An 83,884-nucleotide genomic window follows, 5' to 3' on the forward strand; every position below is an offset into this window, starting at 1 on the left:
CGCATTTTGATAGCAATCGTAGCCATCCGTCATCGAGCAAGCAACGCCATGTCTGCGGTGGATGCGCTGGTACGCCTCGGAGCAGTATTGAAGACCGCGGTCTGAGTGGTGGACCAAGGCGCGATCAGTCGTCCGCTGCTGCAACGCCATGTGTAGCGCCTTTAACACCCCGTCCGTATGCAGGCTGGCGTGCAAATGGTGCTCCATGATGCGGCGAGAATAGGCTGTCGCAAGTTCACTATAGCCTTCCATGACGGCTATATAGTGCCAGTTGGCCCAAAACGAATTAATAGTCTAGTTGGGATAGCCGATTCTTAATCTCTTCAACGTCGAGCAGCAGTTCCGAGTCCACTTCGCCAGCATCAATCCTCAGCTGCTTCGCATGTAGAACTTCCTTCAACGCGTCTAATGCGGGAGGATAGCTAAACTTCCCGAGAGCTATCCAGCTCGTTAAAACATATCCTCTGCGCATCTTCCTGTACTCGAGGCTGTCATCGTTCTCATGATCGTGCAACCACTTGAAATCCTGCACTGCTGCGCCATAGCGTCCCTCAACGCAAGCCTTCATGGCTTGGGCGTAAACGTCCATGATTTTTAACATACACATACCTTTCTAAGCGACCAGTGCAGGACTTCGATAAGTAACTCCGAATTAGCGGCCGCAATCCGCTAAGCAGCCGCTGTACGCCGCCATATTTAGCGCGTGGCAGCCAGCTCGATCTTGAGCTTTCGGCAACGAATTACAGTACGGCACGTTGTTATTGTAGGCCTGATCACAGACCTGCCGCTTGCAGGTCTCAATTTCTGCTGGCGAAGGCGAGCCCCCAAAACCTCCGCCTACAAACAAGGAATTATAAGAAGTATCAATAACGAACGAGTAATCGCCTTCTGTCCCGCAACCTAGGCTCAAAGTGCCATCTGAAGTTGCTGATGTCTTTGCTATAGTTGTTGACGCGGGCTCGGAAGGTGATGGCGCCGCTGCTGGATTCAGCCAGTCATCGCAGTTCGCTGGAGTGATATCCCAACCATCAGTTGCGGCAAGTAGACCAGCAACGCCACGGGGAGTCAACCGCCCAGTTGGGACCCTCGTCAATGCCTTCAAGATAAATTCTTCCGTCTGCTGCTGAGCGCGTGCACCTCTGCGCACGTGCTGTTACTCGCTAAAGGCAGAATTTCTGGAAGCGCTCAGGAAATGTCGATTTATTTCTGAAGTCGCACTCGGCAGGCCCGCCGAGCTAGGCAAAAGACTGAGCTAATCGTTGATGTCCCCACCTTCGCTCGCCAGCCGTGCCAGGCGTGACTGGCTTGCTTTGACGCGGCCGGGATCATCGCCCCGTTCAAGGATGCTCCTTGCCTCGTCCCGTTGTTGTCGAGCTTGCGCAAGCGAAACATAAGGGTAAGTTCCAAAGTGGAGCTTGTTTTCCTTGCCGTTACTCTGGCGATACTTCATACACCAGAGCTTGCTCCCGTTCGGTTGAATGGCCAGGTACAGTCCACCGCGATCGAAGAGCTTGTAGGGTTTGTCCTTCGGTCTGGCGCTGCGAAGGCGCGCATCTGTCAGTGGTACAACCTGCTTTGGCATTTTGGGGGCCTCACAAGTAGTTGGGGCCGATGGAAGCCCCCACAAAGGCCCCCAAAACGAGCGGATAGGCGGGGTGGACAGTATAGGACGAAAAAAAACCGCCGTCCCTATGGGAACAGCGGCTTTTCGGAGTTTCCTGGATGACCAAGAACAATGTTCTGGCGGAGGCGGTGGGATTCGAACCCACGATACAGGTTTAAGCCCGTATGCTTCCTTAGCAGGGAAGTGCCTTCGGCCACTCGGCCACGCCTCCAGTCTCGACTCCGGTACTCCAGAACCGAGAGCACGCATATTAATGGGGACGATTCATTTGGTCAAGGAACGCGCCCCACTTTTTTTCAACTTTTTTAAGCCTTGTCCAGTTCGAAGGCACGGTGCAGCGCGCGCACTGCCAGCTCCATGTACTTCTCGTCGATCAGCACCGAGATCTTGATCTCCGAGGTCGAGATCATCATGATGTTGATGCCTTCGGCCGCCAGGGTCTGGAACATGTGCGTTGCCACGCCCACGTGGCTGCGCATGCCCACGCCCACCGCCGACACCTTGGACACCTTGGCGTCGCCCAGGATTCGGGTCGCGCCCAGCTGCTCCTTCACGCTCTCCAGCACAGCCATCGCCTTGGCGTAGTCGCCGCGCGAGACGGTGAACGTGAAATCCGTCTTGCCTTCCACCGACTGGTTCTGGATGATCATGTCCACTTCGATGTTCGCGTCCGAGATCGGGCCCAGGATGCCGAACGCGACGCCCGGACGGTCCGGCACGCCCAGGACGGTGATTTTGGCTTCATCGCGGTGGAAAGCGATACCGGAGATGACGGCTTGTTCCATGTTGGTTTCTTCCTCAAACGAAATCAGGGTGCCGGAATTCGCTTCTTCTTCCAGCGGCATCAGGGGATCGGTCAGCGACGAGAGCACGCGCGTGGGCACGTGGTAGTTGCCGGCAAATTCGACCGAGCGGGTCTGGAGAACTTTCGAGCCCAGCGAGGCCAGCTCGAGCATTTCCTCGAAGGTAATCTTGTTCAGGCGGCGCGCCTCTTCCACCACACGCGGGTCGGTCGTGTACACGCCATCCACGTCGGTGTAGATCAGGCACTCGTCAGCCTTGAGGGCAGCGGCGATCGCCACGGCCGACGTGTCCGAGCCGCCACGGCCCAGCGTCGAGATGTTGCCCTCTTCGTCCACACCCTGGAAGCCGGTGATGATGACGATCTTGCCGGCATCGAGATCAGCCTTGACGCGGCTGTCGTCGATCGACTGGATGCGCGCTTTGGTGAAGGCCGAGTCGGTCTTGATGCCAACCTGCCAGCCGGTGTACGAGACTGCGTCCTTGCCGCGCGCCAGCAGCGCCATCGCCAGCAGGCCGACCGAGACTTGCTCGCCGGTCGAGGCGATCATGTCCAGTTCACGCGGGTCCGGCTGCGGCATGATTTCCTTGGCCAGTCCGATGAGGCGATTGGTCTCGCCCGCCATTGCGGACGGCACCACCACAATCTTGTGCCCTGCGTCATGCCATTTGGCGACACGGGCTGCAACGTTCTTGATCCGTTCCGTCGAGCCCATCGACGTCCCGCCGTACTTGTGAACAATTAAAGCCATAGCGATTCGGTTATTCCGCTTGAGTAAAATCAAAGGTAACGACTACTCTAGCATGCTGCATCGCAAAATCACAAGTCGGGAAAACCGAAATTTCTCAGAACCTTTGAGAATATGTTAATTCCTTAAAGGAATGGCTTGCTTTCCCAGCGTAAAGCGACGGCTGGCGTTGCTTCGGTGACAAGATGACGGCAGTCCATGCCGATACCGGCGGCGAACAGCAGGTCGTACCCGGCGAATACCAGTGGCAGGCGTTCGCGCTCCCAGGCCGGCACGCCGAGCGCCTGGTAGTGCGCCTTCAGGCTGCGCGTGGGACGGTTGGCGGCCGGCTTCAGGCGCTCGCCGCCTTTGCGAAAGTCGATTTGCAGCAGTTGGGCGCGCAGCCAGGCCGGGTCGAAACCCTGGGGCGCGGAGTCGAAGTGCAGCACGCCACCGTAGTCCGGGAACGCAAGCGCGGCTTCGCCATTCCACCGGAACGCCTGCCCTTCCCTGTCGATGACGCCGATGTCGTCCGGGTCGCGCATGGCGGCAAGGGTGGCCAGCCGCGGCGTGATGTACAGGTGGTCACGGTGGCGCCGGATCTCGCACTCGGGATGCGTGACGCGCAGTTGTGCATCCTCGCGCGCATCCAGCGCCTGGGCCGCCATCTGCTCCAGCCACGAGGTGGATGGCATCCTGATGCCGCGCTGGGCCAGCCAGTAGCGCAGCAGGTTGTGAACGCGGTCTTCGTTCAGCTTGCGCAGGCACGGCAGCGACAGCGCGTCGCCGGCCAGACAGGCGGCCAGGTCCTGGGCGGCCAGTGCGTTGAGCAGCCGCTGGGCGGACTGGGCGTGCCCGGCGCTCCTGGCCACCCGCTGCTGGAAACCGGGGAATGCCTGTGCCAGTGCGGGCATGACCTGGTGGCGCAGCGCGTTGCGGGCATAGCGCGGATCGCTGTTCGACTCGTCCTCCACCCAGCCGAGGGCGTGCTCGCGCGCCCAGTTCTCCAGTTCAGAGCGGGTGAGGCCAAGCAGCGGGCGTGCCATCACCACGTCGGCCGTGCCGAGCAATGACGGCGCCCGGTTGGCCACGTCCATGCCGGACAGGCCGGCCGGTCCCGAGCCGCGCAGCAGTTGCAGCAGCACGGTTTCGGCCTGGTCGTCCAGATGGTGGGCGGTCAGCAGCAGACCCACGCAGTGCTCGGTGCACATCTGGCCCAGCGCCGCGTAGCGTGCCTTGCGCGCCGCCTGCTCGACGCCGGAGCGTCCCTTGTCCACCGCCACCCGGCGATGGTCAAAGCGTGCGCCGAGCTGTACGCATTCGCGCTCGCAATGGGCCAGCCACTGGTCCGCGTTCGGGCTCAGGCCGTGGTGGACGTGGAAGGCGAACAGGTGAATGCCAGACTCGCGCGCCCACGCGTGTGCCAGGTGCAGCAGCACCATGGAATCGAGCCCGCCGCTTAAGGCGACGGCGATGGCGGGAGAAGAAAATTCGGCCCGCAGCGCGTCGAGCGCGCGTGCGAGCCTGGCGGGAATCGACCGGGCCTGGTCCGGCCCGGCGTGCGGACGGCTCACTCTTCGGCCGGCAGCGTCTCTTTGAATTTACCGTAGCTCATCAGCTTCTGGTGACGGGCTTCCAGCAGATCCTTGGTTTTCATGCCTTGGAACTGGCGCAGCGTGTCGGCCAGCGCGCGCTTCAGGAGCTGCGCCATCTGCTTCGGATCGCGGTGCGCGCCGCCCAGCGGTTCGTTGACGATCTTGTCGATCAGGCCCATCGCCTTGAGGCGGTGCGCGGTCAGGCCCAGCGCGTCGGCCGCGTCGGAAGCACGCTCCGAGGTCTTCCACAGGATCGAGGCGCAGCCTTCCGGCGAGATCACCGAGTAGGTCGCGTATTGCAGCATCAGCACCGCGTCGCCCACGGCGATCGCCAGCGCGCCGCCCGAGCCGCCTTCGCCGATGATGGTGGCGATCAGCGGCACCTTCAGTTCGGCCATCACATACAGATTGTGGCCGATCGCTTCGGACTGGCCGCGCTCTTCGGCGTCGATGCCGGGGAATGCGCCCGGGGTATCCACAAAGGTGAAGATCGGCAGGTTGAACTTCTCGGCCACTTTCATCAGGCGCATGGCCTTGCGATAGCCTTCGGGCTTGGGCATGCCGAAGTTGCGCATCGCGCGCTCTTTCGTGTCGCGGCCCTTTTGGTGGCCGATGACCATGCAGGCCTGGCCATTGAAGCGCGCCAGGCCGCCGATGATCGACTGGTCGTCGGCAAAGGTGCGGTCGCCGTGCAGTTCGTGGAAATCGGTGAAGATCGCGTTCACGTAGTCCATGGTGTAGGGACGCTGCGGGTGGCGCGCGATCTGCGACACTTGCCACGGGGTGAGCTTGGCGTAGATGTCCTTGGTCAGCTGCTGGCTTTTCTTGGCCAGGCGGTCGATCTCTTCGGAGATGTCGACGGCGGAATCGTCCTGCACGAAACGCAGCTCTTCAATTTTCGAGTCGAGTTCTGCGATCGGTTGCTCGAAACTGAGGAAAGTTGTTTTGGTCATTGTACCTCCGGGTGTTTTCTTACCCCGCCCGCCTCACAACGTCGTTCCCGCGCAGGCGGGAACCCATGCTGAGCGCGCTTGTCACGCTGCCTGAGGGTTCCCGCCTGCACAGGGGCGACGGAACTGAGGGCACGGGGCCATCATTCTTTGGCCGCGGAGCAATAAACGTTTCCCCTCGCGGCGGTGTCAGGCGCTATTCTACCGGAACCGGGTCCAGGCTACGCCACAAATACCATGTGGCAACAGTACGCCACGGCTCCCAGTTGGCCGACACTTCGCGCGCATCGCTGCGCGAGACCGGCTCGCCCGAGAAGTAGTTCTGGCTGATGCCCTGGATCAGGCCGGGGTCGTCAAGCGGCAACACATTCGGCCGGAGCAGATTAAATATCAAAAACATCTCGGCTGTCCAGCGGGTAATACCGCGGATCTGCACGAGTTCGGCGATCACGGCCTCGTCGTCCATCTCGGACCAGAGGTCGCTGTGCACGCGTTTGGCCTTGAAACTGTCGGCCAGGTCGAGGATGTATTCGGTCTTGCGCTTGGATAGGCCGCAGCCGGCGATCTGCACGGCGCCCAGCTTGATCACCTGGGCCGGTGTGAACTTGGGACAAGTGGCTTGCAGCTTGGTCCACGCCGCGTCCGCCGCCTTGGTCGTCACCTGCTGGCCGACCACCGAACGCGCCAACGTGGTGAACGGATCGGGCTGGCCGCGCAGGTACATGTCGCCAAACTGCGGGATCAGCTTGTTCATGATGCGGTCGCGCTTCATGAGCTCGGCCTTGGCCTGGACCCAGTAGGCGGGAACGTCCAGCTGCGGGGCGGCGCCCGCATTGTCCTTGTTCAGTGCCATTATGCGCGACGCCAGTTCGTCGTGCCGTCGGGTTTGTCTTCGAGCACGATACCGGCAGCGGTCAGTTCGGCGCGGATGCGGTCGGCCTCGGCGAAGTTGCGCGCCTTCTTGGCTGCCTTGCGGGCCTCGATGGCTTCGGCGATCCTGGCCTCGTCCAGAGCGCCCGCGTCGCCCACCGGCGCGCGCAAGAATTGCTGCGGTTCGCGCTCGAGCAGGCCGAGCACATTGCCCAGCGCCTTGAGCTGGCGCGCATCAACCGCCGACTTTGTCTTGTTGACCTTTGTGGCCAGCTCGAACAGCTCGGCAATCGCCAGCGGCGTGTTGAAGTCGTCGTCCATCGCCTCGCGGAAGCGCACCGCGTGTTCTTCGCTCCAGTCCACCTGCGGCGCATCCGGGCCAAGGTCGATATCGGCCAGCGCCGTGTACAGGCGGGTCAGCGCGTTCTTGGCGTCTTCCAGGTTGCTGTCGGCATAGTTGATCGGGCTGCGGTAGTGTGCGCGCACGACGAAGAAGCGGATCACCTCGCCGTCATACTCCTTGAGCACGTCGCGGATCGTGAAGAAGTTGTTCAGCGACTTGGACATCTTCTCGTTGTCCACCCGCACGAACCCGTTGTGGATCCAGTAGTTCACCATCTGGTGCCCGAACGCGCCTTCGGACTGCGCGATCTCGTTCTCGTGGTGCGGGAACTGCAGGTCCATGCCGCCGCCGTGGATGTCGAACTGTTCGCCGAGCAGCGCGCAGGACATCGCCGAGCACTCGATATGCCAGCCCGGGCGGCCCATGCCCCATTTCGAGTCCCATTTTGCTTCAGCCGGCTCGGACTCCTTGGCCGATTTCCATAGCACGAAGTCGAGCGGGTCGCGCTTGCCGGTGTTCACGTCCACACGCTCGCCGGCACGCAGGTCGTCGAGCGACTTGCCCGACAGCTTGCCGTAACCGGGGAAGCCGCGCACCGCGTAGTTGACGTCGCCGTCCTCGCCCTTGTAGGCCAGCCCGTTTTCTTCCAGCTTGCCGATGATCGAGAGCATCTGCGGCACGTATTCGGTCGCACGCGGCGCCACCGTGGGCGGCAGCACGCCCAGCGCGCCCAGGTCCTGGTCCATCTGCTTGATCATGCGGGTGGTCAGCGACGACAGCGTTTCGCCATTTTCCACAGCGCGCTTGATGATCTTGTCGTCGATGTCGGTGATATTGCGCACGAACTTGACTTCGTAGCCCGAGGCACGGAGCCAGCGATACACATAATCGAACACCACCATCATGCGCGCGTGACCGATGTGGCACAGATCGTACACGGTGATGCCGCATACATACATCCCGACCTTGCCGGGAACCATCGGGACAAAGACCTGCTTGTCACGCGCGAGCGTGTTGTAGATTTTTAGTTGGCTCATGAAGTCTTGAGGTTGTTAACGAACGCGACGCAATGGACGGAACGGCACCCGGGCACGTCCGCCGCGAAGGCGCGCACCGGCTACGATTGAGCTTGCGTCGAGATCGTCAGGTCCCTCTGCCTTGTTCTTGTTTTGATAGAATGGGACGTTGTTCGCAGAGTATAGCATTCTTAAAAACCTGACTGGCCGCAGTTGGCTCAGGTTTATTTTTCGGGAAAAGACTTGACAGCACTTTGCGCCACATCCACGACACGAGAGCCAATATGCCAGAACTGAAACGCCACGCCCCTTCCCTGTTCGCCCGCGCCGCCTTGGCGCTGGCCGCCATGGCCGTTGCCGGCGCCGCGCTGGCCGAGCCGGAAGTTTCCCTCAAGACCACGATGGGCGAGATCGCAATCGACCTGAACCACGAAGCGGCGCCCAAGACGGTGGACAACTTCCTTCGCTACGTCAAATCGGGATTTTACAAGGGCACCGTGTTCCACCGCGTGATCGACGGCTTCATGATCCAGGGCGGCGGCCTGACCGACAAGCTGGTGCAAAAGCCGACCAACAAGCCGATTCCCAACGAATCGAAGAACGGGCTGTCCAACCAGCCGTACACGATCTCGATGGCGCGCGAGGACCATCCGGATTCGGCCACCTCGCAGTTCTTCATCAACGTGGGCGACAACAGCGGGCTCGACTATCCGGGGCCGAAGGGTAACGGCGGCTACACGGTGTTCGGCAAGGTGGTCAAGGGCCAGGACGTGGTGGACAAAATCGCCAAGGTGGTGGTGGACGACATCCACGGGCTGCAGAATGTGCCGGTGACGCCGGTGGTCATCAAGTCGGCGAGCGTCATCAAGTCGTCCGAGGCGGTAAAATAACGAATTCGCAATTGCAATTAACTAAAAAGGACGATCCATGGCCACCGTACGCATGACCACCAACAAGGGCAACATCACCGTCGAACTGGACGAAGCCAAGGCGCCGAAAACGGTCGCCAACTTCCTCCACTACGTGAACAGCGGCCACTTCACCAACACCATCTTCCACCGCGTGATCAAGGACTTCATGATCCAGGGTGGCGGCTTCGAGCCGACCATGCGCCAGAAGCCGGCCGACCAGACCGTCGAGAACGAAGCCAAGAACGGCCTGAAGAACGACAAGTACACGATCGCCATGGCCCGTACCTCGGCTCCGCATTCGGCATCGGCCCAGTTCTTCATCAATACCAAGAACAACAGCTTCCTCGACTACCCGGGCCAGGACGGCTGGGGCTACGCCGTGTTCGGCAAAGTGACCGAGGGCCAGGACGTGGTGGACCAAATCAACACCGTCAAGACCGGCCGCAGCGGCATGCACTCGGACGTGCCGGTGGACGCCGTGATCATCGAGAAGGTCGAAGTCCTCTGATGATGGAGCGCGCGCCGTTGCGAGCATTGCCTGTATGAGCGCACGCCAGGCGCTCGCGCTTTTCATCTCCGACCTGCACCTGCAGGAATCGCACCCGCGCACGGCCGAAGCGTTCTTCCGCTTTTTGGCCGAGCGCGCCGTGCATGCCCGGCAGCTCTACCTGCTGGGCGACATCTTCGAATACTGGGCGGGGGACGACGACCTCGACACGCCCTTCCACCAGCGCGTGGTGCACGCCTTGCGCTCCCTTTCCGACCGTGGCGTCGAAATCTTCTGGATTGCGGGCAACCGCGATTTCCTCGTCGGCGCGCAGTTCGCGCAGGCCGCCGGCGTGACCATCCTGGCCGAGCCGCACGTCATCACCGTTGGCGGCACGCGCATCGCGCTCGTGCACGGCGACGCCCAGTGCACCGCCGACACCAAGTACATGGCGTTTCGCGCGCAGGTGCGCGAGAGCGCTTGGCAGCAGCAGTTCCTGGCCCTGCCGCTGGCGCAGCGCAAGCAGATCATCGCCGGCCTGCGCGAAGGCAGCCGCGAGGCGCACGCGACCAAGTCGTACGAGATCATGGACGTGACGCCGGAAGCGGTCGATGCCCTGTTCGAGCAGACTGCGGCCGACGTGATCATTCACGGCCACACGCATCGCCCGAACCTGCATCTGGTGGGCGACAAACGTCGCTACGTGCTGCCGGATTGGGAGCTCGATACCGAATCGCCGCGTGGCGGGTGGATCGAGCTCTCGGTGGACGGCGAAATTGCCCGTCATGGTATCGAGGACCTGACGGGCTGAAGTCGGCGCCTCAGGGCGTGAAGATTTGCAGGGCAGCGTATCTGGTCATTCCGTACAGCTTCCCATTGCGCCACACGAGACCATGGATGTTAGGGTTGCCCCATGCCAGGTCGAGGGTCGACGCGACACCAGAAGGGCTGATCTTGCGAAGTTTGCCTTGCCCACTAAGGTAAAGGTTGCCCTTGTCATCAATCGTCATTTGGTCAACACCGTAATAACCGAAGGTGGCTTTGCCCACCGGCCCGTCCTCGTCGCCCTCGACTGTTGGCGTGCCGGCGAAGATGCTAGCTTCTCCCGCCTTGCTGAGCTTGTAGATTGCCGCCGTGCCCGTGTCGGAGATATACAGGTTGCCGGCTGCGTCGTACGCGATCCCCTGCGGAGTGAACATCCGCGCTTCATCTGGCCCCAGCAATTTCGCGAGCATACTATAGTCAGCCAGCAGGGAGACTTCTCCACTCGGGGTAATGCCCCATACCGCCTCACCCGACACTGCCACGTTGCCGTCCCTGTCTATCGCAAGGTCGAACATGTATGCATAGCCTATTTGGGGGACCACCGTCGAAACGACGCCATTGACAATGCGTCTTAGCCTCCGGCTGCTGAAGCCGTCGAGCAGATACAGGACGTCGCCCGGACCGGCAGCAATCGCGGAAGGGCGATCGAAGGTCGCACTCGCCAAGGGGCCATCCAAGGCGCCCCTGACACCCGGCATGCCGGCAAACAGGCTTACCGTTCCATCCGGGGTCATTTTTCGGACCACATTCTGGACGGGATCGGTCAAGTAAACGTTGCCTGCGCTGTCCACCGCTGGCTGCGCCGACGAGTTCAAACGTGCCCGGTCCCCCACCCCGTCGACGTAGCCTCGCGAGAGAGTCGCCTCGATGGTCGACACGCTGCCGTCAGCGCTCATTTTGCGCAGCGTAGTAGATCCCCATTCGGTAAACATGAAGGTGCCGTTCCCGTCTGTCGAGATCCCTTTGACGCTGCCGAGTTGCGCGCTCTTCCCGACGCCGTCCACGCTGCCCATATGAAGGTACGAGCCTGCGACCGTCGACACGTACCCTGCAGGGGTTACCTTGCGCACGCTCCCGCTATCGCCCACGTAGATGTTATCCGCTGCATCCACCGTCATTGCGTCGATCGCATTGAAATCGGCGTCGCTTCCCTGGCCGTCCGCGAGATCGACGCCGGGCAACGAGTTGTGCCACTTTCCTGCGATGTAGGTCGGCTTCCCTCCAGGGACGAATTTCCATACCCTGCGCTTGTCGTCCCCAAACCAGATGGCACCCTTGCTGTCGACGACCAGACTGGTGAGGTATTGGGTGTCGGTCTGCGAATCGGTGATTGGCCAGCGCACCGAGACCACCCGTCCGTTCGGCATGACATGTCGAACGCCCACGATCCAGTCAAAGTCGGCAACGTAAAATCCACCTGCGCGGTCGCTTGCCAGCGCAAAGATTTGTCCGAAGCGCGCCGTCTTTGCGTCACCGTCCGCGACTTGCGGCATCTCGCCAATTTTTTGGTAGTTTTTACACAGGTTGGTGGGCACCCCGGACAGCGTTGTCACAACCCCATCCGGCGTCATTTTGCGAATCACCGCATTGCAGCTGTCAGCGATGCCCAGGTTTCCCGAACTATCCAGCGCAAGCATCGATCTCCCGCTGAAGTGGAAGCGCGCTTCCCCTCCTTTTCCATCACGGTAGCCGGCCAAACCAGGGGAACCGGCGAGCACCGTCGCCTTCCCGCTTGCGTCGAGCTTCAACACAACGTGATTTTCGATATCGAGCACGTAGGCGTTACCAGCCCCATCGACCGCTCCCCCGCCTGCTTGCTGGATCATGGCTGGCTTGCCGGCCAGGACGAAGGGGAAGCAGTCAACGCCAACCTTGGTCACATCCGCGCCGTCGATGGTGCCCGCATTGTTCGCGACCCTGCAGGAATACCCGGGCGGTGTCTGTACTCTGACGTCGTAGGACGCGCCGTTGTTGAGAACGGTCGGGAACGTAAAGCGGCCGTTCGCGGGGACGCTGATCGTGTCAGCGCCGTTTTGGAGCACCACGGCGTCGCCCGTCCGCATGCCGCTGACCGTGCCGCCCACCGAGAACGTCGTCCGTGGCGGCGGCGGCGCCGTACCACCAGACCCGCCACCACATCCCGCAAACGCCGCTGCCACGAGCGCTACCAAGGACAACCCGTACCTTGCGCGAAGCATTTCGCCTCCATCCGTGTTGAGCAAAAACGAGGGGGCAATCGTAGCGTGCTCAACACCGTGCCATGTTGAGCGACATCTGTTCATTTATATGTTGACATCGGTGTGCGCACTGTTATACTTCACTACAACACCACTTCAATACTTCACCAGAAGTGGTCCATCGCGAAGTTTCACCAACCAAGGAGGCCGCCCATGTCAGTCGGCTGGAACGACAACACACCCATTTACCGCCAGCTCAAGGATCGCGTGATCGGCATGATGCTCGACGGCGTACTCAAGGCGGGCGATGCCCTGCCCTCGGTGCGCCAGGTCGCGGCCGAGTACCAGCTCAACCCAATCACCGTATCCAAGGCTTACCAAGAACTCGTCGACGAACAACTCGTGGAAAAAAGAAGGGGAATCGGCATGTACGTTACCGAAGGTGCAAGCGAAAAACTGCTGGCCAGCGAGCGCGAGCGCTTCATGCGCGAGGAATGGCCGGCCATGCTCGAACGCATCCGCCGCCTGGGCATTGACCCGGCCGCACTGCTGGCGCAAACCCAGGCCGGAGGTGCGGCATGAGCGCCCTCTCCGCCAAAGGCCTGACCAAGCGCTACGGCAAGCGCGTTGCCGTCGACGGCATCAGCTTCGATATTCCCGCCGGGCGCATCGTGGGCCTGATCGGTCCCAACGGCTCGGGCAAGACGACCACGCTCAAGGCCGCGCTGGGCCTGATCCCGTTCGAGGGCGAGCTGTCGGTGCTCGGCCTGGACCCGCGCACCCAGCGCGACCAGCTGATGCAGGACGTGTGCTTTATCGCCGACGTGGCGATTTTGCCGCGCTGGCTGCGCGTCTCCGAGGCGATCGATTTCGTCGCTGGCGTGCACCCGCGCTTTGACCGCGCCAAGGCCGAGCGCTATGTCGCCAACACCAAGCTCACCCCCTCGATGAAGGTCAAGCAGATGTCCAAGGGGATGATCGTGCAGCTGCACCTGGCGCTGGTGATGGCGATCGACGCCAAGCTGCTGGTGCTGGACGAGCCCACGCTGGGCCTGGACATCATCTACCGCAAGCAGTTCTACCAGAACCTGCTCGAGGATTACTTCGACGAGAACAAGACCATCGTCATCACCACCCACCAGGTCGAGGAGATCGAGCACATCCTTACCGACCTGATGTTCATCCGCGAAGGCAAGATCGTGCTGTCGGCCTCGATGGACGAGATTGGCGAGCGTTACACCGAGGTGATGGTCGCGGCCGACAAGGTCACCGCGGCAAACGCCCTCGCCCCGATCGACACGCGCACCGTGTTCGGCAAGCCGGTCATGTTGTTCGATGGGGTCTCGCGCACCCAGCTCGCCACGCTTGGCGAAACGCGCAACCCGAGCCTGGCCGACCTGTTCGTGGCAACGATGAAAGGAACCTACGCATGAATACGCTGAAATGGCTGCTCCGCCGCGAATTCTGGGAGCACAAGGGATCGATGTTCTGGGCGCCGCTGGTGGTGGCGGGCATTTTGCTCGCCACGATGGGCAGCAGCATGATCTTCGGGCTCGCCAAGCATGGCGTGCACATGACGATCAACGGCCACCCGGTCCACCAGGCCACGGTGTTCCGCGCGCTGCCGGTTGACCTGCGCAGCGACGTCATCAACGTCATCACCAGCGGCTACCTGGCCGTCTCGGCCCCGCTGTTCATGATGCTGGCCATCGTCGTATTCTTCTATTGCCTGGGCGCGCTGTACGACGAGCGCCGCGACCGCAGCATCCTGTTCTGGAAGTCGCTGCCGACCTCCGACGAGATGACCGTGCTGTCCAAGGTGCTGACCGCGGCCATCGTCACGCCGGTCATCACGATGGCGTTTGCGGTCGCCGTGTCCTTGCTCATGGTGGTGCTGACCTGCGCGGCGCTGGCCGTGAACGGCGTGAACCTGTTCGGCGACGTGCTGGCCAGCCCGCAGCTCTACCTTGCCCCGCTGGCACTGGTCAGCCTGCTTCCGGTGTATGTGCTGTGGGCGGCTCCCACCATCGGCTGGCTGATGCTGGTGTCGGGCTGGGCGCGCTCCAAGGTATTCCTGTGGGCGGTCGGCACGCCGCTGGTCGCGCTGGTGATCGCCAAGTGGGTGAGCCTGACGCTGAGCCAGACCACCGGCAGCGATATGTCCGGGCTGATGGCGTTCATGCAGGATGTGGTGGCGCGCGCGCTGACCGGAATCGTTCCGGGCATCTGGTTCAGCTACAAGGGCATCGACCCGTCGCTGATGTTGAACGCCACCCACAAGGGTCTTGACCTGGGCGCGGTAGTCGCGCAGTCGTGGGGAACGCTGGCCGGTGCCGACGCATGGATCGGTGTCGCGGCAGGCGCGGCGATGATCTTCGGCGCGATCCGCCTGCGCCGCTGGCGCGACGAGGGCTGATATGCGGCTCTTCGCTGCTGCCCTGCTTGGCTTGTCCTTGTGCGCCGGCGTCGCGGCCAAGGACAAGCGCGACAAGGATGAGGACATGGCCACCGTCGAGGTGGATGGCCTGCGCAATCCGCAGATGAAGTCCTACCGCGCCGTCTGGGCGGGACTGGACGCTTTCGACAGCGAACACGCCCTGGCCCCGGCGGTGCAGCAACTGCGGTTTCGCATCGGGACCAAGGACGACAAGTACGTCACCGAGCGGGACATCACGCTGCGCATCGCAAGCGACGACCTGAACATCCCGGTGCCGGTCACCACCGAAGGGAGCTTTGTGGTGCCGCGCAGCCGGGCCGCGTTCGATGCAAGCGCGGACCTGATCTTCAACCGGCGGGCCGGCCAGTACCAGGTGGCGCCGGAGGTGCGTACACCGGGGCTGCCGGAGAACATGCGGCGCCTCGGCGACCTGCGGCTCGAATGCAAGGTTGCGGTGGCCATCGTCAAGGAAGAGATTCCCGGCTGGATCGCCCTGCTGGCCAATGTGTTCCTGGGAACCACTGACTGGTGCATGACCACCAAGGGCGATGTCGAGTTTTCGTATCCGACCGAGCGGCCGGTGACCGGTGCCGTGCTGGCCTACGGGGACCGCCGCGCCAGGCTCAGGCTGAACGGCGCCGACTACAAGGTTCCGCTGGCGGACCGCAGCTGGCCGGACGAGGCGATGGTGCTGCTGGAGTTTGCGCAGTAAATCTGTGCCCTACTCGAACTGCTTGCGAAAGCTTTCGAACTGGGCCTTCAGCGCCTCGACCTCGGCGCGCAGCGTCGCCACTTCCTGTTCGAGCTGGGCGACGCGGCCGCCGCCTGCGGGCGCGGTGGAGCCGGTGCGCGCATCCTCATGCGCCAGTTCGATCTCGCCGGCCAGCAGCTGGCCGTAGCGGTGCTCCTTGGTGCCGGGCGCACGTTCGAGCTTTGCCACCAGCGGCGGATATTTATCGATCAGGAACTGCAGCGCGCCCTCGACCTCGGCCACGGATTTAAACTCGTGCAAGCGGCCGGTGCGGGTGCGCACCTCGCCCGCCGTTTGCGGACCGCGCAGCATCAGCACGGTGAGCACGGCCAGCTTGTCCTGTTCCAGCGACCACTTGATGCGCATGCGGTGCTCGTACTTGGCCACGCGCGCGCCGGCTTGCGTGATGCAGTTGACCAGCTTGCGCTCCATCAGGCGCTGCAGGGTGTCCTGCACTTCGTCGTCGGTCAGCTGCATTACCGGGTCGCGGCTGGACAGCTGGTTGCAACCGTTGACGACCGCGTTGAGCGACATCGGGTAATTGTCAGGGGTGAGCGCTTCTTTTTCGGCCAGCACTGCAAGCACGCGGAGCTCGACAGGGTCGAGATGGGCGGCGGGATCGAAGGCTCCCGCGTTTTCTGAGGTCATGCGTTTCCTTATTCAACCAGGCGATTCAGTTGTGCCTGGTCGAGTTTATCACTCTCGCCGAGGTGGGGACAGGCGATGCCCGCGGCCTTGATGGTGGCGCACAGGCGCTCCATCTGCTCGTCCTGGCGTGCGACGTGGTCGATCAGGCCGCGCAGCGCCTTGGACATGGGGTCGTCGCCATTGGTCACGCCATACGCGGCGAACATTTTTGCGCTGCGCGACTGCTCTTCCTTGCGCACGATGTGGGCCGGGTTGCCGACCGCGGTGGCGCCCGGCGGCACCGGCTTGATCACGACCGCGTTGGAGCCGACCTTGGCGTACTCGCCAACCGTGAACGCGCCCAGCACCTGGGCACCGGCGCCGACGATGACGCCGCGTTCGAGCGTAGGGTGACGCTTGGCGCCGGCCGTGAGCGTGGTGCCGCCCAGGGTGACGCCCTGGTAGATGGTGCAGTCGTCGCCGACCACGGCGGTTTCGCCGATGACCACGCCAAAGCCGTGGTCGATGAAGACGCGGCGGCCGATGACCGCGCCCGGGTGGATCTCGATGCCGGTGATGATGCGGGCCAGGTAAGAGATGAAGCGCCCGAGCCATTTGAAGCCGTGCGTCCAACAGGCGTGCGCCCATCCGTGCATGACGATGGCGTGCAGGCCCGGGTAGCAGGTAAGCACCTCCCAACCGTTGCGGGCAGCCGGGTCGCGCTCGATGATGCTGTTGATGTCTTCGCGCAGCTTGGAGAACATAAAGGTGTAGTTACGAATGCAAGACAAGGCCATGGTAGCCGATTCGGACCACGCTTGCTTACGGGGGGTCAATTCTGGCTGAGTGGGCGAATGGCCTCTCAGTGATATTCCGGTAGGAAGCTTTTTGGGCCAACTGTCGTCCCGGCGAAAGCCGGGCCCCATAGACGTTCAGCGATGCCGCGCAGCTACCAGAGCCGCGGGCGGAGCATGCTCAGCATGGGTCCCGGCGTTCGCCGGGACGACGGGTGGATGCGACGGCCGGGTCAGCCTTTCACGATCCGCTGGCGCCGGGCCTCGTACAGACACACGCCGGATGCGACCGACACGTTCAGGCTCTCCACCGAACCGAGCATCGGAATGCTGACCAGCAGATCGCAGGTCTCGCGCGTCAGGCGACGCATGCCCTCGCCTTCCGAACCCATCACCAGCGCCGTCGGGCCGGTGAAGTCCGCCTCATACAAGCCCTTGTCGGAGTCGTCGGACGTGCCGATCAGCCACACGCCGCGCTCCTTCAGTTCGCGCATGGTGCGCGCCAGGTTGGTCACGGTGATGTACGGGACGCTTTCCGCCGCGCCGCTGGCGACCTTGGCGGCGGTGGCGTTCAGGCCGACCGCGCGGTCCTTCGGCACGATCACCGCATGCGCGCCGGCGCCGTCGGCCACGCGCAGGCAGGCGCCCAGGTTGTGCGGGTCGGTGATGCCATCCAGGATCAGCAACAGCGGCGGGCCTTCCACCGCATCGAGCAGTTCGTCCAGGTTACGCGCCAGCGACAGCTGCGCCGCGAACGCGATCACGCCCTGGTGGCGGTGGGTTCCCACGATCTTGTCCAGGCGCGCGGCCTCGACCGGCATGACGCGCACGCCGGCCGACTTGGCATGCGCCACCAGGTCCTGCATGCGACGGTCGTTGCGTGCGGCGTCAACGAAGATCTCTTCCACCGACGACGCCTCGTGCCTCAGGCGCGAAGTCACCGCGTGGAACCCGAAAATCATTTTGTTTTTCATGTATTACTTCTTCTTCCTGCTCGTTTTGGATGCTGGCTTTTTGGCGGTCGCCATTTTGGGGGCCGCCTTTTTTGGTGCTGTTTTCCGGGCGCCGTTCCGGGCCGCAGCGCTGCTTGCCTTGCCCGCGCGTGGCGGTTTGAAGAACGCCGGCGCTTCTTCGTCGTCGGCCTGGACCGCAATGCGCTGCGGCTGCTCGCTCGATGCCGGCTTGCGCCCGCGCTTGCGCTCGGGCGACGCGGCCTGCTCATACGTGCCGATTTGCCCCGACTCCCCGAGCACCAGGTCGATCTTGCGCGACTCCAGGTCCACGCGCGCGATCTGCACGGTCACGCGGTCGGTCAGGCCAAAGCGCTTGCCGGTGCGCTCGCCACGCAGCTCGTGGCGCACTTCGTCGTACTGGAAGTAGTCGCTGCCCAGCTCCGTCACGTGCACCAGGCCCTCGACGTACAGCTCGTCGAGCTGCACGAAGATGCCGAACGGCGTCACGCCCGAAACCACGCCGGTGAACTGCTCGCCCAGCTTGTCCTTCATGTAGTAGCACTTGAGCCAGGCCTCGACATCGCGCGAGGCTTCGTCGGCGCGGCGCTCGTTGGCCGAGCAATGTACGCCGAGCGCGTCCCAGACCGTCAGGTCCTTTTCTTCCTTCTGCTTGCCCTGGGCCCGGTCCTTGGCGATCTGCTTGCGCGCCGAGTTGCTGATCGTGGTATTCAGCCTGGACAGGTCAATGTCGGTCGGCTCGTAGCGCTTGCCCTGCAGGATGGCCTTGATGGCGCGGTGGGTCAGCAGGTCGGGATAGCGACGGATCGGGCTGGTGAAATGCGCATACGCCTCGTACGCCAGGCCGAAGTGGCCGATGTTGTCCGGGCTGTACACGGCCTGCTGCATTGAACGCAGCAGCATGGTCTGCAGCAGCTGCGCATCCGGCCGGTCTTTGATCTGCTGCATCAGCGCGGCGTAATCGGCGGCGGACGGGCTGCTGCCGCCATTCAGGTTCAGGCCGGCCTGCTTGAGGAAGGTACGCAGCTGATTCAGCTTTTCCTCGGTCGGCGTGGCGTGGATGCGGAAGGTGCCGGGGTGCTTGTGGCGGATCAGCAGGTCCGCCGCGCACACGTTCGCGGCCAGCATGCACTCCTCGATCAGCCGGTGCGCGTCGTTGCGGGTGCGCGGAATGATCTTCTCGATCTTGCCCAGCGCATTGCAGACGATGTAGGTCTCGGTGGTCTCGAAGTCGATCGCGCCGCGCTCCTGGCGTGCCTTGAGCAGCGCGTGGAACACGTCGTTCAGGTTGAGCAGGTGCGGCACGATCGATTCGCGGCGCCGTGCCTGCTGCCCTTTCGGCTCGGCCAGGATCTCGGCCACCTCGTTGTAGGTCAGGCGCGCGGCCGAGTGCATCACCGCCGGATAGAACTGGTAGGCCTCGACCTCGCCCTTGGCGGTGACCACCATGTCGCACACCAGCGTAAGCCGGTCCACGTTCGGGTTGAGCGAACACAGGCCGTTGGACAGCTTCTCGGGCAGCATCGGGATCACGCGGCGCGGGAAGTACACCGAAGTGCTGCGTTCGAGCGCGTCCTTGTCCAGCGCGTCGTTGGGCTTGACGTAGTGGCTCACGTCGGCAATCGCGACCAGCAGGCGGTAGCCTTTCGCACGGCCGATCTTGACCGGCTCGCAGTACACGGCGTCGTCAAAGTCGCGCGCGTCTTCGCCGTCGATGGTCACGAGCGGCACGTCGCGCAGGTCGACGCGGTCGCCCATGTCGGCCTCGCGCACTTCCGACGGCAGCCTGGCGGCCTGCCTGGTGGCGCCACTGGAGAAGATGTGCGGCACGCCGAACTTGCGCACCGCGATCTCGATTTCCATGCCGGGGTCGTCCAGCTCGCCCAGCACCTCGGCGATCTTGCCGGTCGGTTGCTGGAAGCGCGAAGGCTGCTCGATCAGCTCCACACTGACCACCTGGCCTTCCTTGGCCTTGCCGGGCGAACCGACGATCAGCACGTCGCGGCTGATGCGCTTGTCCTCGGGCGAGACGACCCACACGCCGCCTTCGTTCAGCAGACGGCCGATGATGTGGGTGTTGCCGCGCTCGACCACCTCGACGATGGTGCCCTCGGGGCGGCCACGGCGGTCGGTGCCGGTGACGCGTGCCAGCACGCGGTCGCCGTTGAGCACCTTCTGCATTTCCTTATCGTTGAGGAACAGATCTTCGCTGCCGTCGTCCGGGATCACGAAACCGTAGCCGTCGCGGTGCGCGCTGATGCGCCCGGCCACAAAGCCGGAGTGGTCGGCCAGCGCGTAATGGCCGCTGACATCCGTGCGCAGCTGGCCATCGCGCTCCATCGCATTCAGGCGGCGCGTGAGCACTTCCTGCGCAGCTGGTTTGACCTTGAGGAGCCGCGCCAGGGCATTGAAGTCCAGGGCCTCGCCGGTTTCGCGGAAGACGGCGAGGATCTCCTCGCGGCTGGGAATGGTATGAGTAGGTTGCTTCAAATCGTTTTGTTTTTTCCGTAAAGTTGCGCCAGTCCGGCTGGCGCGTCAGATCACATTGACACGTAGACACGCATAGTGTAACGGAGTACCACTGGATTCGCCTAACGAACAGTGCTCGGGAATTTCTCGCGGGGGTCTTTGACTTTTGCAATGGTTCCGCTATAATCTCGGCCTCGGCAGCGATGCCGCGTAGTTGAAGCAGTGCCCACGTGGCGGAATTGGTAGACGCGCATGGTTCAGGTCCATGTGCCGCGAGGTGTGGGGGTTCGAGTCCCTCCGTGGGCACCAAACTCTACCGGAATTGATTGTCGTATGTAGCATTGCAGTGCCCACGTGGCGGAATTGGTAGACGCGCATGGTTCAGGTCCATGTGCCGCGAGGTGTGGGGGTTCGAGTCCCTCCGTGGGCACCACAAGCAGCAGTTGTAGGCTGGGCAGATTCTGCCCACGCGGAAGTAAGAGCAGCGTTAGCAGTACAAGCAGTGCCCACGTGGCGGAATTGGTAGACGCGCATGGTTCAGGTCCATGTGCCGCGAGGTGTGGGGGTTCGAGTCCCTCCGTGGGCACCAAATCTACTGGCAGCAGCCGGCGCAAAACGCCGCAATCTTTGCAAAAGGATTGCGGCGTTTTGCGTTTGGCGGTCCGCCTACCCCGCCAGGTCATCCAGGATCGGGCATTCAGAGCGGCCGTCGCCGTGGCAGGACGAGGCCAGCCGTTCCAGCGTGCGGCGCATCGACTCCAGCTCGGCGATCTTCTGGTTCAGTTCCTCGATATGCCGGTGCGCCAGTGCGCGCACGTCGGCGCTGGCGCGATGCTTGTCCTGCCACAGCGCGAGCAGGTCGCCGATCTGCTCCAGCGAAAAGCCGAGCGCGCGGGCACGGTGGATAAACTGCAGCACCTGCACATCCTGCTGGTTGTAGAGGCGGTAGCCGGCGTCGGTCCGGCGCGCCTCGCCGATCAGGCCAATGGACTCGTAGTGCCGGATCATCTTGGCCGTCACGCCCGATGCCTTGGCCGCTTCGCCAATGTTCAGGTTCCTGGTTTCACTCGCGGTGCACGACATCGCCGCCCTCCGTTCTCATCTCGATAATTCAGGATACACCTTCCCATGATGGTAAGGTCAAGCCCTTGACTTGCCGTACCATCGGTTTATGCTGAGCCTGCATATGAAGACCATCGCCGCCCTCCTCCTCGCCTTGCATGTTGCCGCCGCCGTGGCCGGCCCGGCGCCCTGGTTCCAATGGCGCAGCAAGGTGGATGGCCAGCTCGCCTGCTCGCAGACGCCGCTGGGGCCGGGCTGGGAAAAGGCGTTTGGCCCCTATCAGGACAGCCATTGCACGAAAAGAATTAGCCAGAAATAATCGAGCTGCACCGCATTTCTACCGAGGGAGAAACCATGTTTACGAATCCGGAACAATTTGCATCCGCCACCAAGACCCTGTTCGAACTGCAGACCCAGACCTTCAACGCGCTCGCCAACAAGGCGGTACAAGGGGTGCAGCAGGTGGTGGCACTGAACCTGCAGGCGGCCAAGGATTCGGCGCAGGGCGCGCTGGCGGTCGGCAAGGAACTCAGCCAGGCGAAAGATCCGCAGCAGGCGCTGGCAGCGGTTTCCTCCGGCGTGCAGCCGGGGATGGCGGGCGCGGCGACTTACGGCGCGGAGCTCAAACAGGTGGTCGATGACATCCTGCGCGAATTCCGCGATGCCGCCGATACGCACGTGCACGAAGCGAAGAACACGCTCACGGCGCTGATCCACGATGTGACGCAAAACGTGAAGCCGGGGTCCGAGAACGCGGTGGAGATCATCAAGGCCGCCATCGACAATGCATTCGCTGGCTACGAAAAGGTAACGCAGTCCACGCGCGACGCGGTGCGTGCGGTCGAAGAACAGGTGGCCAAGGCCACCGAGCTGGTGTCGCCGGGGATGGGCAAGGCTGCTGCCACCGCGAAGGACGACTAAGCTGCCGTCGTCCCGCGAATCCTCGGCGGCCCCGCCATGCTCTGCCGCCCGTCAGATGGGGGCCGACGGCTAACTCAAGCTCAGCATGGATCCCGGCCTACGCCGGGATGACGGAGCATAGTTTGGCGGGCGGATGGGGAAGCTATTGCATCGCTTACCGCTCGACTCCCAGCAGTTCATCCAGCCGTGCCAGCGCCGCGTCGTCCTTGATGACGGCGCGCAGCCACAGGTGCAGCGGCTGCTCACCCCAGTTGGCGGCCTTCTCGGCCAGGTAGGCCACCGGGCTGTGCGGTTCGGTGCGGCGGAAGTACTCGGCCACGATGCGCAGCTGCGCCAGCGCCTGCGCGCGGTTCTGGATCGGCCCCGACGAAATCGCCCGCGGCGCCGGCCCGTCTGCCGCTTCCACCGGCGCATCGGGCGCGGCTTCCGGCAACGCCCCGGCCTCGCGCGCGGCCGGCGTCACGAAATGGATCAGGCTTTGCAGGGCCGCCTTGGCTGACGACAGGCTTGGCCCCTCCTGTCCGACACGGTCATCGACCACGCGTTCCAGGTCCGCCAGCGCGGCCGCGCAGTGGTCGCAGTCGAGCATGAGCTGCTGGTAGAAGGCGCGCGAACTGCGCCGCCGCGCCGCCTCCAGCTCCTCGCCCTGCTCGCCGGCGTGCGACCGGGCGAGCTCGAAGTCCTTCATCGAATGACCTGCCGGACCTTCGGTGATGGGGATCTCGAGGATCATTTGCGGCGCGCGGGTGGCGATCCAGTGGAGGTTGCCGATGCGCTGGTCGAACCCGCCCTCGTCCGGCAAGGGATACACGTCATCCCAGTAGCGTTCGCACAGCGCGCCGATCAGCAACAGGCTGTCGGCCAGGCCGCGCAGGCCGCTCGTCTTCGCGCTGGCCTCGGCCAGCCACACGGCCAGCTGCAGGTCCTTGCTGCGCTTTTCGATCAGTTCCGCGCAGCGCTTTGCGACGAACTTCCAGTCCGCTTCCTTGAGCGTGGTGACCCACGCGCCCTGCTCCAGGGTTGGATCGTCCGCGCGGCGCGCATTGGCAATCGCGTCCAGCTCCGGCGAGAACGCCAGGTTCTCGCCGCAGGGCTGCGCCTCGCTGATGGGCGCGAGCAGCTGTTCGATGTTGAGCATGATGCCTCCTTACGCCGCTTCGATGGCGTACTTGAATTTTCCCGTCTTGGTCGCGCTGACCTTGATGCGAGCGATCGTGCCGCCTTCGGCCATCGTTGCGAGCACCGTGTCCGCGATCTCGGGCAGCAGCGTGCCGTTGAGGATGGTGTCCACGTTGCGCGCGCCGGAATCGACCTCGGTGCAGCGCGACAGGACGGCGTCCACCAGCGCGTCGTCATACCTGAACTCGGCCTGGTGGTTGTCGGCCACGCGCTGCTGGATGCGATCGAGCTTGAGACGAATGATGTTGGCCAGGACGTCGTCGTTGATCGGGTAGAACGGCACCACCGCAAGCCGGCCGAGGAAGGCCGGCTTGAACTGCTTGACCAGGTAAGGGCGCACCAGCTCGGCCAGTTGCTCGGGCGTCGGCTGTTCCGCCACCGGCTTGTTCAGGCAGGCCTGCATGATCTGGCTCGACGCAACGTTCGAGGTGAGGATGATGATCGTATTGCGAAAGTCGATCTGGCGTCCTTCGGCATCGTCCATCACGCCTTTGTCGAAGACCTGGAAGAACAGTTCGAGCACGTCGGCGTGGGCCTTCTCCACTTCGTCCAGCAGCACCACGCTGTACGGGTTGCGGCGCACCGCCTCGGTCAGCACGCCGCCTTCGCCATAGCCCACATAGCCCGGGGGCGAACCCTTCAGGCCCGAGACGCTGTGCGCTTCCTGGTACTCGCTCATATTGATGGTGATGAGCTTGCGCTTGCCGCCGTACAGCAGGTCGGCCAGCGCGAGCGCCGTTTCGGTCTTGCCCACGCCCGAGGTGCCAACGAACAGGAACACGCCCTTCGGCTTGTTCGGGTCGTCCATGTTCGCGCGCGATGTGCGCACGCGCTGGGCGACGACGCCGGTCGCCTGCTTCTGGCCGAGGATGCGTTCGTCCAGCAGCGCCTGCAGGTTCATCACCGTCTTGATCTCGTCCTTGACCATCCGGCCGAGCGGGATGCCGGTCCAGCTGGCGACGATCCCGGCAACCGTGTGGCCATCCACCTGCACCGGCACCATCGGCATTTCGCCCTGCAGTGCGCGCAGTTCCTCCAGCATCGCGGCCAGCGCCTGGCGGTCGCCCTCTCCCGTTTCGAGGCCGGCGCGCAGCGCGTGGATGCGCGCGACGATGGCCTGCTCGCTTTCCCAGCGCTGCTGGTGCTGCTGTCGCTCGCCGTCCAGCCGGGCGCGCTCCGAGCGCAGCGCGGCGAGCTTCACGGCGTGATCCGCCCCGGCGCTTTCCTCCCGCGCCAGCGCGGTGATCTGCGCATCGAGCTGTTCGAGCTTGCGGGTGCTGTTCTCCAGCAGCGCCGGGGTTGCGTTCTGGCCCAGCGCGACCTTGGCGCAGGCGGTATCGAGCACGCTGATCGCCTTGTCCGGCAGCTGGCGACCGCTGATGTACCGGTGCGACAGGCGAACCGCTTCCTGGATCGCCTCGTCGTAGATGCGCACGTTGAAGTGCTTTTCCATGAGCGGCGCCATCCCGCGCAGCATGGCGCAGGCGGTTTCCTCGTCGGGTTCCTCGACCTTCACCACCTGGAAACGGCGCGCGAGCGCGGCGTCCTTCTCGAAGTACTTCTTGTACTCGCCCCAGGTGGTGGCCGCGATCGTGCGCAGCTCGCCACGCGCGAGCGCCGGCTTGAGCAGGTTGGCGGCGTCGTTCTGGCCGGCCGAGCCGCCCGCGCCGATCATGGTGTGCGCCTCGTCGATGAACAGGATGATGGGATGCAGGCTCTTCTTCACCTCATCGATCACGTTCTTCAGGCGGTTCTCGAACTCGCCCTTGACGCTGGCGCCGGCCTGCAGCAGGCCCATGTCCAGCGTGTGGATCTCCACGCCACGCAGCACCTCGGGCACGTCGTCGCTGGCAATGCGCAGCGCCAGTCCCTCGACCACGGCGGTCTTGCCCACGCCAGCCTCGCCGGTCAGGATGGGGTTGTTCTGGCGGCGGCGCATCAGGATGTCGATCGCTTGCCGGATCTCGGGGTCGCGGCCGATCACCGGGTCCACCTTGCCCTCGCGCGCGCGCTGGGTCAGGCAGGTGGTGAACTGGTCCAGCGCAGGCGTCTTGTTCGGGGCCTGGGCTTCCAGCTCGGTGACGGGGTCGGCGCAAGTTGCGGCCGGCGCCTGTTGCACCGCTGCCGCTTCGTCGGAGCCGCGCGTGAGCCGGTCGAAATCGTGCTTGAGACGATCGAGCGGGAACCTGGCAAAGTTCTTCGACGAGCGCTGGGCGAGCTGCGCCAGGTCCGGCTCGGTGAGCAGCGCTAGCAGCAGGTGGCCGCTGCGAATCTGGTTCGGCACGCCGTTGCCGAGCGAGGCGATCAGCCAGGCGTGCTCGAACAGCGTGGGCAGGTGCTTCGAAAACACCGGGGTTCGTGCGCTGCCGGTGGCAAAGCGCGATATCTCGTTGCGCAGGTCGGTCTCCAGCCCCGTGGTGCTGATGTCGCAGTGGCGGGCAATCACGGCAAAGTCGCTGGCCGGCTGCTCCAGCAGCGCCAGGAACAGGTGCTCGACGTCGACTTCGTACTGGCCCAGTCCCACGCAGATGTTGGCGGCGCGCGTGGCGGCCACGCGGGTGGTGTCGTTGAGTTTGCCGATCAGTGTTTTAAGATTGATGTCCATGACCGTCCTTTGCCTTGTTATCTGAGGCCGGGTTCGCAGCGCGGCAGCCCGCGGAAGTATCAGCTTCGGTTCCTCTCTCAGCGCAGAGAGTGGCCTGGTAGGGGATTTCAAGCACGACGGGTTCGGCTACGCCGCGGTAGTGGCACACCAAATGGAGATGTTCTTTCGCAGCCTTTGCGTTGGCCTGCTCCAGTTCGAGTTGCCACTCCGACGTCGCAAGGTCGGGCATCAGGATGCCCCGCCGCTCAATCGGTCCGTCAAACACCTCGGCCCGCTCCAGGCTTTGATTCTGCTTTTGAGGACAGGAGACGAGATCCTGCGCACAAGCTGAGCCACCGCCGAACAGGCACGCAAACAAAAGCAGATATCTACTCCACGACATAGTAATTTCTCCCATCGTTGACGGCCCTTGTCTTTGCCAGAAAGCTGATCGTTCGTTCACTCACCGGGTGAGCCGTGCGCGCTACCACCCCACCCGGGGCGCGCCGGGTTTCCATCCACTGGTCGAGCACGATGATGCCGGCAGCCGTTTGGCCAAGATAGATCGCCGCATGCGACTTTCCACTCGTGTCGTTGGCGTAGTGCCCTTCCTCATCGAAGGTCGCAATGACTGTTCCGACTGCGAGATTCGCGCCCCTCACCAGCGCCCCGCGCTTCCAAAATCGTGTCGGCCCGACCTGGGTCGCGGCCTGCACGAATGCGACGCACTGGCCGCTACCGACCGATGTGTTTTCGAACTTTCTGGGATTGATGGCTACGTACGGCATGACATCTCCATGTTCAGTTCTCGGACTGGCCGCGCTGGCGCGGGCTCTTGATGATCGAGTAGTGCAACGACGATGGCTGCAGCACCGCGTTGAAGTTGACCGGCTCCGCCTCGGGATGGAGAACGAGCCGGGCGGAGATGACGAAGTTGAGACGATTCACACCATCCGCTGATGGTTCCAGCGACGCCGACACATCGGTCAGCCGAGGTTCGTGGATCTCGATGGCGGACTTCAGGCTGGCGCAGATGGCTTCGCGATCCTCGGTACTGGTCAGGCACATGCCGGCGAAATCGGACAGCCCGTAATTGAGAATCGACGCTCGGGCGAGCGGATAGTCGTCGAATTTGCGCGATGGGATCGCGATGCGCGTATTGAGCAGGGCTTCGAGGTCGCGCGCGATGCTGTCCTTGAGCTGCTCGATCGTCAGCTGTCCCCTAGTGCCGCCCTGCCCCGCCTCGCCCATCAGGCGGTCGAGCAGTCCAGGTGCGAAACCCTTCATCGCGCCTCCGAAAAAATACCGCGGCCAGAAAGCCGCGGTTCGTGCATACACAAGCTGGCGTCAGGCGTAGATCTTGTTGTTGGACAGGTCCCAGCCGCCGGAGGTGTTGCCGCCGGCGCCGCCGCCCACCTTCTGCTGGGTGTACATGTACTTCACCGCCGAAAACTTCAGGCCGACGTTTTCGTGCATGAATTCGCCGTCGCCCACCTGCGGGTTGACGTCGCCAATGAGCACATTGGTGAGCTGCATCTCGAAATACTTGATGCGCTCGCCATTGCCGTCCGCACGCATGAAGTGCAGCGTCGCCTTCGGGATCGTCTTGCCCGAGGCGCAGTTCTGCAACAGCAGCGGCGTGGACAGGTCGGTCAGCTTGCTGATGGTGATCTCGCTCATTTCCACGCGCTCCGCCGTGTGGCCGCCGCTGGTCGATGACGTCGCCGATTTCGGCTGGGTCACCTTCCAGGACACCGATTTGCACTCGATCCAGTCCTTGTGCTTGTCGTCCATCGACTCGCCCTTGATGCCCTCGATCTGCAGGTACACGTCAATTGCCATTTCTTACTCCATGGTTCAGGTTAGTAGGTTTAGTTTTTGGTCGACTGCGGCAACTCCGCGACCAATCGGAGCGAAACGGACAGCTCGTCCAGCTGGAAGTGCGGACGGAGGAACGACACCGCGCGGTAGACGCCCGGCCGCCCCGGCACTTCGGACACCTGCACGCTGGCCTCGCGCAGCGGGAACTGGGCCTTCTGGTCCTGGCTGGCGTTGTCGTCCAACAGGACGTATTGCGTCAGCCAGCGGTTCAGGTAGTCCTGCACGTTGGAGGCGGCGGCGAAGCTGCCGATCTTGTCGCGCATCATGGCCTTCATGTAGTGGGCAATGCGCGAGACGGCAAAGATGTACTGCAGCTGCGAGGACAGCACCGCGTTGGCGTTGGCCGCCTCGTTGGCGTACTTCTTGGCCTTCTGGGCCGACTGCGCGCCAAAGAACGCGGCATAGGATGTGTTCTTGCAGTGGACCAGCGAGATGAAGCCCAGGTCCGACAGCTCCTTTTCGCGCCGGTCGGTGATGGCCAGCTCGGTCGGGCACTTGAGCGCGACCTCGCCCTCGTCGGTCTTGAAGGTGTGGGCCGGCAGGTTCTCGACCAGGCCGCCGCCCTCCACGCCGCGGATCGCCGCGCACCAGCCGTAGTCCTCGAAGGCTTTGGTGAGCTTGGTGGCAAAAGCATAGGCGGCGTTACACCACAGGTACTTCTGGTGGTCGGTGCCGTCCACGTCCTCGACGTAGTTGAAGCCTTCGGTGGTCATGCCATCGGCCGGGTTGTACGGCAGCCGGCCCAAAAAGCGCGGCAGGGTCAGGCCGACGTAGCGCGAGTCCTCCGACTCGCGAAAGCCCTTCCACTTGGCGTATTCGACCGTGTCGAACACCTTGGCCAGGTCGCGCGGCTTGCCCAGTTCGGCGAAGCTGTCGATGCCGAACAGCTCGGGCGCCGCGGAGCTGATGAACGGCGCATGCGCGGCTGCGGCCACGTGCGACATCTGCTCGAGAAAATAGATGTCCTCGGCCTGGCGCGTGATCTCGTAGTCGCCGATCAGCGCGCCGTACGGGGCGCCGCCGAAGGTGCCGAACTCCTCTTCGTACACCTTCTTGAAGATCGTGCTCTGGTCGAATTCGAGCGCCGACTGGAAGTCCTTGACCAGCTCGCGCTTGGTCACGTTCATCATGCGGATCTGCAGTTGCGCGCTGGTGGTGCTGTTTTTGACCAGGTAGTGCAGACCGGTCCAGCTGCGTTCGAGCTTCTGGAACTCCGGCGCGTGCATCACGGACGAGAGCTGGGCCGAGATGATGCGATCCAGCTCCGCGATGCGGGCGTCGATGGTGGCCGACAGGTTGGCCGACATGACCACCGTGCCCTCCAGCACCTGGGTCACCAGTTCGCCGATGATGTCGCGCGCGCGCTCCTTTTCGCTGCTCGACTTGGCGACCCGGCTTTGCTCGACGATCTGGTCCAGCAGCGACGTGTCCAGTTCGACCGCCGGCTTGGCGGATTCTTGAAGAACGGCGGCCATCTCATTGCTCCTTGTTCGGTTTGCGCAGCGTGTCGAGCTTTTCGGTGTTCGAAAGGACTTCGGACAGGATGTCTTCCAGCTTGTCGTTCCCGGCGAGCTTGTTGCGCAGGTCGGCCAGCTTGGTGCGCGCGTCCAGCAAGCCCTTGAGCGGCGCCACCTGCTGCACCACCGATTCGGGCCGGAAGTCGTCCATTTCCTTGAACTGCAGCTCGACCGCGAATTCGCCGCCTTCGGACGACATGTGGTTTTGCACGCGGAAGTTGGCCACCGGCGCCACGCCGGCCAGCACCTCGTCGAAGTTGCTGGCATCGACGTTGACGAAGTTGCGGTCCTTCAGGCGCTTCTTCTCGACGCTCGGGTCGCCGCCGAAGTCGCCCACCACGCCCACCACGAAGGGCAGCTCCTTGTTCTCGATCGCGTCGCCGATTTCAACGTCGTACGTCATCTGCACACGCGGCGCGCGCACTTTCTGCAGGCGCTTCTGCACGCTTTCACTTTTGGCCATGTCGACTCCAGGGTTGCGGGAATGGGCGGCCGGCGCGCGCCGGCCGGCGGGTCACTTGAGCGCGCCGAACGGATCGCTGCTGGCGGCGGTGGTGGTGGCCGGCTTGGGCTGCGCCGCGACACTGGCACGGCGCGCGGCCTCCTTGGCACGCGCCATCGCGCGGGTGTTCGCGGACGGCACGAGCTCCTTCTCGCCGAGCGCCTCGCGCAGCAGCTTGGCCAGGTCCTGCGCTTCGCTGCGCACGGTGCCGGACAGGTTGTTCTTCTGGGTCAGGTCGGCCAGCGCCTTGCTCGACACGCGCAGGCCGGCCACGGCGGCAATGCTGTTGGCGAGCGTGTCGTCCGGGTCGCGCTCGAGCGCTTCGAGGGCGTTGACGATCGCCTCGCCGTAGTTGCCGCTGTCAAAGCGCATCTGCGCCATGCGCTGCCACGGGGTCTTCTCGGTCGGGAAGGCGCTGCTGGCGGTCTTGAGGATGGCATAGGCCTTGTCGTTCTGGCCGGCCATCACCGCCGCGTCGGCCTCGGACATTGCGGCCGCGATGGTCGGGGCCTTGGGCGCGTTGCCGGAGCCCTGGCCACCACTGGCGCAGGCGGACAGCACGGCAACACAGACGAGGGTGGGAATGACACGCTGGAAGGTCATACTTTTTCTCCGGTACGTTTTGACCAGAGGCCATTATTCGGCAAGCGTTCCCAAGGGAATTGCGGGTCATCAATTGACTGTGATTTCGTCGGTTTTGTGCTCTTTCATATCAACCATTGCGCCTTCTCACGCGCCGTTTTGCAGAGTCGGCTAAGGTCAGCGTTGAACTTTACCGAATGCAAGGCGATGCCCATGAAACTGCGACTGCATGTCCTGTATTCCCTGTGCCTGCTGCTGGCCGGCTGCGCCGGCGGCGGCCTCGGTTCGATTGCCGGCGCCGCGCTGGAAGCGACCGGCCTGCGCAAGCCGCCGGAATTGCCCGAAGCGCAAAAACCGCCTCGCGCAATCGCATTGCGCCTGCATGCGGCGACCAGGCTGAATGTGGACGAATCGGGGCAGCCGCTGGCCCTGGTCGCACGCATTTACAAGCTGCGCCAGAACGCGGCGTTCGAGCAGGCGCCGCTGGCGGCCTTCCTCGACCCGGCGGCGGAAAAGCAGGCACTGGGGCCGGACCTGATCGAGGTGAAGGAGGTCACGCTGGTGCCTGGCCAACACTACGAGGTCTCGGAGAAGGTGTCGCGCGAGGCCGGTTACGTGGGCGTGGTGGCACTGTTCCACGCGCCGGCCGCCCAGCGCTGGCGGCTGGCGTTTCCGACCGCCGAGGCCGAGCGCCAGGGCGTGACCGTGGGCCTGCATGCGTGCGCGCTGTCGGTGGGCGCGGGCGCGCGGGCCACCGTTCCCGAGCTCAGGATGCTGTCGTCTGTGCACTGTCAATGAGGAGGCTGCAATTTCCTTCAAGCTAGAGATTTCAAGCCAACCGGGCGAGCGAGGCTGACGTGAACCATCCATCGAAAGTGCTATGGAGCGAGGGACTGTTCCTGCGTCCCCAGCATTTCCAGCAGCAGGACCGCTACCACGAAGCGAGGCTGAACCAGACGGCGAGCGCGCTGCACCCGTATTCGTGGGGAGTGCGGCGGCTGGCGGTTGACCACGATGCGCTGCGCTCGGACGTGTTGCGGGTCAGCGAGCTGTCGGTGATTTTCGCCGACGGCGAGGTGTACCGCGCGCCGGAAAGCGACGACCTGCCGCTGCAGGTGCGCCTGTCCGAGCTGGCGCCAACGGTGCAGACCGTCACCTACCACGCCGCCCTGCCCGCGCTCAAGCCGCACGGTGAGAACTGCGCCGACGGTATCCACGCCAGCCCGGACGCGCGCTATGTGCAGCAGGAACGCGACACGCAGGACCTGTTCACGGGCGCGGCCGAGGCGCCGGTGAGCTACCTGAAGAAGACCGTGCGGCTGGTCTCCGAGCTCGACCCGCTCGAAGCGTACGAGAGCTTTCCGCTGGTGCGACTGCGGCGCGTGGCCACCGGCGGATTCGAAGCCGATCCGTCGTTCACGCCGCCAGCGGTCACGATCGGGGGCGCACCCGGGCTGCACACGCAGCTGGCGCGACTGATGGAAAAACTGCTGGCCAAGGTGAACGCGCTGTACGGCCACCACCGCGAGCCGAGCAAGAACGTGATCGAGATCCGCGGCGGCGACATGTCGGCGTTCTGGCTGCTGCACACGGCCAGCACAGGCTACGCGGCGCTGTCGCACTACCTGGCGCACCCGGACCTGCATCCGGAGCGCCTGTTCTCGGAACTGCTTACGCTGGCGGGAGGGCTGATGACCTATTCGCGCAGCTACAAGCTCGAGGACCTGCCAGCCTACGTGCACGCCGATCCCGGGCCCGCCTTCGCGCGCATCGACGACATCGTGCGCAACCTGCTCGATACCGTGATCTCGTCGAAGTACTTCTCGATCGCGCTGCGCAACGAGCGCCCCTCGTACCACCTGGGCGCGCTCGACTCGGGCAAGATCAATGCGCAGACAGCGCTGTACCTGGCGGTATCGGCCGACATGCCGGCGCTGCAACTGGTCGAGGTGGTGCCGCTGCGTTTCAAGATCGGCGCGCCGGAAGACGTGGAGAAGTTCGTGCTGTCGGCCATGCCCGGCGTGAAGCTGGTGCACTCGCCGCAGGTGCCGGCCGCGATCCCGATACGACCGGACACCTACTACTTCATCCTTGAAAACAAGGGTGCCCTCTACGAAAGCATGTTGAAGGCACAGGCGATCTCGATCTACGTACCGACCGGGATGCGCGACCTGAAACTCGAACTGATAGCGATCGCAGCATGAGCACAACCAATCACATCGAACGCCGTGCCGCCCATGACAAAACCCGCGCGGCGGCGGGCACCGGAACGCAGAACCTGGTCGACCTGATGTACGACGGATTCTACGCCCTCTTCCTGCTCAAGAACGGCGGCAGCCCGCACGACAAGGCGGCCTTTGCCGACCACATGACGCAGTTCCTGGGCGACGTGGACCGCCAGGCCAAGCAGCTTGGCATTGCGGCCGAAGACGTCGCGGCGGCCAAGTACGCCTTTTGCGCGGGGGTGGACGAGATCATTCTCTCGTCGCAGCACGACATTCGTGAGTCGTGGGAGACCCGGCCGCTGCAGCTGCGCGTGTTCGGCGACCAGCTGGCCGGCGAGCACTTCTTCAACCGGCTGGAGGACCTGCGCGCCAAGGGCGCGGTGCACCTGCAGGCGCTGGAGGTATTCCACATGTGCCTGCTGCTCGGATTCCAGGGACGCTTTGCGCTGGATGCGCCGGACAAGCTGAACTACCTGACGGCGCGCCTGGGCGACGAGATCGCGCGCATGCGCGGCAAGGCGCGCGGCTTTGCCCCGCACGCCGAGCGGCCCGACCAGGTGGTCAACAAGCTGCGCAGCGATTTGTCGCTGTGGGTGCTGGGAACGGTATTCGCGCTGTCCGGGCTGCTGGCGTACATCGGGTTCCGGGCCTCGCTGGCGCACAGCACGCAGGTGACAATGGCGCAGTACAACGACGTGGTCAAGCTGCCTGCGCGCGCAGCGAACGTGACCATCACCCTGCCATGAACCGTCGTCTCCGGGCTCGGCGTCCCCCTTGGCGGGGACGACGTGCCTGGGTAGCCGGCTGACGGCGGCCAGGCGGCTTACTGGATGACCTTGAACTCGATCCGGCGGTTGCGCGCACGGCCCTCGGCGGTGCGGTTGTCGGCAACCGGGCGGTCCGGCCCTTCGCCCGAGACCGAGATGAGGTCGGGGTTGATGCCGCGCCCCGCCACGTAGCTCTTGACCGCCTCCGCCCGCGCCTGGGACAGCGACAGGTTGCCGGCCCGCGATCCCGCGTTGTCGGTATGGCCGATCACCTCGACCCGCACCCCTTTGATCTTCTGCAGCGCCACCGCCATCTGGTCCAGGATCGTCTTGCCGGAGTCGGTCAGCGCCGCCTTGCCGGACTCGAACTCGATGATGCGGTTGGCCAGCGCCGCGTCGAGCACGCCCTGCTCCGAGGCCGCCACGCGCAGGCCGTTGTTGACCACGTAGGTCGGGTTCAGGCTTTCGGCGATGCTTGCCGCGATCTGCTGCCGCTGCATTTCGTTGGCCACGTCGCCGCGCAGGCTGACGTTGTTGCCGTCGATTTTCAGCTGCCCGCGCGTGATGAGCTTCAGATCGGGGCTGATCAGCTTCTGGACGTGCTCGTTCCAGTTGGCCGGCGTGGCGACGCTGCCCACCGACAGCTGGTCGACCACCCGCCCCGCGCCGTACACCTCGCGCAGGCGCGCCAGCAGCGAAGCCTTGCTGGCCTCGTCGCCCACAGTGCCGGTCACGACGATGGGCGACGCGTTCTGGGCGCAGGCGGCGCCGGCGGCAAGCAGGGTTGCCGCGAACAGGAGGATGGGCTTCACGATGCGGCTCCGATGAAGGTTTGCAGGAACAGCTCGCGCGCGAGCCTGAGCGGCAGCTGCGGCTGGTCGAGGTAGCTGGCCAGGGCGCGCACGTCCACGTCCAGGCCAAGCTGCTCATCGACCCAGCTGGTGTCGGCAAAACCAACCTGCTGTTCGGCCGCCTCCAGCGGGTCGATGATCGCGCGCAGCGCTTCGGCGACGGCGCTGCAAAAGCCGACCACCAGCACGGGCTTGCCGTCCAGGCGCGTCATGAACAGGGCCAGGTCAAAGCCGCCGCGGCGCAGGAACGGGGCGGCCAGCTCGAGCCAGAAGGCGGCCACCGCGCAGCGTGCCGTGGCGTCTTCGGGCAGCGGCAGGACAAGGCTCTTGTGCACCGCCGCCGGCTGGCTGTGCATGACCGGCTGCAGCACCAGGCCCAGTGCCAGCACCAGGCGCTCGACCTGGCACCCGAGCTGGGCCGACAGTGACGAGACGGTGCCGCCTGCCAGAAAGCTCGCCAGCCCGGGCCGCGCGTCGCCCAGTACGACGTTGGCGTCGGCGATCCCTTGCAACAGCGGCCCGGGGTCGCTGGACGCGACGATCCGCGGCGCCATCGCTTCGTAATAGCTCCACAGCGGCGCCAGCGCCAGCGGCGAGCGCGAGACGAAGCCCACCGGGTCGGGCACGTCCACGGTGCGCATCATCAGAAACGGAAAGCGCCTGCCCGACTGGTCGTGACTCGACACCAGGTGACCGGCCACCGCATAGTGGCGCGCCGGGCCGACAAAAACAAAACTCACCGGCGGCATGGCGTCGTAGTCGAGCTTCCAGCGCGGGTTGGCCGGCAGCCGGCTCATGACCTGCGCCAGCCATTCGTCGAGCATGCCCATCACGGGCGCGTCGTAGGCCATCTTGATGAAATCGCTGCGGGCCGGGATCTTGCCGAAGTAGCCGATACGTTCGGTCGCCGTGCGCATCACCGGCCTCCCGCGCCCAGGCTGGCCACGGCCGGCGCGGGCGCGCCATGGCCGACGATCGTTTCGGGCAGGCGCAAGCCCTTGAAGCCGCGCGCCTGCGTCTCGCCGTTGCCGTTCACGTCCGGGCTGCTCACCTTCTTCAGGTTGATCGCCACGGCGACGTTGTTGCCGGACCAGCGCAGCTCGAACACGTTGTCTCCCTTGTTTTTCCTGGCCGCCGCCTCGATCATGCGTTGCAGGCCGAACTCGCCCGGCTGGTTCAGCAGCTCGACGGTGCGCCCGTCAAAGGTCACGGCGCTGATGCGCGCCCCGTTCACGCCTTGCGGGCCGGGGTGCACCATCGTGGTCCAGGCGGGCGGCGTGTTCCGGTAGCGCAGCTGCTGGCCGTCGATCTCGATCGTGTACTCGGTGGTGCCGGGCGCGGGCAGCGGCTGCACCTGGAACACGGTCTGCGGCGCGCCGCCGGCGGCCACGCCGTTGGACGACAGCGGCGCCACCCAACCGGGGAAACCGCTCACCACCTGCGGCGAGAGCGTGATGCCGATGTCAGCCCAGGTGCGCGATGTGAGCACGTCGCCGCGCCGCACCACCAGCGGACCCATCAAGGTATTGACGAACTTGGCCACCACGCCATCCGGCCCGAAGAACTGGCCGATCTCGGCGTTGGTCGCTTCCACCCTGGAGGCGGCACTGAACGGGTACTTGCCGGCCAGCGTCTTCTGGAACGGTTCGGCCACCTGTACCTGCCAGGTCTTGTTGATCTCGGCCTCGGACGGCAGCACGATCATCGAGAAGGTCTGCACCAGCGGCCGCACCAGCAGCGGACGCAGCGCCTGTTTCTGGCTGTCGCTCATCCCGGTCAGCATCTGCTCGTCCACATATTTCAGGGCGTCGGCCAGCTCCGAACCGGTGCCTTCGAGCGTTTGCTGCATCAGCTGCTTGGCGCCGGGGCCGGGGTCGCCCTGGTTTTTCAGCTGGTTCAGCCGGGTGCGCAGGCGCGACAGGGCGTCGAGGTAGCCGGTCATCAGCGAGGCTTCCTTCTCGCGGGCGCCCACCAGCCGCGCGACGCCGGAGAACTCGCGTCCGATCACGCCCAGCACTGGCGCCGCGCCCGGCTGCATGCCGCCGGGCCCTACCGGACCGACCGCGTCGGCCAGCGTGCGCGCGTCGCTCGGGGCGCGGCGCAGGATCACTTCCTTGAACCATCCAGCCAGCCCGCGCTCGACCTTGCCCAGCTCGCGCGGCACGCCCGGGTTGTCCCACGAGGTCTGGTCGTAGATCACCTTCAGCAGCCTGGCGATGGGCGAGGTTTGCGGGTCGCCCAGCCGGTTCATCGCCTGCACGCTGGCGTCAAAGCCATTGAGGTCGGCAACGGTCACGCCCTGCACGAATTTGCTCCACTCCTTCGCGTACTCGGCCTTGTACATGTCGGTGAGGGTCTTCTGGATCTGCTCGGGGCTGCCTTCGAGCGTGAGGTCGTCATGGGTCGAGGTCTTGAGCACCCAGTCGTTGCTCTGCAGGTCCTTGTTGGCGGCCTCGCGGATCGCGCCCTGCACGTACTTTTCCCAGGCTTCACGGGTGAAGGCGCCGCTTACCGCATAGCTGCCCGCGACCAGCCCCTTGTCCTGGTCGCCCACTACCTGGGCTACCGTCACGCCGGTAAAGCGCACCGCGGCGCGGGTCTTGATGTCGGCGTACACGCGCTCGCGCGCGGGCGTGCCGCGCACCACGTGGCGCAGGTTCTCGCGCGCGGTGTCGAGCAGGCCCAGTTTGAGCGTGATCTGGGGCCAGGCCTGGTCGTGAATCTGCGATACGTAAAAGGTCATCTGGCGCTCGGCGCTGCGCACCATCTGCTCGTGCGGCATGGCGCCGCGGTTCTGCTCGAGCCAGACGCGCCAGTAGCGGGTCAGCTGGTCGTTCAGGTGGCCCGGCTCGGCGCGCGATTTTTCGCCCAACATCAGGTAGGTCTTGAGCGCGTTGTAGGCGTCGCCCACGTTGGTCGGAGACACGTCCTGGTACGGCTGCCCCGGCACCGACGGCGGCGACGCCTGCGAGTTCGGGTCAAGCTGCGCGGCGTTGGCGTTCATCTCGCCGAGCATGGCTTCCAGGCCGGCGGCGACCGGCATCACCATCACTTCGCGCATGCCGGCAAAGTATTCGTCGCGCAGCTTGCGATCGAGCTCGTCGCCCTGGTACAGGCCGAACGAGAGCGCGAGCGGCTGGTCGTTGCGGTACTTCGCCAGCTGCATGATGCGGTCCTGCAGGATGTCGAGCGCTTCCAGCCGCGACTGCAGATCAACGCGCCTCTCCTGCAGCTTGACCACCCGGTCCAGGTCCCTTTGCACGTCGGCGATGAGCTGACGGTTGCCGGACCAGGACCAGGTCCAGCCGCCGAGCGCGACGCCGAAGGCGATGGCGCCGGCGAAGAACAGGCCGTATTTCAGGCGCGCCGCGGTCGGGCTGGTGTAGCGCTTGACGAGGTCCTTGTCGGCGAAGATCACCTTGCGGAACAGGTCGAGCAGGAAGTAGCCGGTCTGCTCGCCCTCGCGCGCTTCGCCCGCCTGCTCCGCCGGTGGCAGCTCGAGGTCGAAGCGCCCGGCCACGCGCTTGGATGCGAGGTCCTGCACCGCGCCCTCCTGCAACGCGCTGGTGAAGTAGAAGCCGCGGAACACCGGCTTGAACTGGTAAGTGTTTTCCTCGAACAGGGTGGCCAGGAAGGCGCGCAGCTGGCTCTTGAGCGACGCGAATTCGACCGGGAAGGTGAATACGCCCGGGCGCATGCGCGCGCTGCGGTTGCCGGCCATGGTCGCCACGCTCATCTCTTTCAGGCCCTGTTGCAGCTCGTCGAACTGCTGGTCGAAGAAGGCCAGCACGTCCTGCGGCGTGCTGCGGCGGTTGTAGCGCAGGGTGGCGCCCCACACGCGGTCGCGCTCGGCGCGCTCGCTGCCTTCGAAAAAGTCGGAAAAGCCGGCGATCAGGTCGGCCTTGGTGAAGACGACGTACACGGGGGCGTACACGCCCAGGCGCTCGGTCAGTTCCTGCACCCGCGTGCGCAGGCTGCGCGCCAGCTCCATCGAGGCGTAGGCCGGACCGGTGGCCAGTTCGGCCACGCTGACGGCGATGAGGATGCCATTGATCGGCGCGCGCCGCCGGTGCTTGCGCAGCAGGTCGAGAAAGCCAAACCATTCGGTGCGGTCGCCTTCGAGCACCGAATAGCGGCCGGCGGTATCGAGCAGGATGCCATCGGTGGTGAAGAACCAGTCGCAGTTGCGGGTGCCGCCCACGCCCTGCACTGCCTTGCTGCCCGGGATAGGAAAGGTCAGGCCCGAATGCGCGATGGCGCTGCTCTTGCCGGCCGACGGGTTGCCGATGATCATGTACCACGGCAGCTCGTAGAGGGCCGCAGCGCCGCGCGTGAGCCCGAGCTTGGAGGTCTTGATGGTGTTGATCGCCTCTAACATCGCCTTGCGCAGCACCGCCACCTCGCTCCTGCCCTGCCCCTGGCCGTTGCCGTCGGCGGCGACGATGCTCTCGCCCAATCTGGCCGCCGCCCGCTTGCGCCACTGGCGCCGCGCCAGCCAGAACACGCCCCAGCACGCAAGCAGTGCGAGCGCAGCGATCAGCGCCCAGATCAGCGCGATTTCAAACGTATCGGCGATCAGGAACAGGAATAGCGCGAAGGCGGAAATGCCGATCACGGCCAGCACGCGGCTGTCGGTCAGGAACTGCCAGAGTCGGGCCATAGGGAAGGCTTGCGGTAGTTGGAGGGGAAAAGTCTCGCAGGCAATGTTGGCACCATTCGGTGTCGCATAATTTGACAGGTCACAAGATTTCGCGGGAGCCGCCGGTCACCCGGGGCGCCGCATCGCGCCGCGCAGACGCAGCTCGGTGTGGCCGAGGTCCGTCATGGTCCAGCGCCCGCCCCAGGTCAGGCCGAGCGATTCGGCCACCTGACCATAGAGCCGGTAGCCACGCATGGCCCAGGGATCTTTTTCCGAAATCACAAGTTTGCCGTCGCGCCAGAAGGCGCAGTCGGCGGCCAGGCCGTACTGGTGCCAGCTCTGCCAGGCGCGCGCGTTGGTGACCTGGCTGCCCATTTTGGCCAGCATGTCCTGCCGGGACGGACTGCGATAGCCTTCCAGCAGCGCCATCTCGTAGCCGTGCTGTTCGCGCATGATGCGAAATGCCAGCAGCAGGCGCTGGCTGAATTCCGGGTGCAGCAGGCCCCAGTTGCGGCTGGCGTCGGCCAGCATCGGGCGCACCAGTTCGACCTCGGGCGTGCTGAAGGCGAGCGGCGGCAGCGCCACCGGCGGCACCAGATGCTCGCCCTTGAGGAGGGCGGCGACCTTGGCGTCAGGCAACGGCTCGGTCGGACCGGCGTCTGGCAGCATCGCCGGGCTGCGCAGGACCAGTGCCAGCAAGGGCGGGATGGCGACCACCGGCCCCCCGATCGCGAACATGACGCGGTGGCGGCGTAGGTATTTGAAGGCAGCCCTGGCGGCGCCGCGCAGGCCGCGCCGCCAATCCACGCGAACCTGCGGGCGCCAGGCCCACTGGCGCTGTCCGGCACGCTGCGCGATCGACACCAGGCGGGCATGCATCAGCTCGCGCGCGGTGGGGAAAACGAACAATCCAATGACGCAGCACACCACACAAAAGTAGAGAAGTGCGATCAAGATCAGCATGGGATTCCCCAGATTGTTTCTAATCAGAACTGGAAGCATCATCTTAGGAGCCTGCACCGTGCGCCCTTCAGACGAAAATCAACACTCCACGCGACCAAACCTGATGTCTTCGCCGCGGCGTGGCGGTAACGACGAAAGCATTCTCGCGATGCTCGAGCGCGACGGCATGCGCGGGCTTGGGCGGGGTCCGGCGTCGCCGGCGCGGCTGGGGTGGTACGTGGGCGGCGCGGCGCTGGCGGCGTGCCTGGTCGGAACGCTGATCTGGCTGGCGCGCGACAACACCGGGCTGCCCCCGGGCGAACCGGTGGCGCAAGCGTCCACGGTGGAGACCACGCCCGCGCGCGGCGAGAGCGACGGGCAGCACGCAGCGATCATCGACGAGGCACGGCCGGCGTTGGCGCTCCAGGATGAGCCGCCGCTGGTGCTGCTGTCGCCCCCCGCCCAGTCCAGCGCCGAGGAGGCGCCGCGGCCCACCCACGCAGCCGTGGTGGTGGACGAGACGGCGGGCGTGCCGAAGCAGGCCGCAGTCCCCGAGGCGGCCCCCAAACCGGTCGCGGCGCTGATCGAGCAGCCGGCCGCCAGACACGAGGCGGTCGCGGCGGTGCCGGTGCCCAGGGTACCCGAACCGAAGCGCCCGGCCAGGGCCGGCCAGCGCCCGCGGGCCGGCAAGCTGGCACTCGCCCAGCACGGCAAGCCCCCGGCCCGGCCGAAAAAGCCTGCAGCCGCGGCGCAACCGGGAAATGCGCCGGTGGACAGCGACGTCGCGCTGATCTCGGCGGTCATCCAGCACTCGGCCAAACACAACGACGGCGGCTGCGAAGCCGAGGCCGGATGTGCCGCAAAAGCCACGGCTGAGCCTTGATCGCAGGGCAAAACCACATCGAACGGTCGAGCCACGGCGAATCCTCTGGGTAGGCGGGCCCTGAAACGTTATACTGTACAAAAGCACAGTGTAGCGTTTCAATAATGATCAGGATCCTGGAAAACGAGTTTTACTATCTGGACAATTTCCAGCGTGTCCTGGACTGGATCGCCCTGCGTTACGACGACCTGCTGGTCGAGGATGAACGGGCGTTCATCGCCGCCTTCCCCGCACTGCCCCGCCCTGCCCGCGCGCTGTTCGTGCGCATGGTCATGCGCAAAGGCGAGCTGTTCCGGGCGAGCAAACTGAACTATGCGGAGATCGGCTGTCCGGTCGAGGCGGCGCGCCACCTGCTGCCCACGGGCTGGGTCGAGCTCGACCCCGTGCTGGGGCTGGAAGAACTGTTCGAGCTGCTGTCCAAGCCCGAGATCGCGCTCGTGTTCCAGCTGACGCTGCACCAGAAAGGCGCGCGGAAGGCCGAGCAACTGGCGTCCCTGCGGCCGGACTTTGCGGACAGCCGCCCGTTTTCTGCCTGGTACCGCGATTGTCCGGACACGGCGCTGCGTATCGTCGCCAAACCGTTGTGCGACCGGCTGCGGCTGATCTTCTTTGGCAACCTGCGCCAGGACTGGACCGAGTTCGTGCTGTCGGACCTGGGCATCTACCGCTTCGAGCAAGTCGAGTTTTCGCAGGCGTCGCGCGGGTTTCGCAGCCGGCGCGACATCGACCTGTATTTGCAGCTGCATGCCTGCCGCGAGCGGTTCGAGGGCGGCGAATCCCCGGATACGATCGTCCCCGACCTGCCCCCGCCGGCGCCGGACAACGAGTGGATCGACGGGCGGCGCGAAAAGCTGCTGTTCAAGATTGGCCAGCACTACGAGAAACAACACGACTTCGAGCGCGCACACGCGGTGTACGTGGCCTGCCGCTTTCCCGGCGCGCGCGGGCGGGCCATCCGGGTGCTGGAAAAGGACGGGCAGTATGCCCAGGCCCACGCGCTGCTGCTCAAGGCGCAGGACGCGCCGGAAAGCGACGCCGAACGCCAGCACCTGCTGCGCATCGGTCCGCGCCTTGCGCGCAAGCTCGGGCATGTGCGCACCAGGGCGCGCCGTGCCGCCCCGGCCGAGCGGATCGACCTGTGCCTGCCAATGCCCTCCGGCGACCGGTGGGTGGAAGGCGTGGTGCGCGACCATCTCGCGTGCACCGAGGCGCCCGTGTTCTACGTCGAGAACGCGCTCGCCAACGCGCTGTTCGGGCTGCTCTGCTGGCGCGCGATCTTCAGTGCGATCCCGGGCGCGTTCTTCCATCCGTTTCACCGCGCGCCGGCCGACCTGCACAGCCCCGACTTCTACCAGCGCCGCGCGCGCGAGTTCGACGCCTGCCTGGCCGAACTGGACGACGGCCGCTACCGCGACACCATCCGCCGCCACTTTGCCGAGAAAGCGGGCATCCAGTCCCCGTTCCTGCTCTGGGACTACCTGGACGAGGCGCTGATCGGACTCGCGCTCGACTGCATTCCGGCCGTGCACCTGAAGCGCTGGTGCGAGCGCATCCTGCACGACGTGAAGGCCAACCGCAGCGGCTTTCCCGACCTGATCCAGTTCTGGCCGTCCGAGCGGCGCTACCGCATGATCGAGGTGAAGGGTCCGGGCGACCGTCTGCAGGACAACCAGCTGCGCTGGATCGACTACTGCGCCACGCACCAGATGCCGGTGGCGGTGTGCTACCTGCAGTGGGAACAGAACGCTTGAGCTACGTCGTCGCGGTACGCGCACTGTGCGAGTTCACGGCCAAGCAGGGCGACCTCGACCTGCGCTTCACGCCCTCGCCCACCGCGCAGGAAGGCATCGCCGGACACGCCACCGTCACCGCCCGGCGCGGCCCCGGCTATCAGGCTGAAGTCGCGCTGTCGGGCGGGCATGGGCCACTGCTGGTGCGCGGCCGGGCGGACGGCTACGACCCGGCGCAGAACCTGATCGAGGAAATCAAGACCTACCGCGGCCAGTTCGCCAGCATTCCGGACAACCACCGGCATCTGCACTGGGCCCAGCTGCGGGTGTACGGCCACCTGCTGTGCGCGCAGCAGCAACTCGAGCGGGTGAACCTGGCGCTGGTGTATTACGACATCGGCAGCGGCGCGGAGACGGTGCTGCGCGCGACGCGCGAGGCGCACGAGCTGGCCGCGCTGTTCGCGGACCATTGCCAGCGCTTTGTCGCCTGGGCCGAGCAGGAGCTTGCGCACCGCGGCGCGCGCGACGAGGCATTGGCCGCCCTGCGCTTTCCGCATGCGGAGTTTCGGACCGGCCAGCGGCAACTGGCAAAGGCGGTGTTCCAGGCCAACGCCAGCGGGCGCTGCCTGCTCGCGCAGGCGCCCACCGGGATCGGCAAGACCGTCGGCAGCCTGTTCCCGGTGCTGAAGGCGGCACCGCAGCAACGCATCGACAAGGTGCTGTTTTTGGCCGCGAAAACGCCCGGCCGCCAGCTGGCGCTCGACGCGGCAGCCACGCTGGGTAGAGGCACGCCGTTGCGTGTGCTGGAACTGACGGCGCGCGAGAAGGCCTGCGAGCATCCCGAAAATTCATGCCACGGCGAGTCGTGTCCGCTGGCGCGAGGATTCTACGACCGCCTGCCGGCAGCGCGCCAGGCCGCCCTCACCCACGTTACGCTGGACCGCGCAGCGCTGCGCGAGGTGGGACTGGCGCACGCGGTGTGCCCGTACTACCTGGGCAGCGAGATGGCGCGCTGGAGCGACGTGATCGTGGGCGACTACAACTACTGGTTCGACGCGGGCGCGATGCTGCATGGCCTGGCGCTGGCCAACCAGTGGCGCGTATCGGTGCTGGTGGACGAAGCGCACAACATGGTCTCGCGCGCCCGCTCGATGTTCACGGCATCGCTGGAACGCGGCACATTGCGCTCCGCCCGTGCGGCAGCACCGCCGCTGGCGAAGAAGGCACTGGGGCGTGTCGCGCGCGCGTGGTCGGCGCTCGACAAAGAACACGGCGCGCCGTACCAAGTGCTGCCGGCGCTGCCCGAACCACTGCTGGACGCGCTGCAGGCAGCCGCCAGCGCCATCACCGACCACCTCGCCGAGCGGCCCGGGCCGCTGGACCCGGCGCTGCAGCGCTTTTACTTTGACGCGCTGCACTTCGCGCGGCTGGCCGACTCCTTCGCCAGCCATTCGCTGTGCGACTTCACGCGCGACGGCCGCGACAGCGCGCTGTGCATCCGCAACGTGGTGCCGGCGCCGTTCCTGAAGAGCCGCTTCGCGCTGGCGCACTCGACCACCCTGTTCTCGGCCACGCTCAGTCCCTGGCATTACCACGCCGACGCGCTTGGTCTGCCCGAGGATACCGCGTGGATCGACGTGGACTCGCCATTTTCAAGCGAGCAGCTGGCGGTGCGCGTGGCAAGCCGGATCTCCACGCGCTACCAGCACCGCGCGGCCTCGCTCGCGCCGATCGCGGAACTGATGGCGAGCCAGTACCGCGAGCGGCCCGGGAACTACCTCGCCTTCTTCAGCAGCTTCGACTACCTGGAGCAGGCGGCCGCGCTGTTTGCCGAGCGCCACCCGGGCATCCCGGCCTGGCTGCAGGGGCGGCGCATGAATGAGGCCGAGCGCGCCGGGTTCGTCGCGCGGTTCGTGCCGGGTGGCCGCGGCATCGGGTTCGCGGTGCTGGGCGGCGCATTCGGCGAAGGCATCGACCTGCCGGGCGAGCGGCTGATCGGGGCGTTCATCGCCACGCTCGGGCTGCCGCAGGTGAACCCGGTGAACGAGCAGTTGCGGCAGCGGCTGGAAGAGGCATTCGGCGCGGGGTACGACTACACCTATCTGTACCCGGGAATACAAAAGGTGGTGCAGGCGGCCGGGCGCGTGGTGCGCACGATGGCCGACCACGGCGTGGTGGTGCTGATCGACGACCGGTTCGACCAGCCGCGCGTGCGCGAGCTGCTGCCGCGCTGGTGGGGCATCGGGCGAATGCCGGGTGCGGCTTAGCGTATCAGCCCGCGCACCTTCTGGTAGCCGCTGCGGCTGATCGGGACGCGCACGTCGCCATCGAGCACCGCGCAGTGGTTGTCCTTGCTGGCCTGTTCGATGCGTCTGATCGCCGCAAGGTTGACGATGTAAGAGCGGTGCACGCGGACGAACACCGCCGGGTCGAGCTGGGCTTCCAGTTCCGACAGCGGCTGGTTCTTCAGCCATGACTTGCCGCCGGCGCTGATACGCACGTAGTCGTCCTGCGCTTCGATGTAGCCGATGCTCTCGACCGGCACGACGTGCACGCGCGCGCCATCGCGGATCAGCACCCGCGCGAGCGGGCCGTTGCGGCGGGCCGCCTCCGACAGCAGCGAGCTCGCGCCGGCAGGCGCCGCAACGAGCGAGCGCGCATGCGCCAGCGCCTGTTCGAGCCGCGCGCGCGAGAACGGCTTGAGCAGGTAGTCCACCGCATGCACCTCGAACGCGCGCAGCGCGAACTGGTCGTACGCGGTGACAAACAGGTAGCGTGTCTTGTCGCCCGCAAGCTCGGCCACCTCGAAGCCGTCGAGCCTCGGCATTTGAATATCGAGGAAGACGAGATCCGGTTCGAGCTCCGCGATCGACTTGACGGCATCGAAGCCGTTGGCGCATTCGCCGACAATCTCGACATCGTCCAGCGCCGCCAGATGCTCGCGCAGCACGGCCCGGGCGAGGTGCTCGTCATCCACGATCAGCACACGCATCGTTCAGCTCTCCATGGTTTGCGCCGGCAGCACGAGCTCGACGCGGAACGTGCCGGGCCCGGCCGACCAATGCGCGCTCGCCTCGTGCGCGTACACCGCCGCGAGCCGTGCGCGCACGTTGACCAGGCCGCGGCCACTGGCCGAACGCGGCGCCTCTTCATCGCCACTGTCGTTCTCCAGCGCGATGCGCAGCAGCGAGCCGGCGCGTGCGGCGGCAAAGCGCAGGCGGCCGCCATCGAGCCGGCGCGCCACGCCGTGCTTAATCGCGTTTTCGACCAGCGGTTGCAGGATCAACGGCGGCAGCAGGCAGGCCAGCGCCGCGTCGTCGATGCTTTCGTCCCACGCCAGCCGTTCGCCAAAGCGCACCTGTTCGATCGCCAGGTAATGGCGCAGCAGCTCCAGCTCGTCGCGCAAGGGAATGTGGCGGCGCGCTTCGAGCCCCAGCGTGCGGCGGAAGAACTCGGCCAGCTGCAGGGTCATTTCGCGCGCTGCGGCGGGGTCGATGCTGGTGAGCGCGCTCACCGAGTTCAGACTGTTGAACAGGAAGTGCGGATCGACCTGCGCGCGCAGCAGGCGCAGCTCGGCGTCGCGCGCCATCAGCTGAGCCTGCAGCTCGCGCGTCTCGAGCTCGCGGGCGCGCCCGACCGCGATCGCCAGGTAGTTCGCGACCGCGCACAAGCCATACAGGATCAGGCCCAGACCGAACACAGTGGCGGCCAGCGAGCGGTTCCAGGGAATACCGCCCTGCCCCAGCAAGTCATTCCACAGGCTGGCGGCGGCCAGCCACAGCCCGGCCATGCACAGGGCCGCGAACCCGAACGCGGCCAGCACGCGCCAGTGAGCCACCGCACCCAGCGGGTGTGCCCGGCACAGGTAGTACGAAGAGAATCCGGCGGCCACGCCATAGAGCACGGTGAGCGGCAGCGCGAACAGCAGGCTGGCGGCCAGGGTAACGCCCGCCGCGGCCGCGAGCAACCACGCCAGCGCGACGCCGAACAGGAGCCAGGCCAGCAGGTACAGCAGGCTGCCCTGGCGCGCGCCGAACGGGCCTTGCATCAGTTGCGCACTTCCACGCCGCCCAGAATGGCGTAACCGGTCACGACCAGCCGCTTGGCGGCGACCGGCGGGTGGGCCGTCTTTTCCTCGAAACCGCCCAGGATCGGCGAGCCATGCAGCACGACCGTCCAGTCGGGCGGGCACTTGATGGTAACGCCGCCCATGAACGCGAAGACGTTGAGCACGGCCTCGCCTTCGATCGAGGCGCCGCGCATGTCGAGCGAGCAGCCGCCGAGGATGGCGGTGATGTCGCCGCCGCGGAAGGCCTGGCTGGTGACGCTGCGCTCGAAGCCGCCGAGGATGGCGCTGATGTCCACTACCGCATCGGAAGGCGGCATGCCCGCGCCGGTCTTGGCGCCCGTGTCCGTCCACGTGGCTCCGGCTTGCGGCGCGCCGGCTGCATCGCGGCGGCGCCCGGCTTCAAAGGCGCGGTACATGAACAGTGCCCCGGCCACGATCAGGAACAGCGGCCACACCATGCCCCAGGTGAGGTAGAAGAGGCCGAGCCGGTTGCACACCAGCGCCGCGCCGATCGCCACCAGGATGCCGCCGACCAGGTAGTTGTTGGGCGAGCTGGTGTCGAACAGCTTGACCAGTCCCGCGACGATGAACACCACCGGCCAGAACGTGATCGCATGGCGCACGTTGATGATGTCAAGGTTATCGAGCAGGAACAGCACGCCGATCGCGATGACGAGCGCGCCCGTCACGAGCTGGCCGGTGCCGGTACGGCCTGGGTTATCGTTTCTCATTGTCGGACTCCCTGGACTGCAGGCGGCGCGCCACGACCGGTTCGAGCACCATGGCCACGCCGCTGATGATGATGAAAATCGGCCAGCTGTTATAGATGGTCAGGCCGTAGTCGCCCTCGAAGACGGCGAACAGCCACAGGCCGATGCAGGTCATCCACAGGCCGCCGGTGAAGTCGCGCGCGCTGGGAAAGCCGATCATGCGGTTCAGCCCCACCACCACCAGAATCAGCGGCCAATAATGCCACAGCCGTGTGATGTCGAACATCCCCATCTGGTCGAGGAACAGCGCGATGCCAAGGACAACCAGCAGCAGGCCCCAGAGCATCTGGCGGCGCCATCGGTAAGAGTCGTTGCTGCGCATGTGCGTCACTCCTGTCTGTTGAACACGGACAGAAGATACCGCCGGGCGCGCGGCAGCGGAAGCGGTTTTCGGCGAATGGCGGGCGCAAGGCGGCGAATGGCGAAGCCGGCGGCGAACGGCAGGCAGCAAAAAGGCCCGCCGCGTTCAGCGGGGCGGGCCTTGCAAGCGGAGCGGGCCGCGTCAGACGGCGGGATTGGCGGACAGGTCCATCGGCGGACGGCCCTTGACCTGGTTGCGGTACTTGGCGCGTGCCGCCGCCTGCCTGGCCTGTTCGCGCACCACGTTGGCACGCTTGGTCTCGCGCTTTTCCTGCTTGCTGCGGTGCTGGGCCTGGTCCTTGTTGCCGATTCGGGCGGTCATCGTACTCTCCTTTGTCGAAACTTTTGACACGTTCGCGGCGTTGCGCGGCGCCCCTTGCGGGCCAGGCCGCGGCGCCGGTCTTGTCCCAACTACGAGCGGGACGTCGTTATTTTCAGGTCCACCGGCATCAGCATTTCCCACCCGAGCTGGCGTCGGATTTCTTCCGGGGTCGGGGGCGGTTTCTGCTCGCGCATGCGGCGTTCCAGATACGCGCGCACCAGGTGCTTGGGTGGGTGCTTAATCGCAGACATGGCAACCTCCGCTTGCGTTTGTCAGCCGGCGCAGCCCCGGGGGCGCGCCGGCACATGGATTCTGGTGCCGATCCTCGAGGCGGACCGGCTGGCCTGTTGAGGTATTTGGCTTTGACCCGCGAATGCATCGCCGGCGCCTCACTCACACGGCTCCATCATAACGGCCCGGGACAGGGGCCACCGTTAGGTGACGCACAATGTGCGTTCCCCCTGCCAATGGCGTCGAAATTTTTCACACTCGGGCCATGGCGACCGCCTGTGTCGGCCTGGCCGACAGCGCCTCCCCTCGCGCAGGCCGCTCGGCACGCTTCCTGCCTACTCCTTCTTATCGTGCCATCACGAGCACGAGATCCTCATCTCTGGAGAGCGTGTATGAATAACCTGAAAGCGTCGATACGCCGTTTCCTCACTTGTGCATCCATCGTTGCCAGCACCGTTCCCGCGCTGGCGGCCGCCGTGCCTGTGTTCGACAACGGGCCGCCGGACCACGTCAGCGCCAACAACATGGGCTTTGCATGGCAAGCCGACGACTTCACGATCGGCGCCGGCCAGAGCCCGGCCAGCCTGACCTTCTGGAGCCTGGAGGCCAGCGGCGCCTACCGCGGCAGCATCTCGTGGCAGATCCTGAGCGCGCCCGGTGGGTCAATCCTCGGCTCGGGCACCACCAGCAGCGTGACACGCACCAGCACCGGCTCGTACCTGGGACTGGCGGAATACCGCAACCAGTTCGACTTCGGGACGGTGCTGGGACTTGGCGCCGGGACCTACTGGCTCGTCTTGCACAACGGCGCGTTCAGCAACCTGGGCGACCCCAACGAATTCCTGTGGGAGACCACGGCCGGCAACAGCAGCGCGGTCGGCATGGAGAGCTATGACCTCGGGAAGACCTGGACGCCGAACGGCAACGAGCACGCGTTCGTGATCAGCGCGGTGCCCGAGCCGTCCTCGGTGGCGCTGCTGGCCGGCGGCCTGCTGCTGGCCGGGTGCCTGCGCAAACGCGAGCAGCGCAGCAAAACGTTCGCCCGCTAACGCAAGGAGAACCCGAGATGAAGACTCGTTACGCACAGAACCTGCTACTGGCAACGCTGCTTGCGGCCGGCGCCGATGCGCTGGCCGCGCCTATGGCCGTCACCGAAGCGCAGTTGCCCAAGGCGGACCTGAGCCCGACGCTGGCGTCGATGGCGAAGGCGATGCCGCTGAACGCGGTGGCGCAACCGCGCCGCGTGGTGCCGCTGCGCCTGATCTCGCCCGCCATGCGCACCCAGGCGCCGCCGACCTCCGCGCGCGGGCAGCCGCCGGCATCGAGCCTGACCAGCGGCCAGGGGGGGCTGACACCGGGGGTGTACACCGGCGGGCCGCTGCTGAACATCGACGGCATCGCCTCCGACGGCACAAGCGCGCCACCGGACCCGAACGGCGCGGTTGGCGACAGCCAGTACGTTCAGTGGGTGAACACGCGCCTTGCGATCTACAATAAGGCCAATGGCGCCCTGCTGCTCGGCCCGATCCCGGGCAACGCCCTGTTCGCCGGCATGACCGGGAGCCCTGGCGCGGATGCCTGCCGCACCAGCAACTGGGGCGACCCGATCGTCCAGTACGACAAACAGGCCAGGCGCTGGATCCTGACCCAGTTCGCGTGGGACCCGGCCAAGACCGACACCGGGCCGTACTACCAGTGCATCGCCGTCTCCACCTCGGCCGACGCGACCGGCAGCTATTACCGCTACGCGTGGGAGATCCACAATGACGCGGGCAAGATCGTGTTCCCCGATTATCCCAAGGTCGGCGTCTGGCCCGATGCCATCTACTTCACCTGGGTGCTGTTCGAAAGCGCCACGGCAGGCGGCTATCTGGGACCGCGCGCCTGCGGCGTGGACCGCGCAGCGCTGCTGTCGGGCGGCTCGGCGAGCGCGCGCTGCTACGACTTCGGCACCGCGTACGGCCCGATCCTGCCGTCGGACCTGGACGGCACGGCCGCGCCGCCCGCCGGCAGCCCGAACTACATGCTGACGCTGGACTTCCTGGCCGACGGCACCGGCGACCACCTGTTCATGTGGCGCTTCTCGTTCGCCAACGCCACGGTGAACGGGCCGGTGACGGTGCCGGTGGCGCCGTTCACGATCGCCTGCCCGAGCACCTATGGAGGCCCGTGCGTGCGCCAGCCGGCGCCCGGCGAGGCGCTTGACGCGCTAGGCGACCGGCTGATGCACCGGCTCGCGTACCGCAACTTCGGCAACCGCGAGGTGCTGGTCGCGAACCACTCGGTGCAGCAGCCGGGCGCGCCCACCGACGGGCCAGTGGGCGTGCGCTGGTACGAGATCCGCAACCCGGCCAGCGACAGCGTGGCGGTGTACCAACAAGGCACCTGGGCGCCGGATGGCCTGGACCGCTGGATGGGCAGCATCGCGATGGACAAGATGGGCAATATCGCGCTGGGCTACAGTGCGTCCGGCACCAAGACGCCGCCGGGGGTGCGCTACACCGGCCGGCTGCGCAGCGAGCCAACGGGGCGGCTGGAGCCGGAAGCGGTGCTGGTCTCCGGCGGCGGCTCGCAGGTTGACACCTACAACCGCTGGGGCGACTACAGCGCGATGACGATCGACCCGAGCGGCGACTGCAATTTCTGGTACACCCAGGAGTACATCCGGGCGACCGGCTCGTTCAACTGGAGCACCCGCATCGGCGAGTTCAGGTTCAAGAACTGCAAGTAGAACCCTGCGCGCGAAAAAAAGGGGAGCCGAGGCTCCCCTTCTCATTTGCTGCAGCCCTGCTTAGAACTTGTACTTCAGGTTCAGGTAGAACTGGCGGCCGATCACGTCCAGCTTGGACTGCTCTTCCTCGCTGTAGCGATAGTACGCGCGGCGCACGTTGGTCAGGTTGGTCGCGTCGAAGCTCAGCACCAGGTTCGGGGTGAAGCTGTAGCTGGCGTTGAACGCGAGGGTCTTGACCGGTGCAGCCATGGTCGGTGCCGACGGCATCAGGATGCCCTGGATGGTGGTCATGCCCTGGCTGTTCGCGGTCGGCGACGGCGCGGTGCTGCTGTTGATGTACTCGCTGCGGTAGTTCCACACCAGGCGGGCCGACAGCTTGTCATCCTCGTAGTAGCCGCCCAAGTTGGCCGCGTACTCCGAAGCGCCGACCATCGGACGGCCGTCGTCGACCTTGGTGTGGGCCTTGCTGACGTTCGAGGTGATGCCGAAGTTGGTGTTAAACAGCGGCTGCTCGTACGACAGTTCGATACCGGCGATCTTGGCGCCCTGCTGCGAGGAGGTGTTGACCGCATAGACCTTGCCGGCCTTGGACAGCTCGTCCCACAGTTCGACCGTCGCGCCGCCGGTGGTGCCGGTCTTGGCGTAGCCGTCGATCTTCGAGTAGAACAGGTCCACGGCCACCAGCGAACGACGGGCAAAATACCAGGCCCACGATGCGTCCAGGTTCTTGGCGATCATCGGGTGCAGGTCCGGGTTCGGGCCGTTCACGTGACAACCTTGGGCATCGCAGGCCGCGCCCGAGAAGCCCACGCCATACATGTTGTAGTTCTGGCGGCTGATGGTCTTGCTCGCGCCGAAGCGGGCGATCATGTCCTTGGACAGCTCGTAGCGGATGTTCAGGCTCGGCAGGAAGTTGTTGAACTTGCGGTCGGTGTGCGCGAAGTAGTACGTATTGCCGGTAAAGCCGTTGAACGGGGTGTTGTCGTAGTACGGCTGCAGGTCGCCGGCGGTGGTGACCGCACCCGGATAGGCCGCGCACGGGATCGCCGGCTGGCCCGGGGCCGCGCGCTCGCACTTGCCCGGCGCGATCGGGGTCGGGATGTCGGCGGTTTCACGGGTCTGCACAAAGCGCATGCCCACGTTGCCCGACCAGCGCTCGCCTTCCAGGTTGGCCATCACGTAGGCGGCCGACTGGCGTTCGCGCACGTGCAGTTCGGAGAACACGCGGCGCTCGAACTCGTCGCTGGTGGGCTTGGTGTTGGCCGCGAAGTAGGCCTTCAGGGTCTCAGGCGTGAAGGTGAAGCCGGTGTTGTCCCAGCCAGCCGGGCCGCCCAGGTCCTTGCCGAAATCGCCCGGGAAGCCGATGTAGCTGGTCGGGGCGTTGGCGTTGATGTCCTTGGTGTGGTAGGCCGGATAGCGGCGCGCGCTGTCGCGGTGGTGGTCGGCGTAGCGCACACCGGTTTCGATCGACTCGATGAAGCTCTTGCCCACTTTGTACTCGGCGTCCAGCTGCAGGCTGTTTTCCTTGTCGGTGGTCTTGATGCCCGAGATGGTGCGGCCGATCAGCATGTTGCCGCTGCCGTCAGCGTTCATGCCCGGCACGTTGGCGCCAGCGCCGTAGTACTTGATGAACGGTGCCTGGTCCACGGCGCCGTACGAGAACGAGGCGCCGGTGCCGTAGCGGGCGTAAGTCAGGCCCTGGTCGGCGTCGGTCTTGCCCACGCCCTGAGTGGTCGAGAACAGGGTCTTGACGGTCAGGTCGTCGTTGACGCGGTACTTGGCGTCCAGGTCCAGGAAGCCCGAGGTGGCGCGCGCGCCGTTGCGGTAGAAGCTTTCCGAGTTGCCGATGTACTGCGGCGGCGTGCCGGCCGGGTACATGATGTCGGCGGCCTTGAGCACGCGGATGGTGTCGCCGTACATCGTCTTTTCGGTGACGATGACCGGGTTCTTCAGCGTGGCGTAGACTTGCTGGCCGTTGACGTTGGTGTTGACGTTGGTGCCGCCCAGCGGTTCGGCCTTGCCCATCAGCATGCTGTAGAACGCGCCGGCGTTCAGGCGGCCGTAGTTGTTGGCGTTCATGCCGGAGTAGAAGCCGGTCATGGTCACGTCCAGGTCCTTGTTCGGCTTGAACTCGAGCGAGAGCATGCCGCCCTTGCGGTCGCGCACGCCTTCGACGAACTCGGTGCTTGCGGTGCCGCGCATGCGCACGCCGTCCAGGTCCTTGGCGGTGTAGCCGCTGCCGGCCAGCGAGGCGTCGGTGATGCCCGGCATGTTCTTCAGGTTGATGACGTCATAGCCGCTGGAGAAGCCGTAGGCCAGGGTCGAGGAGGTGTCGCGGCGCACGTAGCGTTTTTCCGCGAAGCCCTGGGCGATGAAGCCGAAGGTGCCGGCCTCGTTCTTCCAGTTGACGGTAGCGTTCAGGTCCGGCGCGCTCTTGCCCGGCAGGGTGGCGTAGCTCATGCCGGCGCTGACCACGCCCGACAGGCGTTCCTTGGCAGCCAGCGGCTTGCGGGTGGTGACGTTGATGGTACCGGCCATGCCGCCATCGACGATATTGGCTTGCGAGGTCTTGTACACCAGTGCCTGGTTCAGGACCGAGGACGGCATCAGCGACAGGCTGGTCGAGCGGCTGCTCGAGCCCTGGTCGCCCACGTACCAGTCGCCGCCGGAAACGGTGTGGCCGTTGAACAGGATCAGCGACATGTCCGGGTTGGTGCCGCGCATCGAGACCTTTTCGGCCTCGTCGTAGTCGGTGCGCACGGCCACGCCCGCCAGGCGCTGCAGCGAGTCGGCCAGGTTCTTGTCCGGCATCTTGCCCACGTCTTCGGCGGTGATCACCTCAACGTTGGCGGTGGCGTTCTTTTTCACCTCCAGCGACTTGGCCATCGAGGCGCGGATACCGGTCACTTCGACCGTCTGCATGGGGGCTTCCTGGGTCTGGGCCATTGCCGGCATTGCCGACAAGCTCCACAGAGCCAGCGAGACAGCGGCCGCTAGCGGTGTTTGTTTGAACATCTTGAATCTCCTGGGTGCGGTATTTTTTTGAAAAATGGGCAGGTCGAGGCCTGCCGCGCGCACAGTATTGACGAAAATTTACCTTTCGCCATAATCACTTGTGTATGTCGGGATATAACCTTTCGGAATGTGACAAGAAGGCCTGAACGCAGGGTTATACCCTACGAACAAGTTTTCATTGTCAAATTCCGCCCCAGCCGTTAGTTTGTCGCTTTCCAACACTGTTAATTCCCGCCATGCGCCTCGCCTGCCTCCTGCTCGCCTCTGCCGTCCTGTCCGGTTGCGCAAGCGTCCCTGCCCCGTCCACCGTGCCGACGGGCCCGGTGTCGCTGGACACGGTGCTGCACAAGCAGCTCTACCAGATGACGCCGGCCGAGGCCGGGCGCTACATCGGCTACGTCCACCAGGCCGAGCCGGACCTGCGTCACCGCATCGCGGCCATCGGGCGCAAGAACATCGGCCAGCCGTACACGCTGAACCTGCTGGGCGAATTTCCGTACGAGATACACGACAGCCTGCCGATGTTCTCGCTCGACCACAGCGACTGCGTGGTCTTCGCCGAACACACCTACGCGATGGCGCTGTCGCAGTCGTGGGAGGAATTCTTCTGGATGCTGCAGCGGATCCGCTACCGCGATGGCGTCATCGGCGTGAAGACGCGCAACCACTACACCGAGCTGGACTGGAACGTGCAGAACCGCTGGCTGGTCACCGACGTCAGCGCGCAACTGGCCGGCGCCAATGTGGCGACCTACGACATGACGGTAGACCGCGCGCGGTTCCTGAAAACGCGCCACCATACCGACGCGTCAATCCCGGTCGAGACCAGCCGCCAGTCGTACGTGCCGAAGGAGCGCGTGGTGGAAGTCGCCGGCGAGCTGCAGGAAGGCGACTTCGTCAACGTGATTTCGACCAGGAACGGCGAGTACTGGGCCTCGCACGTGGGCCTGGTGGTGCTGGGGCCCAACGGCGAGCGGCACTTCCTGCATTCGTCCGAGCCGCAGGTGCGCGAGGAGACGTTCGAGTCGTTCATGGCGCGCGCTGCCGAACGCGAGGCGCGCAATGCACGCGAGGGCAAGAACGGACAGAAGCTGGCCGGCTTCAAGTTCCTGCGCCTGAACGACAACATCGTGGTGCCGCCGATGGCGCCGCAGCCGCGTCCGGTGGCAACGCCGGCGGCGTAAGCGGTACCCTGGCGGCCGGCGCATCGGGCCGCGGCGCCAGGCGTGCGCGGGCCTAGCACCAGATCTCGCCGGTGCTGCGGCACCAGGCGTCGCGCTCGGCCAGGCCGTTGTCGGCACCGTTGATGCGGCGCGTCAGCTCCGACAGGTCGCCCGCGTCGGCCAGCTGGTTGCAACCCTTGTCCTGCCAGATCGCGGCGGCCACATGCAGGCACCAGCGCGGGTCGAGTACGGCATCGGGGCGGGCGACGAAATCAGGACTGCCGGCAACGCTGGCGAGCACGGCACGGGTGGCGCGGGCGTAGCTGTCCTTGCCCGTCAGCTGAAGCAGGCCGCGGCCGCGGTAGGTGTAGCCGTCGTCGGGCGCGCTGTTGCCCATCCGTTTGCCATAGACGAGATTGGCGAGCTTGCGCGGATCGTGGGCGTAGGCCGCCGCGCTCAAGGACGCACCGCGACCGAAGCGCGAGGGCCAGACCGCGGCCAGGCGCGCGGTGCTGTAATCGAGGTTTTCGTACTCCACCGTCAGGGCCTGCGATTCGTGCAGCACCTGGGCCAGGAAGTGCGCGACCCGCTGCGGCGTGGCCGAGATACCCCACAGGTCGAGCGCGGCCTGGCCGGTGCGGAACGCCTCGCGGTAGCGCGGCTGCATGCGCGGTGCGAGGCGCGCAAGCTGTTCGAGGGTTACGGTGATCGTCATCGCGTGCTCCGGGTCGCCACGTCTTGATGCTAGCCCCCGGTGCCTGGCCCCGCCCTCGTGCAGATCAAAGTCTCCCTTCTGGCCGTCCGCCGTTGCCGGACCGAACCCGCGTGCCCTAGCCTCCCTTGACCTCGCGGAACTCGGCGTCCACCACGTCGTCCTGCTGGCGCCCTGCCCCCGCGCCCTGCTGTTCCGGCTGTTCCGGACCGGCAGTGGCGCCTTGCTGTTGGGCATACATTTTTTCGCCGAGCTTCTGGCTGGCGCTGTTGACCGCGGCGATGCTGCTGTCGATCGCGGCCTTGTCATTGCCCTTGAGGGTCTCGTCCAGCCGCGCCACCGCGTCTTCCAGCGCCTTGCGCTCGCCGGCATCGAGCGCCTGGCCGTGTTCGGCCAGGGTCTTGCGGGTCGCATGCACCAGTGCATCGCCGGTGTTGCGCGCGTCCGCCAACTCGCGCGCCCGCCGGTCCTCGTCGGCATGGGCGGCGGCGTCGCGCACCATCTTCTCGATCTCGGCCTCGGTGAGGCCCGAGTTGGCCTTGATCGTGATCTGGTTTTCCTTGCCGGTGGCCTTGTCCTTCGCCGAAACGTGCAGGATGCCGTTGGCGTCGATGTCGAAGGTGACTTCGATCTGCGGCATCCCGCGCGGCGCCGGCGCAATGCCCATCAGGTTGAATTCGCCCAGCAGCTTGTTGCCTGCAACCATCTCCCGTTCGCCCTGCGCGACCTTGATCGTGACCGCCGGCTGGTTGTCGTCCGCGGTCGAAAACACCTGGGTGTGCCGGGTCGGGATCGTGGTGTTCTTGGGGATCATTTTGGTCATCACGCCGCCCAGGGTCTCGATGCCGAGCGAGAGCGGGGTCACGTCCATCAGCAGCACGTCGGTGCGCTCGCCGGCCAGCACCGAGCCCTGGATTGCCGCGCCCACCGCCACCGCCTCGTCGGGATTGACGTCCTTGCGCGGCTCCTTGCCGAAGAAGGCGCGCACCTTTTCCTGGACCATGGGCATGCGCGTCATGCCGCCGACCAGGATCACGTCGTCGACCTGTTCAGGCTGGATGCCTGCATCCTTGAGCGCGGTGCGGCACGGCTCGATGGTGCGCTCGACCAGGTCCTCGACCAGCGATTCGAGCTTGGCGCGGGTGATGCGCAGGTTCATGTGGGCGGGCGCGCCACCGGCCATGGCGATGTAGGGCTCGTTGATTTCGGTCTGCTGGGTCGAGGACAGTTCGATCTTGGCGCGCTCGGCCGCGCTCTTGATGCGCTGCAGGGCAATCGGGTCCTTGCCCAGGTCGATGCCGCTGGTCTTCCTGAATTCGCCGATGATGTAGTCGACGATGCGCTGGTCGAAATCCTCGCCGCCGAGGAAGGTGTCGCCGTTGGTCGAGAGCACTTCGAACTGCTTTTCGCCCTCGACGTCGGCAATCTCGATGATCGAGATATCGAAGGTGCCGCCGCCCAGGTCGAAGACGGCGATGCGGCGCTCGCCCTGCCCGGTCTTGTCCAGCCCGAATGCGAGCGCGGCGGCGGTGGGCTCGTTGATGATGCGCCTGACCTCGAGCCCGGCGATGCGCCCGGCGTCCTTGGTGGCCTGGCGCTGGGCATCGTTGAAGTAGGCAGGCACGGTGATCACCGCGTCGGTGACCGGCTCGCCCAGGTAGTCCTCGGCCGTCTTCTTCATCTTGCGCAGCACTTCGGCCGACACCTGCTGCGGTGCCAGCTTGCGCCCCGCCACCTCGATCCAGGCGTCGGCGTTGTCGGCGCGGATGATCTTGTAGGGCATCAGGTGGATGTCCTTCTGGACCTCGGGATCGTCGAACTTGCGGCCGATCAGGCGCTTGACCGCGTACAGCGTGTGCTGCGGATTGGTGACCGCCTGGCGCTTGGCCGGCGCGCCAACCAGGATTTCGCCGCTGTCCTGGTAGGCGACGATCGAGGGCGTGGTGCGCGCGCCCTCCGCGTTTTCAATCACCTTGGCCTGCCCGCCTTCCATCACGGCCACACACGAATTGGTGGTGCCAAGGTCGATGCCAATGATCTTGCTCATGCTTTCTCCCCTCGAAAAGACCGCAACGATTCCGGCTGTTACGGCTGCAGCAATAGACAACGCGCGGCGCGAAAGGCTCCCCGGCCGCGCAGGTTTATTGGGGATGGATCAAGGGTTGTTGAACTGAAGAGCGCGAGCGCACTCCAACGGGTCAGCCGTTGCGTTTCGCACCAGGCCGCCAGACCAGCCCAAGGACCCTCCATGCACCTGCCCGCGCTCGTCCTGCTCCGGACCCTGCTCATCCCATGGGTGGGCGCGGCCGCGCTGCTGGCCGCGCCATGGACCGGGGCGCGGGCGCAGGAGCCGGACGAATACATCCTGACCCTGCCGTCCGGCCCGGCGGCGCCCGCGCAAGGCGGCTCGGTGCGCTTCATCGGCAACGCCACCGTACTGATTGAGTACCAGGGCCTGGCGATCCTGACCGATCCCAACTTCCTGCCGCGCGGCTCCTTCGTGCGCCTCGGGTACGGCCTGCGCTCCGAGCGCCTGGCCGGCCCGGCCATCAGCATCGACGCGCTGCCGCCGGTGGACCTGGTGGTGCTCACCCACCTGCACGAGGACCACTTCGACTGGCTGGTCCAGCAGCGCCTGCGGCGCGACGTGCCCATCGTGACCACCAGCGAGGCGGCGCCGCAACTCGAGGAGCTCGGCTTCACGCAGCACTACGGGCTGGCCGCGTGGGATTCGCTGACGGTGCGCAAGGGCGAGGCCAGGCTGCGCGTCACCGCGCTCCCGGCGCGCCACGGGCCGCGTGCGCTGGCCTGGCTGCTGCCCGAGGTGATGGGCGCACTGCTGGACTTCGGCCCCGGCGCGTTCGGCCCCGCCTATCGCATGTACATCAGCGGCGACACGGTACTGTTCGACGAGTTGGCGCAGATTGGCCAGCGCTTTCCCGACATCGACCTGGCGCTGCTGCACCTGGGGGGCATGCGCCTGGCCGGCCCGTTCAAGCTGTCGATGGATGGCGAGGACGGCGCCCGCCTGCTCCAGCTGACTGGCGCGCGCCGCGCGATCCCGTTGCATTTCTCCGACTACGACATGTTCCACTCGCCGCTGGCCGATTTTCAGCGCGCCACCCGGGCGGCAGGGCTGGACGGGCGCGTGATCCATCTGGAACGCGGCGACACCTACACCCTGCCGCTGGAGAGAGCGGAGGGCCAAACCGGGCAGCCCGCGCCGGCTGGATATTCCTATTTTGAAATGAAAAATGGAAATAAAAACGCTGTTTCTATTTCCGATATTCATTTCCAAAAAATAATGAATTAGCTGAGCAGATTTAATTCACTACTCGCCGTTGAGCGTTGTCAAACTCACCATTCGTAGCGGACACGATAATAAACTTACTCAGCAATAAGAACTCGAATTCAGCCAATTAATTAAATTCAATTCGGAAAATAAAAACAGGCAATAAAGAACATCTTACCGCTTCCAAATCAGGGACTTAGAGCAGCGCGCAGCACAAGCATTCACGTCGACGAAACCAAATCGAGCAGCATCAAGGCCATGTCCATGCTAAATGAGAATGTCGTCAGTCAGTTTTGCGCCGGAATGGTGTCCCTGCATCGGACCACGAAAATCGCCCTGATGGTGGTGATCGACTTGCTAGCGCTGCCATTTTGTTTTTTGATTGCGATGCTGCTGCGCGGCGGAGATTTGAAACTGGCCATGCATTACGGCCCCGCCTCGTATGTGCTGGTGGCGGTGGTGACGATTGCCGCCCTGTCCATGTCCGACCTGTACCGGGCCGTGATCCGCTTCATCGACCAGCGCCTGCTGTCGGTCACTGGCCTGGCATTGGCGGTGGCGGTGCTGTGCGCCTATGTCGTGCTGTTTGCGATCAACGACGAGATGTTCCCGCGCAGCGCGCTGGCAATCTACTGGTTCATCGTGTTCTCGTACGTGGTCACCTCGCGCATCGGCATGCGCAACTTCCTGCGCAACCACAGCACGCGCCGGCGGCCGGCCTCGGACACGGTCGCCATCTACGGCGCCGGCGAGGCCGGGGCCCAGCTGGCCCAGACCATGCGCAACAGCGGCGAATACCGCCCTGTCTGCTTTTTCGACGACAAGCATGTACTGAACGACCGGACCATCGCCGGCCTGCGCGTGTTCCACACCGACCGGCTGGTCGAGCTGGTGCAGGCGCACAACATCCGCACCGTGGTCATCGCCATCCCGTCGGTCTCGCCCGAGCGGCTGCGCGACATCATGCAGCGCCTCGGCCAGGCCGGGGTCTCGACCAAGATCCTCAGCCGCCTGGTTGACCTGGCCGACGACAAGGCCACGCCGCGCGACTCGATCCGCGAGCTCAAGTTCGAGGACCTGCTGGGCCGCGCGCCGGTGCCGCCGCGGGTCGACCTGTTCGCGCGCTGCGTGCGCGGCAAGCAGGTGCTGGTCACGGGCGCCGGCGGCTCCATCGGCAGCGAACTGTGCCGGCAGATCGCCACGCTGGGCCCGGCCTGCCTGCACCTGCTCGACCATTCCGAATACGCGCTCTACACGATCCGCCAGGAGCTGGCCACGCGCTTTCCGGAACTGGCCACCGAGGCGCACCTGGGCTCGGTGTGCAACGCCGACCTGGTCGCGCGCATCCTGCACGACGGCGCGGTCCAGACCATCTACCATGCGGCCGCCTACAAGCATGTGCCGCTGGTCGAGGCCAACATCGTCGAGGGCCTGCGCAACAACGTGCTCGGCGCCCAGGTCGTCGCCGAGGCCGCCGCCCGGGCGCGGGTCGAGACCTGCGTGCTGATCTCGAGCGACAAGGCGGTGCGCCCGACCAACATCATGGGCGCGAGCAAACGCATCGCCGAGCTGATCTTCCAGGCTGCCGCGGCCCGGCACGGCGCCCACACCACCTTTTGCATGGTGCGTTTTGGCAACGTGCTCGGCTCGTCCGGCTCGGTGATCCCGCTGTTCCAGCGCCAGATCGCGCGCGGCGGCCCGCTCACCATCACCCATCCGGAGGTGTCACGCTACTTCATGCTGATCCCCGAAGCGGCCCAGCTGGTGATCCAGGCCGGCGCCATGGCCAAGGGCGGCGACGTGTTCGTGCTCGACATGGGCGAGCCGGTCCGGATCCTCGACCTGGCGCGCAGCATGATCGCGATGACCGGGCTGACCGAAAAGACGCCGCAGAACCCGGGCGGCGAGATCGAGATCAAGTTCGTCGGCCTGTTCCCGGGCGAAAAGCTGCACGAGGAGCTGCTGACCGAGGGCGTGGTGTTCCCCAGCGAGCACCCGCGCATCATGCGAATGAAGGAAAACGCGCTGCGCCCGTCGGTGCTGGAGACCTGCATCACCTGCCTGATGATGGCCTGCGACACCCACGAGCGCGCCATGATCGAGTCGATGGTCAAGGCCATCGTCACCGAATACACGCCCCAGCAGGCCGCCCCGGCCGCGGCGCCGGCGCCGGTACTGGCCGTGCCCGAGCCCGGCCTGATCAAAAAATTCGTGCCGTTTCGCATCTAGCGGCGGCTTTTACCCCACCAGAGGACAACTATGCGCGACGAACACCAATCGGCCCACCTGGAGCAGCTGACCGCCAAGCTGCGCGACCGCACCGCCATCATCGGCATCATCGGCCTGGGTTACGTCGGCCTGCCGCTGACCTTGCGCTACGCCGCGGTCGGGTTCAAGGTGCTGGGGATCGACATCGACAGCGCCAAGGTCGACACGCTGAACGCCGGCGCCAGCTACATCAACCACATCTGCGCCGCCGACATCGCGCGCGCGCGCGCCAACGGCTTCGAGGCCACCACCGACTTTTCCCGCGCGGGCGAGCCGGACGCCCTGATCATCTGCGTGCCCACCCCGCTCAACCCGTACCGCGAGCCGGACCTGTCCTTCGTGCTGGGCACCACCGACGCGCTGCTGCCCTATATGCGGCCTGGCCAGGTGGTCTCGCTCGAAAGCACCACCTACCCCGGCACCACTGAGGAGGAATTGCGTCCGCGGCTGGAGTCGCGCGGCTTCGAGGTCGGGCGCGAGGTGTTCCTGGTGTTCTCGCCCGAGCGCGAAGACCCGGGCAACCCCAACTTCGAGACGCGCACCATCCCCAAGGTCTGCGGCGGCTCGACCGCGGCCTGCCTGGAGGCGGGGCTGGCCCTGTACGGACCGGCGATCGACCGCGTGGTGCCGGTCAGCTCGACCCGTGCCGCCGAACTGACCAAGCTGCTCGAGAACATCCACCGCGCGGTCAATATCGGCCTGGTCAACGAAATGAAGATCATCGCCGACAAGATGCAGATCGACATCCACGAGGTGATCCGCGCCGCCGCCACCAAGCCGTTCGGCTTCACACCCTATTATCCCGGTCCCGGCCTGGGCGGGCACTGCATCCCGATCGACCCGTTCTACCTGACCTGGAAGGCACGCCAGTACGGCCTGCATACCCGCTTCATCGAACTGGCCGGCGAGATCAACAGCGACATGCCGCACTGGGTGGTCGGCAAGGTGTCCGACGCGCTCAACCAGCGCGGGCGCAGCGTGATGGGCAGCCGCGTGCTGGTGCTGGGCATCGCCTACAAGAAGGACGTCGAGGACATGCGCGAGTCGCCCTCGGTCGAGCTGATGGAGCTGCTGCGCGACAAGGGCGCGCACGTCGACTATGCCGACCCGCACGTACCGGTGTTCCCGCGCATGCGCGAGCATCACTTCGACCTGTCGAGCGTGGCGCTGACGCCGCAGTCGATCGCCTCTTACGACGTGGTGCTGCTGGCCACCGCCCACAGCGGCTTCGATTACGAGCTGATCCGCAAGTACGCGAACCTGATCGTCGACACCCGCGGCGTCTACCTCGAGCGCCAGCCGAACGTCGTCAAGGCGTGAACCGGAGAGCCCCATGCGCAACTATCCCCCTGCCATTACCGACCGCAAAATCCGTTTCGCCCTGGTCGGCTGCGGCCGCATCTCGAAAAACCACATCGGCGCGCTGCGCCAGCACGCCGAGCGCGCCGAGCTGGCCGGCGTGTGCGACATCGATCCGCGCGCGCTGGCGGCGGCGGCCGGCGAAACCGGGGCCGAGGCCTATGCCAGCCTGGAGGCCATGCTGGCCAAATGCGACGCCGACGCCTTCATCGTCGCCACCCCGTCCGGCCTGCATCCCGAGCAGGCGATCCAGATCGCGCGCGCCGGCCGCCATGTGATCACCGAAAAGCCGATGGCCACGCGCTGGGAGGACGGCAAGCGCATGGTCGCGGCGGCCGACGCGGCCGGGGTGCGCCTGTTCGTGGTCAAGCAAAACCGCCGCAACGCCACCTTGCAGCTACTCAAGAGTGCGGTCGAGAAAAAGCGCTTCGGCCGCATCTACATGGTCAACCTGAACGTGTTCTGGACCCGCCCGCCCGAGTACTACGCCAGCGCCAAGTGGCGCGGCACCTGGGAGTTCGACGGCGGCGCGTTCATGAACCAGGCCAGCCACTACGTCGACCTGCTCGACTGGATCATCGGCCCGGTCGAGAGCCTGCAGGCCTACACCGCCACCCTGGCGCGCGACATCGAGGTCGAGGACACCGGCGTGCTCAGCCTGCGCTGGCGCAACGGTGCGCTCGGCTCGATGAACGTGACGATGCTGACCTACCCGCGCAACCTGGAAGGGTCGATCACCGTGCTCGGCGAGCACGGCACCGTGCGCATCGGCGGCGTCGCCGTCAACGAAGTGCTGCAGTGGGAGTTTGCCGCCCCCGACCCCGACGACGACAAGGTGCGCGCTGCCAGCTATCAGACCACCTCGGTCTATGGCTTCGGCCACCCGCTCTACTACGACAACGTCATCAAAGTGCTGCGCGGCGAGGCCGAGCCCGAAACCGACGGCCGCGAAGGGCTCAAGTCGCTCGAGGTGCTGATCGCCGCCTACAAATCCGCGCGCGACGGCAAGCGCGTGGCGCTGCCGCTGGAGTACTGAACATGGCGGCCACGATCCACCCTTCGGCCATCGTCGACGAGGGCGCCCGGCTGGGCGACGGCACGCGCGTCTGGCACTTCGCCCACGTCTGCGCCGGCGCGCGCATCGGACGGGCCTGCTCGCTTGGCCAGAACGTGTTCGTCGGTAACGACGTGCGCATCGGCGACCGGGTCAAGATCCAGAACAATGTCTCCGTGTACGACGCCGTGACCCTCGAAGACGAGGTGTTCTGCGGGCCCAGCATGGTCTTTACCAACGTGTATAACCCGCGCGCCGCCGTCGTGCGCAAGGACGAGTACCGGCGCACCCTGGTACGACGCGGCGCCAGCATCGGCGCCAACGCCACCATCGTCTGCGGCGTCACCATCGGCGAGTACGCGTTCGTCGCCGCCGGCGCCGTGGTCAACCGCGACGTGCCCGCGTTCGCCCTGATGGCCGGGGTCCCGGCGCGCCAGATCGGCTGGATCAGCCGTTTCGGCGAGCGCCTGCCGTTACCGCTGTCCGGCGCCGCCCAGGCTGTCTGCCCGCACACCGGCGACACCTACCTGCTCGAGCGCGGCGCCTGCACGCTGCTGCCCGCCACCTCCCAACGCTGACTCTTTCCGACCGATCATGGAATTCATCGACCTCAAAGCGCAATACCAGGCCTCGCGCGAACTGATCAACGCACGAATCCAGGCCGTGCTCGACCACGGCCAATACATCATGGGACCCGAGGTGGCCGAACTGGAGTCGGCGCTGGCGGCCTGCACCGGCGCGCGCCATTGCGTGACCGTCTCGTCCGGCACCGAGGCGCTGCTGATCGCCCTGATGGCGCTTGGCGTCGGCCCCGGCGACGAAGTGATCACCACCCCGTTCTCGTTCATCGCCACCGCCGAAGCGATCGTCCTGCTGGGCGCCCGGCCGGTGTTCGCCGACATCAACCCGGCCACCTGCAACATCGACCCCGGCCTGGTCGAGGCCCTGGTCACACCGCGCACCCGCGCCATCATGCCGGTATCGCTGTACGGCCAGCCGGCCGACATGGACGAGATCAACGCCATCGCACTGCGCCATGGCCTGCCCGTGATCGAGGATGCGGCGCAAAGCTTCGGCGCCACCTACCGCGGCAAAAAGAGCTGCAACCTGTCCACCATCGGCTGCACCAGCTTTTTCCCCAGCAAGCCGCTGGGCTGCTATGGCGACGGCGGCGCGCTGTTCACCAGCGACGATGCGATTGCCGCCGCGGCGCGCGAAATCCGCGTGCACGGCCAGTCGCGCCGCTATGTGCACACCCGCGTTGGCGTCGGCGGCCGCATGGACACCCTGCAGTGCGCGGTCGTCCTGGCCAAGCTGGACCGCTTCGAATGGGAGCTCGGGCAGCGCCAGCGCGCCGCCGCCAGCTATGACGCGCTGCTGTCCGGGCGCGTGCAGCTGGTGGGCCACGCGCGCGACCGCAGCAGCGCCTGGGCCCAATACACGGTGGTGCTCGACGAGCGCGACCGGGTACAGGCCGAGCTGCATGCCCAAGGCATCCCGACGGCGGTCCACTACCCGGTGCCGATGCACCTGCAGCCGGCCTACGCCCACTTGTCGCGCCCCGACGCCTGCCCGGTTGCGCTGGAGATGGCAGGCCGGGTCATGAGTCTGCCGATGGGCCCCTACCTGGACGAAGCCGGCGCGCGCAAGGTGGCGCTGGCGGTGCTGGGCGCCTGCGGCGTCGCGCTGCCAGCGGCCGGGGAACCCGCCGCCGTATGAAAGCAGCGCTGCCGACGTTCTGGAAGCATGTGATCACGGTACTGGGTGGCACCCTTGGGGCCCAGGCCCTGCCGCTGGCCGTCGCCCCCTTGATCACGCGGTTGTGCACGCCCGCCGAAATGGGCGCCTTCAGCCTGTGGCTCGGCGTGGTCGCCGTGGCGGCCGTCACCGCCACGCTGCGCATGGAAACGGCGATGATCCTGGATCACGAGCCCGAGCAGCAGCGCACCTGCTTCCGGGTCGTGTTCTACAGCGCCACCGTCACCGCGCTGCTGGTCACTTCCGGCGCGCTGGCCGCGCGCAGCCTCGGCATTCACGCACTCGGACGGCTGTCGCTCACCGCCCTGTTCACCCTGGGCCTGGGTACCTGGCTGACCGCCGCGATGCAGACCACGCTCGCCTACGCCACCTCGCACGGCGCCTTCGGCAAGGCGGCGCACGCCAAGATCTGGGGCGCCGGCACGATCGCGGTCGGCCAGCTGGTGCTGCTGTACCTGGGCGGCGGCGAGCTGGCCCTGCTGGGCGGCCAGCTGCTGGGGCTTGCGGCCGGCCTGGCGGCGGCGCGCTTGCAGCTCAAGCCGCCGCGCGCGCCGATCGGCCTGCGCCTGGACCGTGACCAGCGCGCCTATCTCGTGCGGCACCGCGATTTCTGGCGCTTTTCGCTGCCGGGCAACCTGCTCAACGCCATGGTCAGCCAGCTGCCGCTGTTCCTGATCGGGCTGCGCCACGGCGCCTACGCCGCCGGCCTGTTCGCGCTGACCCAGCGCGTGCTGTACGCCCCGGTCGCGCTGCTGGCCGCCTCGGTGCTCGAAGTATTCAAGCGCCAGTCGGTAGAGGAATTCAAAACCGTCGGCAACTGCGCCAACGCCTACCGCTACACCTTCAAGATCCTGCTCGCGCTCGGGCTGGGCCCGTCGCTGGTCCTGTTCCTGTTTTCGCCGATGCTGTTTGCCTGGATTTTCGGCGAGTCGTGGCGCGCGGCCGGCGAACTGGCCCGCATCCTGGCCCCGCTGTACTTCCTCAACTTTATCGCCAGTCCGCTCAGCTATGTGTTTTTCGTGGCCGGCAAGCAAAAGGTCGACCTGGTGTGGCAGGTCGCGCTGTTCCTGATGACCGTCAGCGCATTCCTGGCCCCGGGCAGCCTGCGCGAGAACGTGCTCTGGTACACGCTCGGCTACTCGCTGCTCTACCTGGTCTATCTTCACCTGTCGTGGCTGTACTCGCAAAACCGGATAGTGCCCGCATGAAGCCGATCGCCGCCAGCCGCAACCGCCTCGAGCAGACCGTGCTCGGCGCCGCCTTCTTCCTGCTGTTTCCCGGCTTCTTCTACTACCACACGCTGCTGGGAACCGGCACCACCGGGGCCTTCCTCGGCGGCTACTTCGCGCCCATCTCGCTCCTGTTTGCGCTGCCGGTGGCCTTCATCTACCTGGGCCGCGTGCGGCGCGACCCGCGCGAGCTGGGCCTGGTGGACCTGCACTTCGGCCTGTACCTGTGCTATTTCGCGGCCGTGGTGGTGCTCAATGCCGCCACCGGGGCCAACCGCGTGATCGCGGCCAACCACATTCTCCAGATCCACTTCCTGGTCAACATCTTCATCATCTTCAGGTACCTCGACTTCGATCATCCCCGCTTTCGCCTGCTCGGCCTGGCGGCGCTGGCGGCCATGACCGCGATCGCGGTCGCCTTCTCGGTCAACGGCGTTTTCTACCTCGGCGGGCTCGGCATCGCCAAGGACGCCGACAGCCTCGCCACCTACCAGGGCTTTTCGCGCTCCTACCTGTTCACCTACCTGGCGGTGATCGCCTACACCCGGCCGCTGGCGCTGCGGCTGCTGCTGCACGTCACCGGCGCCGTCACCCTGTTCCTCAATACCGCGCGCAGCGAGTTCGTCGCCCTGCTGTTCATCGTGCCGATCATCGAGTTCTACTACTCGCGCTACAAGCTCGCGCTCATCCTGGTCGGCGTCTCCACCCTGGTCATCGCCAACCTCTACTTCGACCAGGTGCTGGCCGCGCTGCCCGACAACCGCATCCTCGAACTGCTCGACCTGTCGCAATCGACCTCGGCCAACAAGCGCCACCACCTGACCGTGCACGCGCTGCAAACCATTGCGGCCCACCCGCTGCTGGGCGACTACGCCAGCTACGCGCCCGGCTACTACTCGCACAACATCCTGTCGGCCTGGGTCGACCTGGGCCTGTTCGGGCTGGTCTACCTGAGCGCGCTGATGGTGCTGCCGGCGCTGCCGATGTTCGTGCGCGAGTTCTTCGCCTCGCGCCGCTGCGGCAGCTTCATGCTCGGCTTCGGGCTCGCCTGCACCACCATCCTGCTGCTGCTGACCTCGCACTACTTCACCGACATGCTGATCGGCGCCACCCTCGGCGCCTATTCGAAGTACATGTATGAGAGGAAATATGGCAAAGATCGCGCACCTGACCTCGGCCCATCCGCGCCACGACACCCGGATCTTCGTCAAGCAGTGCCGCACCTTGGCCGAGCATGGCCATGAGGTGCACCTGGTCGTGGCCGACGGCGCCGGCGCCGCGCGCGACGACGGCGTGCGCATCATCGACGTCGGCCGCCTGCCCGGCCGCGTGAACCGGATGCTGCGCACCACCACGCGCGTGCTGGCGGCCGCGCGCGCGCTCGACGCCGACATCTACCAGCTGCACGACCCGGAGCTGATCCCGATCGGGCTGCGCCTGAAACAGTTGGGCAAGAAAGTGGTGTTCGACGCGCACGAGGACGTGCCGGCCCAGCTGCTGGCCAAGCCCTACCTGGGCCAGCTGTCCGGGCGCGTGCTGTCGCATTCGTTCGGCGCTTACGAGCGCTACGCCTGCCGCCGCTTCGACGGGATCATCGCCGCGACTCCGTTCATCCGCGACAAGTTCTTGCGCATCAACCGCGCCACCGTCGACGTCAACAACTTCCCCTTGCTGCACGAATTCGACGCCCCCGCCGCCTGGAGCGGCAAGGCAGCGGAGGTCTGCTACGTCGGCGGCATCTCCGCGATCCGCGGCATTCGCGAACTGGTGCGCGCCTGCGCCCTGCTGCGCTCGCCCGCGCGACTGGCGCTGGCCGGGGCCTTCGCCGAGCCGGCGCTCGAACGCGAGGTGACCGCCTACCCCGGCTGGCAGCGCGTCGTTGCCCACGGCCACCTCGACCGCGCTGGTGTACGCCGCGTCATGGGGCGTGCGGTCGCCGGACTGGTCACCCTGCACCCGGTCGTCAACTACCTCGACGCGCTGCCGGTCAAGATGTTCGAGTACATGGCCGCCGGCATCCCGGTGATCGCCTCCCGCTTTCCGCTGTGGCGCGAGATCGTCGAAGGCGCCGCCTGCGGCGTGTGCGTCGATCCCGGCGACCCGGCCGCCATCGCGGCCGCGATCGACCACTTCGTGCTGCACCCCGAGCTGGCCATGCGCATGGGCGAGAACGGCCGCCGCGCCGTGCTCGACAGGTACAACTGGCAACCCGAGTCGCGCAAGCTGGTGGACTTCTATGCGCACATCTGACACCGCTGGCCCGGCGCCGCGTGCGCGCAACGCCGGCACTCCCGCCGCCGCGCCGCGCGCGCAGGAAGGCTTAAGGAACTTCAAACAGCGGCACGGCGCGACGCCGTATTGTGTACGCTAATCGATGAGCTAACGCCATGGACAAGATATTGCACAACTACAATATGTTCATCCAGCTCCTGCGCTTGCCGGTGGCTCATCTGCAATTTCGCCAGCAAATCGACCCCGAAAATATCCGGTCCGTCTACCGCTATTACACCAAGCCCCATCCGCGCTACAAGATCATCCGCCACAAAACCATGGGCGCGGCACTGGTCGACCTGGGCCAGTGCAGCACCCGCGAACAATACCTGGATGCGATCAAGGGAAAAAACAATGGCGCCTGGCACGCCAGGCGCGCCCGTTCGCGCGGCTACCGTTTCGGCGAAATCGACCGCAACCGCTACGTCGACGACATCCACGCCATCAATACCTCGCTGGAACAGCGCCAGGGCCGGCCGATGGACGCGCAGTACCTGGAAAAGAAGCAGGTCTACGAAAACCTGCCGCATTTTCGCTATTACGGCATTCTGGACGAGCACGACCGGCTGGTCGCCTACGCCAATCTTGGCCTGTTCGGCAATTTCGCCGGCTTCAGCCACCTGATCGGCATCCGCAACAACGACGGCATCATGCATTTGCTGGTGGTCGAGATCGTCGCCCAGATGATCGAGCAGCGGGCGGTGCGCTACGTCATGTACGACACCTTCTTCGGCGCCCAGCCGGGCATGCAGACCTTCAAGAAAATCCTCGGCTTTCGTCCCTATCGCGCGAAATACAGCCTCCAATGAAAACCGTCTTCCACCGCTTCTACGCCGATTACCTGATGCCGTCGCGCCTGGGCGAGTACGAGGCCGTCCTGCGCCAGGCCAAGGAAATGGATTACGCGCAACTGCCGGTGCGCGACTTCTTCCGCGCGCTCGCGCAGCCGGCCACGCTGCCCGAGCGCGTGCTGGTGCACCGCCACGACATCGACAGTGACTTGCGCACCGCGAAAAAGCTGTTCGCGGTCGAGTCGCGCCACGGCATCCAGGCGACCTACTATTTCCGGCTCTGCACCCTCGACTTCGGCTTCATGCGCGAGATCGCGGCAGCCGGCAGCGAAGCCAGCTACCACTACGAAGAAGTGTCCGACTTCGCCAAGCGCCACCGCATCCGCGACGCGGACGCGCTGCGCAAGCGCTTCCCCGAGATCCGCGAGCTGTTCATCCGTAACTTCGACAGCATTCGCCAGCGCCTCGGCATGCCGCTTGCCACCGTGGCCAGCCACGGCGACTTTGCCAACCGGCGCCTGAACGTCATCAACCACGAACTGCTGCGCGACCCGGACCTGCGCGCGCACTGCGGCATCGAATGCGAAGCCTACGATGAACCGCTGCTGCGCAACATCGACATGTACATCAGCGACCGCAAGTACCCGGTCTACTACCGCCCGATGTCGCCGTTCGACGCGCTCGGCCAGCACCGCCGCATCCTGTTCCTGACCCATCCCGTGCAGTGGGAAACCAACTGGGTCGACAACACGCGCCTGAACGCGCGCCGCCTGGTCGAGGAGCTGGCATGGCGCGCCTGAACATACTGCTGATCAACCACTACGCCGGCTCGGTGCGCCACGGTATGGAATACCGGCCCTACTACCTCGCGCGCGAGTGGGTGCGCCTCGGCCACGCGGTCCGGATCGTCGCCTCGGCCAACTCGCACATCCGCGCGCGCGGGCCGCAGCTGGACGGGCGCACGCGGCTGGACGAAACCATCGACGGTATCGACTACACCTGGTATGCCACCCCCGCCTACAACAGCAACGGACCAGCGCGCGTGCGCAACATGGCCGCGTTCGTGTGGCGCCTGTTGCGCGAAGCGCGCGCGCTGGCGGCCTCCCGCCGGCCGGACGTCGTCATTGCCTCGAGCACCTATCCGCTCGACATCTGGCCAGCGCACCGCATCGCGCGCCTGGCCGGGGCCCGGCTGCTGTTCGAAGTTCACGACCTGTGGCCGCTGTCGCCGATGGAGCTGGGCGGCTACTCGCGCTGGCACCCGTTCATCATGCTGCTGCAGGCGGCCGAAAACTACGCCTGCCGTCACGCCGACGCCGTGGTGTCGATCCTGCCCAAGGTGCGCGACCACCTCGAGGCGCATGGCATGGCGCCGCACAAGCTGCACGTGGTGCCCAACGGGACCGATCCGGCCGAGTGGCTGGCGGCGGTCGAGGAGCTGCCGGCGGCGCTGGACCAGGCCCTGTCCGGCCTGCGCGACGCCGGGCGTTTCGTGGTCGGCTACGCCGGCACCCACGGCGTGGCCAATGCACTGGGCACCCTGCTCGACGCGGCCAGCCTGCTGCGCGCGCAGCCGGTCTCGTTCGTGCTGGTTGGCGGCGGCCCGGACAAGCGCGCCCTGCAGCAGCGCGCTGCTGCGATGGGCCTGGAGCACGTGCATTTCTTCGAACCGGTCGCCAAGCGCCAGGTGCCGGCACTGCTGGCGCGCTTCGACCTGGCCTACATCGGCTGGCAACGCCAGCCCCTGTACCGCTTCGGCATCGCCCCGAACAAGCTGATCGACTACATGATGGCGGCGCGCCCCGTGCTCCATGCGGTCGAGGCCGGCAACGACCCGGTGGCCGACGCCGGCTGCGGGCTGACCGTGGCGCCGGAAGATCCGCAAGCGCTCGCCGATGGCGTCCTGCGCATGCTCGCCCTGGCTCCCGCGCGGCGCGAGGCGTTGGGCCAGCGCGGGCGCGCCTACGCGCTGGCCAACCACACCTACCCCGTCCTTGGACAACGATTCTTGACCGCATGTGCAGGAGGCAATCACCATGGCTGACCAACCGCACGCCGACGCCGGCACGCCCACTTTCCTGCCGTTCGCCTTGCCCGACATCGGCGAGGAAGAGATCGCCGCCGTCGTGGCCTGCCTGCGCTCGGGCTGGGTCACGACCGGGCCGGCAACCAGGCGCTTCGAGCAGGAGTTTCGTGCCTACCTCGGCGCCGACGTCGATACCATCTCGGTCAACTCGGCCACGGCAGGCCTGCACCTGGCGCTCGAGGCCCTGGGCATCGGGCCGGGCGACGAGGTGATCGTGCCTACCCTCACCTTCACCGCCACCGCCGAAGTGGTGCGCTATCTCGGCGCGACGCCGGTCTTCGCGGACGTCGACCCGGTCACGCTCAACCTGTCGCCGCTCGCGGTGCAGGCCGCGATCACCGGCCGCACACGCGCCCTCGTCCCAGTGCACTACGCCGGCATGGCCTGCGAGATGGACGCCTTGCTCGAACTGGCGCACGCCCACGGCATCAAGGTGGTCGAGGATGCCGCGCATGCCTTCCCGACGCGCTACCGGGGACGCCTGGTCGGCACCCTCGACAGCGATGTGACCGTCTTCAGCTTTTACGCCAACAAGACCATGACCACCGGCGAAGGCGGCATGATCGTGACCCGCGACCCCGAGCTGGCGCGACGCATCCGCCTGATGCGCCTGCATGGCATCAGCCAGGATGCGTTCAACCGCTACGTCTCCAGGACGCCGGCCTGGTACTACGAGGTGGTGGCGGCCGGCTTCAAGTACAACCTGACCGACATTGCCTCGGCAATCGGTATTGAACAGCTGCGCAAGATCGACTGCTTCCTCGAGCGTCGCGTGCGGCTCGCGCGCCGCTACAACGCGGCGCTGGCCGGCCTGCCGCTGCAGCTGCCGCCGCAACCGGCCGGCGACAGTACCCACGCATGGCACCTGTACGTGGTGCGGCTGGCCCCGCAAGCGCGCCTGTCGCGCGACGCGCTCATCAACGAGCTATCCTTGCGCGGCATCGGCACCAGCGTCCACTTCATTCCGCTGCACCGTCAGCCCTACTGGCGCGACACCTGCGCCCTGTCGCCGGCCCAGTTCCCGGTGGCCGAAGCCAGCTACCAGTCGATGCTGACCCTGCCGCTGTACACGCGCATGACCGATGCCGATCAGGAACGCGTCATCGCGGCGATGCACGAGTTGCTGGCATGAGCAAGCGCGCCTTCGACCTGCTGGCGGCATCCATTGGCCTGGTCGTGCTGGCGCCGCTCCTTGCGCTGGTCGCGCTGTGGGTCAAGCTCGACTCGCCCGGACCGGTGTTCTACCGCCAGCAACGGGTGGGACGCGGCGGCGTTCTGTTCAATATCCTCAAATTCCGCACCATGTTCGTGCGACCCGACGACCAGCGCCAGCTCACGGTCGGGCGAGATCCGCGCGTCACCCGTGCCGGCCACTTCCTGCGCCACTACAAACTGGACGAATTGCCGCAACTTGTCAACGTCGTACAGGGAACCATGAGCCTGGTCGGCCCGCGCCCCGAGGTGCCGCGCTACGTCGCCTGCTATCCGGCCGACGTGCGGGCACTGGTGCTGTCGGTCGCGCCCGGGCTCACCGACTGGGCCTCCATCCTGTACAAGGAAGAAAGCACGATCCTGGGCCGCGCCCCGGACCCCGAACGGGCCTACGTCGACACCATCCTCCCGGCCAAGCTCGACTACTACGTGCGCTATGTGCACGAGCGCAGCTTCTGGATGGACCTGCGCATCATCTGGCGCACGCTGGTGGCCATTGCACATTGACCGACATGACCTGGCTCGCGCTCATGCACCTGGGAGACATTACGCTGACGCTGCCGGCCGCTGCGGCGGTGGCGGCGTGGCTGCTGGCCAGCCGCGCCTGGCGCATGGCACTGTGCTGGAGCCTGCTGTACCTGTGCGGCATCGGCCTGGTCGGCGCCAGCAAGATCGCCTTCCTCGGCTGGGGCACAGGTTTGCCTGCGCTGGGTTTCAAGGCGCTCAGCGGTCACGCGACCGGCGCCACCGCCGTGTTTCCCGTCCTGTTCTACCTGCTGGTACGCGGACACGGAGCCGTATTGCAACGTGCCGCCATCGCCGCCGGCCTCGTACTGGGCGGCCTGGTCGCCACCATGCTGGTGGCCGGCGCCGAGCACACCCTGTCCGAGGCAATTGCCGGCTGGACCATCGGCGCCCTCGTCAGCCTCGGCTGCATCCGCTGCGTCCGCCATTTGCCGGCCACTCCCGCGCTGCACGGACTCGGCTTTGCCGTGCTGGCGTTTGCCGGCGTGGCCTGGCTGGTCAAATCGATTCCGCTCGGCTACTGGATGGCGCGCGCGGCCCTCGCCCTGTCAGGCAATGACCGGCTCCACCCTTGGGACCACTGCGGCTGAGCGCCGCGAACAGGAGACACCATGCGTCCGCTGACCCTGCCCACACTCCACTGGCAACAGCGCAGCCAGCTGAGCGAAGACTCGATCCATTCGCTGCTGATTGCACTGCTGCGCGGGATGGCCGCTCTGCAGGTCGCCGCGGCGCACCTGCGGGCCGAGGTCTTTCCCAGTCTGCGTTCGGTGACCGAACCACCGTTGTACTACCTTGGGCTGGCCTTCGTCACCGGGTTCGCGCACCAGGCCGTGGTCGTGTTCTTCCTCGTCAGCGGCTGGCTCGTCGGCGGCAGCCTGCTCAACAAGCTGAACCAGCCGCAAGCGCTGCGCTCCTACGCGATCGACCGTGCCACGCGCCTGTGGACCGTGCTGGTCCCGGCCATGATCGTGATGGTCGGCGTCGGCATCATCACCGGCGCGCTCAACCCGGCCGTCCTGGGGCTCGGGGCGGACAACGACTTTTCGGTGCTGAGCTTTGCCGGCAACCTGGTCGGACTGCAGACGGTGCTGGTCAAGAACTTTGGCGGCAACTACGCGCTGTGGAGCCTGGCCAACGAAACCTGGTACTACGTCGCGTTTCCGCTCCTGCTGCTGGCCTTCCGCGGTCCGGGCCTGTTGCGCCAGGCCGCCAGCGTCACCGCGCTTGCCCTGATCGCAGCGCTCCTGCCTTGGGCGATCACCCTGTACTTTGCACTATGGCTGCTGGGCGCGCTGTTTTCGCGGATCCGGATCGACTGCGCCCCCTTCTGGCGCTACGCCCTGCTCGCGATCGCCGGCGCCTTGTCGATCTATTACCGAATCACGGGCAGCAACGACGACCTGGTGCCCGCCTCCTTCGTCCAGGACCTGGTCTGCAGCCTGCCCTTCCTGCTGCTCCTGTCAACGCTGCAGATCAAGATCGACCACGCCTCCCGCCCCCTGCGCCGCCTGCGCGCGTTCGCGCAGTTCTTCTCCGAGTTTTCATTCACCCTGTACGTGATCCACGTGCCCACGATTACCCTGCTGCGCTTCCTTGGCCGGACCGCATTCGGGCGCGATCAACTGGCCCCGGACAAGCCGCTCGACTACGCCATCTACGCCGGCATGGTGGTCCTGATCGTGAGCGTGGCCTACCTGTCCTACTTGATGTTCGAATCGCAGACCTACCGCGTCCGTGCCAGCGCCAAGCGGCTGCTGTTGGCGCCCGCGGCAAAGCAGGCGCAGGCGCCCGCCATGTCGCCGGAGTGAGCGGGACCCCATTTACCGCACCCGGTGCCTGGCGCTTGCCAAACCCGGGTCGGTAGCGACAGCCCCGGGGAGGCATGCGATCAGGGCTGCACGGCGAGGCTGGTGCAAATCGGCAGCGCGGTCACCGGATGGGCCATTGGCCGCGCCGACGGCCACGCGCGAGCGCCGCCGATCAAACCCACTGGAGGGATACAGGCGCTTCCATATGCCCCACGACCGATTCGGGTAGCCCTCGATCAGTTACCGGTGCCACGGGCTCTGACCGGCGCCACGGCTTGGGTTCGCGACCAGGCCTGCTGGCGCTGACGATCACGGGCGACCGCCGCTGTATGTCGACTGGACTTGCTACAGATCGGCGGAATCGGCATCGCATGTGCGCTGCCGCTGGCGCGCGACAACGTACAACCGAGGGCGCGATGACCCACCGCACTCTCTTCCGCGCTGACGGCGGCATCCGTCACTTGGCTCCGATGCAGCCGCATTCACGGTCGCCCAACACCGGTTGGCGGTGCTAGCCGGCGACGTAACCGATCTGGCTCGGCGTGCCGTACTTGTACTGGCCGCCGTAGGCGCCCAGGCGCAATGCCATGTCGTTGAACAACACGCCCTGCGGCGAGATCCCGGCGTGGTTCAGGCGCTTGATCGATTCGTTGATCTGCGCCTCGGTCGTCACACCCGAGCGCGCCACGATGAACACCGCACCGGCATGGGCGCCGATGATCAGCGCGTCCGACACCGGCAGCAGCGGCGGCGGATCGAGCAGCACCAGGTCGTAATGCGGGCTGACCGCCTCGAGCAGGCTGCCGAAATTCAGGTGCAGCAGGAACTCGGAGCGATTCGGCGGCAGCTCGCCGGTCGGGATGAAGTCCAGGTTTTCCATCACGCTGTGATGGATGATCTCTTCCACCGGCAGCGCGCCGGTGATCGTGCGCGACAGCCCGCGTTCCCGGCTGACGCCAAAATAGCGGTGAAGGTGGCCGTTGCGCAGGTCGGCGTCGATCAGCAGCACCCGCTTGCCACTGGCCGCCACCACTGCCGCAAAATTGGCCGAAACGAAGGACTTGCCGAGCGCGCGCGTCGGTCCGGTGAACATGACGATGTTGTTCTTAAAGTGCGGCATCGAGAACTGCAACGCGGCGCGAAAGCTGCGCAGCGCCTCCACCGCCTCGTCCTCTGGCATGATCTGGGCCAGCAGCGGCAGCACCCCGCCCTCGCCGCGTGCCTTGCGCAACAGCTTGTCCTGGTTGCTGCTGTGCGGGATCGACGCGTACACGATACGCGCGCGCAACATCCGCTCGATCTTCTGCGGATCGTCGATGCCACCCTTGATCGCCTTGCGCGTGAACGCGATCAGCGTCCCCAGAAACAGCCCCGTGACCACCGCCAGCGCCACGATCAGCGGGCGGTTCGGCTTGATCGGCTTTTCCGGCGCGATCGGCGCGTCGATCATACGCACGTTGCTCACCCGGCCCACCGAAATCAGCCGCAGCTGCTGGGCCGTGTTCGACAGCGCCGTGTACAGGTCGGTGTTGACCTTGATGTCGCGCGTCAGCCGCGCCTCGTCCTGCTCCAGCACCGGCAGCGTCTTGATCCGGGCCGCGATCGCGTCGAGTTCGTTGTCAACTTCCTTGCGCTGACGGTTGATCGCCGCCACCACCGGGTGGTCCTCGGTAAAGCGCGACAGCAGCTCGGTCTTCTTCTGGATCAGTTCCATGCGCCGCGCGCGCGCCGCGGCCGCCTGTTCCAGGCTCATGCGCGCCTCCTCCTGCAGGTCGACCGTGCCGTGCGCATTGCGGAACTGGTTGTAGCGATCCTCGGACTGCTCCAGCTGGCGCTTGAGGATCGGCAGCTGCTGGTTCAGGAACGCCAGCGACTTTTCCGCCTCTTCGGTCTTGCGCGCCAGGTTCTGGCGCATGTATTCACGCCCCACCTCGGACAGCAGGCTGTGGATGCGCTTGGCGTCCTCTCCCTGCAGCTTGACCTCGATCACGCCCGACTGCTTGCCCTGCTCCGCGATCACCAGCGCGAGCTGGATCGCCTGGATCGTGCCCAGCCGCGACATGCGCTTGATGCGAAAACGCGCGCCCGCCTTGGCATACATGCGGTCGACCTTGATCTCGACTACGCCGTCCGGCGTCGGCACCCGGTAGCGCTGGCCCACCGTTCCCTCGAACACCAGGCGCTGGCCGCCGCCGGAAAACCGGTAGCGGTTGTTGCCCTGCGCGGTCAGCGTGAATTCCCGGTTCAGCCAGGCGTCGGGTACATCAAACACCGACACGTCGGCCCGCTCGCCGCCCCAGACATAGCCGCCATAGCCAAACAGGCCGGGCTCGGACAGCACCCCGCTGTTCTGATTGGCAAACCAGAAGCCGGCAATGGGCAGGTATTTTGGCTCGACCTGGATGTACAGCTGCAGGTTGTCCACCGCGCGCGACACCACCATGCGCGAGCGCAGCAGCTCCATTTCGGCGATCGCCGCCTTCTTGGTTTCGAACAGCGACGACGCCTCGGACAGGATGTTCTTGGACGCGTTCGGGCTCTCCTCTTCCACGTGGATCATCAGGTTGTCTTCATAGACCGGCTTGGCCACCAGCGCATACAGCACGGCGACGAAAGTAATCAGCGCCGTGATACCGCCAATCAGCCAGCGGCTGTCGTACAGCGTATTAAAATAGCTCTTGACGTCCACCGTCGGCTCGTCGCCCGGCCGCTCGTAGGGGTACGGGTTGACCGGTACCGACAGGATCGGGGGACTGTGTACGACATGGGTGAGCTGGTGGTGTTCGCCTGGCGTGGTCATGGATTCCTCCTGCGGTCAGGGCCGGGTGGTCACACCCACCGCCGAGGTCAACGCGCCCGGGAACAGCAGGCTCAGGTTGCGGTTCCAGTTGGCCAGCGGCGACGCGGCCACATACACCACGTCCTTGGGCCGCAGCTCGAACTCCTCGGCCATCGCGATCGATCCGGTCACGCGTGCGTCGAGCTGGAACACACGTGTGCCTTCGGCGGTCTTGCGCACCACGTAGATCTGGCGCGCGTCACCGGACAACGGGCTTACCCCGCCGCTTTCTCCCAGCGCCTCGTTCAGCGTCAGGCGCCCGTCGTGCATGGTCAGCGCTTTGGGCGTGATCACCTCGCCCGACACGAACACCTTGCTCTCGTCGCGCGAATGGACGCGCACCACGTCGCCCGGCGCCAGCAGCACCGTATTCGGATCGATGCCCTTTTGCACCAGCTCGCGCAGGTTGATGTCGTACCGTACCTTGCTGCGCTCCACTGCAATGCGGCTCTGGTCCGCCGTTGGCAGCAGCCCGCCGGCCCGGTTGAGCGCCTCCATCAGCGACATCGGGATGTCATTGATTGCCTGCAGCCCCGGCGACTTGACCTCGCCGTCGATGTACACGCGCTTGCTGCGGTACGACTGCACGCGCAGCGTGACGTTGGGATTGGCAATGTACTTGGCCAGCTTTTCGGACAGCTGCGCCCGCGCCTGTTCCTCGGTCAGCCCTTCCACCGGCAGCAGCCCGGCAAACGGAAACTGGATGCGGCCCTTGTGGTCAACCACGAAGCCGGGCGGTGTGGAGTTGGCGGCGGCGGTGGCCAGCGTGCCGTTGTCGGCGGCGGCCGCGGCCGCGGGCATGCCGGCGCCGGCCAGCTCGGGGTGGTCCCACACCGTAATCGACAGCACGTCGCCGGCGCCGATGCGGTACGGCCCGGGGTTCTTGACGATCAGGGAGGAGATGTCTTGCTGCTTCTGCTGCGCTGCCTTCTGCTTTTCCGCGTGAATCAACTGCTCGGTGATCATTTCAGTGGGCGGCGCCGCTTCCGCCCGGCCGTCGGCGCCGCCGGAATGGAACTGCAGCCCACTGGCACACCCCGCAAGCGCCGACACGATCAACAGGGGGCAGGTCCGTAGAAGTGCTCTTGCAATAGAGAATCTCATGATGATCGCCTGTCAAGAAACGCCTCCATGTCAGAGTACGGCGTCTCAATGGCTGGGCTTTGGCGCACGTCAAACGCCGGGCTCAGGTGGCAAGGTTTAGAGCAGGGAGGCGTTGAAAGCCGGGCTCAACCGTAGTGCCGGTCCGACCGGCTGGGCGTCAGCGCACTTCCTCCAGCAGCTTGAGCCCGTTCGCAAACGTCCAGATGCGGCGGATCTCGATCACGTCGTACAACGCCGCGACATTCGGCGGGAACGCGGCGTAGCGCTCGTTCAGGCGCACGATCCGCCGCACCGCCGCATCCACCTCGGCGTGGCCGCTGGAGCGTACGATCATCACGTCCTCGACGCTACCGTCGCTGCGCAGCGCCACGCTGACCACCGGATCGATACGCACGCGGTCGCCCAGCTGGCCGCCGTTGAGCGTGCCGTTGCGCTCGATCTTCTGGCGAAAGCCGTCGATGTACAGGCGCAGCGGCACGTCGCGCTCCGCCCCCGTGGACACGACCCGCCGGCGCTGCCGCGAATCGTCCTCGATCGTGCGCGCCACGGGCGGCGCGCCGCCGAGCACACCAAGTCCACGCACCAGCTCGCGCGCGCGGTTGCCAAGCTCGCTGCCGAGCGCCGTGCGCCGGGCTCGCTCGCCGGCCAGTCCGCTGCCACCAAACGCTGCGCCCGCTCCGGCGCCCGGCGCCACGGTTTCCTGACCAGCCACCGCGTCCTGCGCACGCCGCGCTTCTGCCTGCGCGCGCTGGCGCGCCAGTTCCTCTGCCTGGCGCTGCGCAAGCTGCTCGGCCCGGCGCCGGGCGGCATCCTCGGCCTCGCGCCGCAGCGCTTCCTGCTGCGCTTTTTGCTGGGCTGCGAGTACTTCCCGCTGGCGCAGCTCGGCCTGCTGGCGCTCTTCCTCCGCGCGCTGGCGCGACTGCCGCTCCTGTTCCTCGGCCTGCCGCTGGCGCTCCAGCCTGTCCTGCGCGGCGCGCTGCTCGGCCAGCAGGCGGGCGTGTTCTTGCGCAGCGCGCTGGCGCGCCAGTTCGCGCGCCGCCGCTTCCGCCGCCCGCTGCTGTTCCTGCTCCCGGACCAAGGCCGCGGCAGCGTCGCGCTCCCGTTCCTGCTGCCGGGCCAGCGCCTCGGCCGCTTCCTGCGCGCGGGTGCGCTCCTGTTCCGCCAGCCGCAACTGCTCCTGCCGTTGGGCTTCCTGCGCCGCGCGCAACTGCTCCTCGCGCTGCGTCCGTTCCTGCTCGCGGCGCAACGCCAGCGCCTGCTCGGCCTGCCGCTGCTCTTGCGCGCGCAGCGCCGCCAGCCGTTCCTGTTCCTGGCGCTGCTGTTCCAGCTTCGCCATTTCCAGCTGGCGAGTCTCCTCCTGCGCCTGCCGGGCTGCGGCCTCTTCCGCTTGCCTGCGCGTCTCCGCAACGCGCTGCTCGGCCGCCGCCTGTTCGATCCGTTCACGCTGCTCAGCGTCGTTGCCGGCGACGCTGGCGCCGTTACCCTCCTCTGCACCAGTGCGCAACACGGCCGTCCCGCTGTCCGTACTCGCGTCCGGTTCCGGCTGAGGGATGCTGAACGATGGCTCGGGCTTGCCATCCTGCGCAATCACACGCTCGCTCAACGCCTCGGTTTTTGGATGAACGACTGGCCGGCCGGACCGTTTGCGCGGGACTCGTTTTGCCGGGCTCGCCTTCACCGGTGGCGGCGGAACACGCTCCACCAACCGCAGCCCGTGTGCTGGCGCGTCCGGCATCGGCGCTTGAGGCATTGCCTCGACCGGTTGAACCGGGTCACCAGCCGGCGGCGCAGACTCACTCGCCAGCGGCCGCAACGGAGCTGCAAGCCTCACGACCAGCCGGGAAACGGCACCGGCCCCGAGCCCCGGCACCCCGAACTGCAGCGACAGCAGCAACGCGTGCGCCGCCAAGGACAGCGACAGGCCAACGGCAAGGCGCCGGTTGACCAATTCGCTTTGGCTGGACGGGCTGGCGGCAGTGGACATGGCGCGAGAAATGTTGTCGGACAAACAGCATAACGTTTACTCGACCGTAACGCGAGGCGCGCACGATACGGAACATCGCGGCAAACCCCGTTCTGGCAGAATGAGCATGGATGGTGATACGCCGACTGAGGAGGGATCATGTCCCCCGGATTCATCTTCGCAACCGGGATCGAAAACAGCGCCCCGACCATCGACCACGGCAGGAAGCGTGTCGACGAGATGGAAAAGTGCGGCCACTACAAATACTGGCGCACCGACTTCGACCTGGTGCAGGAACTGGGCCTGAAGGTGCTGCGCTACGGCCCGCCGCTGCACCGCACCTGGCTTGGGCCCAACCGCTACGACTGGGACTTTGCCGACCTGAGCTTTTACGACCTGCGCGAGCGCAACATTGCCGCCATCGTGGACCTGTGCCACTTCGGCCTGCCCGACTGGCTCGGCAACTTCCAGAACCCCGACTTCCCCGAGCTCTTTGCCCGCTACGCGCGCGCCTTCGCCGAGCGCTACCCGTGGAACCAGCTCTACACGCCGGTCAACGAAATGTCGATCTGCGCCCTGTTCTCGACCCTGTACGGCTGGTGGAACGAACAGGAACGCACCGACCGCGCCTTCGTCACCGCGATGAAGCACATCGTCAAGGCCAACATCCTGGCCATGCACGCCATCCTGAAGGTGCGGCCGGACGCGCTCTTTGTGCAAAGCGAATCAAGCGAGTACTACCATGCCGAGAACCCGCGCGCCATCGGCCCGGCCGAAGTGCGCAATGCGCGCCGCTTCCTGTCGCTCGACCTGAACTACGGCCGCCGGGTCGATTCGGAAATGTACGAATACATGCTCGACAACGGCATGACCCGCGACGAGTACCACTTCTTCCTCAACAACAACCTCAAGCACCACTGCATCATGGGCAACGACTATTACCAGACCAACGAGCACTACGTCCGTGCCGACGGTTCGACCCGTGCCGCAGGCGAAATCTTCGGCTACGCCGTCATCACCCACCAGTACTACAACCGCTATCGACTGCCCGTGATGCACACCGAAACCAACCTGTGCGAGGGCCCCAACGGCGACGAGGCGGTCAAGTGGCTGCGCAAGGAATGGGCGAACGTGCTACGCGTGCGCAACAACGGTGTGCCACTGGTCGGTTTCACCTGGTACTCCCTTACTGACCAGGTGGACTGGGACTCGGCCCTGCGCGAGGACAAGGGCCGGGTCAACGCGCTCGGCCTGTTCGACCTGAACCGCAAGATCCGGCCCGTGGGGATCGCCTACCGCGAGCTCGTGCAAGACTGGCTGCAGGTGCTGCCGACACAGAGCGTGTGCCTGCAGGTGCCGATGGCCATGCCGAGCGACTACGACCTGATCTGCAACGTGCGGCCGACCATGCCTCGAGACGAAGGCCGGACGCTCGCGCCGAGCAATACCGAGGGCAACTGAGCGCCCAGGAGGCAGTCATGCGTTTCACTGGACAAGTGGCCATCGTCACCGGCGCCACCGGCGGCATCGGCATGGCCGTGGCAACGCGGCTAGCCCATGAAGGCGCCAGCGTCGTGCTGGCCGCGCGCAATTCGCTCAAGCTGGCACAGGCACAGGCGCAGCTACAGGCTGCGGGCGCCCCGGCCGTGTTTTGCAGCACCTGCGACGTGTCCCACGAAGACCAGGTGCGCAACACGGTGGACGAAACCATTGCGCGCTTCGGTCGGCTTGACGTGGTGGTCAACAACGCCGGCGTCATGAACTTCAAGCCGCTTGAGGAGCAGACGGCCGAGGACTGGAACAGCGTGCTCGGGGTGGACCTGCTCGGCGCGTTCTTCTTCATTAAGCATGCGTTTCGCGTGATGATCCATGGCGGCGCGATCGTCAACGTATCCAGTGTGCATGCAGTCGAAACCTCGCCGCTGATTGCCCCTTACGCGGCGGCCAAGACCGCCCTGCTCTCGCTCACCCGCTCGGCCGCGCTGGAAGGCAAGCCGCGCCACATCCGCGTCAACGCGGTGCTCCCCGGCGCCATCGACACGCCTATGCTGTGGGATAACCCGAACATCAAGTCAGGCGTGGAAAAGATCGACCAGCGCGACGTCGGCCAGCCCGAAAACGTGGCCGCCGCCATCACCTACCTGGCCTCGCCGGACGCGGCCTTTGTGCAGGGGGCGATGCTCCGGGTGGATGGGGGACGTCTGGATCGGCTATAGCTAGCGATCCAGATTCGTGCCATTAATGCGAAAAAATGCGGAGAACCCACTTGAACATCTAGTAGCCGTGCCCTGCCTACTTTCCCATCAGG

Annotated in this window: 74 protein-coding genes, 4 tRNA genes and 1 pseudogene; 39 read left to right on the top strand and 40 right to left on the bottom strand. The window is 65.8% G+C overall.

What is annotated here, in order from left to right; translation table 11 throughout:
* The 9 genes and pseudogenes from NX773_RS22210 to cysS form a co-directional block, all read right to left on the bottom strand.
* A pseudogene (locus NX773_RS22210) lies at nt 1-243 on the bottom strand (DDE-type integrase/transposase/recombinase); the annotation flags it as partial.
* 43 nt (nt 244-286) lie between these two features.
* Entirely contained in the window at nt 287-601 is a 315-nt protein-coding gene (locus NX773_RS22215) for a hypothetical protein (protein WP_258858419.1), read from the bottom strand.
* Between the two features lie 651 nt (nt 602-1,252).
* A complete protein-coding gene (locus NX773_RS22220; RefSeq protein ID WP_258858420.1) occupies nt 1,253-1,582 on the bottom strand; it encodes an Arm DNA-binding domain-containing protein in 330 nt (109 codons plus the stop codon).
* 159 nt (nt 1,583-1,741) lie between these two features.
* Nucleotides 1,742-1,835, bottom strand: a tRNA-Ser gene (locus NX773_RS22225).
* 94 nt (nt 1,836-1,929) lie between these two features.
* A complete protein-coding gene (locus tag NX773_RS22230; protein WP_258858421.1) occupies nt 1,930-3,177 on the bottom strand; it encodes an aspartate kinase in 1,248 nt (415 codons plus the stop codon).
* A 122-nt stretch (nt 3,178-3,299) separates the two neighbouring features.
* Entirely contained in the window at nt 3,300-4,727 is a 1,428-nt protein-coding gene (tilS, locus tag NX773_RS22235; protein ID WP_258858422.1) for a tRNA lysidine(34) synthetase TilS, read from the bottom strand.
* Nucleotides 4,724-5,701 (bottom strand): acetyl-CoA carboxylase carboxyltransferase subunit alpha, encoded by a 978-nt coding sequence (locus NX773_RS22240; protein ID WP_258858423.1) that lies wholly within the window; start codon nt 5,699-5,701, stop codon nt 4,724-4,726. Before NX773_RS22240 ends, tilS begins: the two co-directional genes overlap by 4 nt.
* 193 nt (nt 5,702-5,894) lie before the next feature.
* Complete coding sequence (locus NX773_RS22245) at nt 5,895-6,551, bottom strand: DNA-3-methyladenine glycosylase family protein (RefSeq protein ID WP_258858424.1); 657 nt, start codon at nt 6,549-6,551, stop codon at nt 5,895-5,897.
* Nucleotides 6,551-7,948: a cysteine--tRNA ligase gene (cysS, locus tag NX773_RS22250; protein ID WP_258858425.1), complete on the bottom strand. Its 1,398-nt coding sequence runs from the start codon at nt 7,946-7,948 to the stop codon at nt 6,551-6,553. Before cysS ends, NX773_RS22245 begins: the two co-directional genes overlap by 1 nt.
* A 263-nt stretch (nt 7,949-8,211) precedes the next feature.
* On the opposite strand from cysS, the gene NX773_RS22255 reads away from it, so the two are divergent.
* The 3 genes from NX773_RS22255 to NX773_RS22265 are packed head-to-tail and all read left to right on the top strand — an operon-like array spanning nt 8,212 to nt 10,136.
* Nucleotides 8,212-8,817, top strand: coding sequence for a peptidylprolyl isomerase (locus NX773_RS22255; RefSeq protein WP_258858426.1), 606 nt, complete (start codon nt 8,212-8,214; stop codon nt 8,815-8,817).
* A 37-nt stretch (nt 8,818-8,854) separates the two neighbouring features.
* Nucleotides 8,855-9,346, top strand: a complete 492-nt coding sequence (locus NX773_RS22260) for a peptidylprolyl isomerase (RefSeq protein WP_258858427.1) — start codon at nt 8,855-8,857, stop codon at nt 9,344-9,346.
* Nucleotides 9,347-9,380: 34 nt separating this feature from the next.
* Entirely contained in the window at nt 9,381-10,136 is a 756-nt protein-coding gene (locus NX773_RS22265) for a UDP-2,3-diacylglucosamine diphosphatase (RefSeq protein WP_258858428.1), read from the top strand.
* 10 nt (nt 10,137-10,146) lie between these two features.
* On the opposite strand, the gene NX773_RS22270 is transcribed toward NX773_RS22265, so the two are convergent.
* Nucleotides 10,147-12,348 (bottom strand): NHL domain-containing protein, encoded by a 2,202-nt coding sequence (locus tag NX773_RS22270; protein ID WP_258858429.1) that lies wholly within the window; start codon nt 12,346-12,348, stop codon nt 10,147-10,149.
* 192 nt (nt 12,349-12,540) lie between these two features.
* Between NX773_RS22270 and NX773_RS22275 the strand changes: the two genes are divergently transcribed.
* The 4 genes from NX773_RS22275 to NX773_RS22290 are packed head-to-tail and all read left to right on the top strand — an operon-like array spanning nt 12,541 to nt 15,476.
* Nucleotides 12,541-12,909, top strand: a complete 369-nt coding sequence (locus NX773_RS22275; protein WP_258858430.1) for a GntR family transcriptional regulator — start codon at nt 12,541-12,543, stop codon at nt 12,907-12,909.
* Complete coding sequence (locus NX773_RS22280) at nt 12,906-13,760, top strand: ABC transporter ATP-binding protein (protein ID WP_258858431.1); 855 nt, start codon at nt 12,906-12,908, stop codon at nt 13,758-13,760. Before NX773_RS22275 ends, NX773_RS22280 begins: the two co-directional genes overlap by 4 nt.
* Nucleotides 13,757-14,743 carry a hypothetical protein gene (locus NX773_RS22285; protein WP_258858432.1) on the top strand — a complete coding sequence of 329 codons (987 nt, stop codon included), beginning with the start codon at nt 13,757-13,759 and terminating at the stop codon, nt 14,741-14,743. The genes NX773_RS22280 and NX773_RS22285 overlap by 4 nt, the downstream gene beginning before the upstream one ends.
* Nucleotide 14,744: 1 nt before the next feature.
* Nucleotides 14,745-15,476 (top strand): hypothetical protein, encoded by a 732-nt coding sequence (locus NX773_RS22290; protein WP_258858433.1) that lies wholly within the window; start codon nt 14,745-14,747, stop codon nt 15,474-15,476.
* A gap of 9 nt (nt 15,477-15,485) precedes the next feature.
* Here the strand turns inward: NX773_RS22290 and NX773_RS22295 are convergent, their stop codons facing one another.
* The 4 genes from NX773_RS22295 to rnr all read right to left on the bottom strand — a co-directional run bounded on the left by NX773_RS22295 (nt 15,486) and on the right by rnr (nt 20,397).
* Nucleotides 15,486-16,163, bottom strand: a complete 678-nt coding sequence (locus NX773_RS22295; RefSeq protein ID WP_258858434.1) for a YceH family protein — start codon at nt 16,161-16,163, stop codon at nt 15,486-15,488.
* Nucleotides 16,164-16,171: 8 nt separating this feature from the next.
* Nucleotides 16,172-16,906, bottom strand: a complete 735-nt coding sequence (cysE, locus tag NX773_RS22300; RefSeq protein WP_258822729.1) for a serine O-acetyltransferase — start codon at nt 16,904-16,906, stop codon at nt 16,172-16,174.
* A 263-nt stretch (nt 16,907-17,169) separates the two neighbouring features.
* Complete coding sequence (gene rlmB / locus NX773_RS22305; RefSeq protein WP_258858435.1) at nt 17,170-17,910, bottom strand: 23S rRNA (guanosine(2251)-2'-O)-methyltransferase RlmB; 741 nt, start codon at nt 17,908-17,910, stop codon at nt 17,170-17,172.
* A gap of 3 nt (nt 17,911-17,913) precedes the next feature.
* The gene (rnr, locus tag NX773_RS22310; RefSeq protein ID WP_258858436.1) at nt 17,914-20,397 is read right to left on the bottom strand and encodes a ribonuclease R; all 2,484 of its coding nucleotides are present in this window, start codon (nt 20,395-20,397) and stop codon (nt 17,914-17,916) included.
* Nucleotides 20,398-20,600: 203 nt separating this feature from the next.
* Here rnr and NX773_RS22315 point away from each other — a divergent pair.
* From NX773_RS22315 to NX773_RS22325, 3 genes are all read left to right on the top strand, one after another.
* A tRNA-Leu gene (locus NX773_RS22315) sits at nt 20,601-20,685 on the top strand.
* A gap of 39 nt (nt 20,686-20,724) precedes the next feature.
* Nucleotides 20,725-20,809: transfer RNA gene (locus NX773_RS22320), tRNA-Leu, on the top strand.
* A 71-nt stretch (nt 20,810-20,880) separates the two neighbouring features.
* A tRNA-Leu gene (locus NX773_RS22325) sits at nt 20,881-20,965 on the top strand.
* 77 nt (nt 20,966-21,042) lie between these two features.
* On the opposite strand, the gene cueR is transcribed toward NX773_RS22325, so the two are convergent.
* Nucleotides 21,043-21,459, bottom strand: coding sequence for a Cu(I)-responsive transcriptional regulator (gene cueR / locus NX773_RS22330; protein WP_258821829.1), 417 nt, complete (start codon nt 21,457-21,459; stop codon nt 21,043-21,045).
* 103 nt (nt 21,460-21,562) lie between these two features.
* Between cueR and NX773_RS22335 the strand changes: the two genes are divergently transcribed.
* The gene (locus tag NX773_RS22335; RefSeq protein WP_258858437.1) at nt 21,563-21,757 is read left to right on the top strand and encodes a hypothetical protein; all 195 of its coding nucleotides are present in this window, start codon (nt 21,563-21,565) and stop codon (nt 21,755-21,757) included.
* 35 nt (nt 21,758-21,792) lie between these two features.
* Entirely contained in the window at nt 21,793-22,359 is a 567-nt protein-coding gene (locus NX773_RS22340; protein WP_258858438.1) for a phasin family protein, read from the top strand.
* A gap of 154 nt (nt 22,360-22,513) precedes the next feature.
* On the opposite strand, the gene tssA is transcribed toward NX773_RS22340, so the two are convergent.
* Genes tssA through NX773_RS22385 form a run of 9 tightly spaced genes read right to left on the bottom strand, consistent with a single transcriptional unit; the run spans nt 22,514 to nt 30,625 of the window.
* Nucleotides 22,514-23,497, bottom strand: coding sequence for a type VI secretion system protein TssA (gene tssA / locus NX773_RS22345; protein WP_258858439.1), 984 nt, complete (start codon nt 23,495-23,497; stop codon nt 22,514-22,516).
* A gap of 9 nt (nt 23,498-23,506) precedes the next feature.
* The gene (gene tssH / locus NX773_RS22350; protein ID WP_258858440.1) at nt 23,507-26,143 is read right to left on the bottom strand and encodes a type VI secretion system ATPase TssH; all 2,637 of its coding nucleotides are present in this window, start codon (nt 26,141-26,143) and stop codon (nt 23,507-23,509) included.
* Entirely contained in the window at nt 26,127-26,525 is a 399-nt protein-coding gene (locus tag NX773_RS22355; RefSeq protein ID WP_258858441.1) for an STY0301 family protein, read from the bottom strand. Before NX773_RS22355 ends, tssH begins: the two co-directional genes overlap by 17 nt.
* Nucleotides 26,512-26,910: a BPSL0067 family protein gene (locus NX773_RS22360; RefSeq protein ID WP_258858442.1), complete on the bottom strand. Its 399-nt coding sequence runs from the start codon at nt 26,908-26,910 to the stop codon at nt 26,512-26,514. The genes NX773_RS22355 and NX773_RS22360 overlap by 14 nt, the downstream gene beginning before the upstream one ends.
* Before the next feature lie 13 nt (nt 26,911-26,923).
* Nucleotides 26,924-27,409, bottom strand: a complete 486-nt coding sequence (gene tssE, locus NX773_RS22365; RefSeq protein WP_258858443.1) for a type VI secretion system baseplate subunit TssE — start codon at nt 27,407-27,409, stop codon at nt 26,924-26,926.
* Between the two features lie 60 nt (nt 27,410-27,469).
* Complete coding sequence (locus NX773_RS22370) at nt 27,470-27,964, bottom strand: Hcp family type VI secretion system effector (protein WP_258858444.1); 495 nt, start codon at nt 27,962-27,964, stop codon at nt 27,470-27,472.
* A gap of 29 nt (nt 27,965-27,993) precedes the next feature.
* Nucleotides 27,994-29,478 (bottom strand): type VI secretion system contractile sheath large subunit, encoded by a 1,485-nt coding sequence (gene tssC, locus NX773_RS22375; protein WP_258858445.1) that lies wholly within the window; start codon nt 29,476-29,478, stop codon nt 27,994-27,996.
* Nucleotide 29,479: 1 nt separating this feature from the next.
* On the bottom strand, nt 29,480-29,983 hold the full coding sequence (gene tssB / locus NX773_RS22380) for a type VI secretion system contractile sheath small subunit (protein WP_258858446.1): 504 nt from the start codon (nt 29,981-29,983) through the stop codon (nt 29,480-29,482).
* 51 nt (nt 29,984-30,034) lie between these two features.
* Nucleotides 30,035-30,625, bottom strand: a complete 591-nt coding sequence (locus tag NX773_RS22385; RefSeq protein WP_258858447.1) for a tetratricopeptide repeat protein — start codon at nt 30,623-30,625, stop codon at nt 30,035-30,037.
* Nucleotides 30,626-30,817: 192 nt separating this feature from the next.
* Here NX773_RS22385 and tssJ point away from each other — a divergent pair, with 192 nt between their 5' ends.
* From tssJ to icmH, 3 genes are read left to right on the top strand one after another with little or no spacing between them, the layout of a single operon-like run.
* The gene (gene tssJ / locus NX773_RS22390) at nt 30,818-31,402 is read left to right on the top strand and encodes a type VI secretion system lipoprotein TssJ (RefSeq protein WP_258858448.1); all 585 of its coding nucleotides are present in this window, start codon (nt 30,818-30,820) and stop codon (nt 31,400-31,402) included.
* A 59-nt stretch (nt 31,403-31,461) separates the two neighbouring features.
* A complete protein-coding gene (tssK, locus tag NX773_RS22395; protein WP_258858449.1) occupies nt 31,462-32,808 on the top strand; it encodes a type VI secretion system baseplate subunit TssK in 1,347 nt (448 codons plus the stop codon).
* Nucleotides 32,805-33,575, top strand: a complete 771-nt coding sequence (gene icmH / locus NX773_RS22400) for a type IVB secretion system protein IcmH/DotU (RefSeq protein WP_258858450.1) — start codon at nt 32,805-32,807, stop codon at nt 33,573-33,575. Before tssK ends, icmH begins: the two co-directional genes overlap by 4 nt.
* A 77-nt stretch (nt 33,576-33,652) precedes the next feature.
* On the opposite strand, the gene NX773_RS22405 is transcribed toward icmH, so the two are convergent.
* From NX773_RS22405 to NX773_RS22420, 4 genes are all read right to left on the bottom strand, one after another.
* On the bottom strand, nt 33,653-34,408 hold the full coding sequence (locus NX773_RS22405; RefSeq protein WP_370662278.1) for an OmpA family protein: 756 nt from the start codon (nt 34,406-34,408) through the stop codon (nt 33,653-33,655).
* Nucleotides 34,405-35,364, bottom strand: a complete 960-nt coding sequence (gene tagF / locus NX773_RS22410; RefSeq protein ID WP_258858451.1) for a type VI secretion system-associated protein TagF — start codon at nt 35,362-35,364, stop codon at nt 34,405-34,407. Before tagF ends, NX773_RS22405 begins: the two co-directional genes overlap by 4 nt.
* Nucleotides 35,364-39,107 carry a type VI secretion system membrane subunit TssM gene (tssM, locus tag NX773_RS22415; protein ID WP_258858452.1) on the bottom strand — a complete coding sequence of 1,248 codons (3,744 nt, stop codon included), beginning with the start codon at nt 39,105-39,107 and terminating at the stop codon, nt 35,364-35,366. Before tssM ends, tagF begins: the two co-directional genes overlap by 1 nt.
* A 105-nt stretch (nt 39,108-39,212) precedes the next feature.
* The gene (locus NX773_RS22420) at nt 39,213-40,049 is read right to left on the bottom strand and encodes a M15 family metallopeptidase (RefSeq protein ID WP_258858453.1); all 837 of its coding nucleotides are present in this window, start codon (nt 40,047-40,049) and stop codon (nt 39,213-39,215) included.
* A 58-nt stretch (nt 40,050-40,107) separates the two neighbouring features.
* On the opposite strand from NX773_RS22420, the gene NX773_RS22425 reads away from it, so the two are divergent.
* The 3 genes from NX773_RS22425 (at nt 40,108) to NX773_RS22435 (ending at nt 44,908) form a co-directional block, all read left to right on the top strand.
* Nucleotides 40,108-40,911 (top strand): hypothetical protein, encoded by an 804-nt coding sequence (locus NX773_RS22425; RefSeq protein WP_258858454.1) that lies wholly within the window; start codon nt 40,108-40,110, stop codon nt 40,909-40,911.
* A 104-nt stretch (nt 40,912-41,015) separates the two neighbouring features.
* Nucleotides 41,016-42,662 (top strand): VRR-NUC domain-containing protein, encoded by a 1,647-nt coding sequence (locus NX773_RS22430; protein ID WP_258858455.1) that lies wholly within the window; start codon nt 41,016-41,018, stop codon nt 42,660-42,662.
* Complete coding sequence (locus tag NX773_RS22435; RefSeq protein ID WP_258858456.1) at nt 42,659-44,908, top strand: ATP-dependent DNA helicase; 2,250 nt, start codon at nt 42,659-42,661, stop codon at nt 44,906-44,908. The genes NX773_RS22430 and NX773_RS22435 overlap by 4 nt, the downstream gene beginning before the upstream one ends.
* Here NX773_RS22435 and NX773_RS22440 read toward each other — a convergent pair.
* From NX773_RS22440 to NX773_RS22465, 6 genes are all read right to left on the bottom strand, one after another.
* Nucleotides 44,905-45,633: a LytR/AlgR family response regulator transcription factor gene (locus tag NX773_RS22440; protein ID WP_258858457.1), complete on the bottom strand. Its 729-nt coding sequence runs from the start codon at nt 45,631-45,633 to the stop codon at nt 44,905-44,907. The two genes, NX773_RS22435 and NX773_RS22440, sit on opposite strands and share 4 nt — an antisense overlap.
* Nucleotides 45,634-45,636: 3 nt before the next feature.
* On the bottom strand, nt 45,637-46,689 hold the full coding sequence (locus NX773_RS22445; protein WP_258858458.1) for a sensor histidine kinase: 1,053 nt from the start codon (nt 46,687-46,689) through the stop codon (nt 45,637-45,639).
* On the bottom strand, nt 46,689-47,441 hold the full coding sequence (locus NX773_RS22450) for a LiaI-LiaF-like domain-containing protein (RefSeq protein ID WP_258858459.1): 753 nt from the start codon (nt 47,439-47,441) through the stop codon (nt 46,689-46,691). The genes NX773_RS22445 and NX773_RS22450 overlap by 1 nt, the downstream gene beginning before the upstream one ends.
* On the bottom strand, nt 47,428-47,802 hold the full coding sequence (locus tag NX773_RS22455; RefSeq protein WP_258858460.1) for a LiaF transmembrane domain-containing protein: 375 nt from the start codon (nt 47,800-47,802) through the stop codon (nt 47,428-47,430). Before NX773_RS22455 ends, NX773_RS22450 begins: the two co-directional genes overlap by 14 nt.
* A gap of 180 nt (nt 47,803-47,982) precedes the next feature.
* Nucleotides 47,983-48,162, bottom strand: coding sequence for a hypothetical protein (locus tag NX773_RS22460; RefSeq protein WP_258858461.1), 180 nt, complete (start codon nt 48,160-48,162; stop codon nt 47,983-47,985).
* A gap of 89 nt (nt 48,163-48,251) precedes the next feature.
* Nucleotides 48,252-48,413: a hypothetical protein gene (locus tag NX773_RS22465; protein WP_258858462.1), complete on the bottom strand. Its 162-nt coding sequence runs from the start codon at nt 48,411-48,413 to the stop codon at nt 48,252-48,254.
* Nucleotides 48,414-48,785: 372 nt separating this feature from the next.
* Here NX773_RS22465 and NX773_RS22470 point away from each other — a divergent pair, with 372 nt between their 5' ends.
* Both NX773_RS22470 and NX773_RS22475 read left to right on the top strand, forming a co-directional pair.
* A complete protein-coding gene (locus tag NX773_RS22470) occupies nt 48,786-49,442 on the top strand; it encodes a PEP-CTERM sorting domain-containing protein (protein WP_258858463.1) in 657 nt (218 codons plus the stop codon).
* A 17-nt stretch (nt 49,443-49,459) separates the two neighbouring features.
* A complete protein-coding gene (locus tag NX773_RS22475) occupies nt 49,460-51,124 on the top strand; it encodes a hypothetical protein (RefSeq protein ID WP_258858464.1) in 1,665 nt (554 codons plus the stop codon).
* A 60-nt stretch (nt 51,125-51,184) separates the two neighbouring features.
* On the opposite strand, the gene NX773_RS22480 is transcribed toward NX773_RS22475, so the two are convergent.
* A complete protein-coding gene (locus NX773_RS22480) occupies nt 51,185-54,139 on the bottom strand; it encodes a TonB-dependent receptor (protein ID WP_258858465.1) in 2,955 nt (984 codons plus the stop codon).
* Nucleotides 54,140-54,375: 236 nt separating this feature from the next.
* On the opposite strand from NX773_RS22480, the gene NX773_RS22485 reads away from it, so the two are divergent.
* Complete coding sequence (locus NX773_RS22485; protein WP_258858466.1) at nt 54,376-55,323, top strand: N-acetylmuramoyl-L-alanine amidase-like domain-containing protein; 948 nt, start codon at nt 54,376-54,378, stop codon at nt 55,321-55,323.
* A 52-nt stretch (nt 55,324-55,375) separates the two neighbouring features.
* On the opposite strand, the gene NX773_RS22490 is transcribed toward NX773_RS22485, so the two are convergent.
* Nucleotides 55,376-56,017 carry a glycoside hydrolase family 19 protein gene (locus NX773_RS22490; protein WP_258858467.1) on the bottom strand — a complete coding sequence of 214 codons (642 nt, stop codon included), beginning with the start codon at nt 56,015-56,017 and terminating at the stop codon, nt 55,376-55,378.
* Nucleotides 56,018-56,132: 115 nt separating this feature from the next.
* Nucleotides 56,133-58,061, bottom strand: coding sequence for a molecular chaperone DnaK (gene dnaK / locus NX773_RS22495; RefSeq protein WP_258858468.1), 1,929 nt, complete (start codon nt 58,059-58,061; stop codon nt 56,133-56,135).
* 201 nt (nt 58,062-58,262) lie between these two features.
* Between dnaK and NX773_RS22500 the strand changes: the two genes are divergently transcribed.
* The 16 genes from NX773_RS22500 to NX773_RS22575 all read left to right on the top strand — a co-directional run bounded on the left by NX773_RS22500 (nt 58,263) and on the right by NX773_RS22575 (nt 75,670).
* Nucleotides 58,263-59,327 (top strand): MBL fold metallo-hydrolase, encoded by a 1,065-nt coding sequence (locus tag NX773_RS22500; RefSeq protein WP_258858469.1) that lies wholly within the window; start codon nt 58,263-58,265, stop codon nt 59,325-59,327.
* Between the two features lie 399 nt (nt 59,328-59,726).
* Nucleotides 59,727-61,535, top strand: a complete 1,809-nt coding sequence (locus NX773_RS22505; RefSeq protein WP_258858470.1) for a polysaccharide biosynthesis protein — start codon at nt 59,727-59,729, stop codon at nt 61,533-61,535.
* A 30-nt stretch (nt 61,536-61,565) separates the two neighbouring features.
* Nucleotides 61,566-62,894, top strand: coding sequence for a nucleotide sugar dehydrogenase (locus NX773_RS22510; protein WP_258858471.1), 1,329 nt, complete (start codon nt 61,566-61,568; stop codon nt 62,892-62,894).
* Nucleotides 62,895-62,907: 13 nt separating this feature from the next.
* The gene (locus tag NX773_RS22515; protein ID WP_258858472.1) at nt 62,908-63,969 is read left to right on the top strand and encodes a Gfo/Idh/MocA family protein; all 1,062 of its coding nucleotides are present in this window, start codon (nt 62,908-62,910) and stop codon (nt 63,967-63,969) included.
* Nucleotides 63,970-63,971: 2 nt separating this feature from the next.
* Nucleotides 63,972-64,565 carry an acyltransferase gene (locus NX773_RS22520; protein WP_258858473.1) on the top strand — a complete coding sequence of 198 codons (594 nt, stop codon included), beginning with the start codon at nt 63,972-63,974 and terminating at the stop codon, nt 64,563-64,565.
* Between the two features lie 16 nt (nt 64,566-64,581).
* Nucleotides 64,582-65,706, top strand: coding sequence for a DegT/DnrJ/EryC1/StrS family aminotransferase (locus NX773_RS22525; protein ID WP_258858474.1), 1,125 nt, complete (start codon nt 64,582-64,584; stop codon nt 65,704-65,706).
* Nucleotides 65,703-66,953 (top strand): lipopolysaccharide biosynthesis protein, encoded by a 1,251-nt coding sequence (locus NX773_RS22530; protein ID WP_258858475.1) that lies wholly within the window; start codon nt 65,703-65,705, stop codon nt 66,951-66,953. The genes NX773_RS22525 and NX773_RS22530 overlap by 4 nt, the downstream gene beginning before the upstream one ends.
* Nucleotides 66,950-68,218, top strand: a complete 1,269-nt coding sequence (locus tag NX773_RS22535) for an O-antigen ligase family protein (protein ID WP_258858476.1) — start codon at nt 66,950-66,952, stop codon at nt 68,216-68,218. The genes NX773_RS22530 and NX773_RS22535 overlap by 4 nt, the downstream gene beginning before the upstream one ends.
* Nucleotides 68,124-69,224, top strand: coding sequence for a glycosyltransferase (locus NX773_RS22540; protein WP_258858477.1), 1,101 nt, complete (start codon nt 68,124-68,126; stop codon nt 69,222-69,224). Before NX773_RS22535 ends, NX773_RS22540 begins: the two co-directional genes overlap by 95 nt.
* Nucleotides 69,225-69,361: 137 nt before the next feature.
* Entirely contained in the window at nt 69,362-70,054 is a 693-nt protein-coding gene (locus NX773_RS22545; protein ID WP_258858478.1) for a hypothetical protein, read from the top strand.
* Nucleotides 70,051-70,836: a hypothetical protein gene (locus tag NX773_RS22550; RefSeq protein WP_258858479.1), complete on the top strand. Its 786-nt coding sequence runs from the start codon at nt 70,051-70,053 to the stop codon at nt 70,834-70,836. The genes NX773_RS22545 and NX773_RS22550 overlap by 4 nt, the downstream gene beginning before the upstream one ends.
* Complete coding sequence (locus NX773_RS22555) at nt 70,833-72,080, top strand: glycosyltransferase family 4 protein (protein ID WP_258858490.1); 1,248 nt, start codon at nt 70,833-70,835, stop codon at nt 72,078-72,080. The genes NX773_RS22550 and NX773_RS22555 overlap by 4 nt, the downstream gene beginning before the upstream one ends.
* Nucleotides 72,073-73,254 carry a DegT/DnrJ/EryC1/StrS family aminotransferase gene (locus tag NX773_RS22560; protein ID WP_258858480.1) on the top strand — a complete coding sequence of 394 codons (1,182 nt, stop codon included), beginning with the start codon at nt 72,073-72,075 and terminating at the stop codon, nt 73,252-73,254. The genes NX773_RS22555 and NX773_RS22560 overlap by 8 nt, the downstream gene beginning before the upstream one ends.
* Entirely contained in the window at nt 73,251-73,841 is a 591-nt protein-coding gene (locus NX773_RS22565; RefSeq protein ID WP_258858481.1) for a sugar transferase, read from the top strand. Before NX773_RS22560 ends, NX773_RS22565 begins: the two co-directional genes overlap by 4 nt.
* Entirely contained in the window at nt 73,838-74,449 is a 612-nt protein-coding gene (locus NX773_RS22570; RefSeq protein ID WP_258858482.1) for a phosphatase PAP2 family protein, read from the top strand. The genes NX773_RS22565 and NX773_RS22570 overlap by 4 nt, the downstream gene beginning before the upstream one ends.
* 21 nt (nt 74,450-74,470) lie before the next feature.
* Complete coding sequence (locus NX773_RS22575; protein WP_258858483.1) at nt 74,471-75,670, top strand: acyltransferase family protein; 1,200 nt, start codon at nt 74,471-74,473, stop codon at nt 75,668-75,670.
* Between the two features lie 511 nt (nt 75,671-76,181).
* On the opposite strand, the gene NX773_RS22580 is transcribed toward NX773_RS22575, so the two are convergent.
* From NX773_RS22580 to NX773_RS22590, 3 genes are all read right to left on the bottom strand, one after another.
* Nucleotides 76,182-78,470, bottom strand: coding sequence for a polysaccharide biosynthesis tyrosine autokinase (locus tag NX773_RS22580; protein WP_258858484.1), 2,289 nt, complete (start codon nt 78,468-78,470; stop codon nt 76,182-76,184).
* A gap of 15 nt (nt 78,471-78,485) precedes the next feature.
* A complete protein-coding gene (locus tag NX773_RS22585) occupies nt 78,486-79,613 on the bottom strand; it encodes a polysaccharide biosynthesis/export family protein (protein WP_258858485.1) in 1,128 nt (375 codons plus the stop codon).
* Nucleotides 79,614-79,770: 157 nt separating this feature from the next.
* A complete protein-coding gene (locus NX773_RS22590) occupies nt 79,771-81,117 on the bottom strand; it encodes a TonB family protein (RefSeq protein ID WP_258858486.1) in 1,347 nt (448 codons plus the stop codon).
* A gap of 618 nt (nt 81,118-81,735) precedes the next feature.
* Here NX773_RS22590 and NX773_RS22595 point away from each other — a divergent pair.
* Together NX773_RS22595 and NX773_RS22600 are read left to right on the top strand one after the other, a co-directional pair.
* Nucleotides 81,736-83,037, top strand: coding sequence for a family 1 glycosylhydrolase (locus tag NX773_RS22595; protein ID WP_258858487.1), 1,302 nt, complete (start codon nt 81,736-81,738; stop codon nt 83,035-83,037).
* 17 nt (nt 83,038-83,054) lie between these two features.
* Nucleotides 83,055-83,792 (top strand): SDR family NAD(P)-dependent oxidoreductase, encoded by a 738-nt coding sequence (locus NX773_RS22600; RefSeq protein WP_258858488.1) that lies wholly within the window; start codon nt 83,055-83,057, stop codon nt 83,790-83,792.
* The last annotated feature ends 92 nt before the right edge of the window (nt 83,793-83,884 follow it).

Source organism: Massilia solisilvae, from assembly GCF_024753215.1.
GTDB lineage: Bacteria > Pseudomonadota > Gammaproteobacteria > Burkholderiales > Burkholderiaceae_D > Telluria > Telluria solisilvae.

Excerpts from the sequence above, each read along its gene's own strand:
- NX773_RS22215 (WP_258858419.1), bottom strand. The coding sequence starts at position 601 with ATGTTAAAAATCATGGACGTTTACGCCCAAGCCATGAAGGCTTGCGTT.
- NX773_RS22220 (WP_258858420.1), bottom strand. The coding sequence starts at position 1,582 with ATGCCAAAGCAGGTTGTACCACTGACAGATGCGCGCCTTCGCAGCGCC.
- NX773_RS22230 (WP_258858421.1), bottom strand. The coding sequence starts at position 3,177 with ATGGCTTTAATTGTTCACAAGTACGGCGGGACGTCGATGGGCTCGACG.
- NX773_RS22240 (WP_258858423.1), bottom strand. The coding sequence starts at position 5,701 with ATGACCAAAACAACTTTCCTCAGTTTCGAGCAACCGATCGCAGAACTC.
- NX773_RS22245 (WP_258858424.1), bottom strand. The coding sequence starts at position 6,551 with ATGGCACTGAACAAGGACAATGCGGGCGCCGCCCCGCAGCTGGACGTT.
- cysS (WP_258858425.1), bottom strand. The coding sequence starts at position 7,948 with ATGAGCCAACTAAAAATCTACAACACGCTCGCGCGTGACAAGCAGGTC.
- NX773_RS22255 (WP_258858426.1), top strand. The coding sequence starts at position 8,212 with ATGCCAGAACTGAAACGCCACGCCCCTTCCCTGTTCGCCCGCGCCGCC.
- NX773_RS22260 (WP_258858427.1), top strand. The coding sequence starts at position 8,855 with ATGGCCACCGTACGCATGACCACCAACAAGGGCAACATCACCGTCGAA.
- NX773_RS22265 (WP_258858428.1), top strand. The coding sequence starts at position 9,381 with ATGAGCGCACGCCAGGCGCTCGCGCTTTTCATCTCCGACCTGCACCTG.
- NX773_RS22270 (WP_258858429.1), bottom strand. The coding sequence starts at position 12,348 with ATGCTTCGCGCAAGGTACGGGTTGTCCTTGGTAGCGCTCGTGGCAGCG.
- NX773_RS22275 (WP_258858430.1), top strand. The coding sequence starts at position 12,541 with ATGTCAGTCGGCTGGAACGACAACACACCCATTTACCGCCAGCTCAAG.
- NX773_RS22280 (WP_258858431.1), top strand. The coding sequence starts at position 12,906 with ATGAGCGCCCTCTCCGCCAAAGGCCTGACCAAGCGCTACGGCAAGCGC.
- NX773_RS22285 (WP_258858432.1), top strand. The coding sequence starts at position 13,757 with ATGAATACGCTGAAATGGCTGCTCCGCCGCGAATTCTGGGAGCACAAG.
- NX773_RS22290 (WP_258858433.1), top strand. The coding sequence starts at position 14,745 with ATGCGGCTCTTCGCTGCTGCCCTGCTTGGCTTGTCCTTGTGCGCCGGC.
- NX773_RS22295 (WP_258858434.1), bottom strand. The coding sequence starts at position 16,163 with ATGACCTCAGAAAACGCGGGAGCCTTCGATCCCGCCGCCCATCTCGAC.
- cysE (WP_258822729.1), bottom strand. The coding sequence starts at position 16,906 with ATGTTCTCCAAGCTGCGCGAAGACATCAACAGCATCATCGAGCGCGAC.
- rlmB (WP_258858435.1), bottom strand. The coding sequence starts at position 17,910 with ATGAAAAACAAAATGATTTTCGGGTTCCACGCGGTGACTTCGCGCCTG.
- cueR (WP_258821829.1), bottom strand. The coding sequence starts at position 21,459 with ATGTCGTGCACCGCGAGTGAAACCAGGAACCTGAACATTGGCGAAGCG.
- NX773_RS22335 (WP_258858437.1), top strand. The coding sequence starts at position 21,563 with ATGAAGACCATCGCCGCCCTCCTCCTCGCCTTGCATGTTGCCGCCGCC.
- NX773_RS22340 (WP_258858438.1), top strand. The coding sequence starts at position 21,793 with ATGTTTACGAATCCGGAACAATTTGCATCCGCCACCAAGACCCTGTTC.
- tssA (WP_258858439.1), bottom strand. The coding sequence starts at position 23,497 with ATGCTCAACATCGAACAGCTGCTCGCGCCCATCAGCGAGGCGCAGCCC.
- tssH (WP_258858440.1), bottom strand. The coding sequence starts at position 26,143 with ATGGACATCAATCTTAAAACACTGATCGGCAAACTCAACGACACCACC.
- NX773_RS22355 (WP_258858441.1), bottom strand. The coding sequence starts at position 26,525 with ATGTCGTGGAGTAGATATCTGCTTTTGTTTGCGTGCCTGTTCGGCGGT.
- NX773_RS22360 (WP_258858442.1), bottom strand. The coding sequence starts at position 26,910 with ATGCCGTACGTAGCCATCAATCCCAGAAAGTTCGAAAACACATCGGTC.
- tssE (WP_258858443.1), bottom strand. The coding sequence starts at position 27,409 with ATGAAGGGTTTCGCACCTGGACTGCTCGACCGCCTGATGGGCGAGGCG.
- NX773_RS22370 (WP_258858444.1), bottom strand. The coding sequence starts at position 27,964 with ATGGCAATTGACGTGTACCTGCAGATCGAGGGCATCAAGGGCGAGTCG.
- tssC (WP_258858445.1), bottom strand. The coding sequence starts at position 29,478 with ATGGCCGCCGTTCTTCAAGAATCCGCCAAGCCGGCGGTCGAACTGGAC.
- tssB (WP_258858446.1), bottom strand. The coding sequence starts at position 29,983 with ATGGCCAAAAGTGAAAGCGTGCAGAAGCGCCTGCAGAAAGTGCGCGCG.
- NX773_RS22385 (WP_258858447.1), bottom strand. The coding sequence starts at position 30,625 with ATGACCTTCCAGCGTGTCATTCCCACCCTCGTCTGTGTTGCCGTGCTG.
- tssJ (WP_258858448.1), top strand. The coding sequence starts at position 30,818 with ATGAAACTGCGACTGCATGTCCTGTATTCCCTGTGCCTGCTGCTGGCC.
- icmH (WP_258858450.1), top strand. The coding sequence starts at position 32,805 with ATGAGCACAACCAATCACATCGAACGCCGTGCCGCCCATGACAAAACC.
- tagF (WP_258858451.1), bottom strand. The coding sequence starts at position 35,364 with ATGCGCACGGCGACCGAACGTATCGGCTACTTCGGCAAGATCCCGGCC.
- tssM (WP_258858452.1), bottom strand. The coding sequence starts at position 39,107 with ATGGCCCGACTCTGGCAGTTCCTGACCGACAGCCGCGTGCTGGCCGTG.
- NX773_RS22420 (WP_258858453.1), bottom strand. The coding sequence starts at position 40,049 with ATGCTGATCTTGATCGCACTTCTCTACTTTTGTGTGGTGTGCTGCGTC.
- NX773_RS22430 (WP_258858455.1), top strand. The coding sequence starts at position 41,016 with ATGATCAGGATCCTGGAAAACGAGTTTTACTATCTGGACAATTTCCAG.
- NX773_RS22440 (WP_258858457.1), bottom strand. The coding sequence starts at position 45,633 with ATGCGTGTGCTGATCGTGGATGACGAGCACCTCGCCCGGGCCGTGCTG.
- NX773_RS22445 (WP_258858458.1), bottom strand. The coding sequence starts at position 46,689 with ATGCAAGGCCCGTTCGGCGCGCGCCAGGGCAGCCTGCTGTACCTGCTG.
- NX773_RS22450 (WP_258858459.1), bottom strand. The coding sequence starts at position 47,441 with ATGAGAAACGATAACCCAGGCCGTACCGGCACCGGCCAGCTCGTGACG.
- NX773_RS22455 (WP_258858460.1), bottom strand. The coding sequence starts at position 47,802 with ATGCGCAGCAACGACTCTTACCGATGGCGCCGCCAGATGCTCTGGGGC.
- NX773_RS22460 (WP_258858461.1), bottom strand. The coding sequence starts at position 48,162 with ATGACCGCCCGAATCGGCAACAAGGACCAGGCCCAGCACCGCAGCAAG.
- NX773_RS22465 (WP_258858462.1), bottom strand. The coding sequence starts at position 48,413 with ATGTCTGCGATTAAGCACCCACCCAAGCACCTGGTGCGCGCGTATCTG.
- NX773_RS22470 (WP_258858463.1), top strand. The coding sequence starts at position 48,786 with ATGAATAACCTGAAAGCGTCGATACGCCGTTTCCTCACTTGTGCATCC.
- NX773_RS22475 (WP_258858464.1), top strand. The coding sequence starts at position 49,460 with ATGAAGACTCGTTACGCACAGAACCTGCTACTGGCAACGCTGCTTGCG.
- NX773_RS22480 (WP_258858465.1), bottom strand. The coding sequence starts at position 54,139 with ATGTTCAAACAAACACCGCTAGCGGCCGCTGTCTCGCTGGCTCTGTGG.
- NX773_RS22485 (WP_258858466.1), top strand. The coding sequence starts at position 54,376 with ATGCGCCTCGCCTGCCTCCTGCTCGCCTCTGCCGTCCTGTCCGGTTGC.
- NX773_RS22490 (WP_258858467.1), bottom strand. The coding sequence starts at position 56,017 with ATGACGATCACCGTAACCCTCGAACAGCTTGCGCGCCTCGCACCGCGC.
- dnaK (WP_258858468.1), bottom strand. The coding sequence starts at position 58,061 with ATGAGCAAGATCATTGGCATCGACCTTGGCACCACCAATTCGTGTGTG.
- NX773_RS22500 (WP_258858469.1), top strand. The coding sequence starts at position 58,263 with ATGCACCTGCCCGCGCTCGTCCTGCTCCGGACCCTGCTCATCCCATGG.
- NX773_RS22505 (WP_258858470.1), top strand. The coding sequence starts at position 59,727 with ATGCATTACGGCCCCGCCTCGTATGTGCTGGTGGCGGTGGTGACGATT.
- NX773_RS22510 (WP_258858471.1), top strand. The coding sequence starts at position 61,566 with ATGCGCGACGAACACCAATCGGCCCACCTGGAGCAGCTGACCGCCAAG.
- NX773_RS22515 (WP_258858472.1), top strand. The coding sequence starts at position 62,908 with ATGCGCAACTATCCCCCTGCCATTACCGACCGCAAAATCCGTTTCGCC.
- NX773_RS22520 (WP_258858473.1), top strand. The coding sequence starts at position 63,972 with ATGGCGGCCACGATCCACCCTTCGGCCATCGTCGACGAGGGCGCCCGG.
- NX773_RS22525 (WP_258858474.1), top strand. The coding sequence starts at position 64,582 with ATGGAATTCATCGACCTCAAAGCGCAATACCAGGCCTCGCGCGAACTG.
- NX773_RS22530 (WP_258858475.1), top strand. The coding sequence starts at position 65,703 with ATGAAAGCAGCGCTGCCGACGTTCTGGAAGCATGTGATCACGGTACTG.
- NX773_RS22535 (WP_258858476.1), top strand. The coding sequence starts at position 66,950 with ATGAAGCCGATCGCCGCCAGCCGCAACCGCCTCGAGCAGACCGTGCTC.
- NX773_RS22540 (WP_258858477.1), top strand. The coding sequence starts at position 68,124 with ATGGCAAAGATCGCGCACCTGACCTCGGCCCATCCGCGCCACGACACC.
- NX773_RS22545 (WP_258858478.1), top strand. The coding sequence starts at position 69,362 with ATGGACAAGATATTGCACAACTACAATATGTTCATCCAGCTCCTGCGC.
- NX773_RS22550 (WP_258858479.1), top strand. The coding sequence starts at position 70,051 with ATGAAAACCGTCTTCCACCGCTTCTACGCCGATTACCTGATGCCGTCG.
- NX773_RS22560 (WP_258858480.1), top strand. The coding sequence starts at position 72,073 with ATGGCTGACCAACCGCACGCCGACGCCGGCACGCCCACTTTCCTGCCG.
- NX773_RS22565 (WP_258858481.1), top strand. The coding sequence starts at position 73,251 with ATGAGCAAGCGCGCCTTCGACCTGCTGGCGGCATCCATTGGCCTGGTC.
- NX773_RS22575 (WP_258858483.1), top strand. The coding sequence starts at position 74,471 with ATGCGTCCGCTGACCCTGCCCACACTCCACTGGCAACAGCGCAGCCAG.
- NX773_RS22580 (WP_258858484.1), bottom strand. The coding sequence starts at position 78,470 with ATGACCACGCCAGGCGAACACCACCAGCTCACCCATGTCGTACACAGT.
- NX773_RS22585 (WP_258858485.1), bottom strand. The coding sequence starts at position 79,613 with ATGAGATTCTCTATTGCAAGAGCACTTCTACGGACCTGCCCCCTGTTG.
- NX773_RS22595 (WP_258858487.1), top strand. The coding sequence starts at position 81,736 with ATGTCCCCCGGATTCATCTTCGCAACCGGGATCGAAAACAGCGCCCCG.
- NX773_RS22600 (WP_258858488.1), top strand. The coding sequence starts at position 83,055 with ATGCGTTTCACTGGACAAGTGGCCATCGTCACCGGCGCCACCGGCGGC.